Annotated in this window: 105 protein-coding genes, 1 tRNA gene and 5 pseudogenes (1 of these 111 only partly in view); 64 read left to right on the top strand and 47 right to left on the bottom strand. The window is 65.6% G+C overall.

Annotated elements, in window-relative coordinates:
* Nucleotides 1-21, bottom strand: partial view of a type 1 glutamine amidotransferase gene (locus ACGFK1_RS15430; protein WP_393430420.1) — the 5' portion only. It extends 705 nt beyond the left edge of the window; 21 of the gene's 726 nt are visible here — the first part of the coding sequence; the start codon lies at nucleotides 19-21; the stop codon falls past the left edge of the window.
* A gap of 7 nt (nucleotides 22-28) precedes the next feature.
* A complete protein-coding gene (locus tag ACGFK1_RS15425) occupies nucleotides 29-1,261 on the bottom strand; it encodes a serine hydrolase domain-containing protein (protein ID WP_393430418.1) in 1,233 nt (410 codons plus the stop codon).
* Nucleotides 1,262-1,298: 37 nt separating this feature from the next.
* Between ACGFK1_RS15425 and ACGFK1_RS15420 the strand changes: the two genes are divergently transcribed.
* The 3 genes and pseudogenes from ACGFK1_RS15420 to ACGFK1_RS15410 all read left to right on the top strand — a co-directional run.
* Nucleotides 1,299-2,846 (top strand): phospholipase D family protein, encoded by a 1,548-nt coding sequence (locus tag ACGFK1_RS15420; protein WP_393430415.1) that lies wholly within the window; start codon nucleotides 1,299-1,301, stop codon nucleotides 2,844-2,846.
* Nucleotides 2,843-4,372 (top strand): phospholipase D family protein, encoded by a 1,530-nt coding sequence (locus tag ACGFK1_RS15415; protein ID WP_393430412.1) that lies wholly within the window; start codon nucleotides 2,843-2,845, stop codon nucleotides 4,370-4,372. The genes ACGFK1_RS15420 and ACGFK1_RS15415 overlap by 4 nt, the downstream gene beginning before the upstream one ends.
* A 97-nt stretch (nucleotides 4,373-4,469) precedes the next feature.
* Nucleotides 4,470-4,685 (top strand): annotated as a pseudogene (locus ACGFK1_RS15410) (hypothetical protein); the annotation flags it as partial.
* A gap of 52 nt (nucleotides 4,686-4,737) precedes the next feature.
* On the opposite strand, the gene ACGFK1_RS15405 reads toward ACGFK1_RS15410, so the two are convergent.
* From ACGFK1_RS15405 to ACGFK1_RS15360, 10 genes and pseudogenes are all read right to left on the bottom strand, one after another.
* The gene (locus ACGFK1_RS15405) at nucleotides 4,738-5,745 is read right to left on the bottom strand and encodes a sugar kinase (protein WP_393430409.1); all 1,008 of its coding nucleotides are present in this window, start codon (nucleotides 5,743-5,745) and stop codon (nucleotides 4,738-4,740) included.
* A complete protein-coding gene (locus ACGFK1_RS15400; RefSeq protein ID WP_393430406.1) occupies nucleotides 5,696-6,367 on the bottom strand; it encodes a bifunctional 4-hydroxy-2-oxoglutarate aldolase/2-dehydro-3-deoxy-phosphogluconate aldolase in 672 nt (223 codons plus the stop codon). The genes ACGFK1_RS15405 and ACGFK1_RS15400 overlap by 50 nt, the downstream gene beginning before the upstream one ends.
* A 28-nt stretch (nucleotides 6,368-6,395) precedes the next feature.
* Entirely contained in the window at nucleotides 6,396-7,565 is a 1,170-nt protein-coding gene (locus ACGFK1_RS15395; protein WP_393430404.1) for an alanine racemase, read from the bottom strand.
* A gap of 80 nt (nucleotides 7,566-7,645) precedes the next feature.
* Nucleotides 7,646-8,113 carry a RidA family protein gene (locus ACGFK1_RS15390; RefSeq protein ID WP_393430401.1) on the bottom strand — a complete coding sequence of 156 codons (468 nt, stop codon included), beginning with the start codon at nucleotides 8,111-8,113 and terminating at the stop codon, nucleotides 7,646-7,648.
* A gap of 40 nt (nucleotides 8,114-8,153) precedes the next feature.
* Nucleotides 8,154-8,909 (bottom strand): amino acid ABC transporter ATP-binding protein, encoded by a 756-nt coding sequence (locus ACGFK1_RS15385; protein WP_393431226.1) that lies wholly within the window; start codon nucleotides 8,907-8,909, stop codon nucleotides 8,154-8,156.
* Nucleotides 8,910-8,914: 5 nt separating this feature from the next.
* The gene (locus tag ACGFK1_RS15380; protein ID WP_393430398.1) at nucleotides 8,915-9,559 is read right to left on the bottom strand and encodes an amino acid ABC transporter permease; all 645 of its coding nucleotides are present in this window, start codon (nucleotides 9,557-9,559) and stop codon (nucleotides 8,915-8,917) included.
* Nucleotides 9,560-9,561: 2 nt separating this feature from the next.
* A complete protein-coding gene (locus ACGFK1_RS15375) occupies nucleotides 9,562-10,287 on the bottom strand; it encodes an amino acid ABC transporter permease (RefSeq protein WP_393430395.1) in 726 nt (241 codons plus the stop codon).
* A 33-nt stretch (nucleotides 10,288-10,320) separates the two neighbouring features.
* Nucleotides 10,321-11,034, bottom strand: coding sequence for a transporter substrate-binding domain-containing protein (locus ACGFK1_RS15370; protein ID WP_393430392.1), 714 nt, complete (start codon nucleotides 11,032-11,034; stop codon nucleotides 10,321-10,323).
* A gap of 134 nt (nucleotides 11,035-11,168) precedes the next feature.
* Nucleotides 11,169-11,819, bottom strand: a complete 651-nt coding sequence (locus ACGFK1_RS15365) for an IclR family transcriptional regulator (RefSeq protein WP_393431223.1) — start codon at nucleotides 11,817-11,819, stop codon at nucleotides 11,169-11,171.
* 45 nt (nucleotides 11,820-11,864) lie between these two features.
* Nucleotides 11,865-12,008: pseudogene (locus ACGFK1_RS15360) on the bottom strand (hypothetical protein); the annotation flags it as partial.
* On the opposite strand from ACGFK1_RS15360, the pseudogene ACGFK1_RS15355 reads away from it, so the two are divergent.
* Nucleotides 11,988-12,692, top strand: a pseudogene (locus tag ACGFK1_RS15355) (hypothetical protein). The pseudogenes ACGFK1_RS15360 and ACGFK1_RS15355 sit on opposite strands and share 21 nt — an antisense overlap.
* Here ACGFK1_RS15355 and ACGFK1_RS15350 read toward each other — a convergent pair.
* Nucleotides 12,678-13,349 carry a response regulator gene (locus ACGFK1_RS15350; RefSeq protein ID WP_393430390.1) on the bottom strand — a complete coding sequence of 224 codons (672 nt, stop codon included), beginning with the start codon at nucleotides 13,347-13,349 and terminating at the stop codon, nucleotides 12,678-12,680. The pseudogene ACGFK1_RS15355 and the gene ACGFK1_RS15350 overlap by 15 nt on opposite strands.
* Nucleotides 13,342-14,967, bottom strand: a complete 1,626-nt coding sequence (locus ACGFK1_RS15345; protein WP_393430387.1) for an ATP-binding protein — start codon at nucleotides 14,965-14,967, stop codon at nucleotides 13,342-13,344. The genes ACGFK1_RS15350 and ACGFK1_RS15345 overlap by 8 nt, the downstream gene beginning before the upstream one ends.
* Nucleotides 14,968-15,099: 132 nt before the next feature.
* Between ACGFK1_RS15345 and ACGFK1_RS15340 the strand changes: the two genes are divergently transcribed.
* From ACGFK1_RS15340 to ACGFK1_RS15315, 6 genes are all read left to right on the top strand, one after another.
* Nucleotides 15,100-16,068, top strand: a complete 969-nt coding sequence (locus tag ACGFK1_RS15340; protein WP_393431220.1) for a Bug family tripartite tricarboxylate transporter substrate binding protein — start codon at nucleotides 15,100-15,102, stop codon at nucleotides 16,066-16,068.
* Nucleotides 16,065-16,568 carry a tripartite tricarboxylate transporter TctB family protein gene (locus ACGFK1_RS15335; RefSeq protein ID WP_393430384.1) on the top strand — a complete coding sequence of 168 codons (504 nt, stop codon included), beginning with the start codon at nucleotides 16,065-16,067 and terminating at the stop codon, nucleotides 16,566-16,568. Before ACGFK1_RS15340 ends, ACGFK1_RS15335 begins: the two co-directional genes overlap by 4 nt.
* Nucleotides 16,569-18,119 carry a tripartite tricarboxylate transporter permease gene (locus ACGFK1_RS15330; protein ID WP_393430381.1) on the top strand — a complete coding sequence of 517 codons (1,551 nt, stop codon included), beginning with the start codon at nucleotides 16,569-16,571 and terminating at the stop codon, nucleotides 18,117-18,119.
* On the top strand, nucleotides 18,116-18,508 hold the full coding sequence (locus tag ACGFK1_RS15325; protein ID WP_393430378.1) for a universal stress protein: 393 nt from the start codon (nucleotides 18,116-18,118) through the stop codon (nucleotides 18,506-18,508). The genes ACGFK1_RS15330 and ACGFK1_RS15325 overlap by 4 nt, the downstream gene beginning before the upstream one ends.
* A gap of 9 nt (nucleotides 18,509-18,517) precedes the next feature.
* A complete protein-coding gene (cax, locus tag ACGFK1_RS15320) occupies nucleotides 18,518-19,651 on the top strand; it encodes a calcium/proton exchanger (protein WP_393430375.1) in 1,134 nt (377 codons plus the stop codon).
* 110 nt (nucleotides 19,652-19,761) lie between these two features.
* Nucleotides 19,762-23,658, top strand: a complete 3,897-nt coding sequence (locus ACGFK1_RS15315) for a molybdopterin-dependent oxidoreductase (protein WP_393430372.1) — start codon at nucleotides 19,762-19,764, stop codon at nucleotides 23,656-23,658.
* A 4-nt stretch (nucleotides 23,659-23,662) separates the two neighbouring features.
* Here ACGFK1_RS15315 and ctaD read toward each other — a convergent pair whose 3' ends face one another.
* Nucleotides 23,663-25,408 carry a cytochrome c oxidase subunit I gene (ctaD, locus tag ACGFK1_RS15310; RefSeq protein ID WP_393430369.1) on the bottom strand — a complete coding sequence of 582 codons (1,746 nt, stop codon included), beginning with the start codon at nucleotides 25,406-25,408 and terminating at the stop codon, nucleotides 23,663-23,665.
* A 97-nt stretch (nucleotides 25,409-25,505) separates the two neighbouring features.
* On the opposite strand from ctaD, the gene ACGFK1_RS15305 reads away from it, so the two are divergent.
* Nucleotides 25,506-26,324, top strand: coding sequence for an SDR family NAD(P)-dependent oxidoreductase (locus ACGFK1_RS15305; protein ID WP_393430366.1), 819 nt, complete (start codon nucleotides 25,506-25,508; stop codon nucleotides 26,322-26,324).
* A 6-nt stretch (nucleotides 26,325-26,330) separates the two neighbouring features.
* Here the strand turns inward: ACGFK1_RS15305 and ACGFK1_RS15300 are convergent, their stop codons facing one another.
* The gene (locus ACGFK1_RS15300; RefSeq protein ID WP_393430363.1) at nucleotides 26,331-26,807 is read right to left on the bottom strand and encodes an RrF2 family transcriptional regulator; all 477 of its coding nucleotides are present in this window, start codon (nucleotides 26,805-26,807) and stop codon (nucleotides 26,331-26,333) included.
* A 77-nt stretch (nucleotides 26,808-26,884) separates the two neighbouring features.
* Between ACGFK1_RS15300 and ACGFK1_RS15295 the strand changes: the two genes are divergently transcribed.
* Nucleotides 26,885-27,646 carry an SDR family oxidoreductase gene (locus ACGFK1_RS15295; protein WP_393430360.1) on the top strand — a complete coding sequence of 254 codons (762 nt, stop codon included), beginning with the start codon at nucleotides 26,885-26,887 and terminating at the stop codon, nucleotides 27,644-27,646.
* Between the two features lie 54 nt (nucleotides 27,647-27,700).
* Here ACGFK1_RS15295 and ACGFK1_RS15290 read toward each other — a convergent pair.
* Nucleotides 27,701-27,786: transfer RNA gene (locus ACGFK1_RS15290), tRNA-Leu, on the bottom strand.
* A gap of 70 nt (nucleotides 27,787-27,856) precedes the next feature.
* Between ACGFK1_RS15290 and ACGFK1_RS15285 the strand changes: the two genes are divergently transcribed.
* Genes ACGFK1_RS15285 through ACGFK1_RS15275 form a run of 3 tightly spaced genes read left to right on the top strand, consistent with a single transcriptional unit; the run spans nucleotide 27,857 to nucleotide 30,199 of the window.
* On the top strand, nucleotides 27,857-29,200 hold the full coding sequence (locus ACGFK1_RS15285) for a M20/M25/M40 family metallo-hydrolase (protein ID WP_393430357.1): 1,344 nt from the start codon (nucleotides 27,857-27,859) through the stop codon (nucleotides 29,198-29,200).
* Between the two features lie 20 nt (nucleotides 29,201-29,220).
* Nucleotides 29,221-29,751, top strand: a complete 531-nt coding sequence (locus tag ACGFK1_RS15280) for a YbhB/YbcL family Raf kinase inhibitor-like protein (RefSeq protein WP_393430354.1) — start codon at nucleotides 29,221-29,223, stop codon at nucleotides 29,749-29,751.
* Nucleotides 29,738-30,199, top strand: coding sequence for a nitroreductase family deazaflavin-dependent oxidoreductase (locus ACGFK1_RS15275; RefSeq protein WP_393430351.1), 462 nt, complete (start codon nucleotides 29,738-29,740; stop codon nucleotides 30,197-30,199). Before ACGFK1_RS15280 ends, ACGFK1_RS15275 begins: the two co-directional genes overlap by 14 nt.
* Here the strand turns inward: ACGFK1_RS15275 and ACGFK1_RS15270 are convergent.
* The 3 genes from ACGFK1_RS15270 to ACGFK1_RS15260 are packed head-to-tail and all read right to left on the bottom strand — an operon-like array spanning nucleotide 30,185 to nucleotide 32,471.
* Nucleotides 30,185-31,246 (bottom strand): quinone-dependent dihydroorotate dehydrogenase, encoded by a 1,062-nt coding sequence (locus ACGFK1_RS15270; RefSeq protein ID WP_393431217.1) that lies wholly within the window; start codon nucleotides 31,244-31,246, stop codon nucleotides 30,185-30,187. The genes ACGFK1_RS15275 and ACGFK1_RS15270 overlap by 15 nt on opposite strands.
* A complete protein-coding gene (locus ACGFK1_RS15265) occupies nucleotides 31,246-31,494 on the bottom strand; it encodes a DUF5703 family protein (RefSeq protein WP_393430348.1) in 249 nt (82 codons plus the stop codon). The genes ACGFK1_RS15270 and ACGFK1_RS15265 overlap by 1 nt, the downstream gene beginning before the upstream one ends.
* The gene (locus tag ACGFK1_RS15260; protein ID WP_393430346.1) at nucleotides 31,491-32,471 is read right to left on the bottom strand and encodes a YncE family protein; all 981 of its coding nucleotides are present in this window, start codon (nucleotides 32,469-32,471) and stop codon (nucleotides 31,491-31,493) included. The genes ACGFK1_RS15265 and ACGFK1_RS15260 overlap by 4 nt, the downstream gene beginning before the upstream one ends.
* Before the next feature lie 171 nt (nucleotides 32,472-32,642).
* On the opposite strand from ACGFK1_RS15260, the gene ACGFK1_RS15255 reads away from it, so the two are divergent.
* The 9 genes from ACGFK1_RS15255 (at nucleotide 32,643) to ACGFK1_RS15215 (ending at nucleotide 40,520) form a co-directional block, all read left to right on the top strand.
* A complete protein-coding gene (locus ACGFK1_RS15255) occupies nucleotides 32,643-32,954 on the top strand; it encodes a hypothetical protein (protein WP_393430343.1) in 312 nt (103 codons plus the stop codon).
* Nucleotides 32,955-32,999: 45 nt separating this feature from the next.
* The gene (locus tag ACGFK1_RS15250) at nucleotides 33,000-33,830 is read left to right on the top strand and encodes an undecaprenyl-diphosphate phosphatase (RefSeq protein ID WP_393431214.1); all 831 of its coding nucleotides are present in this window, start codon (nucleotides 33,000-33,002) and stop codon (nucleotides 33,828-33,830) included.
* Nucleotides 33,827-34,543, top strand: a complete 717-nt coding sequence (locus ACGFK1_RS15245; protein WP_393430340.1) for a histidine phosphatase family protein — start codon at nucleotides 33,827-33,829, stop codon at nucleotides 34,541-34,543. Before ACGFK1_RS15250 ends, ACGFK1_RS15245 begins: the two co-directional genes overlap by 4 nt.
* A gap of 45 nt (nucleotides 34,544-34,588) precedes the next feature.
* Nucleotides 34,589-35,176 (top strand): DUF3090 domain-containing protein, encoded by a 588-nt coding sequence (locus tag ACGFK1_RS15240; RefSeq protein ID WP_101947653.1) that lies wholly within the window; start codon nucleotides 34,589-34,591, stop codon nucleotides 35,174-35,176.
* Nucleotides 35,160-35,972, top strand: coding sequence for an SCO1664 family protein (locus ACGFK1_RS15235; RefSeq protein WP_393430337.1), 813 nt, complete (start codon nucleotides 35,160-35,162; stop codon nucleotides 35,970-35,972). The genes ACGFK1_RS15240 and ACGFK1_RS15235 overlap by 17 nt, the downstream gene beginning before the upstream one ends.
* A gap of 63 nt (nucleotides 35,973-36,035) precedes the next feature.
* A complete protein-coding gene (locus ACGFK1_RS15230; protein ID WP_393430334.1) occupies nucleotides 36,036-36,806 on the top strand; it encodes a 3'(2'),5'-bisphosphate nucleotidase CysQ in 771 nt (256 codons plus the stop codon).
* Nucleotides 36,807-36,908: 102 nt separating this feature from the next.
* On the top strand, nucleotides 36,909-38,147 hold the full coding sequence (gene mshC / locus ACGFK1_RS15225; protein WP_393430331.1) for a cysteine--1-D-myo-inosityl 2-amino-2-deoxy-alpha-D-glucopyranoside ligase: 1,239 nt from the start codon (nucleotides 36,909-36,911) through the stop codon (nucleotides 38,145-38,147).
* Between the two features lie 64 nt (nucleotides 38,148-38,211).
* Complete coding sequence (locus ACGFK1_RS15220) at nucleotides 38,212-39,090, top strand: SDR family oxidoreductase (protein ID WP_393430328.1); 879 nt, start codon at nucleotides 38,212-38,214, stop codon at nucleotides 39,088-39,090.
* A complete protein-coding gene (locus ACGFK1_RS15215; protein ID WP_393430325.1) occupies nucleotides 39,087-40,520 on the top strand; it encodes a DUF1254 domain-containing protein in 1,434 nt (477 codons plus the stop codon). The genes ACGFK1_RS15220 and ACGFK1_RS15215 overlap by 4 nt, the downstream gene beginning before the upstream one ends.
* Here the strand turns inward: ACGFK1_RS15215 and ACGFK1_RS15210 are convergent.
* Complete coding sequence (locus tag ACGFK1_RS15210) at nucleotides 40,517-41,407, bottom strand: PAC2 family protein (RefSeq protein ID WP_393430322.1); 891 nt, start codon at nucleotides 41,405-41,407, stop codon at nucleotides 40,517-40,519. The two genes, ACGFK1_RS15215 and ACGFK1_RS15210, sit on opposite strands and share 4 nt — an antisense overlap.
* Nucleotides 41,408-41,837: 430 nt before the next feature.
* On the opposite strand from ACGFK1_RS15210, the gene metH reads away from it, so the two are divergent.
* From metH to ACGFK1_RS15170, 8 genes are all read left to right on the top strand, one after another.
* Entirely contained in the window at nucleotides 41,838-45,572 is a 3,735-nt protein-coding gene (gene metH / locus ACGFK1_RS15205) for a methionine synthase (RefSeq protein WP_393430319.1), read from the top strand.
* A 123-nt stretch (nucleotides 45,573-45,695) separates the two neighbouring features.
* Complete coding sequence (locus ACGFK1_RS15200; protein ID WP_393430316.1) at nucleotides 45,696-46,379, top strand: HAD family hydrolase; 684 nt, start codon at nucleotides 45,696-45,698, stop codon at nucleotides 46,377-46,379.
* 57 nt (nucleotides 46,380-46,436) lie between these two features.
* A complete protein-coding gene (locus ACGFK1_RS15195; protein WP_393430314.1) occupies nucleotides 46,437-47,900 on the top strand; it encodes a sugar porter family MFS transporter in 1,464 nt (487 codons plus the stop codon).
* 116 nt (nucleotides 47,901-48,016) lie between these two features.
* Complete coding sequence (locus ACGFK1_RS15190) at nucleotides 48,017-49,462, top strand: catalase (RefSeq protein ID WP_393430311.1); 1,446 nt, start codon at nucleotides 48,017-48,019, stop codon at nucleotides 49,460-49,462.
* Between the two features lie 16 nt (nucleotides 49,463-49,478).
* Complete coding sequence (locus tag ACGFK1_RS15185; RefSeq protein ID WP_393430308.1) at nucleotides 49,479-49,760, top strand: phosphoribosyl-ATP diphosphatase; 282 nt, start codon at nucleotides 49,479-49,481, stop codon at nucleotides 49,758-49,760.
* A 5-nt stretch (nucleotides 49,761-49,765) separates the two neighbouring features.
* Entirely contained in the window at nucleotides 49,766-50,617 is an 852-nt protein-coding gene (hisG, locus tag ACGFK1_RS15180) for an ATP phosphoribosyltransferase (RefSeq protein WP_393430305.1), read from the top strand.
* A 68-nt stretch (nucleotides 50,618-50,685) separates the two neighbouring features.
* Nucleotides 50,686-51,177 carry a DUF4126 family protein gene (locus ACGFK1_RS15175; RefSeq protein WP_393430302.1) on the top strand — a complete coding sequence of 164 codons (492 nt, stop codon included), beginning with the start codon at nucleotides 50,686-50,688 and terminating at the stop codon, nucleotides 51,175-51,177.
* A 6-nt stretch (nucleotides 51,178-51,183) separates the two neighbouring features.
* A complete protein-coding gene (locus ACGFK1_RS15170) occupies nucleotides 51,184-52,554 on the top strand; it encodes an FAD-containing oxidoreductase (protein ID WP_393430299.1) in 1,371 nt (456 codons plus the stop codon).
* Here the strand turns inward: ACGFK1_RS15170 and ACGFK1_RS15165 are convergent.
* From ACGFK1_RS15165 to ACGFK1_RS15145, 5 genes are all read right to left on the bottom strand, one after another.
* Nucleotides 52,505-53,152, bottom strand: a complete 648-nt coding sequence (locus tag ACGFK1_RS15165; RefSeq protein WP_393430296.1) for a flavodoxin family protein — start codon at nucleotides 53,150-53,152, stop codon at nucleotides 52,505-52,507. The genes ACGFK1_RS15170 and ACGFK1_RS15165 overlap by 50 nt on opposite strands.
* A 1-nt stretch (nucleotide 53,153) precedes the next feature.
* A complete protein-coding gene (locus ACGFK1_RS15160) occupies nucleotides 53,154-53,651 on the bottom strand; it encodes an SRPBCC family protein (RefSeq protein WP_393430293.1) in 498 nt (165 codons plus the stop codon).
* Nucleotides 53,648-53,965 (bottom strand): ArsR/SmtB family transcription factor, encoded by a 318-nt coding sequence (locus ACGFK1_RS15155; RefSeq protein ID WP_393430290.1) that lies wholly within the window; start codon nucleotides 53,963-53,965, stop codon nucleotides 53,648-53,650. Before ACGFK1_RS15155 ends, ACGFK1_RS15160 begins: the two co-directional genes overlap by 4 nt.
* A 79-nt stretch (nucleotides 53,966-54,044) precedes the next feature.
* Nucleotides 54,045-54,842 (bottom strand): thioesterase family protein, encoded by a 798-nt coding sequence (locus tag ACGFK1_RS15150; RefSeq protein WP_393430288.1) that lies wholly within the window; start codon nucleotides 54,840-54,842, stop codon nucleotides 54,045-54,047.
* Entirely contained in the window at nucleotides 54,839-55,717 is an 879-nt protein-coding gene (locus tag ACGFK1_RS15145; RefSeq protein WP_393430286.1) for a RecB family exonuclease, read from the bottom strand. Before ACGFK1_RS15145 ends, ACGFK1_RS15150 begins: the two co-directional genes overlap by 4 nt.
* Nucleotides 55,718-55,792: 75 nt before the next feature.
* Here ACGFK1_RS15145 and ACGFK1_RS15140 point away from each other — a divergent pair, with 75 nt between their 5' ends.
* Nucleotides 55,793-56,632 (top strand): tRNA (adenine-N1)-methyltransferase, encoded by an 840-nt coding sequence (locus tag ACGFK1_RS15140; RefSeq protein WP_393430284.1) that lies wholly within the window; start codon nucleotides 55,793-55,795, stop codon nucleotides 56,630-56,632.
* On the opposite strand, the gene ACGFK1_RS15135 is transcribed toward ACGFK1_RS15140, so the two are convergent.
* The 3 genes from ACGFK1_RS15135 to ACGFK1_RS15125 form a co-directional block, all read right to left on the bottom strand.
* On the bottom strand, nucleotides 56,629-56,925 hold the full coding sequence (locus tag ACGFK1_RS15135) for a DUF503 domain-containing protein (protein WP_393430282.1): 297 nt from the start codon (nucleotides 56,923-56,925) through the stop codon (nucleotides 56,629-56,631). The genes ACGFK1_RS15140 and ACGFK1_RS15135 overlap by 4 nt on opposite strands.
* Nucleotides 56,926-56,929: 4 nt before the next feature.
* Nucleotides 56,930-57,316 carry a hypothetical protein gene (locus tag ACGFK1_RS15130; RefSeq protein ID WP_393430280.1) on the bottom strand — a complete coding sequence of 129 codons (387 nt, stop codon included), beginning with the start codon at nucleotides 57,314-57,316 and terminating at the stop codon, nucleotides 56,930-56,932.
* 169 nt (nucleotides 57,317-57,485) lie between these two features.
* Nucleotides 57,486-57,977: a hypothetical protein gene (locus tag ACGFK1_RS15125; protein WP_393430278.1), complete on the bottom strand. Its 492-nt coding sequence runs from the start codon at nucleotides 57,975-57,977 to the stop codon at nucleotides 57,486-57,488.
* 146 nt (nucleotides 57,978-58,123) lie between these two features.
* On the opposite strand from ACGFK1_RS15125, the gene arc reads away from it, so the two are divergent.
* The 3 genes and pseudogenes from arc to ACGFK1_RS15110 form a co-directional block, all read left to right on the top strand.
* A complete protein-coding gene (gene arc / locus ACGFK1_RS15120; protein ID WP_393430275.1) occupies nucleotides 58,124-59,956 on the top strand; it encodes a proteasome ATPase in 1,833 nt (610 codons plus the stop codon).
* A 1,166-nt stretch (nucleotides 59,957-61,122) separates the two neighbouring features.
* Entirely contained in the window at nucleotides 61,123-62,847 is a 1,725-nt protein-coding gene (locus ACGFK1_RS15115; RefSeq protein ID WP_393430272.1) for a RecQ family ATP-dependent DNA helicase, read from the top strand.
* Nucleotides 62,848-62,898: 51 nt separating this feature from the next.
* Nucleotides 62,899-62,980: pseudogene (locus ACGFK1_RS15110) on the top strand (hypothetical protein); the annotation flags it as partial.
* A gap of 1 nt (nucleotide 62,981) precedes the next feature.
* On the opposite strand, the pseudogene ACGFK1_RS15105 reads toward ACGFK1_RS15110, so the two are convergent.
* The 3 genes and pseudogenes from ACGFK1_RS15105 to ACGFK1_RS15095 all read right to left on the bottom strand — a co-directional run.
* Nucleotides 62,982-63,530, bottom strand: a pseudogene (locus ACGFK1_RS15105) (hypothetical protein); the annotation flags it as partial.
* Between the two features lie 135 nt (nucleotides 63,531-63,665).
* Nucleotides 63,666-64,805 (bottom strand): hypothetical protein, encoded by a 1,140-nt coding sequence (locus ACGFK1_RS15100; protein WP_393430269.1) that lies wholly within the window; start codon nucleotides 64,803-64,805, stop codon nucleotides 63,666-63,668.
* On the bottom strand, nucleotides 64,798-66,036 hold the full coding sequence (locus ACGFK1_RS15095) for a threonine/serine exporter ThrE family protein (protein WP_393430266.1): 1,239 nt from the start codon (nucleotides 66,034-66,036) through the stop codon (nucleotides 64,798-64,800). Before ACGFK1_RS15095 ends, ACGFK1_RS15100 begins: the two co-directional genes overlap by 8 nt.
* A 39-nt stretch (nucleotides 66,037-66,075) precedes the next feature.
* Between ACGFK1_RS15095 and dop the strand changes: the two genes are divergently transcribed.
* The 5 genes from dop (at nucleotide 66,076) to ACGFK1_RS15070 (ending at nucleotide 70,210) form a co-directional block, all read left to right on the top strand.
* Nucleotides 66,076-67,572 (top strand): pup deamidase/depupylase, encoded by a 1,497-nt coding sequence (gene dop / locus ACGFK1_RS15090; RefSeq protein ID WP_393430263.1) that lies wholly within the window; start codon nucleotides 66,076-66,078, stop codon nucleotides 67,570-67,572.
* 90 nt (nucleotides 67,573-67,662) lie between these two features.
* Entirely contained in the window at nucleotides 67,663-67,857 is a 195-nt protein-coding gene (locus ACGFK1_RS15085) for a ubiquitin-like protein Pup (RefSeq protein WP_083739627.1), read from the top strand.
* Complete coding sequence (prcB, locus tag ACGFK1_RS15080; protein ID WP_393430259.1) at nucleotides 67,854-68,756, top strand: proteasome subunit beta; 903 nt, start codon at nucleotides 67,854-67,856, stop codon at nucleotides 68,754-68,756. The genes ACGFK1_RS15085 and prcB overlap by 4 nt, the downstream gene beginning before the upstream one ends.
* The gene (prcA, locus tag ACGFK1_RS15075; protein ID WP_393430256.1) at nucleotides 68,753-69,490 is read left to right on the top strand and encodes a proteasome subunit alpha; all 738 of its coding nucleotides are present in this window, start codon (nucleotides 68,753-68,755) and stop codon (nucleotides 69,488-69,490) included. The genes prcB and prcA overlap by 4 nt, the downstream gene beginning before the upstream one ends.
* 9 nt (nucleotides 69,491-69,499) lie before the next feature.
* On the top strand, nucleotides 69,500-70,210 hold the full coding sequence (locus ACGFK1_RS15070) for a YqjF family protein (protein WP_393430253.1): 711 nt from the start codon (nucleotides 69,500-69,502) through the stop codon (nucleotides 70,208-70,210).
* Here ACGFK1_RS15070 and ACGFK1_RS15065 read toward each other — a convergent pair.
* A complete protein-coding gene (locus ACGFK1_RS15065; protein ID WP_393430250.1) occupies nucleotides 70,207-70,872 on the bottom strand; it encodes a GntR family transcriptional regulator in 666 nt (221 codons plus the stop codon). The genes ACGFK1_RS15070 and ACGFK1_RS15065 overlap by 4 nt on opposite strands.
* Before the next feature lie 105 nt (nucleotides 70,873-70,977).
* Here ACGFK1_RS15065 and ACGFK1_RS15060 point away from each other — a divergent pair, with 105 nt between their 5' ends.
* Genes ACGFK1_RS15060 through ACGFK1_RS15035 form a run of 6 tightly spaced genes read left to right on the top strand, consistent with a single transcriptional unit; the run spans nucleotide 70,978 to nucleotide 79,066 of the window.
* Complete coding sequence (locus ACGFK1_RS15060) at nucleotides 70,978-72,210, top strand: sarcosine oxidase subunit beta family protein (RefSeq protein ID WP_393430247.1); 1,233 nt, start codon at nucleotides 70,978-70,980, stop codon at nucleotides 72,208-72,210.
* A gap of 23 nt (nucleotides 72,211-72,233) precedes the next feature.
* Nucleotides 72,234-72,512, top strand: coding sequence for a sarcosine oxidase subunit delta (locus ACGFK1_RS15055; protein ID WP_393430244.1), 279 nt, complete (start codon nucleotides 72,234-72,236; stop codon nucleotides 72,510-72,512).
* Nucleotides 72,509-75,349, top strand: a complete 2,841-nt coding sequence (locus tag ACGFK1_RS15050; protein ID WP_393430241.1) for a 2Fe-2S iron-sulfur cluster-binding protein — start codon at nucleotides 72,509-72,511, stop codon at nucleotides 75,347-75,349. The genes ACGFK1_RS15055 and ACGFK1_RS15050 overlap by 4 nt, the downstream gene beginning before the upstream one ends.
* Complete coding sequence (locus ACGFK1_RS15045; protein ID WP_393431212.1) at nucleotides 75,342-75,905, top strand: sarcosine oxidase subunit gamma; 564 nt, start codon at nucleotides 75,342-75,344, stop codon at nucleotides 75,903-75,905. The genes ACGFK1_RS15050 and ACGFK1_RS15045 overlap by 8 nt, the downstream gene beginning before the upstream one ends.
* Nucleotides 75,902-77,947 (top strand): NAD(P)-binding protein, encoded by a 2,046-nt coding sequence (locus ACGFK1_RS15040; protein ID WP_393430238.1) that lies wholly within the window; start codon nucleotides 75,902-75,904, stop codon nucleotides 77,945-77,947. The genes ACGFK1_RS15045 and ACGFK1_RS15040 overlap by 4 nt, the downstream gene beginning before the upstream one ends.
* A 33-nt stretch (nucleotides 77,948-77,980) precedes the next feature.
* Complete coding sequence (locus tag ACGFK1_RS15035) at nucleotides 77,981-79,066, top strand: S-(hydroxymethyl)mycothiol dehydrogenase (protein ID WP_393430235.1); 1,086 nt, start codon at nucleotides 77,981-77,983, stop codon at nucleotides 79,064-79,066.
* Between the two features lie 83 nt (nucleotides 79,067-79,149).
* On the opposite strand, the gene ACGFK1_RS15030 is transcribed toward ACGFK1_RS15035, so the two are convergent.
* Complete coding sequence (locus ACGFK1_RS15030; RefSeq protein WP_393430232.1) at nucleotides 79,150-81,612, bottom strand: FAD-dependent oxidoreductase; 2,463 nt, start codon at nucleotides 81,610-81,612, stop codon at nucleotides 79,150-79,152.
* Nucleotides 81,613-81,692: 80 nt separating this feature from the next.
* Nucleotides 81,693-83,381 (bottom strand): choline dehydrogenase, encoded by a 1,689-nt coding sequence (gene betA, locus ACGFK1_RS15025; RefSeq protein WP_393430229.1) that lies wholly within the window; start codon nucleotides 83,379-83,381, stop codon nucleotides 81,693-81,695.
* Between the two features lie 97 nt (nucleotides 83,382-83,478).
* Here betA and ACGFK1_RS15020 point away from each other — a divergent pair, with 97 nt between their 5' ends.
* The gene (locus tag ACGFK1_RS15020; RefSeq protein WP_393430226.1) at nucleotides 83,479-84,258 is read left to right on the top strand and encodes an IclR family transcriptional regulator; all 780 of its coding nucleotides are present in this window, start codon (nucleotides 83,479-83,481) and stop codon (nucleotides 84,256-84,258) included.
* An 8-nt stretch (nucleotides 84,259-84,266) separates the two neighbouring features.
* Here ACGFK1_RS15020 and ACGFK1_RS15015 read toward each other — a convergent pair whose 3' ends face one another.
* From ACGFK1_RS15015 to ACGFK1_RS14985, 7 genes are all read right to left on the bottom strand, one after another.
* Complete coding sequence (locus tag ACGFK1_RS15015) at nucleotides 84,267-85,388, bottom strand: aromatic ring-hydroxylating dioxygenase subunit alpha (RefSeq protein ID WP_393430223.1); 1,122 nt, start codon at nucleotides 85,386-85,388, stop codon at nucleotides 84,267-84,269.
* Nucleotides 85,389-85,414: 26 nt separating this feature from the next.
* Nucleotides 85,415-86,584, bottom strand: a complete 1,170-nt coding sequence (locus ACGFK1_RS15010; protein WP_393430220.1) for an NAD(P)/FAD-dependent oxidoreductase — start codon at nucleotides 86,582-86,584, stop codon at nucleotides 85,415-85,417.
* On the bottom strand, nucleotides 86,581-86,943 hold the full coding sequence (locus ACGFK1_RS15005; RefSeq protein WP_393430217.1) for a bifunctional 3-phenylpropionate/cinnamic acid dioxygenase ferredoxin subunit: 363 nt from the start codon (nucleotides 86,941-86,943) through the stop codon (nucleotides 86,581-86,583). Before ACGFK1_RS15005 ends, ACGFK1_RS15010 begins: the two co-directional genes overlap by 4 nt.
* Before the next feature lie 141 nt (nucleotides 86,944-87,084).
* On the bottom strand, nucleotides 87,085-88,062 hold the full coding sequence (locus ACGFK1_RS15000) for an ABC transporter substrate-binding protein (protein WP_393430215.1): 978 nt from the start codon (nucleotides 88,060-88,062) through the stop codon (nucleotides 87,085-87,087).
* Nucleotides 88,059-90,110 carry an ABC transporter permease gene (locus ACGFK1_RS14995; RefSeq protein WP_393430212.1) on the bottom strand — a complete coding sequence of 684 codons (2,052 nt, stop codon included), beginning with the start codon at nucleotides 90,108-90,110 and terminating at the stop codon, nucleotides 88,059-88,061. Before ACGFK1_RS14995 ends, ACGFK1_RS15000 begins: the two co-directional genes overlap by 4 nt.
* Nucleotides 90,110-91,204, bottom strand: a complete 1,095-nt coding sequence (locus tag ACGFK1_RS14990) for a glycine betaine/L-proline ABC transporter ATP-binding protein (RefSeq protein WP_393430210.1) — start codon at nucleotides 91,202-91,204, stop codon at nucleotides 90,110-90,112. The genes ACGFK1_RS14995 and ACGFK1_RS14990 overlap by 1 nt, the downstream gene beginning before the upstream one ends.
* Before the next feature lie 47 nt (nucleotides 91,205-91,251).
* Nucleotides 91,252-92,730, bottom strand: coding sequence for an aldehyde dehydrogenase family protein (locus ACGFK1_RS14985; RefSeq protein ID WP_393430207.1), 1,479 nt, complete (start codon nucleotides 92,728-92,730; stop codon nucleotides 91,252-91,254).
* Nucleotides 92,731-92,983: 253 nt separating this feature from the next.
* On the opposite strand from ACGFK1_RS14985, the gene glyA reads away from it, so the two are divergent.
* Together glyA and ACGFK1_RS14975 are read left to right on the top strand one after the other, a co-directional pair.
* The gene (gene glyA, locus ACGFK1_RS14980; protein WP_393430205.1) at nucleotides 92,984-94,252 is read left to right on the top strand and encodes a serine hydroxymethyltransferase; all 1,269 of its coding nucleotides are present in this window, start codon (nucleotides 92,984-92,986) and stop codon (nucleotides 94,250-94,252) included.
* Nucleotides 94,253-94,269: 17 nt separating this feature from the next.
* The gene (locus tag ACGFK1_RS14975; RefSeq protein ID WP_393430202.1) at nucleotides 94,270-95,673 is read left to right on the top strand and encodes an L-serine ammonia-lyase; all 1,404 of its coding nucleotides are present in this window, start codon (nucleotides 94,270-94,272) and stop codon (nucleotides 95,671-95,673) included.
* Here the strand turns inward: ACGFK1_RS14975 and ACGFK1_RS14970 are convergent.
* The 3 genes from ACGFK1_RS14970 to ACGFK1_RS14960 are packed head-to-tail and all read right to left on the bottom strand — an operon-like array spanning nucleotide 95,658 to nucleotide 98,430.
* Complete coding sequence (locus ACGFK1_RS14970; protein WP_393430200.1) at nucleotides 95,658-96,530, bottom strand: alpha/beta fold hydrolase; 873 nt, start codon at nucleotides 96,528-96,530, stop codon at nucleotides 95,658-95,660. The two genes, ACGFK1_RS14975 and ACGFK1_RS14970, sit on opposite strands and share 16 nt — an antisense overlap.
* 20 nt (nucleotides 96,531-96,550) lie before the next feature.
* A complete protein-coding gene (locus ACGFK1_RS14965) occupies nucleotides 96,551-98,158 on the bottom strand; it encodes an alpha/beta hydrolase (protein ID WP_393430197.1) in 1,608 nt (535 codons plus the stop codon).
* Nucleotides 98,155-98,430, bottom strand: coding sequence for a hypothetical protein (locus tag ACGFK1_RS14960; protein ID WP_393430194.1), 276 nt, complete (start codon nucleotides 98,428-98,430; stop codon nucleotides 98,155-98,157). The genes ACGFK1_RS14965 and ACGFK1_RS14960 overlap by 4 nt, the downstream gene beginning before the upstream one ends.
* 169 nt (nucleotides 98,431-98,599) lie before the next feature.
* Here ACGFK1_RS14960 and pafA point away from each other — a divergent pair, with 169 nt between their 5' ends.
* The 3 genes from pafA (at nucleotide 98,600) to ACGFK1_RS14945 (ending at nucleotide 102,296) form a co-directional block, all read left to right on the top strand.
* Nucleotides 98,600-99,958, top strand: coding sequence for a Pup--protein ligase (gene pafA / locus ACGFK1_RS14955; protein ID WP_101947112.1), 1,359 nt, complete (start codon nucleotides 98,600-98,602; stop codon nucleotides 99,956-99,958).
* Between the two features lie 343 nt (nucleotides 99,959-100,301).
* A complete protein-coding gene (locus ACGFK1_RS14950; protein WP_393430190.1) occupies nucleotides 100,302-101,123 on the top strand; it encodes a hypothetical protein in 822 nt (273 codons plus the stop codon).
* A 234-nt stretch (nucleotides 101,124-101,357) separates the two neighbouring features.
* Entirely contained in the window at nucleotides 101,358-102,296 is a 939-nt protein-coding gene (locus ACGFK1_RS14945) for a hypothetical protein (RefSeq protein ID WP_393430187.1), read from the top strand.
* A 1,080-nt stretch (nucleotides 102,297-103,376) separates the two neighbouring features.
* Here the strand turns inward: ACGFK1_RS14945 and ACGFK1_RS14940 are convergent.
* Entirely contained in the window at nucleotides 103,377-103,856 is a 480-nt protein-coding gene (locus ACGFK1_RS14940) for a hypothetical protein (protein ID WP_393430184.1), read from the bottom strand.
* Between ACGFK1_RS14940 and ACGFK1_RS14935 the strand changes: the two genes are divergently transcribed.
* Genes ACGFK1_RS14935 through ACGFK1_RS14905 form a run of 7 tightly spaced genes read left to right on the top strand, consistent with a single transcriptional unit; the run spans nucleotide 103,837 to nucleotide 111,426 of the window.
* Nucleotides 103,837-104,568, top strand: coding sequence for a secretion protein EccK (locus ACGFK1_RS14935; RefSeq protein WP_393430181.1), 732 nt, complete (start codon nucleotides 103,837-103,839; stop codon nucleotides 104,566-104,568). The two genes, ACGFK1_RS14940 and ACGFK1_RS14935, sit on opposite strands and share 20 nt — an antisense overlap.
* Nucleotides 104,569-104,624: 56 nt before the next feature.
* Nucleotides 104,625-105,593, top strand: coding sequence for a helix-turn-helix transcriptional regulator (locus ACGFK1_RS14930; RefSeq protein ID WP_393431211.1), 969 nt, complete (start codon nucleotides 104,625-104,627; stop codon nucleotides 105,591-105,593).
* Nucleotides 105,590-106,564 carry a helix-turn-helix transcriptional regulator gene (locus ACGFK1_RS14925; protein WP_393430178.1) on the top strand — a complete coding sequence of 325 codons (975 nt, stop codon included), beginning with the start codon at nucleotides 105,590-105,592 and terminating at the stop codon, nucleotides 106,562-106,564. Before ACGFK1_RS14930 ends, ACGFK1_RS14925 begins: the two co-directional genes overlap by 4 nt.
* Before the next feature lie 30 nt (nucleotides 106,565-106,594).
* A complete protein-coding gene (tatA, locus tag ACGFK1_RS14920) occupies nucleotides 106,595-106,852 on the top strand; it encodes a Sec-independent protein translocase subunit TatA (protein WP_393431210.1) in 258 nt (85 codons plus the stop codon).
* A gap of 46 nt (nucleotides 106,853-106,898) precedes the next feature.
* Nucleotides 106,899-107,849 (top strand): twin-arginine translocase subunit TatC, encoded by a 951-nt coding sequence (tatC, locus tag ACGFK1_RS14915; protein ID WP_393430175.1) that lies wholly within the window; start codon nucleotides 106,899-106,901, stop codon nucleotides 107,847-107,849.
* Nucleotides 107,833-110,580, top strand: a complete 2,748-nt coding sequence (locus ACGFK1_RS14910; protein WP_393430172.1) for a DEAD/DEAH box helicase — start codon at nucleotides 107,833-107,835, stop codon at nucleotides 110,578-110,580. Before tatC ends, ACGFK1_RS14910 begins: the two co-directional genes overlap by 17 nt.
* Before the next feature lie 39 nt (nucleotides 110,581-110,619).
* Entirely contained in the window at nucleotides 110,620-111,426 is an 807-nt protein-coding gene (locus ACGFK1_RS14905) for a DUF4333 domain-containing protein (RefSeq protein ID WP_393430169.1), read from the top strand.
* 9 nt (nucleotides 111,427-111,435) lie between these two features.
* On the opposite strand, the gene ACGFK1_RS14900 is transcribed toward ACGFK1_RS14905, so the two are convergent.
* Nucleotides 111,436-112,386 carry a 5'-3' exonuclease H3TH domain-containing protein gene (locus ACGFK1_RS14900; RefSeq protein WP_393430166.1) on the bottom strand — a complete coding sequence of 317 codons (951 nt, stop codon included), beginning with the start codon at nucleotides 112,384-112,386 and terminating at the stop codon, nucleotides 111,436-111,438.
* Here ACGFK1_RS14900 and ACGFK1_RS14895 point away from each other — a divergent pair.
* The 4 genes from ACGFK1_RS14895 to ACGFK1_RS14880 are packed head-to-tail and all read left to right on the top strand — an operon-like array spanning nucleotide 112,355 to nucleotide 114,883.
* On the top strand, nucleotides 112,355-112,909 hold the full coding sequence (locus tag ACGFK1_RS14895; RefSeq protein ID WP_393430163.1) for an SRPBCC family protein: 555 nt from the start codon (nucleotides 112,355-112,357) through the stop codon (nucleotides 112,907-112,909). The genes ACGFK1_RS14900 and ACGFK1_RS14895 overlap by 32 nt on opposite strands.
* A gap of 49 nt (nucleotides 112,910-112,958) precedes the next feature.
* Nucleotides 112,959-113,327 carry an STAS/SEC14 domain-containing protein gene (locus tag ACGFK1_RS14890; RefSeq protein ID WP_393430160.1) on the top strand — a complete coding sequence of 123 codons (369 nt, stop codon included), beginning with the start codon at nucleotides 112,959-112,961 and terminating at the stop codon, nucleotides 113,325-113,327.
* 13 nt (nucleotides 113,328-113,340) lie between these two features.
* Nucleotides 113,341-113,736 (top strand): VOC family protein, encoded by a 396-nt coding sequence (locus tag ACGFK1_RS14885; protein WP_393430157.1) that lies wholly within the window; start codon nucleotides 113,341-113,343, stop codon nucleotides 113,734-113,736.
* Nucleotides 113,737-113,746: 10 nt separating this feature from the next.
* Nucleotides 113,747-114,883, top strand: a complete 1,137-nt coding sequence (locus ACGFK1_RS14880; protein ID WP_393430154.1) for a M24 family metallopeptidase — start codon at nucleotides 113,747-113,749, stop codon at nucleotides 114,881-114,883.
* Nucleotides 114,884-115,017 lie beyond the last annotated feature (134 nt).

Raw genomic sequence — 115,017 nt, 5'->3', positions numbered from 1 at the left:
GAACAGAACCTTGGGTGCCACTCCGACATTATTTCGGCGGCGGCATGGGTGGCGCATCGGCGGGGGCGAGTTCGGCGGCGATTCTGCGGAACAGCGGATCGGCTTCGTTGCGGTAATTGCCCTGGTCGTCGAACGCCTCGGGACTGAAAGTGACCGCGGCGGCGATTGCGATCTTCTGTGACGGCAAGTACGCCGCGATCGCGGCATAGCCACTGAACAACGGATTCTGCAGCAGCCAGTCGCCCGATACCACGATGCCAAGGCCGTAGGTGTAGACATCGTCCATCGCGTCGCATGTGGTGCAGCCCTGCTGTTTGTGTGTCTTGCCGCGAAGCTCGGTCGACACCATCTTCCGGTACGAGTCCGCGGTGAGCAGCCGACCGGAACCGATGCCCGCCGCGGTCGCCTCGAGGTCGTAGATGTTCGTCGTCTGGATGGCTCCGTCGGTAATCGTCCAGGACGGGTCCCAGAACGTCGACTCCTCGTAAAACGGTGTGCCTGGCGGGATCTTGAGGAAGGCACGGCGCTCCGAGGTGAACGCGTGCAGCACCGGCGGCGGAATATCGGGCGTCACCGAGTTTGCCGTGCTCGTCAAGCCGAGAGGCCGAAGCACTTTGTCCGACAACAGTTTCGACATCTCCTGCCCAGTGGCCTTTTCCAGCGCCATGCCGAGCAGGACGTAGTTGGTGTGGGAGTAGTTCCAATTCGTGCCCGGCGGGTACAGCAGTGGCTTGTTGACGGCGTAGCCCAACATGTCGGGCACGGTCCAGCGGCGGAACGGGTTCGCGTAGAGCGCGTCGTTCATCGCGGTGTTGCCGATCACGTAATCCACATAGCCGGACGTCATCTGGGCGAGTTGACCAAGAGTGACCCGGTCGGCATGCGGTATGTGCGGCAGCCATCGCGACAGTTTGTCGTCGAGGCTGACCTTCTTCTCGTCGACGAGTTTGAGCAGCAGGGTGGACACATAGGAGATCGCCACGGCCCCATTGCGGAAATGCATCGCCGGTGTCGCGGGTACGCCTGTCATCGATTCGCCGACGGCCCGCGTGACGATCTCCTTACCGTCGATTGTCACCCGAACGATGACGGCCCGTAGATGAGCCTGCGCCATGACGTCGCGGACGATCCGCAGCACGGCGTCGGCCTTCGCGGAGTCGGTCGTCGAGGTGGGGGTCGAGGTGGTCAGCGCGCCGGGAGCGCAACCGGTGAGCACGACGACAGCGCACGTCATGGCGAGCAGGCGCCGCGCGGCGGGCATAGTGCGTAAATTAGCGCATAACCGGGCATCCCAGAGCGTGTCTGTCCTTGCCGAATGGTTCCTCACCTCCGCGCAACGCGGAAATCCGAGTTGGGATCTGCCGGCGTGGAGCGAGGGCAACGAAGCCGAGGCACTCATCCACGGCGCCACCTATTTCGACCGCCTTGTCAGTGCCGTGGAAGGCCTCGGCGCCGGTGATCACCTGTTCTTCAGCGACTGGCGTGGGGACGCCGACCAGAGGCTGCGGGACAACGGCCCCACCGTCGCGCAATTGCTCCGTTCGGCCGCAGAGCGCGGCGTGCTCGTCAAGGGGTTGATGTGGCGGTCCTATCCGAACAAGCTGCAGTTCAACGAGGAGCAGAACCGCCACCTCGCCGAAGCGATCGAGCGCGCGGGCGGTGAGGTGCTGCTTGATCAGCGGGTGCTGCTCGGGGGCTCGCACCATCAACGCCTTGTCGTGCTTCGCCACCCTGAGGAGCCGGACCGCGACACCGCGTTCATCGGCGGGATCGACCTGTGCCATTCGCGGCGCGACGACGCGTCACACCGCGGTGATCCGCAGGCGGTCAAGATGTCCAGCCGGTACGGCGAGCGGCCACCCTGGCATGACGTCCAGTTGCAGGTCCGAGGCCCGGTGGTGGCAGCGCTGGACACCACCTTCCGCGAGCGTTGGACCGCGCGGGCGCCGCTGAACGTCTTCAATCCGTTGGAGTGGGTGCGCGGCCGGTTCCTGGACGCGAACGCGGAGCGGCGTCCGTTGCCTGAGCAGCCGCCGGATCCGCCGCCGTGCGGTCGACATGCCGTGCAAGTCCTGCGGACCTACGGTGACGCGCTGATCAAGTACGAGTTCGCCAAGGAGGGCGAGCGCACCATCGCGCGCGGCTATACCAAGGCGGTGCAGCGTGCCCGGCGGCTGATCTACCTCGAGGACCAGTACCTGTGGTCGGAGGAAGTGGCGAACCTGCTCGTCGGCGCGCTGACAGCGAACCCCGAATTGCAGTTGGTGGCTGTCGTGCCACGGTATTTCGACCTCGAGGGTGCGTTGGGTCATCCGCCGACCGTGGTCGGCCGACAGCTCGCGGTGGACGCATGCCGGCGCGCGGCACCTGACCGGGTGCACGTGTTCGACGTCGAAAACCACGAGGGCACACCGGTATACGTACATTCGAAGGTCTGTGTCATCGACGACACCTGGGCTTGTGTGGGCAGCGACAATTTCAACCGGCGGTCGTGGACGCATGACAGCGAACTGTCATGTGCGGTGCTGGACGGCGACGACGAGTTCGCCCGCGATCTGCGCCTTCAGTTGTTGCGTGAGCACCTTGACCGGGCACCCGACGGCAGTGAGGACGGTGGGCTGGCCGATCCCGATACTGCGGTGGCCGAGATCCTCTCGGCTGCATCGACGTTGGAGGAATGGCATGAATCGGGTTGTCGGGGACAGCGGCCCCCTGGCCGACTGAGGCCACATGAGATCGACCGCGTCGATCCGCTGACCCGGCTGTGGGCCGAACCCGCCTACCGGCTGATCTACGACCCCGACGGACGGTCGTACCGAGATCGGTTGTTGAGGTGGCGGCCGTGAATCTCGCCGAATGGTTTCTCACGGGCGCCGAGCGCGGCAATCCGGCGTCCAGCGTGCCGGTCTGGTGTGAGGGCAACCGGGTCGAACCGCTGATCCACGGCGCGACGTACTTCGACCGACTGGCGACCGAGGTGGACGCGCTCGGCGCGGGCGATCACGTGTTCTTCACTGATTGGCGCGGTGATCCGGACCAGAAGATGCGCGATGACGGCCCCACCATTCGCGACCTTTTCTGCCGTGCGGCCGAAAGAGGGGTCGTCGTCAAAGGATTGGTGTGGCGCTCCCATCTTGACAAGTTTCAATACAGCGAGGAGGAGAACCAGCATCTCGGTGAGGCCATCGAAGAGGCGGGCGGCGAGGTGCTACTCGATCAGCGGGTGCGGTTCGGTGGCTCGCACCATCAGAAGCTGGTCGTGCTGCGCCATCCGGCGGAGCCGTCGCGCGATGTGGCGTTCGCGGGTGGCATCGATCTGTGCCACTCGCGTCGCGACGACGTGTCACATCGAGGTGACCCGCAAGCGGTACAGATGTCGAAACGCTACGGCGACCATCCGCCGTGGCACGACGTTCAGCTGGAGCTGAGGGGGCCGGTGGTCGGCGCGCTCGACCACACGTTCCGGGAGCGGTGGAACGATCCGGCACCGCTGGACACCTTGTCGCCGATCGCGTGGCTGCAGGACAAGTTTCGAGGTGCGGACCTGAAACCGGACAGGCTGCCGGAGCAGCCGCCTGATCCGCCGCGGTGCGGACCGCATGCCGTGCAGGTGCTGCGCACGTATCCGGACGCCCATTTCGAATACGACTTCGCGCCACACGGCGAGCGCAGCATTGCGCGCGGGTACAGCAAGGCGCTGCGGCGGGCCAGGCGGCTCATCTATCTCGAGGACCAGTACCTGTGGTCGAAGCGGGTTGCGCACCTGTTCGCCGAGGCGCTTAGAACCAACCCGGACCTGCATCTCGTCGCGGTGGTCCCCAGGTATCCCGACGTGGACGGCGCACTGGCATTGCCGCCCAACATGATTGGCCGACGTCAGGCAATCGACGCCTGTAAGGAGGCCAGCCCGGAGCGGGTGCACATCTTCGACGTGGAGAACCACCAGGGCACACCGGTGTACGTGCACGCGAAGGTGTGTGTGGTCGACGACATCTGGGCCAGCGTGGGCAGCGACAACTTCAACCGTCGGTCATGGACACATGACAGCGAACTGTCGTGCGCGGTGTTGGACGAGAACGGTGAGTTCGCGCGCGATCTTCGGTTGCGGTTGATGCGGGAACATCTGGATCGCGCCGACGACGATGCATTGACCGATCCTGTGGTGGCTGTCCAGGAGATGGTGGCCGCTGCGGAGGCACTGGATGCCTGGTACGCCTCCGGTCGCACGGGACCGCGGCCGCCGGGCCGCTTGCGAACGCATCAGGCGGAACGGCTGGGGCTGTTGACCCGGCTGTGGGCGGATCCGGCCTACCGGATGTTCTACGACCCGGACGGCCGCTCCTATCGGGACCGGCTCAAGCGCCGGTTGTGAACTCAACCGGGCAGGCTCACCGGACCGGTGATCCCCGGTGATCGGCTTCCGCGGGGGCGCCGCCCGGTGAGGCGGATATCTGGCAAAACCCCGGGCCATGACGATAAGTGCTCCTGCCAGTTCGATTCCGGCCAGGTGTCCCCCAGGGCGGCAGTGCGCTCACCCCGCCAAAGCTGAGCGTCGCGGGTGCTCCGCTGCGGGTGACGTCGAAGTCGACGTACGCTCCACAGAATCGGTCGACGCGTTCGCCGAGGACTTGGTAGCGGGGTGGCGTCGCATCGACATCGGAGTCGCGCACGCGGACATCATGCGTGGAGCGGCGTTCGCAGACATCACCGACGCGGCATGGCACGGCGCATGCCAGCTCAGCGCCGCACTACATCGCCTGGGCTCGACAACGTTTCGAGTTCATGCAGAAAAGGAAGTCCCTGCCAGTCTCCAAAGGTGGAGACGGACCACGCCCCCATCAGCGCTGCCCAGCGCAGAGCTGTATGGCTCTCGTGACCGGAAATCAATGCCGAGAGGAAACCAGCGGCGAACGCGTCTCCGGCGCCGACCGAGTCGATCACTTCAACGGGAACAGCGTCGATGATGTGTTCTACACCCTGAATAACCGCAACGGCGCCGAGGGCGCCCCTCTTTACCACGGCGATGTCACTTCCGTACGAGGTGAGCTCACGAGCCATCGATACGTGATCGGCTGCCTTGCAAAGAATTCTAGCCTCTTCCTCCGTGGCAAAGATGATGTCGGCTTTCGATGCGAGGTGTCGGAATTCCTCGCACGCTTCGCTTTCACTCCACAGGGCACGACGAAAGTTCAAGTCGACTGAGACGAGTGTGCCGGACGCGCGGCAAATCTCGATGCTCTCCCGGACGGCCACGGTCGCGGTCTCACTGAGCGCCGGCGTTATCGCACTGGTGTGAAAGACCTTCGCATTGCTCAGAAGTCCCGGGTCGACGTCCTCGGGTCCAAGGGTCGATCCTGCGCTATTGGAGCGATAGTAGGTAACGTGCACCGAGCGACTGGTCCGCGCCGCCTTGAGCATGATCGCGGTCGGGCGCGTCGGATGCTCTGACGCGAAGGTTCGTACGCCTTCGGCGCGCAACTCGCGACTCACGAGGCGCCCGAGTTCATCGTCACCGACACGACCTATCCAGGCACTGGCGACTCCTAAACGCGAGGCACCAATGGCGACATTGGACTCTGACCCGCCCACGCTCAACTCCAGGGTGCGGGTGTGTCGCAACGGGGTTGGACGTTCCTGAGTGAGCAGGGCCATCGTCTCACCCATGGTGACGAGTTGCGGATAGCCTCCCGACTGGTCAGACATCTGTCCCCTGCTGCCAAGGCTTAACCGCGGCGAGAAGTTCATGCACTCTCCCACGGAGGCCGTCATCCGGACCACGTACCAAAGCGTCTTGAATCAGCGGAGACCCGACGCCGAGCGCAACTGCTCCTGCCTGCAGATAGTCAGCGGCGTGAGCATGCTGTACCCCACCTGTAGGAATCAGCTTCAGTGCGGGCATCGGGTCCCGGAGCGCTCGAACAAAACCAGGGCCCCCAAGCTGGGCGGCAGGGAAGATCTTGACTGCCGGGACGCCCGCTTCCCACGCAGCGAACACTTCAGTCGGTGTGGCGGCGCCCGGAATATGAGGAGTGCTCAATTCCTGCGCGCGCTCCACAACTCTCAGATTCAAACAAGGTGACAAGGTATAAGAAGCGCCCATGTGGATCGCGGCCTCGAGCTCCCCGACCGTCAGGACGCTGCCGGCACCTATGTCCGCGGAGTCGCCGAGCGCATCGCGGATTCCCGCGATCGACTCGAGTGCGCCTGGCGTGGTGAGCGTGACCTCGATGCACCGAATGCCCGCGTCCCGCAAGGCTATCGCTACTGAGACCAGGTGCGTGCTCGCGGTGGAACGCAATATGGCAACCACGCGGGTGGCAACGATGGGATACGGCAACTCTTGTCGTACCGGGCGCAAAGCGGCCATAGGCATGCAACTCCTGGGGTCTAGGAATTCAGAAGTAGGTCGTGACCGACCCAGTGACGACATAGTTGTCGTCGACAAGGGGAATGTGTCGCCACTTGTCAAAGGTGGTGCACGGGTGTGAGATACCACATCCAATCCAGTCGCCTGGCTTCACTGGGTCATCTGCGGGAAGCGTGATGAATGCGTGCTGGTCGTTCAGGGCCGTGATAACGAATCCATCCCCTGGACGACGAGCCTCACCCTTGAACCCCGCGACCGTGAGGACCACCGGCATATCCTGATCGAACGCCACATCGCGACGACCGAAATCAGCGAACGCCAGTCCGGTCTCTGGGCGAGAAAGGATCCGTCCCCAAATCTCAAGGGCGGGTTGCAGACTGCGAGAAGAACCGGGTTGGGCGAAAGCGGCAATCCGCTCGTACAGGCCGTGGTCGTGAGTGATATAACAGCCCGGTCGGATCAGGGGCAGAGGCTTTGAGTATGGCAGTGCGGCTTCTTTGAGGACATCGACAACGATGTCGAAGAAGGCTCCGCCGCCCACGCTGAGAATGACGTCAGGCCCGTCGAAAAGCTGTTCTTCGTCAAGGGCCGCCGCAGCGTCAGTGACGAAGCGACAGTAGGAGGCGACCGCTTCGATGGACTCCTCCTCTCGGTTCGACACGAGCGCACCCTCGTAACCCGCCACTCCGCGCAGCCTCAGGTGCGGCGACTCTGCGGCAGCGCGTGCCACTTGCTTCGCCTCGGCGAGCGTTCGAACCCCGGTTCGGGTCCCTTGTCTGGCGAGTTCGACAAGGACTTCCAACCGCACGGCGATATCGAGGGCACCGAGAATCTCTTCAAGAATGTGGATGCCATGAAGTGAATCGACGTAGCAGAAGAATTCGTGCTGCTCGTGGCTGGCCAGATGTTGGGCGATCCACGCAATGCCGGCGGGGTCGACCAGCTCGTTGGCCAGAAGAATCCTGCGAACACCGAACTCCCAGAACGCCCGGACCTGAGCCGGCGTGGCAGCACTGATCGCCCATGCGCCTGCAGAAAGCTGTGCGTTGATGAGCTCTGGAGACATCGTCGTCTTGCCGTGCGGGGCCACCAGCACGCGATTGTCGTCGCAGTACGAGTGCAGCGCGGCGATATTGTGTGCGAGCGCGGAGGCCTTCAAAACCATCACCGGAGAGAACACCGTCCCGTCGGCGAGCACATCCGTCCCGACCGGAATCGGTCGATGACCCTCCTCCGGCGCTGACTTATAGAACGGATCGTGGCGCGCTGCAGTGGTCATCATGGCCCTGGCTTTGTGCTGACGATCAATTCGACCTCTACAGGCGCGCCATACGGTAGCTCGGCCACACCAAGCGCCGAGCGTGCGTGCCGCCCTCGTTCGCCGAATACCTGCTCGAGAAGGAGGGAGGCTCCGTTGATGACCGCAGGCTGATCCTCGAACCCTTCTGCGCTGGCGACGAACCCAGTCAACTTGACGATGCTGTCGATGGCATCGAGTGAGCCCAATTCCGCCGACAATGCCGCCAGGCAGTTCAGGATCGAAAGGCGCGCGGCCTCCTGACCTTGCTCCACCGTGAAATCGCGGCCCAACTTGCCCTTCATGAGGAGCTCACCCGCGCGGGTCGGAGTCTGTCCCGAAGAGAACACAAGATTGCCGTGGACTCGCGCGGGAACATAGTTCGCTACAGGCACGGGAACAGGTGGCAGCTCCAGGCCAAGTGCTGCAAGGGTATCGGCGGTCGACATTTGGGTTTCCTCTTTCTGACGTTGTGGTGCGACAGGTCGATCAAGCTTCGAGCACTCGGGCGAGGAACTGCTGTGTACGAGGATGTTCGGGTTGTTTCAGAACTTTGGCGGGATCTCCTTGCTCAGCAATGACACCGCCATCCATGAACACGACACGATCAGCGGTGCGCTGTGCGAAACCCATCTCGTGGGTGACGACCACCATGGTCATCCCGTCTGCAGCCAGCTTGCGCATGACGGATGTGACCTCTCCGACCAATTCCGGGTCCAACGCGGAGGTCGCCTCGTCGAAGAACATGATGCGTGGGTTCACAGCGAGGGCCCGCGCAATGGCGACCCGCTGCTGCTGGCCGCCAGAGAGTTGCGACGGGTAGTTGGCATAGCGGTCGTGCATGTCGACCCTCTCGAGGCTCTGCATGCCAACATCCCGCGCTTCGGCCTTACTCATCTTGAGTGCCTTTCGCAGGGCGAGGGTGACATTCCCGAGCGCATCCAGGTGCGGAAACAGGTTGAATTGCTGAAAGACAAGTCCGACATGGCCGCGGATCTCCGGCGCGCGCTTGGGGTCGTGAAGTGGGACGCCTCCGACAATGACGCGTCCGGAATCCGACGTCTCGAGCCCGCACATGATGCGAAGCAACGTGCTCTTGCCCGACCCGGACGCGCCGATGAGGACGACGACTTCACCACTGGCTACGTCGAGGTCGATATTCTTGAGCACCTGCACATCGCCGAATGCTTTTGTCACGGAACGAAGTTCGAGGCTACTGCCGATGGGCTGTTCTCGAAGTGGCATTGCTGTCATGCCGGAACCAGCTTTCTCTCGTGTCTGCGCACCCACAGCGAAAGTGGATAGCACGTGACGAAATACAAGGCCGCGACTGTGAGATAAATGGGAATCGGATCGGCAGTCCGGTCCACGATGGATTGACCGGCTTTCATAAGCTCAACCAGACCGATGACGAAGGCAATGGAGGTGTCTTTGATCAACGAGATGTACTGCCCGACCAGTGGTGGGAGAACGATCCGCCGTGTCTGGGGGAGTACGACGAATCTGAAGATCTGCATCTGGGACAAGCCGAGGGTACGAGCCGCCTCGCGGTGGCCGACGGGGACAGCCTCGATTCCTGACCTAAGAAGTTCGGCCACATAGGCGCCGTGGTAAATGCTCAATCCAACGGCTGCCGCGCCAAACAGGTTCGCGCTGAAGCCGAGGTACAGGGCTGCGCCGAAGTACACGAACAGCAGGGTGATCGGAAGTGGGGACCCGCGGAAGATCTCTACATACGCGCGGGCAAGTTGCGAGGCGATCGGGACCTTCGAGGTACGCACCCCACCCACTACCAAACCGATGACCGTACATCCGATGACGGAGACACCCGTGAGCTCAAGCGTCACCCAGAATGCCCGCAGCAATTGGGGCAAACTGGTCCAGATCAGCTCCACGTTCACACCGCTGCCTCGGTGACGGCAGTCCGGCCGCGCCTGATCGGCCACAGGCCTGGACGCATCTGCTCCAGCGGGGGCTTGAACAGCGCCCTGCCGATAAAACCAGCCACGATCGACAGGACGTTGCTCAGCACCAGGTAGAGAACTAAGGCAATGGCGAAGACTTGCACAAAGAGCAGAGTCCGCGCATTAACGACCGTGGCAACGCCAGTGAGCTCAGGCACGGCGATAGCCGTCAACAGGGACGTGCCGAGGAGAACCTGAATCAAATTGTTGATTGTCGCCGGATAGACGTTGCGCAATGCCTGCGGCGCAATCACCGAGATGAAAGTACGTCGTGGCGACAGGCCGAGAACTTGGGCTGCTTCGCGCTGAGCGCGCGGTACTGATGAGATCCCAGCACGAAACACTTCACTCAGGTAGGCGCCAACGTTGACTCCGATGGCCACCACGCCCGCGGTAACCGCATCCAGTCGCACACCCAAGGATGGGAATGCGAAGAACACCACAAAGATCTGTAGCAGCACCGGAGTGTTCCGTACGACTTCAACATAGGCACCGGCAATTAAGCGCAGAGCCGCTACCGTCGAGTTTCGAGCCAGTGCCGAGGCAAGCGCGCACACGAGCGCCAGAGCGAAAGCAAGCACGGTGATCCACAGTGTCAGGCCCATGCCCCGTAGGAATTCGGGCAAATACTCGAGGACCGTACGCCACTGGTAAAGCACTTGAACCTCCTCTCGTTCCAGCGATCGCCGTGCCTAGTACTGAGGATTGAGCGGATAGGTCGGGTCGACTCCGAACCACTTGTTGTAGAGCTGCTTGTTCGTCCCCGAGGTGTTCAGCCGGAACAGAAACTGGTTCAAGTAGTTGAGCCAGACCTGGTCGCCCTGCTTCACACCAAATGCGTTGTACTCCAACGGCACAAGTGTGCCCTTCGTCACCTCGAGGCCGGGGTTCAGCTTTGCCTGGTAGGCAAGGAAATTCGAGTCTTCGATCATGGTGTCGGCCTGTCTCTGCTTGACCGCCAGGATGGCCGCTTGCGAGGTGTCATATTCGTCAGTCCTGACGTCGATACCCATGTCGTGCAAGACGTCAGCATTCGTTGATCCCTTGACCGTGGCGACAGTCCTGCCCCGAAGGTCCTGCGCCGAGGAGATTCCACTGCCCTTGTTGACGAGAAGCGCCTCACCGGCAACGACATACGGATCGGTGAATTCGATCTCTCGAGCGCGTTCTCCGTTCCGAGTGAAGTTGCAGATGACCACATCGACCTTGTCGGTCTGCAGGTTGGGAATTCGGTTGGCCGACGTCGTGTCGATCACTTCGAGCTTGACACCTAGATCCTCGGCGAGACGTTTCGCGATGTCCACGTCGTATCCGTCTGGATCGCCCTTTTCGTTCTTGAAACCGAACGGCGCGAAGGAGAGGCAGTCACCGACCCTGACGGTGCCGCGCTTGAGAACCGACTTCAATGCGGACGAGTCGGCTGCAGCTTGGACGGAGTTGCCGCCGCCTCCGTCACTTGTGGTGCCAGGGGTACACCCTGCCACGGCGATCGCTGCCAATAGAACAGCGGCGACTGAAGCGATAGCGGTTCCATGCACTCTCATAATGCATCCTTCGTTCCAGCGGATTGGGCTTCCGAACAGTCCCTCGACCGGTCGGTCTGAGCCCCGAGGTGCCCAGAAATCTCATTGGCCCCAGCCACAATCAAGTTCGCAAGATCGTCCAGGTTCGCCTTGATGCGATCCGCGGGTCCGGCGAGACTGATTGCGGCAACGACCTTTTCGTTGTGATCAAACACTGGGGCGGCAACACATCGGATTCCGTGTTCGTTCTCGACATCATCGACACTGAAGCCCCGGGCGCGCACGCGGTTGAGATCGGCGGCGAGGTCGTCCGATGTGATCAGTGTGGACGGCGTATGTGCCGGCAGGCCCGCCGCCACCACACGCCGAAATTCCCCATCCGGCAAGTGCGCCAGAATTGCCTTACCCGCGCCCGTCGAGTGAACGTCCGCGCGATCACCCACTCGCGAAGCCATCTGAATGGGTGACGGACCAGCCTGCTTGTCCACGTAGACCACCTGCCCCTCGCTGTAGACCACGAGGTGGGCCGTCTCGTTGGCGGCGTAGGCGAGGCGAGCGAGAACCGGCTGCGCAACCGACCTCAAATCAAGGTCCTTCAAGTAGGCGCTTCCCAGCGTCACCGCGCCGACTCCGATCGCGTAGCTTCCGTCGCTGCGCTGTTCGACCAATCGAGCTTCCAACAGGGGCGATAGCAGTCGGAGCACCGTGCTCTTCGACGCCTCAACGGCGGTTGCCAATTCGGTCAGTGAGTAACCGCTTCGCAATGCGTCTGATCTTCCGTCGGGCCGGCTCAAGACACCGAGGAGCGCGAGCGCCCGTCTGAGCGACGAAGAGTTATTTCGAGGGTTTGTAGTCATAGTCTATTGTGCAATGCAAAACATCGTTCTGTTTTGCAAACAAGGCTATTCCGTGGGGACTTGGTCGTCAAGAGGAAATCCAGTTGCCGGCCTGCGTCGTCTGCAATGTCGGCCTCGGTAGGGCGAGGCAGGGGCGGGGGTTGGCATCCGGGGTTGGCGAACGTGTTGGTGTACGAGATGCCGCACACGCTGGCTGCGTTGGCGTGCGGTGTGCTGTCGGAGTGGCGGGCGACGTTGATTGCGCGGGAATCGGAGTGGACACCGCGAAGCTCGAGGGTTTGCATAATGCGCGCATGGTGGCCGCGGCCAGGGAGATCGCGGCGCGGTCGGATGCGCAGGCCCTGGCCGATCGGGCGGCAAAAGCTAAGGCGATCGGGCGGTGACCATTCGGCCGGCCCCGCATTGCATGACGTATGTGACAGCGTTGTTGCCGGTGGCTGCGGGGGGTGGACCGGTGCGCTCAACGGGTTGAGGGAGTGTGAGCGGTGCAACCATGTCAAGGAAGCACCGGGTTGGCGGGTGTCGACAGCTCAGGAGAATGGCTCGCACACAGCCGAGTTCCTCACTCCGACGAGTGCTCGCTACCGCTCGACCGCACCACCGCCGCCGGGAGCGCCGACGATCTCAATCAGCGAAGTCGAAATCAGCATCGGCATCGCACTAACCGACCTACACGCCGCCTAAACGATAGCGTCGTTCCGGCCGGCCGACGCCGTATTGCAGCCGCAACTCCAGCGCGCCGGTGCCGAGATAGTGCTCGAGGTACCGGCGCGCGCTGACCCGCGAAATGCCCACCAGCTCAGCGCATTCCGCGGCCGATACCTCGCCGGCATCGCGCACTGCGTCCAGCACCAGTCGCCCCGTCTCTGCGCCCAGCCCCTTGGGCAGCACCTCCTGTGGCGAGGCGGCAGGCGGGCCACCGAACAGCGAGTCGATCAACGACTGGTCGACGCCGCCCGCGGACTCCAACGCATCCGCTCGGGCGGCGAACGCCTCCAATTTGGCCTTCAATTGCGGAAACTCGAATGGCTTGATCAGGAAGTCCGCCGCACCACCGTCGAGCGCACCCTTGACGGTGTCGAGTTCGCGGGCCGCAGTGATCATGATGACGCCGACCCGGTCACCTGCAGATCGCAACCGCTGCAACACATCGAGACCGGTCATGTCGGGCAGATACACGTCCAGCAGGATCAACTGCGGGCGCAAATCGCGCGCCGCGGACAGCGCTTCCGCGCCGGTGCGGGCCACGCCCACCGCCCGGAAACCGTCGACCTGTTCGACGAAGCGGCGGTGGATTTCGGCGACCATGAAATCGTCGTCGACCACCAGAACGTCACGCATGCGCCGTCCTCTCCACCGATGACACCGCCGCCGTCCCGACCGGCAACCGCACCACGAACACCGCCCCGCCCGCTGGGCCGTTACTGACCTCCACCGTGCCGCCGTGCTGGGCGCTCACCAGGCGCACCAATGCCAGCCCGATACCGCGGCCGCCTGGCACGTCGGGCTTCGACGTGACGCCCCTGGCGAAGATCTCCTCGCGAAGATGTTCGGGCACACCGGGTCCGGAGTCCGCCACCGAGATCGTCAGCCCATCGCGGTCCTGGATGCCGACCCTGACCGTGGCCGGATTCGCCCCGACCGAAACGTCGACCGCATTGTCGATGAGGTTGCCCAACAGCGTGATGACATCGGTGGCCAGTGCCGGGTCCAGGGCCGCCAGATGCGAATCCGCTGCAATCTCCAGCGACACCCCGCTCTCCGCGGCCAGCGACGTCTTCGCGATCACCAACGCCGCAACGGCCGGATCGGAGATGCGCTGCGTCACCGCGTCGCTGATCTCCGCGCGCCGCCGGGTCAACGTCCCGACCAGGTCACGCACCGAGTCGTACTCACCCAACTGCACCAATCCCGAAATCGTGTGCAGTTGGTTGGCGAACTCATGCGTCTGTGCCCGCAGGGTGTCGGTGACGCTCTTGTGGGACGACAGCTGGCCCTGCAGGGCGGCCAGTTCGGTGCTGTCACGCATCGTCGTAACGGTGCCGAATTGCTGACCTTGGCTGGTCGCTGCCCGCCGGTTCAACGCCAAAACTCTTGTCCGGGTGGCGATCACGACATCACGTCCGTCTTCACCTGACAACAGGAACTCGACCACGGCGGGTTCGAGGCCGACGCTGTCGACGCGGCGGCCGACTGCCGACGGGGACACCCCGAGCAGGTCCTGCGCACTGTCGTTGAGCAACGTGACAACGCCTTCGTTGTTCACCGCGACCACACCCTCACGGATGCTGTGCAGCAATGCTTCCCGATGTTCGGCGAGGCCGGCGATCTCGGCGATTTCCAAGCCCCGGGTGTGCCGCTTGATGCGTCGCGACAACAGATACGACGCGACCAAACCGAGCGCTGCCCCGAGACTCAGATAAATCAACAACCGCTCACCGGCGCCGCTCAGCAGTTGCCAAATCGACGGATACGGTTCGCTCACCGACACGACCGCCAGCACGTCGCCGTTGATCGACAAGATCGGCACCTGGCCGACCAGGCTGTGCACCCCTTCGATGGTGTCGTCGCCGAACCACGCCCGGCCTTCATCGGCGCGACTGGGGCCGAGGTTCATCCGCTGACCCAGCCTTGACGGATCCGATGACACGCGCACGGTGCCGTCCGGATCGAGGATCTCCGCCAAGCCGGCGCCCGACAGCGCCACGGCGCGGTCCACCTCGGGCGCGAGCACCTTGCTGGCGAACGGGTCGGCATAGCGGTCACGCACGACCGGCGTCGACGCCATGTTCTCGGCGACCGCGATCATCCGCTGACCGCGCACATCGCGGAACTCCCGGGCGGACTGAGCCACTGACACCGCCGCGACCGCGACCAGCACGATGGCGACCACCAGCAACTGGAACACCAGGAACTGGCCCGCCAGGCTGCGGAAGCTGCGGATCAGCGGAGGCCTCATCGTTCGCGATTGTTCACAACGACCAATACTTCCTTTGCGTACTCATCAGTGACGCGGGTCACTGCAGGGGTCCAGTATTGCTGAGCATCACAAACCAGTGATTGGGGACAACCAATGTTGCGACGGCAACAGATGCTCGCCGGCCTGATCGTCGCGCTGATCGCCGCGCTTCTGCTATCGGCCTGCGGCGTCACGAAAGGCGACCACACACAGGGTCTGCACCGGCTTCGAATGATGGTGCCGAACAGCCCTGGCGGGGGCTACGACCTCACCGCGCGTACCGCCGTCAAGATCATGGAGGACGACGACATCACCGGTCGCGTCGAGGTCTTCAATGTCATCGGCGCAGGCGGCACCGTCGCGATGGCGCGGTTGATGAACGAAAAGGGCAACGACGACCTCATGATGACCATGGGGCTCGGCGTCGTCGGCGCCACCTACACCAACGGATCCAAGGCCCGGGCATCCGACGCGACCGCGCTGGCCAAGCTGATCGAAGACCCCGGCGCGATCTTCGTACCCGCCGATTCGCCGTTCAAGACGGTGCAGGATTTCGTCGCAGCGTGGAAAGCCGACCCGGCGAAGGTCACCATCGGTGGAGGCTCCTCACCCGGCGGACCCGATCACCTGTTCCCGATGGAGCTCGCCAAAGCCGTTGGCGTGGAACCGAAGTCGGTAAACTTCATCACCTACGACGGTGGCGGCGACCTCCTGACTGCGCTGCTGGGCAAGAAGGTGACGGTCGGCACGTCGAGCCCCGGCGAGCTGATCGACCAGATGGAGGCCGGCCAACTGCGGGTGCTGGCAGTGTCCAGCGACAAGAGGGTGCAAGGCGTCGATGCGCCCACCCTCAAGGAGTCGGGCATCGATCTCACCTTCGCCAACTGGCGCGGAGTCCTTGCGCCACCCGGCATCTCGGACGGTGCCAAACAGGCGATGGTCAAAGTACTCGAAGACATGCACGGCACACAGCAGTGGAAGGAGGCGCTGGTGAAAAACGGTTGGACCGATGCATTCATGACCGGCGCACAATTCGAACAGTTCCTGAAGGACCAGGACAACCGGGTCTCGTCGACGCTCACCGAGTTGGGGCTGATATGACCAGCCCGGCCTCGAAAACAATAGACAAGGCGCAATACATCGTTTGCGTGGTGATGGTCGCCGTCGGCGCGTTCTTGATCTACGACGCCCTCAGCCTCGAGGCCGGCTTCGCCAAGGTGGACCCCGTTGGCCCACGACTGTTCCCGATCGGCATCGGCGCCATCTTGATCCTGCTGGCAATCGCGCTGGCCGTTGTCATTCCGCGCGGCTCGGTGGGCGAGGCGGACGCAGGCGAGGACGTCGACCCCAACACCCCAGGTGACTGGCGCACCGTCGGACTGCTCGTCGGGCTGTTCGTGGCCGTCATCGTCCTCGTCAATCCACTGGGTTGGGCGATCGCGGGCACCCTGTTGTTCGCGGGCGCGGCCACCATCTTGGGCAACCATCACTACCTGCGGAACATCGTCATCGGCGCGGTGCTGTCCGTCGCCAGCTTCTACGCGTTCTACTCCGGGCTCGGAATCCCGTTGCCCGCAGGCATTCTGGACGGGATTCTGTAGATGGACAATTTGAACTGGCTCCTGCAAGGCTTCGAGCAGGCCGCAACGCCGACCAATCTGCTCTATGCCGTCATCGGCGTGCTCCTCGGCACCGCGGTCGGCGTGCTTCCCGGCATCGGCCCAGCCATGACGGTCGCGCTGCTGCTGCCCGTCACGTACAACGTCAGCCCCAGCGCGGCGTTCATCATGTTCGCAGGCATCTTCTACGGCGGCATGTACGGTGGCTCGACCACCTCGATCCTGTTGAACACGCCCGGTGAATCGTCGTCGGTGATCACCGCGATCGAGGGCAACAAGATGGCCAAGGCAGGCCGGGCCGCGCAAGCGCTTGCCACCGCCGCCATCGGCTCCTTCGTCGCGGGTGCCATCGGCACCGCCCTCCTGGCCGCATTCGCACCACCGATCTCGAGATTCGCCGTCACCCTGGGTGCCCCGTCGTACCTCGCGATCATGTTGTTCGCCCTCGTCGCGGTGACCGCGGTACTCGGTGCGTCGAAGCTGCGCGGTGCCATTTCGCTGTTCCTCGGTTTGGCCATCGGCGTCGTCGGCATCGACTTCCTGACCGGTCAGCCGCGCGCGACGTTCGGGATTCCGCAGCTGTCCGACGGCATCGACATCGTCGTGATCGCGGTCGCCATCTTCGCCGTCGGCGAGGCGCTCTGGGTGGCCGCACATCTGCGCCGCCGACCAGCCGAGGTGATTCCCGTCGGTCGACCCTGGATGGGCCGCGACGACTGGCGGCGGTCGTGGAAGCCGTGGCTGCGCGGCACCGCATTCGGATTCCCGTTCGGCGCGCTGCCCGCCGGTGGGGCCGAGCTGCCGACGTTCCTGTCGTACATCACCGAGAAGCGGTTCGCGAAGCGCAGCGGGCATGATGCCGAGTTCGGCAGGGGAGCGATCGAGGGTGTCGCGGGACCGGAAGCGGCCAACAACGCTTCCGCCGCAGGCACATTGGTGCCGATGCTGTCGCTCGGCCTGCCCACCAACGCCACCGCCGCGGTCATGCTAACCGCGTTCGTGTCCTACGGAATTCAGCCCGGCCCAACACTTTTCGAGAAGGAGCCGCTGCTGATCTGGACGTTGATCGCCAGCCTCTTCATCGGCAACCTGATGTTGCTGGTGCTGAACCTCCCGCTGGCGCCGCTGTGGGCCAAGCTGCTGCGCACCCCGCGGCCGTACCTGTACGCGGGCATCCTGTTCTTCGCGACGCTCGGCGCGCTCGCGGTGAACGTGCAACCGCTCGACCTCGCGTTGCTGTTGGTGTTCGGCCTGCTTGGCCTGATGATGCGTCGCTTCGGCCTTCCGGTGCTGCCGTTGATCATCGGCGTCATTCTCGGCCCACGCATCGAGCGTCAGTTGCGCCAAGCCCTGCAACTGGGCGGCGGTGACTGGAGCAGCCTGTTCACCGAGCCCGTCGCGATTGCGGTCTACGTTTTGATGGTGATTCTGCTGCTGACTCCACTGGTGCTGCGTTTGATGCATCGCAGCGAGGAAACCCTGCTGGTCGTGCAGGACGACGCGGACCAGAAAGAGAAGGCGGCTCAAGCATGATCGTCATCGGATACAGCGCGGATATGTTCGGCCGCGCGGCACTCGAGCACGGCATCGCCGAAGCCAAAGTGCGCGGGACATCGCTGCATGTGATCAACTCCACCCCTGGCAATGCGTATGTCGACGCCCGCTTCGCGCAGTCCGGTGAAATCCACAACATCGAAGACCAGCTCACCGACTGCGGCGTCGAGTACGAGCTGTCCCAGCCCGTCGGGGTCGACCCCGCCGAAGAATTGCTCAAGGCGATGGACCGTCCCGAGGCCGAACTGCTGGTGATCGGTATCCGGCACCGCAGCCCGGTCGGCAAGCTGCTGCTGGGCAGCGTGTCGCAGCAGCTACTCCTGGAGTGTCCCAAGCCGGTGCTGGCGGTCAAGCCCGCCGAGATGTAGGCCGAGTGCATGGGGGGCGACGCGACGGCGGGCAGCCGCGGTAAGCCGTACCTGCTGACAGGTGAAGGCTGGCCCTATCTTCTGGTGCCGCTGATCCCCGTCGCGATCGCGCTGGAGTCCATGCACGCCGGCGCTGTGCTGGTGTTCTTCGCTTCCGCGTTGGGCGTGATCCCGACCGCGGCGCTGATGGGCCGGGCGACCGAGGAACTGGCAGCGAGGTCGGGCCCGGGAATCGGGGGCCTGCTCAACGTCACGTTCGGCAACGCCCCCGAACTGATCATCGCGCTGTTCGCGCTTGGCGCCGGGCTGCAGGAGGTGGTCAAGGCCTCACTCGTCGGCTCGATCCTCGGCAACATCCTGCTGGTGCTGGGCATGTCGATGCTGGCGGGTGGCCTCAAGCAGGAGCGGCAATGCTTCGAGTTGCGTGCGGCCACCGCACAGTCGCTGATGCTGCTGCTTGCGACGGTCGCGCTGGTGATGCCCGCGATATTCGAGCTTGTCGCCGGCGGTGGACTGCCCAGCCCGACGGCGAAGGCGGTGGCGTTTCCCGGCGATCTGCAGGCGCTGTCAGTCGGCGTCGCCATCGTGCTGCTGTTGTCATACGCCGCCGGGCTGGTGTTTTCTCTGAAGACCCACGCGCACCTGTTCAACCCGCATGGCGACGACGACCACGACGGAGAACCGTGGTCGGTGCGCAAGAGCGTGCTGATGCTGGCAATCGCCGGTGGCGCAGTCGGCTGGATGTCAGAAATCCTGGTGCATTCCATCACCGAGGCGTCGGACGCGATCGGGCTTTCGCCGTTTTTCGTCGGCGTCATCGTGGTGGCGATCGTCGGCAACGCCGCCGAACACTGGGTCGCGGTCTACTTCGCCAGCCGCGACAAGATGGACATCTCGATCAACATCGCGGTCGGATCGGCGGCGCAGATCGCCCTGTTCGTCGCGCCCGTGCTCGTGCTCGCGTCGTTCTTCATCGGACCATTCCCAATGGCATTGGTGTTCAACGGCTTTGAAATCGGAGCGATCTTCCTGGCCGTCATCATCGCCAACGAGGTAACCCAGCGCGGCGAGTCGACGTGGTATGAGGGCCTGCAACTCTTGGCTATCTACGCTGTGGTCGCGCTCACCTTCTACTTCGTCTGACCTGCGGCGACGCAGCTCACCGCGCGGATTGTCGCCGGGTGAGGATCAGTTTTCACCGCGATAACGTCGCCGCAAACGAGCGCGAAACATAGCTCACCCACGATGGCCTCATGGCGGTGATCAAGACGGCGTGCTCGTATTGCGGCGTCGGCTGCGGCATCGAAGTGCAGACCGCCGAACGCGACGGTAAGCGCGTCATCGCGCGCGTCACCGGTGACAAACTGCACCCGGCCAATTTCGGCCGACTGTGCACCAAAGGCGCCACCCACGCCGAGATGATGACGGCCGACGGCGACCGACTGACGTCCGCGCTGCTGCGTCCCACCCGCGACGACGAACATGTCCCGACCCCTGTCGACGATGCCGTCGCCGAGGCCGGCCGGCGGTTACGCGAGATCATCGACCAGCACGGTCCCGACGCCGTCGCGCTCTACGTTTCCGGTCAGATGTCCCTCGAAGCGCAATACGTGGCCACCAAGCTCGCCAAGGGGTTCATCCGCACCGTGCATCTCGAGTCGAACTCGCGGCTCTGCATGGCCAGCGCCGGAACCGGATTCAAGCAATCGCTCGGTGCCGACGGGCCGCCCGGCTCGTACGACGACTTCGATTGCACAGACTTGTTTTTCGTCATCGGCTCCAACATGGCCGATTGCCATCCGATCCTGTATCTGCGGATGGCCGACCGGCTCAAGGCCGGTGCGAAGCTGATCGTCGTCGACCCCCGCCGCACCACCACAGCCGAGAGGGCTGATCTTTTCCTGCAGATCAAGCCTGGCACCGACCTGGCGCTGCTGAACGGGATCCTGCACCTTCTCGTCCAGAACGGTGGAATCGACGCAGAATTCATCGCCAAGCACACCACCGGGTGGGACGATATGCCCGCGTTTCTCGCCGACTATCCGCCGCGCCGGGTCGCCGAGATCACAGGTCTCGCCGAGTCCGATATTCGCGCCGCCGCACGGATGATCGCCGATGCGGGGGAGTTGATGAGCTGCTGGACAATGGGGCTCAACCAAAGCACTCACGGCACCTGGAACACCAACGCGATCTGCAACCTGCACCTGGCCACCGGCGCTATCTGTAGGCCGGGTAGCGGCCCGATGTCGCTGACCGGCCAGCCCAATGCGATGGGCGGGCGCGAAATGGGTTACATGGGGCCCGGTCTGCCAGGGCAGCGGTCGGTTCTTTCCACCGACGACAGATCCTTCGTCGAGCACCAGTGGGGACTGGCGCCCGGAACCATTCGCTCGGACGTCGGACCCGGCACCATCGACATGTTCGAGCAACTCGCCGAAGGGACCGTCAAGGCGTGCTGGATCATCTGCACCAATCCCGTTGCCAGCGTGGCCAATCGGAATACCGTGATCGCGGGGCTGACGGCCGCACAGCTCGTCATCACCCAAGACGCCTACCGCACCACCGCCACCAACCACTACGCGGACATCGTGCTGCCCGCCGCGTTGTGGGCCGAATCCGAAGCCGTGATGGTCAATTCGGAACGCAACGTCACGCTGCTGCAGCAGTCGATTCCGCCGCCCGGGCAGGCCCGACCGGACTGGCGACTGATCTGTCAGGTCGCCGCGCAGATGGGGTTCGGCGAGCACTTCGGCTACCAGTCCAGCGAGGAGATCTTCGACGACATCCGGCGGTTCGCGAACGCGACGACCGGCTACGACCTCCGCGGCGTGAGCTACCAGCGGTTGCGTCAGACGTCAATGCAGTGGCCGTGCCCACCGGGCGGCGATGCCCGCAATCCGGTCAGGTATGTCGCAGGCGGGGTGCTGACGTTTCCGACGCCGTCCGGGCGCGCGGTGTTTCACGCCCGACCGCATCTGGACCCGCGGGAACTGCCCGACCCAGCTTTTCCTGACTTCCCTTTCGTGCTCAACACCGGCCGGCTGCAACACCAATGGCACACCATGACCAAAACCGGCAAGGTGGACAAGCTCAACAAGCTGGACAGCGGACCGTACGTCGAGATGCACCCTGTCGACGCCGCAGGTCTCGACATTGTCGCGGGCCGGCCCGTCGAACTCACATCGCGTCGCGGCCGGGCGGTGCTTCCCGCGGTCATCAGCGACCGGGTGCTGCCGGGAAACTGCTTTGTGCCGTTCCACTGGAACGACGAACACGGCGAGTACCTGACCATCAACGCACTGACCAACGACGCCGTCGATCCCGACTCCCTGCAACCGGAGTTCAAGGTGTGCGCGGTGAGCCTGCGGCCGGTGAAGTCGGTGCACCCATTGGGTATCGACGTGGTCAAGCCGACCCTGACCGACGACGAAAAGGTCTATCTAGCAGCATTTTTCACCGGACTCGCCGAAGGCGTCCCCGGTGTACCGGTGCTGCCGCCCTGCGCTCCTGTCTCGGGCGATGTCCGATTGTGGATCGACGGGCTGCTGGCCGGCCGGTATTCGCGTATCGCCGTCGCGGCCGATGCATCGCCCGAGAAGGCAGGCCCGTTGGTGTTGTGGGCGTCGCAAACCGGCAATGCCGAGGACTTCGCCGCCCGGCTCGCCGACCGGCTCGGCGCCACCCAGCTGGTCAACATGGACGAACTGCAGTTGAGCGAGTTGGCCGCCGCCAAGAACGTGCTGGTGATCACGAGTACTTTCGGCGACGGCGGGCCGCCCGACAACGGCGCCGAATTCTGGCACCGCCTGCACTCCGCTGACGCGCCCGCCTTGGCCGGAGTTCGGTACGCCGTGCTCGGCATCGGCGACCGGTCGTATGCCGACTTCTGCGGCCACGCCAAGGCAATCGACGGCAGGCTCGCGGCGCTGGGCGCCACGCGGATGCTCGAGCGCAGCGAATGTGAAGCTCATGACGATGAGCCGCTGGATCGGTGGGCCAACAAGGTGACAGCCCTACTCGCCGAGACTGTCACCGTCCCGTCGACCGCCGGGCGTCCCAAGCCGATCGAACCGTTCACCCGAGCCAAACCCCTGCTCGCACCGCTGTCCCGCAATACGGTGCTGACGGCGCCGACCTCACGGAAAGAGGTGCGCCAGTTCGGGTTCGACATCTCTGGGTACGACGTCAGCTATGCGGTCGGCGATTCGTTGGGGGTTTATGCGACCAACAATCCGTCGACGGTCGACGCCTGGTTGTCGGCCACCGGGTTGAGCGGAGACGTCTCGGTGCAAGTCGACGGCAACGAGCAGAGCCTGCGGGATGCGCTGCTGACGTGCTACGACATCTGCCGGGTTACCCCCAACCTGCTGGACTTCGTGCGAGCGCCAAAACTCAACCGTGACAAACTCGCAAAGTGGTTGGTGAATCGCAACGGCCTCGACGTTGTGCAGGAGTTCGCCGTGCGCGCGGAACCCGAAGAGTGGCAAGAGGTCCTGGTCCGGCTGACACCGCGAAGCTATTCGATATCGTCGAGTCCGTTGATCAGCCCGCACGAGGTGCAGGTGACGGTGTCGGTGGTGCGGTATCGGGGTGGGGACGGCGGCCTGCGCGGCGGCGTGTGTTCGACGTTCCTTGCCGACCGGGCGGCGGCGGCGCCGGTGTTCCTGCAGCGCTCACCGCACTTCCGTCCACCCGAAGACGGCGGGACCCCGATGATCATGGTTGGTCCCGGCACCGGCGTGGCGCCGTTCCGCGGCTTCCTGCAGGAGCGCCGCGCGCTCGGGCACAGCGGCCGCAATTGGCTGTTCTTCGGTGACCGGCATCGCAGCGAGAATTACTACTACCGCGATGATTTGGAGGACATGGTCCGCGACGGCTTTCTCAACCGACTGGACCTGGCGTTCTCCCGCGATCAAGCCGATCGGGTCTACGTACAGCACAAGATGCTCGACTACGGCGCCGACGTCTGGCGCTGGCTCGACGACGGCGCGCACTTCTACGTGTGCGGAGACGCCAGCCGGATGGCCAAGGACGTCGATGCGGCGCTGACGTCGATCATCCGCCGGCACGGCTCAATGTCCGACGAGGACGCACACGACTACAAGCGCGAACTCGTCGCGTCGAAACGCTATGTGCGCGACGTGTATTGACCCGCTACGTGCGCACGTTGTGGTCGTCTTGTCGGGTGACGTCGCCGTGGCCGGGGCCGTGTGCGCGGCCGATGTGGGCTTCGGCGCGCATCCGATCCACCATGTGCGGATAGTGCAGTTCGAACGCCGGCCGCTCGGAACGGATGCGGGGTAGTTCGGTGAAGTTGTGCCGCGGCGGCGGGCAGCTGGTGGCCCATTCCAGTGAGTTGCCGTACCCCCACGGGTCGTCGACCAGAACCGGTTCGCCGTAGCGCCAGCTCTTGAACACGTTCCACACGAACGGGATGGTCGAGAGCCCGAGGATGAACGCCCCGATGGTGGACACCACGTTGAGCGTGGTGAATCCGTCGGTGGGCAGGTAGTCGGCGTAGCGGCGCGGCATGCCCTCATCGCCGAGCCAGTGCTGCACCAGGAAGGTGGTGTGGAAGCCGATGAAGGTCAACCAGAAGTGCAGCTTGCCCAGCCGTTCGTCGAGCAGTCGGCCGGTCATCTTGGGGAACCAGAAGTAGATGCCCGCATAGGTGGCGAACACGATGGTGCCGAACAGCACGTAATGGAAGTGCGCCACCACGAAGTAGGAGTCGGTGACGTGGAAGTCCAGCGGCGGGCTGGCCAGCAGCACACCGGACAGACCACCGAGCAAGAAGGTGACCAAAAAGCCGATCGAGAACAGCATCGGCGTCTCGAAGGTCAACTGGCCCTTCCACATCGTGCCGATCCAGTTGAAGAACTTGATACCGGTGGGCACCGCGATCAGGAACGTCATGAACGAGAAGAACGGCAACAGCACCGCACCGGTGGCAAACATGTGGTGAGCCCACACCGCCATGGACAGCGCGGCGATGCTGAATGTGGCATAGACGAGCGTGGTGTAGCCGAAGATCGGCTTGCGGCTGAACACCGGCACCACCTCGGTGATGATGCCGAAGAACGGCAACGCGATGATGTACACCTCGGGGTGGCCGAAGAACCAGAACAGGTGCTGCCACAGCAGCACACCGCCGTTGGCCGGGTCGTAGATGTGCGCGCCGAGGTGGCGGTCGGCGGCCAGGCCGAACAGCGCGGCGGTCAGCAGCGGGAACACCAGCAGCACCAGGATCGACGTCACCAGGATGTTCCAGGTGAAGATCGGCATCCGGAACATTGTCATGCCCGGCGCGCGCATGCACACCACCGTGGTGATCATGTTGACGCCACCGAGAATGGTGCCAAGACCACCGACACCCAGCCCGAGGATCCACAAATCACCGCCGGGTCCAGGGGAGTGGATGGCGTCGGTCAGCGGTGAGTACGCGGTCCAGCCGAAGTCCGCCGCGCCGTTCGGGGTGATGAAGCCGCTCAACGCGATCATGGCACCGAATACGAACAACCAGAAACTCAGCGCGTTCAGTCGCGGGAACGCGACGTCGGGGGCGCCGATCTGCAGCGGCAGCACCAGGTTGGCGAACCCGAACACGATCGGGGTCGCGTAGAACAGCAGCATCGCCGTGCCGTGCATGGTGAACAGCTGGTTGAACTGCTCGTTGGACAAAAACTGCAGCCCGGGCAGGGCCAACTCGGTGCGCATGAACAGCGCCATCAAGCCGCCGATGAAGAAGAAGATGAAGCAGGCGACGCAGTACATGATGCCGATCAACTTGTGATCGGTCGTGGTGATGAGCTTGTAGACCAGGTTGCCCTTCGGACCGAGCCGGGCCGGAAATGGACGGCGTGCCTCGAGTCGTTGTACGGGTGGCGCTTCAGTCGTCATAGGCATCCCCCGATCCGCCAGGACCTTCAATCCATTATCCGCCTCGATAGCTGTCGCTAGGGACTTTTGTCATCGAGTCGGCTCATAAGCTGTCCCGATGCGATTGGCGGGACAGGTGGCGGTCGTCACCGGTGGGGCGCTGGGCGTCGGCGGCGGCATCAGCAGGCGGCTCGCGGCGGCGGGCGCGCACGTCGTGCTCAACGACATCGACGCGGACGCGGCCTCGGCCACCCGCGGCGAGATCATCGCGACTGGCGGGCGCTGCACCTCCGTCGTCGGCGACATTCGCGACCGCGACGTGGTGGCCGTAGTGACCGAAACAGCACTGGCCGTTGCCGATTCGCGGATCGACATCCTGGTCAACAATGTCGGCGACTTCCGCCCTGCGGCAAGGGATTTCCTGCACAGCACCGAGGAGCAGTGGCAAACCCTCTACGAACTGAACCTGCTGCACGTGCTGCGGATGTGCCACGCGGTGTTGCCCGAGTTGGTCAAACGCGGATCCGGGGCGATCGTCAACAACGCGACCGTCGAGGCGTTTCGCGGCATCCCTTACGCCGCGCCGTACGCCGCGTTCAACGCGGGCGTGGTGGCGTTCACCCGCAGCTTGGCGGTCGATGTGGCGCGGCATGGGATCCGCGTCAACGCGATCGCACCCGACCTCGCCGACACCGCCCAGACGCCCGCCGAGGCGATGCTGCGCGGCCGCGATCCCGAATTGATCAGGACCTGGATTCCGGTCGGCCGGTTCGGCAGCCCCGACGACTACGCCGCCGTGGTGGAATTCCTGGCCTCCGAGGACGCCCGGTTCGTCACCGGGCACACCATCCCGGTAGACGGCGGCACGCTGGCGGCTTCCGGATGGTATGCCCGCGCGGACCGCAAGGGCTGGACGAACATGCCGAACGAGGCGTGAACTGACTCAAGCACTTTCGCGGGCCAACAGGCGGCGGGTGCGCTCAGGAATCTCGGGTGGCAACGTGTCGACGATGTCGGCGAGGGTGCACGAGGCGAGGCTGGTCAGCCACGCCTCGTGCGCGCGCCCCATGATCGTGGCCAGGATGCATCGTTCTTGGCACTCCTCGGCGGGTAGGGCGCCGCGTCCCTGCTGCCGGATCTCCCGACAGAGGTAGGGATCGGCGCGGCCGTCCACAGCTTCGACGATGTCGAGCACGGTGATTTCAGAAGCCGGGCGCGCCAGGCGGAAACCTCCGCGCGGACCGGTCGTCCCGGTCAGCACACCCGCGCGGACAAGCGACGCCAGGTGCTTGGCGAGGTACGCCTGTGGCAGACCGAAATGGGCAGCGAGCGCAGCCGCGCTGGCCGAATCGCCATCGGGGAGTTGCGCCAGCGAGGCGGCGCAATGCAGCACCCACTCCGTGCCTTCGGGAAGCTTCACGATTCCAGACTAGGGGACATCACCTCTATTGTGGATATGAGATGTCCATAATTGTTACTCGAACAGGGAGAGTTCACATGCGCGTTGCAGTAGTCGGTGCCACCGGCCGTATCGGAACGTTGACCATTGCCGCACTCGAGCGCGACGGGCACGACACGGTTGCCATCAGTCGCAGTCGCGGCGTGGACGTGCTCACGGCCGCAGGCCTGGACGAGGCTCTGGCTGGGGTAACCGCAGTGATCGACGTCAGCAGCAGCGAGGCAACCCAGGAGTCGGAGACGGTCGGATTCTTCACCACCGCGGCCGAGAATCTGCTCGCCGCCGAGCAGCGCGCCGGCGTCACCCATCACGTCGTGCTGTCAATCGTGGCCGTCCACAAGGTGCCGGGGAACGCGCACTATGCCGGCAAGCGGGCGCAGGAGGCCGCGGTGGCGGCCGGACCCGTGCCGTGGACGATCGTGCCTGCCACGCAGTTCCACGATTTCGCGGCGATGGTCGCCGGGTGGACCGAGCAAGACGGCGTTGCTCCGATCGCGCCGCTGCTTGTCCAGCCGATTGCGCCTGCAGATGTCGCAGACATCCTCGCGCGCGTCGCTGTCGGAGCTCCGCAGAGGCGCCACCGCGATGTCGCCGGACCCGACACCCAGGATTTGGTGGACATGGCTCGGCGCACCATCGAGGCCCGCGGGCAGCAGATCCGGTTGGTACCCACCTGGCGGAACGGCCTGTTCGACGTGTCGATGGCCGGCGAGGTGCTCTTGCCCTCGACGGACGCCGAGTTGGCGCCCACCACATTCGAGGACTGGCTGGCCGCCGAGGCGCTACGCACCAATGCCTAGGCAGCGGCGCGATTTTGGCGGAGCCACAGAGTGTGATCGCGGCTTCGCCGGATGTGTCCGAGGGGGGACTTGAACCCCCACGCCCGTTAATAGGGCACTAGCACCTCAAGCTAGCGCGTCTGCCATTCCGCCACTCGGACCAGTTGGGCAGCTAAGGCTATCGGATGGGACAGCCCGCGCCCAAACCGAACGGCCCTCTCAATGGTACGAATGGTGACTGTGACGCCTCCCCTTAACACCGAAGCCGAGGTCGTCGACCTCGTCAGCGCGCTCATCCGCTTCGACACGTCGAACACCGGCGAGCCCGACACCACCAAAGGGGAGGCCGAATGCGCCCGCTGGGTGGCCGAACAGCTGGAGGAAGTCGGCTATACGACCGAATACGTCGAGGCCGGCGCGCCGGGCCGGGGAAACGTGTTCGCCAGGCTCAAGGGTGCCAACCCCGAGCGAGGCGCCCTGCTGCTGCACGGTCACCTCGACGTGGTGCCCGCGGAGGCATCGGACTGGAGCGTGCACCCGTTCTCCGGCGCGATCGAGGACGGCTACGTGTGGGGTCGCGGCGCGGTCGACATGAAGGACATGTGCGGCATGCTCATCGCGATCGCCAGACACTTCAAGCGCGCCGGCATCGTGCCGCCGCGGGATCTGGTGTTCGCGTTCGTCTCCGACGAAGAGGCAGGCGGAAAGTACGGGGCGCATTGGCTGGTGGACAACCGGCCCGACCTGTTCGACGGTGTCACGGAGGCGGTCGGCGAGGTCGGCGGGTTCTCGCTGACTGTGCCGCGCAGGGACGGCGGTGAACGACGGCTCTACCTGGTCGAGACCGCCGAGAAGTCGATGATGTGGATGAAGCTGACCGCGCGCAGCTTCGCCGGTCACGGCTCGATGATCCACGACCACAACGCGGTCACCGCGGTCTCCGAGGCCACCGCCAAACTCGGCCGCCACGAATTCCCGCTGGTGATGACCGACGCCGTCAGCCAGTTCCTGCAGGCCATCACCGAGGAGACGGGCTACGAGTTCGACGTCGACTCGCCCGACCTGGCAGGCACCATCGCCAAGCTCGGGCCGATCGCCCGCGTTGTCGGTGCCACCCTGCGCGACACCGCCAACCCGACCATGCTCAAGGCCGGCTACAAGGCCAACGTCATACCCGCCACCGCGGAGGCGGTGATCGACTGCCGCATCCTGCCTGGTCGCCGCGCCGCCTTCGAGCGTGAGGTAGACGAGATCATCGGGCCCGACGTGACGCGTGAGTGGATAACCGAGCTGCCGTCATACGAGACCACGTTCGACGGCGACCTGGTGGACGCGATGAACGGGGCGATCCTGTCCGTCGACCCTGACGCGCGCATCGTGCCTTACATGCTGTCCGGCGGCACCGACGCAAAGGCGTTCACGCGCTTGGGAATCCGCTGCTTCGGCTTCGCGCCGTTGCAGCTTCCGCCGGATCTGGACTTCACCGCGCTGTTCCACGGCGTCGACGAGCGGGTACCCGTCGATGCGTTGAAGTTCGGCACCCAGGTTCTCGAGCACTTCTTGATGCACTCCTGACCCAAGAAAGGACGACCACCATGGCGTTTGACTACAACCCGTACGACTTCCTGCCCAAGCTGCCGTCGTTCACGCTGACGTCGGAGTCGGTCACCGACGGCCAACCGCTGAGCACCGAGCAAGTCAGCGGCATCATGGGCGCCGGCGGTGACGACGTGTCACCGCAACTGTCGTGGTCGGGATTCCCCGAGGAAACCCGCAGTTTCGCCGTGACGATGTACGACCCCGATGCGCCGACGGCATCTGGCTTCTGGCATTGGGCCGTCGCCAACCTGCCCGCCACGGTCACCGACCTGCCCGCAGGCGCAGGCGACGGCAGCGGTTTGCCCGGTGATGCAATCACTTTGGCCAACGACGCCGGCCTGAAGCGCTTCATCGGCGCAGCGCCGCCGCAGGGACACGGCGTGCACAGGTACTTCATCGCGGTGCACGCCGTCAAGGTCGAGAAGCTCGAACTGGACGGCGACGCAAGCCCGGCCTATCTGGGCTTCAACCTATTCATGAACGCGATCGCGCGGACCGTCATCCACGGCACCTATGAGGAGAAGTAGCGCCCTTCTCGGGCCGCTACTACGCAGTCGGTGGCTGGTTCGGGCTCCGATATGGGTCTACCGGGTGCATTTCGGCTTTCTGTTCGGTCGTCGCATGCTGATGCTCGAGCACATCGGCCGCAAGAGCGGGGCTCGGCGATACGCCGTGCTCGAAGTGGTCGATCGACCAGGCCCCGACCAGTACGTCATCGTGTCGGGATTCGGCGAGAAGTCACAGTGGTACCGCAACGTCGTTGCGAACCCGCATGTGCGCGTCAGTGTCGGTTTGCGCCGCGATGTGCCCGCGACGGCGACCCCGCTGACGCCCGACGCGGTGGAGCAGACCTTGGACCGCTATTCCCACGACCATCCGCGAACGTGGCGCACGCTGCAGGCGGCGATGTCAGCCGCGCTCGGCTCCCCAGATCTGACGTTGCCGATGATGCGGCTCGAACTAGCGCACGCCTGAGCCGACCGCGTCGGCCAGCGACGTGAAGCCACCCTCGTGCAGGCGACGCGCGATGCCGTCGTGAATGTGCTTGGCCCACAACCCGCCGTCATAGATGAAGCCGGTGTAGCCCTGCAACAGTGACGCGCCCGACGTGATGCGGTCCCACGCATCGTCGGCGGTCTGGATGCCGCCCACGCTGACCAACACCAACCGGTCGCCGACCCGGCGGTACAACCGGCGCAACACTTCGGCCGACCGCTGCGCGACGGGCGCACCGGAGACCCCGCCTGCGCCCAACGCATCGACGCCCGGCGTCACAAGCCCGTCCCGCGACACCGTGGTGTTCGTCGCGACGATGCCAGCGAGACCCAATTCGATTGCCAGATCCGCGATCTCGTCGACATCCTGGTCGGACAGATCCGGGGCGATCTTCACCAGCACCGGCTTCGACGTCTCGGCCGTCACTGCCGCGAGAATCGGCCGCAGTGATTCGACGGCCTGCAGATCACGCAGTCCGGGGGTGTTGGGGGAGCTGACGTTGACCACCAGGAAGTCAGCCAACGGCCCTACCAGACGCGCACTTTCGGCGTAATCCCGAACTGCGTCCTCCGGCGGTGTGACTTTCGTCTTGCCGATGTTGACCCCGATCGGCACGTCGGATGTGTCGCGGGCCAGCCGCCGCGCCAGTTCGGCTGCGCCGTGATTGTTGAACCCCATCCGGTTCAGCAGCGCGCGATCGTCGGGCAGCCGGAACATCCGGGGCTCGGGATTGCCGGGTTGTGCCCGTGCGGTGACAGTGCCGATCTCCGCATAGCCGAAGCCCAGTGCGCCCCACGTGTGCAGGCCCCCGCCGTCCTTGTCGAATCCGGCTGCCAGGCCGAGCGGTCCGGGGAATCGCACGCCGAACACCGTGCTGGCGAGCGCAGGATCGCGCGGCGCCAGCCACCGCGCCAGCGCGCGACGCATCGGGAGTATCGCCGTCACTGCCCGCAAGACCGCGAACACGAATGTGTGAATGCGTTCGGGCGCAACGAGAAAGAACGCCCTGCGCAGCGCGCGATAGATCACAGGCCGGGTTGATCCAGTCGCTGTGCGGCGGTCTTCTTGCGGCGCAGCAGTACCCGCCTGCTGCCGTCGGTGTACAACCGCACCCTGGTCAGTTCCCATCCGCGGTACTCGGCCTCGATCGACAGTCGGGTGGACGCGCTGATCCTGGTGAGCTCGGGCGGCAGTCGCAGCGGTATCCACTCGTATTCGTCTGACAGGTCGTTGTCCCAGCCCTCTGGCATCCGTCCGTGGTGCATTGCGGTCATCTGATCCCCGCGTTCGCAATCACCTGCACACCCGCTCCCGAGCCAGACACCACATACAGGGTGCCAGACGCGTCGTCGAACGCCAGGGAGTTGGGCTGCTGCACGGTTCGATAACGCACCTTTTCCACGGGGATACCGGTAGCTAGATCGTAGCCAACCACCGTGTTGGTTGCCGTCTGCGACACCCAGGCCAGCTTCGGCGACCCGACCAGGCCGTATGGGGCATCGGGCACCGGGTAGGCCTGACGCAGGATCAACGGGTTGATGCCGTACACCAGCAGTTCGCCGCCGCGGGTGTCGGCGACGAGCACCCTGCCCGCGGTGTCGGCCGCGATCGTGGTGGCGCCCTCACCGGCCCGCAGTGCATGCTCGGCGCCCTTGCCGTCGGCCGAGACAGTGGTCACCGAGGTCTGTCCACGGTCCAGCACCACCACCGTATTGCCTTGTGCGACAAGGGCGTCGACCTTCGCGAAAATCTTCAGCGACGCGCCGACGGCGGTGTCCGAACTCAACGTGTACACCGCGCCATCGGCACTGCCGAGCGCCAGTTTGCCGTCCGCGCGTCTGGCGATCGCGGTGAAGTCGGTACCGGACTGGCCGTCCACCTCGACCCTGGTGGCCGTGGCCGCGCGAAGGTCGACGCGGAAATAGCCGCCACGCGTGGACGCATACACCGTCCCGTCGTTGTCGCCGGTCATCGCCGTCGCGGCGGCGGGCAGCCTCACCGGTCGGGGTTGTCCCGCCGACAACATCACCGTGACCTGGGACTGGCTCTCGAGAAGCGGGCTGAGCACCACCAACGAAGCGGTTGCCGCATCGAACAGCGCCGTTTGCGCGCGTCCGGGCAGCGGACGCACCTCGCCGGCGGGCGTGTCGGTCACCGGTGGCGACTGCGCAGCCTTGGCGGGCACGATGGTCGGCGGTGGGGTGTCCGTGTGGTTAGCCGAGCAGCTGACCAATCCGGTTGTTGCCAGCACTACAGCGCTGGCTCGAATTAGCTGAGCGGCGATGTTTAGATCACGCAACAAAGGGTAGCTCTCGGACGTGCGAATTGGATCTCGATCGAAATGCAAGTGTAGGCACGCCGGTCATCCACATTTGGGCACGTCCGCTGCGCCCGGCGACTCGTTCGGCGGTAGGGTGCGATCATGACCCTCGCCGCAGACAGGGATCTGGGAAACCAGGAGTTTGCTATCGAGGACATCACTACAGGTCTGCACGCCAGTGGTTTTGGCCAAGTTGGTGACGGGCGCAGCTTTGCCTTCCATGTCGAGAAGCAGGTGCTCATCGTCGAGGTCTACCGGCCACGCATCACGGGCCCGGTCCCGCAGGCCGAGGATGTCGTGGCAGTCGCCAGTCGCAAGCTGACCGACATCGACGTCACTGACGAGCGAAGCGTCTCGGCGGCGGTGCGTGACGCGGTGGCCGCGGCACGACCGGTGACACGCACAGCGCGTTAGCAGCGACCCCACGGTACGGTCGTCGGCGTGATTGAGGCGCCTGCGATGTCGTGGCTGCAAGTTGTCGTCCTCTCGGTGATACAGGGATTGACCGAATTCCTGCCCGTGTCGTCGTCGGGACACCTGGCGATCGCCTCGCGCATCTTCTTCGACGACGATGCGGGCGCGTCGTTCACGGCGGTCACCCAACTCGGCACCGAACTTGCGGTGCTGCTGTACTTCGCGCGCGACATCGGGCGCATCCTGAAGGCCTGGTTCAACGGACTGTTCGTGGCCGCGCACCGCAACCTCGACTACTGGATGGGCTGGTACGTCATCATCGGCACCATCCCGATCGGGGTGTTGGGCCTGTTGTTCAAGGACGAAATCCGTACTGGCGCAAGGAATTTGTGGCTCATCGCCAGCGCGCTGATCGTCTTCTCCGTCGTCATCGCGATCGCCGAGTACATGGGCAGGCAGACCCGGCACGTCGAACAGCTGACATGGAAGGACAGCATCATCGTCGGTGTGGCGCAGTGTCTGGCGCTGGTGCCCGGCGTTTCGCGGTCGGGTGCGACCATCAGCGCGGGCCTGTTCCTCGGACTCGACCGCGAACTGTCGGCCCGCTTCGGCTTCCTGCTGGCCATCCCAGCCGTGTTCGCTTCGGGCCTGTTCTCGTTGCCCGATGCCTTCCACCCCGTCGGCGAGGGGATGAGCGCCAGCGGCCCGCAATTGCTCGTCGCCACGGTGATCGCGTTCGTCATCGGCTTCCTCGCGGTGGCGTGGTTCTTGCGCTTCCTCGTGCGCCACAGCATGTACTGGTTCGTCGGCTACCGCGTGCTGCTGGGCGCCGTGGTGATCGCGCTGCTCGCCGCCGGGGTAGTGTCCGCGACATGACGGTCATCCTGCTGCGGCACGGCAGGTCGACCTCGAATACGGCGCACACGCTCGCCGGTCGCAGCGACGGAGTCGACCTCGACGACAAGGGCGCAGAACAGGCGCAGGCAATCGTCGAGAGGCTGGTCGGTCTCCCCATCCGCGCTATCGTGCGCTCACCGCTGCTGCGGTGCAGACGCACAGTCGAACCGCTCGCCGAAGCGCTGGGCCTTGATCCCATCGTCGACGAGCGCATCTCCGAGGTCGACTACGGCAGCTGGACCGGGCGCAAGATCGGCGATCTGGTCAAGGAGCCGCTGTGGGCGGTGGTGCAGCAACAGCCCAGCGCCGCGGTGTTCCCCGGCGGCGAGGGGCTGGCTCACGTGCAAGCCCGCGCTGTCGCGGCAGTGCGTGAGCACGACCGAAGGCTGGCCGAACTGCACGAGGGCGACTGCCTGTGGGTCGCATGTTCGCACGGCGACGTGATCAAGGCCGTGGTGGCCGACGCGCTGGGCACGCACCTCGACAGTTTTCAGCGGATCACCGCCGACCCCGCGTCGATGAGTGTGATCCGTTACACCGCGTTGCGTCCGTTCGTCATCCACGTCAACCACACTGGTGCTGCGCTGACCGCCGGGCTGGTGGCCAAGTCGTCGACCGGCGACGGGGAAGCCGAGAAGAAGGACGGCGAGCTGCCGCCGGAGGATGCGGTGGTCGGCGGCTCGACAGATTGACGGAATTACGGCCGATGAGGGTATGCCGGTATTTTGGAGGGTGCCATGGCCCGCGCAATTCACGTCTTCCGCACACCCGACCGTTTCGTCGCCGGGACCGTCGGGCAGCCCGGCAACCGCACCTTCTATTTGCAGGCGGTACATGACAAACGCGTGATCTCGGTGGTGCTGGAAAAGCAGCAGGTCGCTGTGCTGGCCGAGCGGATCGCCGCGTTACTGCTCGAGATCAACCGGCGCTTCGGCACGCCGATCCCGCCCGAGACGGGCGACGTCGAAGATCTGAGCCCCTTGATCACACCCGTCGACGCCGAGTTCCGCGTCGGCACCATGGGGCTGGGCTGGGATTCGGAGGCGCAGACGGTCGTCGTCGAACTGCTGGCCGTGTCCGAGACCGAATTCGACGCGTCGGTCGTCCTCGACGACGCCGAGGAGGGACCCGACGCGGTGCGGGTGTTCCTGACACCCGAATCGGCGCGCCAGTTCGCGACACGCTCCAACCGCGTCATATCGGCAGGCCGCCCGCCATGTCCGTTGTGCGATGAGCCGCTCGACCCGGAGGGCCACATTTGCGTGCGCACCAACGGGTATCGGCGCGGCGCGCTTGCCGGGTCCGACGATGACGCCGATTCGTAACGATGAGGTGCTGCGGCGCGGCGAATTGACGGTCATCGGCCGGATCCGGTCAGCGAGCAACGCCACTTTCCTCTGCGAGGCTCATCTCGGCGAACTGCAGGCACATTGCGTGTACAAGCCGATCAAGGGCGAAGCCCCGCTGTGGGACTTTCCCGACGGCACGTTGGCAGGGCGCGAACTGGGCGCCTATCTGATCTCCGATGCACTCGGCTGGAACATCGTGCCCAACACCATCATTCGCGACGGGCCTGCCGGTCCCGGCATGCTCCAACTGTGGGTCGACCAACCGGGCGACGACGTGGGCGACGAACCAGAAGCGGGCCCCGATTTGGTTGACCTGCTACCGGCCGGCCACATCCCGCCCGGCTTTCTGCCCGTCCTGCAGGCCTACGACTACGCAGGCGACGAAGTCACACTGGTGCACGCCGACGACAGCAGGCTGCGGCGGATGGCCGTCTTCGACGTTTTGATCAACAACGCGGACCGCAAGGGCGGACACATCCTGTGCGGCGTCGACGGCCATGTCTACGGTGTCGATCACGGGGTGAGCCTGCACGTCGAGGACAAACTGCGCACGGTGCTCTGGGGCTGGGCGGGGAAGCCCGTCGACGACGACACGCTGGAATCGGTAGCGGGACTGCGCGATCAGCTGCGCGGTGAACTCGGCGGTCGACTCAGGGCACACATCACCCGCCGCGAGGTGGCCGCGCTGCATGCCAGAACTGTTGCGCTGCTGGACAATCCGGTGATGCCGACCCCGGACCGGCGCAGGCCCATCCCATGGCCCGCGTTCTGATCAACGGATTGGGCGGCGTGGCGGCTTTAAACGTCCTTGCGGCGTGCATGATCTACTGACTCGGTGAGCCTGACCGACGCGGCGCTGGCCGCCGACGTGGCGGTCGACGCCGGAAAGCTGCTACTGGCGATTCGCGAGGAAGTCGGCTTCGACGACCCCTACGACCTCGGGGATGCAGGCGATATGCGGGCCAACGTGCTCATCCTCGACCGGCTGCGGCGAGACCGGCCCAACGACGCGGTGCTGTCCGAGGAGGCCGTCGACGACGTGTCTCGCGTGCACTCCGACCGGGTGTGGATCGTCGACCCGGTGGACGGCACCCGGGAATTCTCGTGGCCGGGTCGCACTGACTGGGCGGTGCACATTGCGCTGTGGCAACGAAACGGCGGGCCGAAGGGAGGCATCACCGACGCCGCCGTGGCGCTGCCTGCGCGCGGCGAGGTCTACCGCACCGACACCGTGACGCCGCCGCCGCCGCGCCGCGACGGCCCCATCCGCATCACGGCCAGCGCCAGCAGGCCGCCCGCGGTGATGTGGCGGCTGCGCGACATGATGGACATCCAGATGGTGCGAATCGGATCGGCGGGTGCCAAGGCGATGGCAGTCGTCCGCGGCGACGTCGACGCCTATGTGCACGCAGGCGGTCAGTGGGAGTGGGATTCTGCGGCCCCTGCGGGGGTTGTGCAAGCCGCGGGCCTGCACGCGTCACGCATCGACGGTTCGCCGCTGATCTACAACCGGCGCGACCCCTACCTGCCCGACTTGCTGATGTGCCGCGCGGAACTTGCCGACGTCCTGCTCGAGGGCATCTGGTCGGCGTATCGGAACCGGTGAGCGCGGGTGGCGGGAATGGATTGAGCGTCGGCGTTGTAAGTCACAGTCGAAGCAACGCACCATCCGGAGGCCGTCCTGACCGAACACCTTAAAGTCGATGCTATGCATTCGTGGCCGGCTCCCGACGTTCCGGCTCTGCCGGGTAGCGGCCCGCAGCTGCGGCTGTATGACAGCGCCGACCGGCAGATCCGTCCCGTCGCCGCCGGCGAGACGGCTTCCATGTACGTCTGCGGCATTACCCCCTACGACGCCACCCACCTCGGCCACGCCGCCACCTATCTGGCATTCGACCTGGTGCACCGGGTGTGGCTGGACGGCGGGCACACCGTGCACTACGTGCAGAACGTGACCGATGTCGACGATCCGCTGTTCGAGCGGGCGCAGCGCGACGGCATCGACTGGCGCGAACTCGCCGACCGCGAGACCGAGCTGTTCCGCGAGGACATGGCCGCACTGCGGGTGCTGCCTCCGCACGACTACGTGGCGGCCACCGAGGCGATCGGCGAAGTGGTCGAGCTGGTGGAGAAGATGTTGGCCTCTGGTGCGGCCTACGTCGTCGACGACCCGGAGTACCCGGATGTGTACTTTCGCGCCGACGCCACGCAGCAGTTCGGCTACGAGTCCGGCTACGACCGCGAAACCATGCTGCGGCTGTTCAGCGAACGCGGCGGTGACCCGGCCCGCGCAGGCAAGGGTGACGAACTCGACGCGTTGATGTGGCGCGCCGAACGGCCCGGCGAACCGAGCTGGCCGTCGCCGTTCGGCCCCGGCAGGCCCGGCTGGCACGTCGAGTGTTCGGCGATCGCGCTGAGCCGCATCGGCACCGGCCTCGACGTTCAGGGCGGCGGCAGCGACCTGATCTTTCCGCACCACGAGTTCTCCGCCGCGCATGCTGAATCCGTGACGGGGGAGCGGCGATTCGCACGGCACTACGTGCATGCGGGAATGATCGGCTGGGACGGGCACAAGATGAGCAAGAGCCGCGGCAACCTGGTGCTGGTATCGCGGCTGCGGGCCGACGGCGTCGAGCCCGCTGCGATCAGGCTCGGACTGCTGGCAGGACACTACCGCGCCGACCGTTACTGGAGTGATCAGGTGCTCGACGAGGCCGTCGCCCGGCTACAGCGTTGGCGGGCCGCGACGACGCTGCAGGCAGGCCCCGACGCCATCGACGTGGTCTCGCGAGTCCGTCAGTATCTGGCCGACGATCTGGACACTCCCAAGGCGCTGGCCGCGGTGGACGGCTGGGCAACAGACGCACTGGAGTACGGCGGACACGACACCGAGGCTCCCCGGGTGGTGGCGACCGCTGTCGACGCTTTGCTCGGTGTTCAGTTGTAGCGATTGACATCCGCCGTTTGCGTCGGCTGCGAATGGGGGCGTGTGACCTAGTACGTTGGCGGCCATGAATTCTGTGACCGGGAAGGTCGTGCTGATCACCGGTGGCGCGAACGGCGTCGGCGCCGAGGTGGCACAACGTCTGCACGCCAGGGGTGCCAAGCTGGTGCTGACGGATCTGGACGGCGGCAAGCTCGACGAAGTGGCGGCTCGGCTCGGAAACGAGGGCGTGCTGACCGTCGCCGCCGACGTGCGTGACCTGTCGGCGATGCAGGCCGCGGTCGCCAAGGGGGTCGACCGCTTCGGCGGTATCGATGTCGTGGTGGCGAACGCCGGGATCGCGACTTACGGCTCGGTGCTGCACGTGGACCCGCACGCGTTTCGGACACTGATCGACGTGAACATCGTCGGCGTCTTCAACACGGTGCGCGCCGCCCTGCAGTCGGTGATCGACCGCAGGGGTTACATCCTGATCGTGTCGTCGCTCGCGGCCTTCGCCGCCGCGCCGGGGATGGCGCCCTACGACGCGGCCAAGGCGGCGGTCGAGCACTTCGCCACCTCACTGCGACTGGAACTCGCGCACCTCGGCGTCGATGTCGGCTCGGCGCACATGTCGTGGATCGACACCCCGCTGGTGCGTGACACCAAGGCTGATGTGCCGGCATTCCGGAAGATGTTGGACTCGCTGCCGGGTCCGCTTGGCAAGACGACGTCGGTGGAGAAGTGCGGTGAAGCGTTCGTGGCGGGCATCGAGGGCCGCAGACGGCACATCTACGTTCCTGGCTGGGTTGTTCTGCTCCGCTGGCTCAAACCCTTGTTGTCGACCCGGATCGGCGAGGCGCCGACGCTCAAGGTGGCGCCGGCGTTGTTACCGCAGATGGACGCCGAAGTCGCCGCATTGGGTCGGTCGATGAGCGCCCGCACTGAGTCGCTGGACAAAAATTGATCCGCCGCATCGGTGTCCTCACTGCAATCCTGGCACTCATCTCCGCATGCAGCGCCGACAAATCAGAGCAAGCAACCACGTCAGCACCGCCACCCAGCCCGGCCGCCCTGACACCTGGCCAAGCTCACGCGATCGCCAAGGACGCCTACGTGTACGGTTTCCCGATCGTCGACAACTACCGGGTGATGTACTCGTACTTCGTCAACAAAGAGGACCCCGAGTACAAGGGCGGCTGGAACGAGATCCACAGCACTGCAAGGGTGTTCACGCCCGACGACAAGACGGTCCAGACGCCCAACTCGGACACGCCGTACTCCGTTCTGGGTGCGGACCTGCGCGCTGAACCGCTGGTGCTCACCGTCCCGCCGATCGAGCAGGACCGCTATTACTCGCTGCAGTTCGTCGACCTCTACACCTACAACATGGCGTACGTCGGCAGCCGCACCACAGGTAACGGAGGCGGGAAATATCTTCTGGTCGGCCCGAATTGGAAGGGCAACAAACCGGACGGCATCAATGAGGTCATCCAGTCCGACACCGAACTCGCTCTCGTGCTGTACCGCACGCAGCTGCTCGGCCCGTCAGACATCGACCAGGTCAGAAAGATTCAGGCCGGCTATCAGGTGCAGCCGCTGTCGGTGTACCTCAACCAACCCGCGCCGCCGCCCGCGCAGCCGATCGACTTTGCACCGGCACTGAACCGCGACCAGGAGAAGACGTCGCCGCAGTTCTTCGAGATCCTGGATTTCGCATTGAAATTCGCGCCTACGCTGCCCGCCGAGAAAGATCTGCGCGCGCGGTTCGCCACTATCGGCATAGGGCCCGACGGGAACTTCGACGCTGACAAGCTGAGTCCTGAAATGCGACAGGCGATCGAAGGCGGAATGACTGACGCGTGGGCCGAACTCGACAATCTCAAGAAGACCAAGATGGACACGGGTGAGGTCGGTTCGGCGCAGCTCTTCGGAACCGCAGATGATTTGAAGGGCAACTACCTGTACCGAATGGCTGGTGCGGTGTTCGGCATCTACGGCAACACCGCTGCAGAAGCGCTCTATCCGGGGATTCTGAACGACTCGACGGGTGTGCCGCTGACCGGCGCCAACAAGTACACCGTGAAGTTCCCACCCGGACAGCTACCTCCGGTGAACGCGTTTTGGTCGCTGACGATGTACGAACTACCGCAGAGCCTGTTGGTCACCAACCCGATGAACCGGTATCTGATCAACTCCGAGATGCTGCCGAGCCTGATACCCGACGCTGACGGCGGTTACACGTTCTACATCCAGAACGAGTCTCCCGGCATCGACAAGGAGGCCAACTGGTTGCCCGCGCCGAGCGGTCTCTTCCAGATGGTGTTGCGGTTGTACTGGCCCAAGCCTGATGCGCTCAACGGGACGTGGAAGGCGCCGCAAGCGATCAAGGTCTAGCCGCGGAAGCCGGGGCCGCGGCGGCGCAGGTAGCGCTCGAACTCGGCGGCCAGCGCGTCGCCGTCGATCTTGCCGAGCGCCTCGTTCATGTCGACCTCGGCGTCGCCGCGCTCTTCGAGCGACTGCACGTACTCGGCGATCTCGTCGTCCTCGGCCGTCATCTCGCTGACCGCCAGCTCCCACTCCTCGGCCTGACTCGGCAGATCGGCGAGCGGCACCTCTATATCGAGCACATCCTCGACACGACGCAGCAGCGCCACCGTCGCCTTGGGGTTCGGCGGCTGCGACACGTAGTGCGGGACCGCTGCCCAGAACGTGACCGCCGGGATGCCCGCCTGCACGCACGCGTCCTGGAACACCCCGGCGATGCCGGTCGGTCCTTCGTAGCGGGTCTCCTCGAGGCCGAATGTCTTCGCAGAATCGGGGGAGTACGCGGCCCCCGAGACGGGCACCGGCCGTGTGTGCGGGGTGTCGGCGAGCAGCGCACCGAGGATCACCACGGTCTGCACGTTCAGCTTGTCGGCAATGGCCAGCAGTTCGGCGCAGAACGTCCGCCAGCGCATGTTCGGCTCAACGCCGTGCATCAACACGATGTCCCGGTCAGACCCCGGCGGGCGGCAGTGCGAGATACGCATCGACGGCCACACCAGTTCGCGGGTGACGCCGTCGACCTGCCTGATGACCGGACGGTTCACCTGATAGTCGTAGTAGGCCTCGTCGTCGATCTCGACGATGGGCTCGGCCTCCCATATCGCGTCGAGGTGCTCCAACGCATCGCTGGCGGCATCGCCGGCATCGTTCCAGCCTTCGAAGGCGGCGACGATCACCGTGTCGTTGAGTTTGGGCAGGTCGGGCGGTTTATAGCCGCTCGCATCCGACGGGGTCACTACGCCAGCGTAAGCCCTGTGCGGTAGGCGTGAGGGGCATCGGCACACCAGGCGATTCTGCGGCTGTGAGCGCTCGCGCACAGAAGCGATTGGCTAGACCGACTAGGCTGTATCTGTGACTGTTGTAAACAATCGCGGTTGCAACACGAGTTCGCTCGACACGCTGTTGAAGCGCGTCGCGGCGGGTGGCGAAGCCTACGCCGCCGAGGCGAAATACGTTCGGCGGCAATATCGTTGATGAGCGTGGCGACGGCATTGCGAGCAGTCAATCGATGACGCGGCAGTGGGCGTCCAGACGTCGATCGGGTGACGACGTAGACTTTTCTGGTCGAGAGGCGTTGCAACGGGTACTTGTGGGGCCTGGGTCCCCGCTGGATATCCGCCACGCTCGGCGAAGTCAAGGACGCCTTCCGTTACGGAAGGAACGCGCATGACAGATTTCGAGCCGAAGGTCCGCCCCGACAGCACCGACGAGCTGACGGCGGCACTGCGCGACCGGATCATGGTGATCGACGGCGCGATGGGCACGGCGATCCAGCGGGACCGGCCGGACGAGGCCGGCTATCGAGGTGACCGGTTCAAGGACTGGTCGAGTCCCCTTCAGGGCAACAACGACCTGCTCACTCTGACGCAGCCGCAGATCATCGAGGGCATCCACCGCGAGTACCTCGAGGCGGGCGCCGACATCCTGGAAACCAACACGTTCAACGCGAACGCGATCTCGCTTTCCGACTACGGCATGGCCGAGCTGGCGTACGAACTCAACTACGCGGGCGCCGCCTTGGCCCGCAAGGCCTGCGACGAGTTCAGCACCGCCGAGAAGCCCCGCTACGTCGCAGGCGCGCTGGGCCCGACGACGCGGACCGCGTCGATCTCACCGGACGTCAACGACCCCGGCGCCCGCAACGTCTCCTATGACGAACTGGTGGCCGCCTACCACGACGCGGCCAGGGGTCTGGTCGACGGCGGTGCCGACCTGCTGATCGTCGAGACGATCTTCGACACGCTGAACGCCAAGGCGGCGATTTTCGCCATCGAGACGCTGTTCGAGGAGCGGGGCCGACGCTGGCCGGTGATCATCTCGGGCACGATCACGGACGCTTCCGGGCGGACGTTGTCCGGTCAGGTCACCGAAGCGTTCTGGAACTCGATCAGGCACGCCAGGCCGCTCGCGGTCGGTCTCAACTGCGCGCTCGGAGCGCCGGAGATGAGGCCCTACATCGCCGAGGTGTCGCGCATCGCCGACACCTTCGTCTCCTGCTATCCGAACGCGGGCCTGCCCAACGCCTTCGGCGAGTACGACGAGTTCCCCACGCAGCAGGCCGGTTATGTCAACGAGTTCGCCGAGTCAGGGCTGGTCAACCTGGTCGGCGGGTGCTGCGGCACGACGCCTGCGCACATCGCCGAGATCGCCAAGGTCGTCGATGGCAAGCCGCCGCGGAAGGTGCCGGAGATCCCGGTGGCCACCCGGCTTTCGGGTCTCGAGCCGCTCAACATCACCGAAGACTCGCTGTTCGTGAACATCGGTGAGCGCACCAACATCACCGGCTCCGCCCGCTTCCGCAACCTGATCAAGGCCGAGGACTACGACACCGCGCTGTCGGTGGCGCTGCAACAGGTCGAGGTCGGTGCGCAGGTCATCGACATCAACATGGACGAGGGCATGATCGACGGCGTCGCCGCGATGGACCGGTTCACCAAGCTGATCGCCGCCGAGCCCGACATCAGCCGGGTCCCGGTGATGATCGACTCCTCCAAGTGGGAGGTCATCGAGGCCGGCCTGAAGAACGTGCAGGGCAAGCCGATCATCAACTCGATCTCGATGAAGGAGGGCGAGGGGAAGTTCGTTCGCGAGGCGCGGCTGGCCCGAAAGTACGGTGCCGCCGTCGTGGTGATGGCCTTCGACGAGAAGGGGCAGGCCGACAATCTGGAGCGCCGCAAGGACATCTGCGGCCGCGCCTACCGGATTCTCACCGAAGAGGTCGGCTTCCCGCCCGAGGACATCATCTTCGACCCGAACTGCTTCGCGCTCGCGACCGGGATCGAGGAGCACGCGTCCTACGGCATCGACTTCATCGATTCTTGCGCCTGGATCAAGGAGAACCTTCCCGGAGTGCACATCTCCGGTGGCATCTCCAACGTCTCTTTCTCGTTCCGTGGCAACAACCCCGTCCGCGAGGCGATTCACGCGGTGTTCCTGTTCCACGCCATCAAGGCCGGATTGGACATGGGCATCGTCAACGCCGGTGCGCTTGTGCCGTACGACTCGATCGACCCCGAGTTGCGCGACCGCATCGAAGACGTCGTGCTGAACCGTCGCCCGGATGCGGCCGAACGACTGCTGGAGATCGCCGAGCGCTTCAACAAGACCGAAAGAGGCGAGGATCCCGCCGCAGCCGAGTGGCGCAGCCTGCCGGTTCGCGAGCGGATCACGCACGCCCTGGTAAAGGGTATCGACGCCCACGTCGATGAGGACACCGAGGAGTTGCGCGCGGAGATCGCGGCCGCCGATGGTCGCCCGATCGAGGTGATCGAGGGACCGCTGATGGACGGCATGAACGTCGTCGGCGACCTGTTCGGCTCGGGCAAGATGTTCCTGCCGCAGGTGGTGAAGTCGGCGCGGGTGATGAAGAAGGCCGTCGCCTACCTGCTGCCGTTCATCGAGGCGGAGAAAGAGCAGAACGGCACGACAGCCGCCAAGGACACCAACGGCACCATCGTGATGGCGACGGTGAAGGGCGACGTCCACGACATCGGCAAGAACATCGTCGGAGTTGTGTTGCAGTGCAACAACTTCGAGGTCATCGACCTCGGAGTGATGGTGCCCGCGCAGAAAATCCTCGAGGCCGCGAAGGAACACGACGCCGACATCATCGGGCTGTCCGGCCTGATCACGCCGTCGCTGGACGAGATGAGCAATTTCGCCGTCGAGATGGAACGCGAGGGCTTGGAGATCCCGCTGCTGATCGGCGGCGCGACCACGTCGCGCGCGCATACGGCCGTGAAGATCGCGCCGCGGCGCAGTGGTCCGGTGGTCTGGGTCAAGGATGCGTCGCGCTCGGTGCCCGTCGCTGCAGCGCTGCTGGACGACAAGCAGCGGCCGGCCCTGCTGGAGGCCACCGAGAAGGACTACGCATCCTTGCGGGAACGGCACGCTCAGAAGAACGACCGGCCGATGCTGACGCTCCAGATGGCCCGCGCCAACCGAACACCGATCGAGTGGGACGGCTACACGCCGCCGGTGCCCGCCCAGGGTCTCGGCGTGCGCGAATTTTCCGCCTACGACCTCTCGGAGTTGCGCGAGTTCATCGACTGGCAGCCGTTCTTCAACGCCTGGGAGATGAAGGGCCGCTTCCCCGACATCCTCAACAACCCGGCTTCTGGCGAGGCCGCCCGCAAGCTGTACGACGACGCCCAGGAGATGCTCGACACCCTGATCAAGGAGAAGTGGCTGACCGCCAATGGGGCGATCGGGTTCTTCCCGGCGAACGCGGTGGGTGACGACATCGAGGTGTACACCGACGAAACCCGCAGCGAGGTACTTACCACCCTGCACAACCTGCGGCAGCAGGGCGAGCACCGCGACGGCATTCCGAACCGGTCGCTTGGCGACTTCATCGCCCCCAAGGAAACGAGCCTGGCGGACTACGTCGGCGCGTTCGCGGTCACCGCCGGGCTGGGCAGCGGTGACAAAATCGCGGAGTTCAAGGCGGCCAACGACGACTACAGCGCGATTCTGCTTGAGTCGCTGGCCGACCGGCTGGCGGAGGCGTTCGCCGAGCGGATGCACCAGCGGGTTCGCAAGGAGTTCTGGGGATACCAGCCCGACGAGCAGCTGGACAACGAGGCACTCATCGGCGAGAAGTATCAGGGCATCCGCCCTGCTCCCGGCTACCCGGCGTGCCCGGAGCACACCGAGAAGGTGACGCTGTTCGACTTGCTGGACGCCACCAAACGGACCGGTATCGAGCTCACCGAGTCGATGGCGATGTGGCCTGGCGCGGCCGTCAGCGGCTGGTACTTCTCGCATCCGCAGTCGCAGTACTTCGTGGTCGGCAGGCTGGCCCAGGATCAGGTCGCCGACTACGCCAAGCGCAAGGGCTGGACCCTGGCCGAAGCCGAGCGCTGGCTGGCCCCCAACCTGGGCTACAACCCCGAAGACTGAGTACGCGAATGCCAACGGCTCCAGGGCTTTTGGTGCAAGCTGTCGGCACCATCAGCCCTGTGACGCCGGTCACGCCGTCGTCACGATTTCACCGTGCGGACGACCTCTGACAGAATTGGTTGCATGCAAGCGGTGCTGTTCGACATGGATGGCACGCTCGTCGACTCCGAAAAACTCTGGGACATCTCGTTGGCGGCGCTCTACGGACACCTCGGTGGCGTGCTGACGCCGCAGGTGCGCGAATCGATGGTCGGTGGCTCCGCCGAGGACACCATGCGCACCGTGTACGCCGACCTGGGTCTGGAGATGGAACCGACTGCGATGGCCGATTCCATTCGCTGGCTGCACGACTACACAGCGGAGTTGTTCGACGCCGGACTGCCGTGGTGCGACGGCGCGCAGGAGTTGTTAGAAGCCATTGCTGCCGAACGCATTCCGATGGCACTGGTGACCAACACCCAACGCGAGCTCACTGACCGGGCACTGAACAGCATTGGTCGCCAGTATTTTTCGGTTACCGTGTGCGCCGACGAAGTGCCGCAGGGCAAGCCCGCACCGGATCTGTACCTGCGCGCGGCGGCGTTGCTGGATCTGCCGGCGTCGGCGTGTTTGGCCATCGAGGATTCGGCCACAGGAACTGCGGCAGCCGAAGATGCTGGTTGTCCGGTCTTGGTGATTCCCAATGACGTAGCGGTGCCCCGCGGGCCCCGCCGACGGCACATCTCGTCGCTTGCCGACGTCGACGTGGACGACTTGTATCGAATCTTCTCCGAAGTCACGTCTCAGTTCGGTGAACGCACCGCCTGAACCCACCAAGGGTGATTAGTGTGATGCTCGTCACGCAATCCTGTGGAAGGGCGCCTCATGACTCATGGACCCGTCGGTGATATCCCCGCAGGATTGGACTACGAGGAGTCCGAGCACAGCGGCCGTGTGGTCCTGATCGCCTCGGTGGCGGCGCTCGGCGGTTTTCTTTTCGGCTATGACAGCGCGGTGATCAACGGCGCTGTCTCGTCGATTCAGGAAGACTTCGGCATCGGCAACACCACCCTCGGCTTCGCGGTCGCCTCAGCTCTGTTGGGCGCCGCACTCGGCGCGGTCACGGCCGGCCGGCTCGCCGACCGGATCGGCAGGCTCTCGGTCATGAAGATCGCCGCCGTGCTGTTCCTGATCAGTGCGATCGGCACCGGTCTTGCACCCAATGTGTGGGTGGTGGTGATTTTCCGCATCGTCGGCGGTATCGGGGTAGGAGTGGCGTCGGTCATCGCGCCGGCCTATATCGCCGAGACCTCCCCGCCGCGCATTCGTGGTCGGCTCGGCTCGCTACAGCAATTGGCGATCGTGACCGGAATCTTCCTATCGCTGGCGGTCGACTATCTGCTGGCCCACCTCGCCGGAGGATCGCGTGAGGAGCTGTGGTTGGGACTGGAGGCCTGGCGGTGGATGTTCCTGGTGATGGCGGTGCCGGCCATTCTCTACGGGGGACTGGCCTTCACGATTCCCGAGTCACCGCGGTATCTCGTCGCGAAGTTCCGGATCCCAGAAGCCCGCCGCGTACTCACGATGTTGCTGGGCGAGAAGAACCTGCAACTGACGATCACTCGTATCCAGGAGTCCTTGAAGTCCGAGAAGCCGCCGTCGTGGCGTGATCTGTGCAAGCCGACGGGCGGCCTGTACGGAATCGTGTGGGTAGGGGTCGGACTGTCGGTCTTCCAGCAGTTCGTCGGCATCAACGTGATCTTCTACTACTCGAACGTGCTGTGGGAGGCGGTCGGTTTCAAGGAAAGTTCCTCGTTCACGATCACCGTGATCACGTCGATCACGAACATCCTCACCACGCTGATCGCGATAGCCCTGATCGACAAGGTCGGTCGCAAACCGCTGCTCCTAGTCGGCTCAACCGGTATGGCGGTCACGTTGGCGACGATGGCGGTCGTTTTTCAGACTGCCGAAATTATCGACGGGAAGCCTCATCTCGGGCCCGTTGCCGGACCGATCGCTCTGGTCGCTGCCAACCTGTTCGTCGTGGCGTTCGGCATGTCGTGGGGGCCGGTGGTGTGGGTGCTGCTGGGCGAGATGTTCCCGAATCGCATCCGGGGGGCCGCATTGGGATTGGCGGCCGCCGGCCAGTGGGCGGCCAACTGGCTGATCACCGTGTCGTTCCCGGCACTGCGCGACGTGCTCGGATTGGCATACGGGTTCTATGCGCTGTGCGCGGTGCTGTCTTTCATCTTCGTCTGGAAATGGGTTGAGGAGACCAAGGGCAAGCATCTGGAGGACATGCACAGCGAAGCGATGCACCACACCGCGAACCCCGCGCCGCACTAGTCCTCCTGTCGCTTTTTGTGGGAAACGTGGCGCATATGCCACGGTCAGTCGTTCTGTGTTCGAGTCCACACTGACTGCACCGGCCGACTTCTGGCCCGCCACAAGGAGACTCGACAATGACAGAACCGACCACGAACGATGCAGGCATCCCGGTGGCCAGCGATGCGCATTCGCTGACGATCGGTCCGGACGGCCCGATTCTGCTGCACGACAGCTACCTGATCGAGCAGATGGCGAACTTCAACAGAGAGCGCATACCTGAACGTCAACCGCACGCCAAGGGTTCCGGCGCGTTCGGCTATTTCGAAGTCACGCATGACGTCAGCGCATACACCCGCGCCGCCGTGTTCCAGCCGGGCGTGAAAACCGAGACGCTGATTCGGTTTTCGACGGTGGCGGGGGAGCGCGGCAGCCCAGACACCTGGCGCGACCCCCGGGGCTTCGCGTTGCGGTTCTACACCACCGAGGGCAACCTCGACATCGTCGGCAACAACACACCGGTGTTCTTCATCCGGGACCCGTTGAAGTTCCAGCACTTCATCCGCTCGCAGAAGCGCCGAGCCGACAACAACCTGCGTGACCACGATATGCAGTGGGATTTCTGGACGTTGACACCGGAAACGGCGCATCAGGTGGCCTGGTTGTTCGGCGACCGCGGCATCCCGAGCACGTGGCGGCACATGAACGGCTACGGCAGCCACACCTACAGCTGGGTGAACGCCGACGGGAAGATCTCGTGGGTCAAATACCACTTCATCTCCGACCAGGGCGTCGAGAACCTGACGCAGGACGAGGCCGACCGCCTGGTCAGCGTCGACGGTGACCACCACGCCCGAGACCTGCACGAGGCGATCAAGACCGGTGACTATCCCAGCTGGACGCTGAAGATGCAGATCATGTCGTTCGAGGACGCCAAGACGTATCGGATCAACCCGTTCGATCTGACGAAGACCTGGCCGCACGCCGAATACCCGCTGATCGAGGTCGGCAAGTTGGTGTTGAACCGCAACTTCACCGACCACCACACCGAGATCGAGCAGGCTGCCTTCGCGCCGAGCAACCAGGTGCCTGGCACTGGGCTGTCTCCGGACAAGATGCTGCTCGGCCGCACCTTCGCCTACGGCGACGCGCATCGGGCGCGGCTGGGAGTCAACTACAAACAGATCCCGGTCAACGCGCCGAAGGCGCCGGTGCATTCGTACTCCAAGGACGGCGCCATGCGGATCCACAATGCCACCGACCCGGTGTACGCGCCCAACTCCTACGGCGGACCGGTGGCCGACCCGGCCAGGGCCGCAGAGGTGGTGTGGGCGGCCGACGGGGAGATGGTGCGCGCCGCCAACACCCTGCACGTCGAAGACGACGACTGGGGTCAGGCCGGCGTGCTGATTCGCGATGTGATGGACGACGCCGAACGCGGGCGGCTGGTGAGCAATGTCGCCAGGCATCTGCGCAACGGCGTGTCTGAGGCGGTCCTGCTGCGTGCCTTCGAGTACTGGCGCAACATCGACAAGGTCATCGGCGACCGCATCGAGGAGGCCGTCCGAGGCAAACCCGCGTGACCGCGGCCGCGCGGGCGTGAAACAATCGCGTCCCGTGAAAACGTTCGATGCCCTGTTCGCCGAGTTGACGGAGCGCGCGCGCACCCGACCGGCGGGCAGTGGCACCGTCGCGGCCCTGGACGGCGGCGTGCACGGGATTGGCAAGAAGATCCTCGAGGAGGCCGGCGAGGTGTGGCTGGCCGCCGAACACGAGGGCGATGACGCCCTCGCCGACGAGATCAGCCAGCTGTTGTACTGGACGCAGGTGCTGATGATCTCGCGCGGCATCTCCCTCGACGACGTGTACGCCAAGCTGTGAACGGGATGCTGCGGGTCGCCGTACCCAACAAGGGAACGCTGTCAGAGCGGGCCGCTGAAATCCTGTCGGAGGCGGGTTACCGGCGGCGCACCGATGCCAAGGACCTGACCGTCCTCGATCCGGTCAACAACGTCGAGTTCTTCTTCCTGCGACCCAAAGACATTGCGATCTACGTCGGATCGGGCCAACTCGACTTGGGCATCACCGGCCGCGATCTCGCGCACGAATCCGATGCACCCGTTCGGGAACGGCTTGCGCTCGGCTTCGGCGCTTCGACCTTCCGCTATGCGGCGCCGGCGGGGCGGCAGTGGGACGTCGAGGACCTCGCGGGCAAGCGGATCGCCACCGCGTTCCCGAACTTGGTACGAAAAGACTTGGCCCGTCGCGGGATTGACGCCAAGGTCATCCGACTCGACGGTGCCGTCGAGATCTCGGTGCAACTCGGCGTCGCTGACGCGATCGCCGATGTGGTCGGTTCAGGTCGCACGCTGTCGTTGCATGACCTCGTCGCGTTCGGTGAATCGCTGTGCGATTCGGAGGCGGTTCTCATCGAACGCGAAGACGCCGGCGAGCAGAACGCCGCCGCCCGGGACCAATTAGCGGGCAGGGTGCAGGGTGTGGTGTTCGGACAGCAGTACCTGATGCTCGACTATGACTGCCCGCGCAGCGTCCTCGACGACGCAACCGCGGTCACACCCGGTCTGGAATCTCCGACGATCGCCCCGCTCGCCGATCCGGCGTGGGTAGCTGTGCGGGCCCTGGTGCCACGCCGCGACGTCAACGCGATCATGGACGAACTGGCCGCCATCGGAGCCAAAGCGATTCTGGCTTCCGACATCAGGTTTTGCCGCTTCTGATTCAGCGGGCTCAGTTGGGCGCTGCGTGTTAGCGTCCGGTTGTCTTTTTCGCGGCTCCGGAGGTTGCCATGACGCAGGTCGTCGTAATCGTGCTCGCGCTGCTGATCGGTGTGATCGCAGGCCTGCGGGCGCTGACCGCGCCTGCGGTGGTGGCATGGGGTGCGTTCCTCGGCTGGATCGACGTCGACGGCAAGTGGTCGGAGTGGGTGGCGCATCCCATCACCGTCACAGTGTTGACCATCTTCCTGCTCGTCGAGTTGGTCACCGACCAGCTGCCCAAGACCCCGAGCCGCAGGGCGCCGTCCCAGTTCATCTCCAGGCTCGTCACGGGGGCGTTCGCGGGCGCGGTCATCGGCAGCGTGTCGCATCACACCTTCATCGGGATGGGCGCCGGAATGATCGGCGCGGTGCTCGGCACGCTCGGCGGTGCGGAGGCCCGCACCCGGCTGGTGGCGGCCAACGGCGGCAACGACAGGCCGGTGGCCATCGGTGAGGACGTCGTGGCCGTCGGCGGCGGATTCCTGATCGCGTTCCTCGTCAGCTTCGCCCCGCTGGTTTAGCCGTCTATGCCGGAGAAATTCGACGCGATCATCGTCGGCGCGGGTCAGGCGGGACCGCCGCTGGCCGGCAGGCTGACCGAGGCCGGTCAGACGGTCGCGGTAATCGAACGCAAGCTCGTCGGCGGCACCTGCGTCAACTCCGGTTGCATCCCGACCAAGACGATGGTGGCCAGCGCACATGCGGCGCAACTGGCCCGCCGCGGCGCCGAATACGGCGTCGGCACAGGCGAAATCACCGTTGACATGACAAGGGTCAAGGCGCGCAAGGACAAGATCATCCTCGACGACCGCAGCGGCGTCGAGTCGTGGCTGGCGGGAATGGCGGGCTGCACCCTGATTCGCGGACACGCCCGCTTCGAGGGGCCGCACACGATCAGCGTCGACGGCCGGGAGTTGGAAGCCGACAAAATCTTCCTCAACGTCGGGGGCCGAGCGGTGGCGCCCGACATGCCTGGCCTCGATGGCATCGACTACATGACCAATGTCGGCATCCTCGAACTCGACGCCCTACCAGAGCATCTGGTGATCATCGGCGGAAGTTACATCGCGCTCGAGTTCGCACAGATGTACCGGCGCTTCGGTGCGCGGGTCACCGTGGTGCAGCGGGGACCGCGGCTGACGTCACGAGAAGACGAGGACGTCTCGGCCACCATCAAGGAAATATTGGAGGCCGAAGGCATCGACATCGTGCTGAACGCTGACGCGATTCGGTTTGTCAAGCAGGACCGCGGGTTTCATGTGATACCCGCCGACGGTGCCCAACCGATCGTCGGTACTCACCTGTTGATGGCTGTTGGACGGCAACCGAACACCGACGACCTCGGGCTGGAGAAGGCCGGTGTCGAGACCGACGGTCGCGGCTACATCGTCGTCGACGATCAATTGCGGACCAACGTCGAACACATCTGGGCGATGGGCGACTGCAACGGCAGGGGTGCCTTCACGCACACCTCGTACAACGACTACGAGATCGTGGCGGCCAATCTGCTCGACGACGATCCGCGGCGGGTCAGCGACCGCATCACCACCTACGCGCTCTACATCGACCCTCCGCTCGGTCGAGCAGGCATGACGGTCGACGAGGTTCGCAAGTCTGGCCGAAAAGCGTTGGTGGGCAAGCGACCAATGACCCGGGTTGGGCGCGCGGTGGAAAAGGGGGAGACCGAAGGCTTCATGAAGGTGGTCGTCGACGCCGAAACCGAGCAGATCCTCGGCGCCGCGATCTTCGGGGTCGGAGGGGACGAGGTCGTTCACTCCGTCCTCGACATCATGACTGCCAGGCTTCCCTACACGGCAATCTCACGCACTATGCACATCCACCCGACGGTCAGTGAGTTGGTGCCGACGATACTGCAGGAGATGAAACCGCTGGAGTGACGGAACGGCCGACCGCGAGTTGGCGCGTGACCACGGCGACCCGCCAGCCCAGATGGCGGCACGTCTGCACGTCCGACGGGTGCACCTGGTCGGAATCGGCGTCCACGTCGGTCTGCGCGCCGGCGCCCAGCCAGAAGCCAAGCCGGTTGAGATCGTTCTCGCTGCCGGACGCGCTGTTCCAGCCGGCGCCCAAACCCAGGCTGACCCAATGCATGTGGTGCTGCGCCGCGAAGATCGCCAGCGACACAAGGGTGTTCACCTTGTCGCCACTCTTGGCGCCGGAATTGGTGAACCCGGCAGCGACCTTGTCGCGCCAGCTGCCCTCGAGGCACCGCCGCCCGGTCTGTTCGGCGAAGGCCTGGAACCCGGCCGACACGTTGCCCATGTACGTGGCGGTGCCGAACACGATGCCGTCCGCGGTGTCAAGGATGTCCCACTGCTGCTCGGCCATGCGGTCGACAGCGATCACGTGGACGAGCGCACCCGCTTCCGTGGCGCCGGCGGCGACGGCATCGGCGAGCACCGCGGTATGGCCGAAGCCCGAGTGATAAGCGATGGCGAGGGTGGGCGCGGAGATATCAGAACCGTTGTGCGACATGTTAGTTCGCTCCCATTCGTTGGTTTACTTCCAGGCGGCGGGTTATCCAGTCGGGCAGCTTGCCGCCGGACAGAAAGGCCTCGAGCCGATCCAGGTAGGCATGCGTACCGCCGTAGAAACCGGACGCGTTGCGCACACCGAGGCCGCGGTGGGTGAACCGCAGCAGCGTGCCGTCGCCGTCGGCGGTGAGTTCGTAGCGCACCACGCCGTCCTCGACGATCGGCTGGTTCCACTCGTGCTCGAGCACATGCGGTGGATCCCACACCAGAATGCGACCGGTCATCCGCTTGCGCTCGGGTGGCAGCGGTGGTCCTGTCGCGACCATGTCGATGGTGCCGCCTTCGCGGGGCTCGATCGTGGTTTCGCCGAACCACTGCGCGCGTTCGTCGGGGTTGGTGATGGCCGACCACACCACGTCGATCGGAAAGGGAAGTCGGCGTTCGAAATTCAAGACCGCACGGTCGCCGTCGACCGTGAGTCGGCCGTCGCGCTCGTTCATCGTGACTCCCTGTGCTTGCGTTCGAGATGCCGTTCGAGGGCATCGAGATGGCCGGTCCAGTAGCGGCGGTATCGATTGATCCAGTCGTCGATCGCGACCAGTCCGTCGGCGCGCAGCGCGTAGATCCGCCGCTGGGCGTCGGGACGGACTTCCACGAGGCCCACTTCACGCAACACCTTCAGGTGCCGCGAGACGGTGGGCTGCGTCAGGCCGGGCAGCGTCGCGACGAGTTCACCCGCGGTGCGCTCACCGTCGATGAGTGCATCCAGCAGCGCGCGCCTACTCGGCTCGGCGACCGCTTCGAAGACGTCCATGCTTCGAGTATTGCACCGCATCTATATAGATGCAACCGCATATATGTGGACGCTCGAAGCTGCGGTCAGAACGCGGTGATTATGGGCGGCGTTGAACCAGCAGGGTCTGCGCCACGGTGCCGATAAATCCTTGGCGATCAAAGACATCCGCGGTCGTCACCCCGATGCCGTCGGGGCCGATGGAGCCGCGGGCACGCAGCCCGAAATCCTGGCCGGAGGGCAATCGGTGCAGATGCACGACGGTGTCGGTGTTCATAAACACGAACTTCTCAGGGTCAAGCGCGGCGCCGACGCCGTTGACCGAATCGGCCACCATCGCCAGCCGCTGCAGATCGGTTACCGGTTCGGAATCGACGACGGGAACCAGAGGGCTCAGCCACGCTTCGGATGTCTGCCCGTCGGCCAGCCGTTGTGTGCGCCACCTGACGGTCTCGAGATATCCCGTGGCACCGTGCCAGCTGTGCGGTACCGGAATCGAATCGCCTTCGACGAGTGGGGGATAGCGGTCGGTGGTGGCATCGGCGGTGTCGGTTGTCGCGAGTAGCCACGCAGTCACCCGTGCGACCGGCCGTTCAGTGGCGTCTGGCTTGGACGCCAGCATCTCGGCGGCCATCATCGAGATACGCGAGCCCGGACGCTCGACCCACGCCCGCGCGCGCACCGTGCTCACCGGGATGGCGCCGAGGATATCCAACGTCAACCGTCCGACGCGAAGCCCGGAATCGGCCGCCAGCTCCTCGATCAGCTTCGTCAGCAGCGCCAGCGGCGGTGAGCCATGCTGGATTTCGGGGTCCCAGTTGCTGCGGGTGCCGTCGGTGGACTCGAACGTCTGCAACTCGCCGTCGCTGCCGAGCCGACGGTAGAGGCAGTCGATCACGCCGCGGGCTCCGAGGTGCGCAACACGGTGTCATCATCACCCTCGGCGGGGACCTCCGGCCAACCGGGGTACGGCGGGGGAGTGCCGCCGAACACCGGGCAATGCGCATGGTGGGCGCACCAATCGCACAGCCGCGACGGTTGCGGCCGGAAGTCGCCTGTGACCCCTGCTGATTGGATGGCTCGCCAGATCGCCATCAGCGTCTTCTCGAAGCGCAGCAACTCGTCGAGGTCGGGGGTGTAGTCGAGGATCTGGCCGTCGGACAGATACAGCAGTCGAAGCCGAGTGGGTAGCACGCCGCGCGACCGAAACAGTGCCACGGCGTAGAACTTCATCTGGAACATCGCCTTGAATTCGGCCAGTGCGCGCGCCTCCGGCGGAGCCTTGCCGGTCTTGTAGTCGACCACTCGCAGTTCGCCGGTGGGCGCCACATCGATGCGGTCGACGAAGCCGCGCAGCAGTGTGCCGTCCGCCAATTCGACTTCGACGCGTTGCTCGCAGCTCTGCGGGTCGAACCGGGTGGGGTCCTCGAGCCGGTAGTAGCCCGACAGCAGCGCGCGCGCCTCGTCGAGCAGGTCCGCCTGCAGCGCAGGCGCGATCTCGGCCGCGACCTCCGGCTGGGCGGCGGCCACGCTGTCCCATGCGGGGGCCACGAGCGTCATCGCGGTATCACGGCCCCGCTGCGCCGCGGGCAACGCGTACAGCAGCTCCAGCGCCGCGTGCACGACCGAACCCCGGACCTGCGCGGCGGAGGCGGGCTCGGGCAGCCGGTCGATCGCGCGGAACCGGTACAGCAGCGGGCACTGCTTGAAGTCGCTGGCCCTGGACGGCGACAACGCAGGGCGACGGACCTCACGGGCCGGTTCGTCGCTCATGACTGCCAGCGTATGGCGACTGTCCGACAACCCCGCACACCCGACTCGGCGCGTCAACTGGCAGGCTGATCAGCTGTGCGAAGGACCGGTCCGTTCGAAGTCGGCGATCGGGTTCAGCTGACTGACGCGAAGGGCAGGCATTACACGATGGTGCTGACCCCTGGCGGGGAGTTCCACACCCACCGCGGGATCATCGCACTCGACAATGTCATCGGGCTGCCGGAAGGCAGTGTGGTGAAGTCGACGAGCGGCGATCAGTTCCTGGTGCTGAGGCCGCTGCTGGTCGACTACGTGATGTCGATGCCGCGCGGCGCTCAGGTCGTCTACCCCAAAGACGCCGCCCAGATCGTGCACGAGGGCGACATCTTCCCCGGAGCGCGGGTGTTGGAGGCCGGGGCGGGTTCTGGGGCGCTGACGTGTTCGCTGCTGCGAGCGGTCGGACCGGACGGCCGGGTGACGTCGTACGAGGTACGCGAGGACCACGCCGAGCATGCCGTGCGCAACGTCGAGACGTTCTTCGGTGAGCGGCCCGCCAACTGGGAACTGGTCACGGCCGACCTCTCCGACTACGCGGGCCCAGAAGTGGACAGGGTGGTGCTCGACATGCTGGCACCGTGGGAGGTCCTCGAAGCCGTCGCCAACGCGCTCGTGGCTGGCGGGGTGCTGATGATCTACGTCGCAACCGTGACGCAGTTGTCGCGCACGGTCGAGGCGCTTCGCGAACAGCAGTGCTGGACCGAGCCGAGGGCCTGGGAGAGCATGCAACGCGGATGGCATGTGGTCGGCCTGGCGGTGCGTCCTCAACACACCATGCGCGGCCATACGGCGTTTCTGATCAACGTGCGCAAATTGGCTCCTGGCGCCGTGGCGCCGATGCCGTTGCGGCGCAAGCGTCAGCTTGGCGGAAGTATCTAGTCGTCGGTGCTGCGGCGCAGTCCTCGGCGTGCGGAGAGCAGTTCGGTCTCCGGTCGCGCCGCCACCAGACGCTCGGCGGCGTCGAGAACCTCGACGATGTGCCCGCGGTCGGCCGACACCACCGCGATGCCGATGTTGGCCCGCCGGTGCAGATCCCGGTCGCCTGTCTCGGCCGCGGACACCGCGAATCTGCGCTGCAATTCGGCGATGACGGGACGGATGACAGAGCGCTTCTGCTTCAGTGAGTGCACATCACCGAGCAGCAGATCGAACTCCAGCCAACCGATCCACACGCGGTCAGGGGGGCGGCGTCGGCGTCGGGGCGGTGGGCTGCTGCCCCATCTGCAGCAGCAGGTCCGCGGTCTGTCGGGTCAGCTGCCAGGTGGTCTGCTGCGGGCTGAACTCCATCGGGAACTTCAAGTCCTTGCCCTCGGCCGCCGGGCCGTTCGGCTTCATCGTGATGTTGGCGATGACGTTGCCCGGCTGGTCCTGCGCCCAGATCATGTCGGAGGCATCGAAGGTCAGCGGCGCATAGCCGCTGTCGCGCAGCGCCTTGGCAAACCTGTCCAGCGCGGCCGCGTCGGCGGAGGTGCCGAACTGGATGAGGCCGACCTTGTCGGCGCCCGCCACGTCGGGGTCGGCGAGCCGGCCCATCAAATCGGTCAGCGTGGCCGCAGGGGGCAAGGGCGCACCGGTTTCGGTCGGCGGTGGCGGAACCGTCGGCGGTTTACTGAGTGCAAACGGCGTCGGGCTGGGTACAGAACCCGTATCGCTGCCGCACCCGCTAAGCCCGAGCGCCGCCACTAACGTGACGGCGCCCAGGGTTGCGATACAGGTGCGATGCACTAACTGCCTAGCCGACAGCCGACATCAATGCCATGAGGGACTGCTTGGACATCTGCCAGCCCGTGGGGCTCGGACCAGGCACGAACTGGATGTTCTGCGTCGCGACGCCACCGCTGGCCGCTGTGGCGGTCACGTCGGCGGTCACGAAGTCACCGTTCTGGTCGATGTTCGCGAGCGTGAACGACAGCGGGAACTTGCCGTCAGCCTGTGCCTCGCGCAACTTCGTATCCGCGACCCGGCCTTCGATCCTGCCGATACCGCCCTGGATGAACGGCGCCTTGCTGGCAGACAAGCCGGGCGCGCCGAGCGCCTGCAGCGTCTGCAGCAGCGGGGCCTGCAAGTCAGGGGCAGGCGTCTGCGGCATCGGAATGTCCCACACGACCGGTTGCACGGCTGGCGCCGGCGACGCGACGGGAGATGCAATGGAAGTCACACCTGCTGCCGCACCGCCCACCAGAGCAGCCGCTGCTACGCCGGTAACGAGGGTTTTCAGGGTCACGATTGTCCTTTCGATCGGCCCAACTCACGAGAGAGGTTAACAAGTGTTGCTGGTGTGTCGAATTCCTACACCGCACACAATGGCTGAATCGCCGGTAGCTTTGAAGTTGTTACTGCACCAACTTCCGGTGCGGGAAGGGGCGCAACATGAATGAGTCAGAGCGTTCTGAAGCGTACGGGACACCCGGTGCGTCCGGGATGTCCAGCGATGACGCCGCCGAATTGGAAGAGCTGCGACGCGAAGCCGCGCTTCTGCGTGAGCAGCTCGAGAACGCGGTAGGGCCGCAAAGCGGACTCCGCAGCGCCCGCGATGTACACCAACTCGAGGCGAGGATCGACTCGCTCGCGGCCCGCAACGCAAAACTGATGGAAACCCTCAAAGAGGCCCGTCAGCAGTTGCTGGCGCTGCGCGAAGAGGTGGACCGGCTTGGCCAGCCGCCGAGCGGCTACGGCGTGCTTCTTTCCGTGCAGGACGACGACACCGTCGACGTGTTCACTTCCGGCCGCAAGATGCGGTTGACGTGCTCGCCGAACATCGACACCAAATCGCTCAAGCAGGGCCAGACCGTGCGCCTCAACGAGGCACTCACAGTGGTCGAAGCCGGCAACTTCGAAGCGGTCGGTGAGATCAGCACGCTGCGCGAGATCCTGTCCGACGGGCACCGCGCGCTCGTGGTCGGCCACGCCGACGAGGAGCGCATCGTGTGGCTGGCCGAGCCGTTGGTGGCCGCCGAGTTCCTGCCCGAACTCGAGGTGATCGACGACGACGACGACCACCGGCCTCGCAAGTTGCGTCCCGGCGACTCGCTGCTCGTCGACACCAAGGCCGGGTATGCGTTCGAGCGCATTCCCAAGGCCGAGGTCGAGGATCTGGTGCTCGAAGAGGTGCCCGACGTCAGCTACAACGACATCGGCGGCCTCGGCAGGCAGATCGAGCAGATCCGCGACGCCGTCGAGTTGCCGTTCCTGCACAAGGAGCTGTATCGCGAGTACTCGCTGCGGCCACCGAAGGGCGTGCTGCTGTATGGCCCGCCCGGCTGCGGCAAGACGCTGATCGCCAAGGCGGTGGCCAACTCGCTGGCCAAGAAGATGGCCGAGGTCCGTGGCGACGACGCCCGCGAGGCGAAGTCCTACTTCCTCAACATCAAGGGCCCGGAACTGCTGAACAAGTTCGTCGGCGAGACCGAGCGCCACATCCGGCTGATCTTCCAGCGCGCCCGCGAGAAGGCGTCCGAGGGCACCCCGGTGATCGTGTTCTTCGACGAGATGGACTCGATCTTCCGCACCCGCGGGACCGGTGTTTCGTCGGACGTCGAGACCACGGTTGTCCCGCAGCTGTTGAGTGAGATCGACGGCGTCGAGGGGCTGGAGAACGTCATCGTCATCGGCGCCTCCAACCGCGAGGACATGATCGACCCGGCGATCCTGCGGCCCGGCCGTCTGGACGTCAAGATCAAGATCGAGCGCCCGGACGCCGAAGCGGCACAGGACATCTTCAGCAAGTACCTGACCGAGGAACTGCCGGTGCACGCCGACGATCTCGCCGAGTTCGGCGGCGACCGGGTCGCATGCCTGAAGGCGATGATCGAGAAGGTCGTGGACCGGATGTACGCCGAGATCGACGACAACCGGTTCCTGGAGGTCACCTATGCCAACGGTGACAAGGAAGTCATGTACTTCAAGGACTTCAACTCCGGCGCGATGATCCAGAACGTGGTCGACAGGGCGAAGAAGAACGCGATCAAGTCGGTGCTCGAGACGGGCCAGCCGGGTCTGCGCATACAGCATCTGCTGGACTCGATCGTCGACGAGTTCGCCGAGAACGAGGACCTGCCCAATACCACCAATCCCGATGACTGGGCCCGGATCTCGGGCAAGAAGGGCGAGCGGATCGTGTACATCCGCACGTTGGTCACCGGCAAGAGTTCGTCGGCAAGCCGCGCCATCGACACCGAGTCGAACCTGGGTCAGTACCTGTAGGTCTCAACTGCCGCGAGGGTGCGTGTCTGTACACGGACACGCACCCTCGCGGCGTGCAGTCTGCGCACACTCGCTAGGTCAGCAGCGTGTACGAACGAGCCGTTGAAAAGCAGTGCCCGAGCGAACATGTCGGAGCCGCGTCCTGGACGTCGTCAAACTATTGTGCCCGCCGCACGGTGTTTCCACGGAACTTGAAACCCGGCATCGATCGACCGGTGTATCGCTGAGCCATACGCTCAACCGTGGGTTATTCATTGCGCCCGAGCGCCCTTGAGCATTATCACCCGGGTGAATCGTGCTCAGGGGTGAAGACAGATGGGCCAGGGCCCGGCGATGCTTACTACTGACAAACTGTGCAACGTCGACCACGCAAGTCGCGCCATGACGTCTCAAGCTCGGTTCAGCAGTGGCCGCGGAGCGTAACGGAGAAGAGGAGGGATGAACTGCGCGACTTCCAGGAGCCCTACGCCGAAAAGCACGCGCAGTTGGTCGTTTTGGGTCGGCGCACGCGTCGACCGGGGCGCGGCCATAACGATGGAGCGCCGACCATCGTGCCGAGTCTTGAAATTTGCACGGCGCCTTTCACGGGAGGTCGTCGAGGCGATGGTCGCCTCGACCGTGCGGCCGGGGATCGTTGACGGCCACCAGCAGTCCCTGTGTTCCGGTGGTGTAATACGGCACTACTACCGAAGCGGTCAGCCGATATCGCGTTGTATTTCGGTGGGATCGGCCCTGGAGCCATCATCGCCGGGAGCGCGGCGGGCCACGAAGAACGGGCTGAGTGCTGGCGCGAAAGTCGCCGCAGCAAGACAGATTCGACGGGACCGTGCGCTGCGTTACTACTCGGGATGGAGAATCCGCGCGAGATCTCCACGGCTATAGCCCCAGCCGTCTACCACGCCGCAGTCCCGGACGCCGTGGCCACGAAGGGACACCACGTGGATAGCGGAATACCAAGCAGGAGAGAGAAATTGAGCGAGGCCCCACTTCACCGTCAACCGCAGAAGGCGAAACCGACCACCTCGGTTGTGATCATCGGCAGCGGGTTCGCCGCTTACGAGTGCGCGCGCCGACTAGCCCGACGGTTAGACAGGACGCGCGCCTCGGATGTGCCTGTTGGCACTCGATGAAGCATGCGGTGGCTGGTTTCGTCGTGTTGTTTGAGCGTGGCCAAAGGCCACACCTTCGCTCAGGCCAGCAACGCTGTGCTGGTGGGCTTTTGGTGGCGGCCACGATTGTCCGGCCCGCTGATCGGACTGGTGCTCAGCGCAATGGATGAGCTCGATCGGATCGCCGCCGACGTCCTCGGCATCACGCTGCGGCCCGCGCAGCGCCGAGCCCTCGCCGCGCTGACCACCACCGGCGATACCCTGGCGGTGTTGCCGACCGGCAGCGGCAAGAGCGCGATCTATCAGGTCGGCGGGTGCGCGCTCGGCGGGCTGACAGTGGTGGTGTCGCCCCTGATTGCCCTGCAACGCGACCAGTTGCGGTCGATGACCGCCCGCGGGTCTGTGCGAGCGGTCATGCTCAACTCCGCGCAGCACCACGCCGACCGGGTCTCATCGCTGGAGGCCGTGGCCAAGGGCGAGGTCGACTTCGTCATGCTCGGGCCCGAGCAGCTAGCCAACGCCGAGACGTTGGCCGCTATCCGGGGCAACCCCCGGCGCATCACGCTGGTCGCAGTCGACGAGGCCCACCTCATTAGCGAGTGGGGCCACGACTTCCGGCCCGACTATCTCCGACTGGCCGACGTGGTGGAGGCTGCCGGGCGCCCGCCGGTGCTCGCGCTGACCGCGACCGCCGCTCCGCCGGTGCAGGCCGACATCACCCGCCAGCTGCGGATGCGCCACCCGAAGATTATCGTGGCCGACTTCGACCGGCCCGACATCTCGCTCGCCGTGCGTCGGGCCCGGCACGACCTTCCGGAGGCTCAGGCTGTCGACGATCGCACGGTCGAGGTCGTCCTCGCCCACGACGGTCCGGCTCTGGTTTACGCGCTGAGTCACGCACGCTGCGAGAGCCTCGCCGAACGGCTGCGGCGCCAGGCATACCGGGCCGAGCCCTATCACGCCGGGCTGCCGGCGGCCCGCCGCAGCGAGGTGCAGGACGCATTCTTCGCTGGGAAGCTCGACGTGGTGGTGGCCACCAGTGCGTTCGGCATGGGCATCGACAAGCCGGACGTGCGCACGGTCGTGCACGCCGGGGTGCCGGGCAGCCTCGACGAGTACTACCAGCAGATCGGCCGGGCCGGACGCGACGGCCGGTCCGCTACGGCGGTACTGGTCTACGACCCAAGAGCCGTACGCATTCCGCGCCTGCTCGCGGCCCGCTCGAAGATGGGCGACGCGCCGGTCCACTCGGTCATCGACGCGATCGAGGCGGCCAGCGGGCCCGTCACCGTCAAGGCGCTGGCCGAAGCGAGCCAGGTGAGCCGGGTTGCGGTGTCCCGGGTCGTCGACGAACTGCTCGAGCTCGGCCTGGTCAAGCCGGATGGCAACGACGCGATCATGGCCGCGCCGATGGGTGACGCGCTCCGCCAAGTGACCGCGGCCGGCAACCGCCGTCAGGCGATCCTCCGCTCGCGCATCGAGGCAGCCCGCGGCTACGCCGAGACCACCCACTGCCGGCGGGCGGAACTGCTGGGTTACTTCGGCGAGCAGTACGAGCCTCCGTGCGGCTCGTGCGACAACGACGAGCACCCGCCGGCTCCTCCAACGTCCGCCACTCAGCCACCGGTCGCCGGACTCCGGGTGCGGCACAAGCTGTGGGGCCAGGGCACGCTGCTCAGCCGCGACAGCCATGAGTTGGTGATCGCCTTCGACTCCGTCGGCTACCGGCATCTGACAGCGACGTCGCTCACGAACGGGCTGCTCACGCAGGACGACTCGTGAGGAACTGCCGATCGACGTCGATGATCGTGAAGGTCGTCGATCGGGCGAAGAAGGGCGAAGAAGAACGCGATCACGTCGGTGCTCGAGACCGGTCAGCCCAGGCTTGCGTATCCAGCATCTGCTGCACACGATCGCTACGCCAGCAGCGTGTACGAATCGGCAAGGTCGTCCTGCGTCACGCAGGCGTCAATGGTCGTCGTGTCGACACGCAGTGGCGTCGACGGGGTCCGCGCCTGGAAACGCCACCCGTCGGGAACCGAGAGCCGACCCGCAAGCGCAGGCAGATCCGCGAGTGCCAGTCCGCGATCGACGGTCTGGCTGTAGGTCTGCATGACCCAGCGTCTGCCGTCGGGATCGACGAGTTCGTAGATCTCGCGGCCCGAGTCGAAGACGAACACCGCCCTACGGTCGACCCGGTTGACGTGGTAAGGCGCCGGATTCATCGACGCGAGCTTCACGGTCGCCTGGCGGACCATCTCGAGGCCGCCGAATGTCTTGTGCTGCTGCGCTTCTCGGCTCCTCTTGCCGATGCTGCTCATCAGCCAGTATCGGGGCCCGTTGAGCAATGCGGCGGCGGCGCCGTTGTCGGCCGCGATCGCCCGCGCGTCGAGTCTGTTCCACACGTCTGCGGGGCAGTCGTTGAGCGGGAAGGTGTTGTAAACGGTTGCCTCGGGGCCGTCATCGGTGGTCGATCATCGTGACGTCGTCGGCCATGGGCGGAACGTAACTCTCGCGGGCCGCGAGCGTGCGTGAAATGCCCACAAAACGCGGCGTGTCGGCGGGCAGACACGCACGCTCGCGGAGGGTGGGTTTACGGGTTACGGCGCGGCAACAGCGGCGCGGTAGCGGTGCCGCGCAGTCAACGTCAGTCGGAGGTCGTCGACAAGCGGATCGAAGAACCGCGTCCGGTATTCGTCGTCACTTATCGCCCGTGCACTGAGGTACATAAACGTCAGCGCGGCAAGGAAAAACGTGATCTGGATCAGGGAATCCGGCACGGGGATCGTCATGCCGAGCACGGTGCCGTCGCTGCGGCCGTTGCGCGTCCACTGCACCAGCAGCTCAGGCGACAACAGAATCAGCCCGAGGATCAGGAAGAGTGCGGCCGCCATCGCGGCGACGGCAAGGATCTGGGTGATCAGTGAGCCGGCGACCACGAACATGATGTTCACCCGCTCGACGCGGCTGAGAGGATGGGCCGTCGCGGGATCAGGCATGGACTCAAAAGGCGTGCCCGCCAATCGCACTGAGCGATCGTCCTGGTCGTCGGCCAGCAACATCGGCTTCACTCTGTCGCGCGTCACCGATACGACGAACACCGCCGCGATCGCGATCAGGAACGCCAGCGCCAACCACAGTCGCGTGCGCGAGACGGTGGCCGCCATCAACCAGACGGGGGAATTGAAGAACACGAGGAAGGTCAGCAACAGCAGCGGAAGCGCGCGGGTCACCATCGACCCCGCCGCCGCCAAATTGGTAGTCGTCATCTGCACGGCCCAGGCCATGATCGAACCCGCACCGCACCCGGTGAGCGCCAGGATGGCCCCGATCACGATTGCTTCGAGGATGAGGTCAACGAACACCCGCGGGCTGGGTCCGCCGAGAATGCCGCCGACGACCGCGACCGCGACCGCGACCGTCGCCGCCACGGTGCGACCCCGCACAGTGGAGATACGCGACACCAACCACCCGACCACCACGGCCACTGGCAGCACGAGGACAAGCAGGGCAAGGACGAACCATTCCGTGCGCGTCGGGTGACCGTCGATATCGATCGTGTGCTGACCGGTGGTGGCGACGACGACGGCGGAGTTGACCATGAAGACCGCGAACGCGGCCAGCGCGGGCGCCGAACGCGGCCACAGTCGTCGCACCAACGCTCCGGGCCGCAACACCGCGGGCAGCCCGCGGTCGAGGAACCACGCGTCGGCGGCCCGCCGCTGTGACACGTCAATCATGGAGAGCCCGCCGATCGGGTGTGGACGTCAGTTGAATCGCCGCCCGCCACAGCAGCAGCCCGGTCTGCACACCGACGGCGATCGACATCATCGCGATCAGGGTCGCGGTGAACACCGCGGTGCTGTGCGTGCCGAGCAGTTGGGTGACCCCCATGAAGCCCAGGGAGCCGGGGACCAACAACCAGAAGCCCGGCACCACCAGCGACATGGTCGGTGGCGTGCCGGGGCGGTGAGAGATCGCCAGCGCGAACAGGATCAGCGTCAGGCCGCCGCCGAATCCGCTGGCGTAGCTGCCCAGGACCGCGTTGCCGATCCACTGGCCGCCGTAGGCCACGTACAACATCAGCACCATCCACGGCAGGAACGTCGTCGGCGGCGCGTAGTTCAGCCAGATCCCGATGGCGTACACCAGCACCCCGAGAAATGGCGCCCATGGCCCGAGCCGGTTGTACTGGGTCGTGACGAGCGCGGCGTCGGCGACGCCTGCGATCTGCGCCGCGATCAGGATGCCGAAGGCCAACTGGGCGATCTGCATGAAGCCCGCCACCAACCTGCTGGCTCCGGACACCACATGCTGGGTGGTCAATTCGATGACCGCAAGCGTGATCGCCGCGCCAGGCAGGAACGTGGCGAGCGGCGCCGCGAGCGCCCGCAGGCTGTCGGTTCCGACGTGGTAGCGGTTCTCGAAGGTGAACACGATCAGTGCGACCAGAAACGCGCAGATGGTCGGCAACATGTGGCCGACCGCCTCGACGCGGCGGCCGACCACGGCAAGGCCTCCGACAAGCAGACCGAGGATTGCGGCGCCGTAGAGGCTCCACGGCGTCGGCTGCAGGATCAGTGCCAGCCCGACGCTTTGTACGGCATAGCCGACGATGGTGACCGACAGCGGAAACCGGTTGTCCAGGTTGCGAATTCGCTCGAGTTCGGCCATGCCCTCGTCGGGGCTGACCGTTCCTGACGGTGCCCGTGCCACCAACGTGGCCAGGGGGAAGGACTGGTCATAGCGCACCGTGAAATTCGGGTTGGCGATGTAGACGCCCGCACCCGACGGGCTGCCCACCTGAACGTAGTTGGGCAGCGCAAGGAACTCGTGGTCCAGTCCGTATGCGCGGGCGGTCTGTTCCATCACGCCGCGCACCATCGTGACGGGATAGTTCGCCGCAGCCATGGCTGCACCGAGTGCGGCTACGAACTGGGGCGCGGCCACATCGCGTTGCTCTGATGGCACGGTCGCAGGCTACTGCCCGGCGTCCCCTAGGCTGGGCACATGCAAAGGATTATCGGCACCGAGGTCGAGTACGGCATATCCTCGCCGTCCGATCCGACCGCGAATCCGATTCTGACGTCCACCCAGGCGGTGCTGGCGTACGCGGCCGCCGCGGGAATTCAGCGCGCCAAGCGCACCCGCTGGGACTACGAGGTGGAGTCGCCGCTGCGCGACGCCCGCGGGTTCGACCTCAGTCGCTCCGCGGGCCCGCCGCCCGTGGTGGACGCCGACGAGGTCGGTGCGGCGAACATGATCCTCACCAACGGCGCCCGGCTGTACGTCGACCACGCGCACCCGGAGTACTCCGCACCGGAGTGCACCGATCCACTGGACGCGGTCATCTGGGACAAGGCAGGTGAGCGGGTGATGGAGGCCGCCGCGCGGCACGTCGCCAGCGTGCCGGGGGCCGCCAAGCTGCAGCTTTACAAGAACAATGTGGACGGCAAGGGCGCCTCGTACGGCTCGCACGAGAACTACCTGATGTCGCGCCAGACGCCGTTCTCCGCGGTGATCGCCGGCCTGACCCCGTTCCTGGTGTCGCGGCAAGTGGTCACGGGTTCGGGTCGGGTCGGCATCGGGCCGTCGGGTGACGAGCCAGGCTTTCAGCTGTCACAGCGCTCCGACTACATCGAGGTCGAGGTCGGACTGGAGACCACCCTCAAGCGCGGCATCATCAACACCCGCGACGAACCGCATGCCGACGCCGACAAGTACCGGCGGCTGCACGTGATCATCGGCGACGCGAACCTGGCCGAAACGTCGACCTACCTCAAACTCGGCACGACCTCGCTGGTGCTCGACCTCATCGAAGAGGGGATGGACCTCACCGATCTGGCGCTGGCGAGGCCCGTGCATGCGGTGCACGTCATCAGTCGCGACCCGTCGCTGCGCGCCACGGTCGCGCTGTCCGACGGCAGGGAGCTGACAGCCCTTGCGCTGCAACGGATATACCTCGACCGGGTGGCCAAGCTGGTGGACAGCCGCGATCCCGATCCACGCGCGGCCGACATCGTCGAGACATGGGCGAACGTGCTCGACCTGCTGGAGCGCGATCCGATGGAGTGCGCCGAGATCCTGGACTGGCCCGCGAAGCTGCGGCTGCTGGAGGGCTTCCGGCAGCGGGAGAACCTGAACTGGTCGGCACCGCGGCTGCACCTGGTGGATCTGCAGTATTCCGACGTACGGCTGGACAAGGGGCTGTACAACCGGCTGGTGGCGCGTGGGTCGATGAAGCGCCTGGTCACCGAGCAGCAGGTGATCGACGCGGTCGACAACCCACCGACCGACACCCGCGCCTACTTCCGTGGCGAATGCCTGCGCCGGTTCGGCGCCGACATCGCCGCCGCGAGCTGGGACTCGGTGATCTTCGATCTCGGCGGCGATTCGCTCGTGCGGATTCCAACACTGGAGCCGCTGCGGGGCAGCAAGGCGCACGTCGGGGCGCTGCTCGACTCCGTCGACACCGCCGTCGAACTGGTGGAACAGCTCACCCAGTAGACGTGCTATCCAAGGCAAACCCGACGTCGAACGGTAGGGTGGAGTGACGGCGGGCGCAGTGAGCCCGCCGATGACTATCAGGAGGCAGCGATGGCTCAGGAGCAGACCAAGCGTGGTGGCGGCGGCGGCGACGACGACGACCTCACCGGCAGCACTGCCGCCGGCCAAGAGCGTCGCGAGAAGCTGGCCGAGGAAACCGACGACCTGCTCGACGAGATCGACGACGTTCTCGAGGAAAACGCCGAGGACTTCGTCCGCGCATATGTCCAGAAGGGTGGACAGTGACCTGGCCAAACCGCGAACAGCTGGCCGTCTCGTCACCCCTTCTAGGAGCACCCTCCGTTCCCGTGGATTTGTCGTCCTTCTCTGATTTGCTGCGCCGTCAGGCGCCCGAACTCCTGCCCGTGAACAGGTACGCCGTTCCGGCCGACGCCCCGTCCGATCACTTGCCGCACGGCACCACGATCGTCGCGCTGAAGTTTCCCGGCGGCGTGGTCATGGCGGGCGACCGCCGCTCCACCCAGGGCAACATGATCGCGGGCCGCGACGTGCAGAAGGTGTACATCACCGACGACTACACGGCCACTGGCATCGCGGGCACCGCGGCTATCGCCGTCGAGTTCGCCCGCCTCTACGCCGTCGAACTCGAGCACTATGAGAAGACCGAAGGCGTGCCGCTGACGTTTCGCGGCAAGGTGAACCGGCTCGCGACCATGGTGCGCGGCAATCTCGGCGCGGCGCTGCAGGGCTTCGTCGCGCTGCCCCTGCTGGCTGCCTACGACCTCGACGATCCGGATCCGCAGGCGGCAGGTCGCATCGTGTCGTTCGACGCGGCGGGCGGCTGGAATCTCGAGGAGGAGGGCTACCAGTCGGTGGGCTCGGGCTCGATCTTCGCGAAGTCGTCGATGAAGAAGCTGTATTCACAGGTGAGCGACGGCAATTCAGCACTTCGCGTCGCCGTGGAAGCGTTGTACGACGCGGCCGACGACGACTCCGCGACCGGCGGACCCGACCTGGTCCGCGGCATCTACCCGACCGCGGTGATCCTTCAAGCCGAGGGCGCCGAGGAGGTGCCCGAGACGCGGATCGCCGAGTTGGCCCGCGAGGTCATCGAAAACCGGTCCCGCTCAGACACATTCGGCCCCGACGCGCACCGTAGCGCCGACGCGCGAGGAGACTCGTGAGCTTTCCATACTTCATTTCGCCCGAGCAGGCGATGCGCGAGCGTTCGGAGCTCGCGCGCAAAGGCATCGCCCGTGGCCGCAGCGTGGTGGCGCTGGCCTATGCCGGCGGCGTGCTGTTCGTCGCGGAGAATCCGTCGCGCTCACTGCAGAAGGTCAGCGAGCTCTACGACAGGGTCGGCTTCGCCGCCGTCGGGCGGTTCAACGAGTTCGACAACCTGCGTCGCGGCGGCATCCAGTTCGCCGATACCCGCGGCTACGCCTACGACCGTCGCGACGTGACGGGCAGGCAGCTGGCCAACGTATATGCGCAGACGCTTGGCACGATCTTCACCGAGCAGGCCAAGCCGTACGAGGTCGAGCTCTGCGTGGCAGAGGTGGCGCACTTCGGCGAGACCAAACCGCCTGAGCTCTACCGGATCACCTACGACGGGTCGATCGCCGATGAACCGCACTTCGTGGTGATGGGCGGCACCACCGAGCCGATCGCCACGGCGCTCAACGAGTCCTACTCGGAGAACCTCGAATTGTCCGATGCGGTCAAGGTCGCTGTCGAAGCGCTGAAAGCGGGCGGCAACGGCAGTGCAGAACCGCGCACGCTCGGGCCGTCGACGTTGGAGGTCGCGATCCTGGATGCCAACCGCCCTCGCCGGGCGTTCCGTCGGATCACCGGTTCCGCGTTGGAAGCTGTTCTGCCAGCGCAGGATTCAGACGCGAAGCAGTCGGACGGCGACTAGCTGTTCGCCATGGCCGAGTTGGTGACGCCGGAAGCGCCGATCCTGCCTTGGCCGCGGATCCTGCGGCAGCAATGGCTCAACCTGTCGTTCCTGCATTGGACGGTCGAGCCCGCGGATATCGCTCACCTTTATCCGGCGGGAACCGAACCGGACACCTTCGAGGGCCGTAGCTTCGTCGGCGTCGTGCCGTTTCAGATGTCGCTGTTCGGCACGTTCCTCGAGACCAACGTCCGGTTGTATTCGGTGGACGGCACGGGCCGACGCGGGGTGGTGTTCCTGTCCTTGGACACCAACAGGCCCGATATCGTCGCAGGCGGCCGCCTGGTCGGCGCGCCATACCGATGGGCCCGGATGAGCTACCGGCGCAGCGGCGACCTCCGCGTCTACACCTCGACGCTGCGATGGCCGAACGTCTCCGCATCGAGTTCCATCGAAGTACGAGTGGGTGATTCGCTGACCTGCGGGCCGCTCGAGCACTATCTGAACGCGCGGTGGGGTGCCCATGTGGTGCGCGCCGGCCGAACCTGGTATGTGCCCAACGAGCATCCGGTGTGGAGGATGCGCAGTGCCGAGTTGGTCGACTTCCGCGACGACGGCCTTCTGCAGTCGGTGGCGCTCGGCGCTCTCGGCGGGCGGTCGCCCGACCATGTGGCGTTCAGCGACGGTGTCGCGGCCCGATTCGGGCGGCCGGTACTGGCGTCGACCCCGCGGGCCGTCTAGAGGACCGCGCGTACCGCCTGCTCGAAACCAGCGACGTGCTCGGAGGCCAGTTTGGCCGCCAGGTCGGCGTCGCCGTCGATGATGGCCCGTAGCAGCGCCACGTGTTCGGTGACGTGCTCGGCGACATTCGACAACCGGTCGAGGAACAGGCACCAGATGCGGGTGGCGTGGGCGTCCTGGCAGACCAGCACATCTTCGAGATACGGGTTGCCCGACGCCTTGTAGATCGCGGTGTGCACCCGGACGTCGAACCGCAGCAGCGTGCGCGGGTCATCGGTCGGATCCAGCTTGGCGATGTCGTCGGCGAGGTCCGACAGCTTGGTCCTGGTCTCCTGGGAGGCGGCGGTGGCGGCGCGCGCGGCGACGACGGGTTCCAGTTGCTTGCGGATCTCCTGTATGTGGGCGAGGTCGGTGATGTCGACCGTGGTGGCGAACGTGCCGCGGCGGGGATATGCGATCACCAGACGGTCGCGCTCCAGGCGCTTGAGGGCCTCACGCACCGGGGTACGGCCGAACCCGAGTTGTCGGGCCAGGCCCTCGTCGTTGATCGGTTCGCTGGGGCGGATGTCGAGCATGACGAGCCGTTCGCGAATGATCTGATACGCCAGGTCGGCGTTGGACTGAGTAGCGCCCTCGCTGGTCTCGACCAGGTCCACACTCATCGGCTGTCTCCTGTCCGATTGACCCTTGACGTGCACATCAACGTACCATACTGTGCTCCACAACTGATATATCAGTTACATGACGACTGTTCGATGGAGAGCCGCGTGAGTCAACTGGCGCCGGGTGCGCATCTGCCCGATCATCCCGACTTCCTCTGGCGCAATCCCGAGCCGAAGCGGTCCTATGACGTCGTCGTCATCGGCGGTGGCGGACACGGGCTGGCGACCGCGCACTACTTGGTGAAAAACCACGGCATCAACAACGTGGCCGTGCTGGAGAAGGGTTGGCTCGCGGGCGGCAACATGGCCCGCAACACCACCTTGATCCGGTCGAACTATCTGTGGGATGAAAGCGCTGCGATTTATGAGCATTCGCTCAAGCTGTGGGAAGGCCTCGAGGACGACCTCGGCTATCCGATCCTGTTCAGCCAGCGCGGCGTGCTCAACCTGGCCCACAGCCTGCAGGACGTTCGCGACAGCGTCCGGCGCGTCGAGGCCAACGTGCTCAACGGCATTGACGCCGAATGGCTGGAACCGGACGAGGTCAAGAAGATCTGCCCGATCGTCAACATCTCCACCGATCTGCGTTACCCGGTGCTCGGGGCGACGTACCAGCCGAGGGCGGGAATCGCCAAACACGACTATGTCGCTTGGGGTTTCGCGCGTCGGGCCGATGCGGCCGGCGTCGATCTGCTGCAGGGCTGCGAGGTCACCGACTTCGTCACCGACGGGGACCGCGTCACCGGGGTGCGCACCACACTCGGTGACATTGCGGCAGGCCAAGTGGCGATGTGCGCGGCCGGTCACACCTCGGTGCTCACCGACATGCTCGGGTTCCGGGTGCCGTTGCAGAGCCACCCGCTGCAGGCTCTGGTCTCCGAGTTGCTCGAGCCGGTCCATCCGACCATCGTGATGTCCAACGCCGTGCACGTCTATGTGTCGCAGGCGCACAAGGGCGAGCTGGTGATGGGTGCGGGCATCGACTCCTACAACGGCTACGGGCAGCGCGGCGCCTTCCACATCATCGAGCGGCAGATGGCTGCGGCCGTCGAACTGTTTCCGATTTTCGCAAGGGCGCACCTGTTGCGGACCTGGGGCGGCATCGTCGACACCACGCCAGACGCCTCACCGATCGTCGGCCGCACCCCATACCGCAACGTGTATCTCAACTGTGGTTGGGGTACAGGCGGATTCAAAGCCACTCCCGGGATCGGCTGGTGCATGGCCGACACCATCGCCAACGACGAGCCGCACCCGTACGTGGCTCCGTTCCATCTGGACCGCTTCGTCACAGGAGCGCTGGTCGACGAACACGGCGCCGCCGCCGTCGCGCACTGAGACTTCGAAAGGCTGGAGCAGCAATGCAACTCATCGAATGCCCCTACTGCGGGCCAAGGGAAGAGACCGAATTCCATTACGGCGGCCAGGCGCACGTCGCTTACCCCGACGATCCGTACGCGCTGACCGACGAACAATGGGCACACTATGTGTTCTTCCGCGCCAACCCCAAGGGCAAGTTCGCCGAGCGGTGGGTGCACAGCGCCGGGTGCCGTCGCTGGTTCAACGCCGTGCGCGACACCGCCACCTATCGCTTCGAAAGCGTCTACCGCATCGATGACCCGAAGCCGGTGATCTCGTGACCGCGCCGTTCCGCACCGCGAAAGGCGGCCGCATCGACCGCGGCACGCGATACGAATTCACCTTCGGCGGACGCACCTACACCGGCCATCGCGGTGACACGCTGGCGTCGGCGCTGCTGGCCAACGGCGTGCACAAGATCGCGACAAGCGTCAAACTGGGCCGCCCGCGCGGCATCTGCGCGGCGTGGGCCGAAGACACCGGGGGACTGGTGCAGATCGAGGCCCCGTTCCCCGAGCCCATGCTGCTTGCCTCGACGGTGGAACTGTACGACGGACTTGTCGCCCGCGGGCTGCCGGGACAAGGCAAGCTGGCCGACATCGTCGACTCCGCGCGCTATGACGCCATGCATGCGCACGCCGACCTGCTCGTGGTCGGCGCCGGGCCTGCCGGTCTGACTGCGGCGCTGACTGCGGCGAGGTCGGGAGCCAGGGTGGTGCTGGTCGACGAGCAGTCCGAAGCCGGTGGTTCGATGCTCGGCAGCGCCGACCAGATCGACGGCGTCGACGCGCTGGATTGGGTGCGGGCCGCGGTCGACGAGTTGGCGACGTACCCCGAGGCGCGGCATCTGCAGCGCACCACCGCGTTCGGTCACTACGACGACGGCTTCGTGCTCGCGCTTGAACGGCGCACCGACCACCTGGGCGCCGCCGCTCCTGCCGCCCTTTCACGCCAGCGGGTGTGGCGCATCCGGGCCAAGCACGTGCTGATCGCGACCGGCGCGCACGAGCGGCCGATCGTGTTCGCCGACAACGATCTGCCGGGAATCATGCTGGCGCACAGCGCCAGAACCTTCCTGCATCGCTACGGTGTGTTGGTCGGGCACACCACGGTGGTGTTCACCACCAACGACAGCGCCTATGCCGCGGCCTTCGACCTCGTCGATGCAGGTGTGCAGATCCAGACGATGGTCGACGCCCGCGGCGAGGTGCCCGATGTGCTGCGCAGCGAATGCGACCGCAGGGGCATTCCGGTGCGGGCGGGTGCGGTCGTGACCGGCACACGGGGTGACGAGCGCATCACCGACGCCCTGGTCGCCGACTTCGACGGGTCGAATGTCGTTGTGGGCGAGGATATTCCATGCGACACGCTGTTGGTGAGCGGCGGCTGGAATCCGGCGGTGCACCTGTTCAGCCAGGCGCGCGGGACGCTGCGCTACGACGCGACGCTCGGTGGCTTCGTCCCCGGTGAACACCTCGACGGGGTCAGCGTGGCGGGCGCAGCCAACGGCGTGATGGACTTGGCCGGGTGTCTCCGTGAAGGTCGCGACTCGGCGGTAGCAGCGCTCGGCCTGCCATCGCAGGAGGAGTTGCCGGAGGTGTCCGACACAGCCTGCGGCCCCGGTCTGGTGTTGTGGCGGGTGCCGGGACGCGAACAGGACCAGTACGTCGACATCCAACGTGACGCAACCGTCGCGGACGTGGCGCGCGCGGTCGGGGCAGGCATGCGTTCGGTGGAACACATCAAGCGCTACACCACCATCGGCACGGCACACGATCAGGGCAAGACGTCCGGGGTGATCGCCTCCGGCATCACCGCCGAACTGCTCGGTGTGCCGATCGAGAAGCTGGGCACCACCACGTTCCGGCCGCCCTACACGCCGGTACCGTTCGCCGCGCTGGCCGGCCGCGACCGCGGTGCGTTGTTCGACCCGGAGCGCACCACGGCGCTGCACGACTGGCATGTCGCCAACGGCGCGGTGTTCGAGGACGTCGGGCAGTGGAAGCGTCCGCGGTATTACCCGCAACCCGGCGAGGAAATGGACGACGCGGTGCTGCGCGAATGTGCCGCCGTGCGAACCAGTGTCGGGATACTCGACGGCTCCACACTCGGCAAGATCGACGTGTCCGGCCGCGACGCCGCCGAACTGCTCGACCGCATCTACACCAACCTGATGAGCAGCCTCAAAGTCGGCGCTGTCCGCTACGGCGTGATGTGCGGCGTCGACGGCATGGTGATCGACGACGGCACGGTGATGCGGCTGGCCGAGGACCGGTTCTTGGTGTACACCACCACCGGCGGCGCGGCGAAAATCCTTGACTGGATGGAGGAATGGCTGCAGACGGAATGGCCGCAGCTGCGGGTGTCGCTCGCCTCGGTGACCGATCACATGGCGACGTTCCCGGTGGTCGGGCCGCGGTCGCGCGATGTGATCGGCGCAGTGTTCGGCGACGTCGACGTCACCAACGACGCCTTTCCGTTCATGACGTGGCGCGAGACCACTCTGGACGGGGTGCCCGTGCGGTTGGGCCGGGTCAGCTTCTCCGGTGAGCTGGCCTACGAGGTCAATGTGGATTGGTGGCATGCGGCGGCGGTGTGGGACCGGTTGATGGCGGCAGGCGCCCCCTACGGCATCACGCCGTACGGCACCGAGACCATGCACGTGTTGCGCGCCGAGAAGGGATATCCGATCATCGGTCAGGACACCGACGGCACGGTCACCCCTCACGACCTCGGGATGGCCTGGGCGGTCTCCAAGAAGAAGCCGGACTTCATCGGTAAACGCTCGTTCAGCAGGGTCGAGAACCAGAATCCGCTGCGCAAGCAACTCGTCGGACTGCTGCCGGTCGACACGGTCAGCCGGCTGCCGGAGGGATCGCAGATCGTCGAGTTCTGCGACGGCGATGTGCTTCCACCGCCGCCGGTTCCGATGCTGGGCCACGTCACGTCGAGTTATCGCAGCGCCGAACTCGGTCGCACCTTCGCACTGGCCCTGGTCAAGGCCGGCCAGTCGCGTATCGGCGAGACGTTGCATGTACCCGTCGACGGGGCGCTGATCCCCGTCGAAGTCACTGGTTCGGTGCTGGTCGACCCGGAAGGAGCGCGACGTGATGGTTGACACCATGGAACGCGTCAGCCCGCTGCAGTTCGCGCAACTGCCGGCGGGGATCGTGGAAGAGCCGTTCGTCACGATGGTCGAACTGCGTGTCGACCCGTCTGGGCCCGGTGCGGCGGCCGCCGCCGGCGTGCTCGGTGTTGACCTGCCGACCGCTGCATCGACGTACACCAAAAGTGCTGACACCACAGTGATTTGGCTGGGCCCGGAGGAGTGGCTGGCGACCGGTACCGCACTGGCAGGCCCCGAGTTGGAGAGCCGGCTGCGCGAGGCGCTCGCACCGCACGGCGGCACCGCGGTCGACGTATCCGCGCAACGCACCACGCTGCGGATGCGCGGGCCGCACAGCCGCGACGTGCTGAGCAAAGGCTGCGCCGTCGACGTTCATCCCACGGTATTCGGCCATGGGGCGGCGGCGCAGACGACGTTGGGACGCACCGGCGTCATTCTGTTGGCCGTCGACGACAGCGGTGCCGACTACCGCATCCTGGTCCGCTCGTCGTTCGCCCGCTACGCGGCCGATTGGTTACTCGACGCTTCGCAGGAGTACTCACTATGACCCGTCAGCTCATCGACCCGTTGATGCAGCCGTTCGAACTGAAGAACCTGACGCTGCGGAACCGGGTCGTCAGCACCTCGCACGAACCGGCCTACACCGAAGACGGCATGCCCAAGACGCGCTACCGCCTCTACCACGAAGAGAAGGCGAAGGGCGGCATCGGGCTGACCATGATCGGCGGATCCGCGGTCGTCGCGCCCGACAGCCCGGCCGCATTCGGCAATCTGCACGTCTATAAGGACGAAATCGTGCCCTGGCTCAGGGAACTCGCCGACGGCGTACACGAGCACGGCACGGCAGTGATGTGCCAGATCACCCACCTGGGCCGCCGAACCAGCAACTACGACGGCGACTGGCTGCCGGTGGTGTACCCCTCGCCGCTGCGGGAGCCGGCGCACCGGGCGTTCCCGAAGGTGGCCGAGGAATGGGATATGGACCGCATCGTGCGGGCCTACGCCGATGCCACCATCCGCTGCCGCGAAGCCGGCCTTGACGGCGTGGAGATCGAGGCCTACACCCACTTGCTCGACGCGTTCTGGTCACCGCTGACCAACCACCGTGACGACGAGTTCGGCGGCAGCCTCGAAGCCAGGATGCGCTTCCCTCTGCGGGTGATTCGCGCGGTGCGTGAGGCGGCGGGGCCCGAGTTCGCCGTCGGAATCCGGATGTCCTTCGACGAGGAGATGCCCGGCGGCCTCGGCCGTGAGGAGGGGCTCGCGATCGCGCATCAGGTGGTCGCTGCGGGTGTCGATTTCATCAGCATCATCCGCGGGTACATGGCCAGCGACGAGGCGCTGTCCCGGGTCATTCCGCCGATGGGCACGCCCGTTGCACCGCATCTGGAGTTCGCGGGCGAGATCAAGCGCCAGGTGGGCGTCCCGGTCATGCATGCCTCCCGCATCAACGATGTGGCCACTGCCAGGCACGCCATCAGGGACGGCCTTCTCGACCTGGTCGGGATGACCCGTGCGCACATCGCCGATCCGCACATCGTTGCGAAAATCCAAGCGGGAGAGGAAGACCGGATCAGACCGTGCGTCGGCGCAAGCCTCTGCCTCGACGAGATCTATCAGGCCCGCGACGCCAAATGCATCCACAACCCTGCGACCGGGCGGGAGGACCGGTTGCCGCACCACGTGCCGCAGGCGACGGGTGAACCGCGCAGGGCCGTCGTCGTCGGCGCCGGCCCCGCGGGCCTGGAAGCCGCGCGGGTGCTCGGTCTGCGGGGACACCGGGTGGTGGTGCTGGAAGCCAGCGACGCTGCGGGCGGCCAGATTCGGCTGGCGTCGTCGTCGCCGCGACGGCGCGATCTCATCGGCATCATTGATTGGCGACTGGCCGAGTGCAAGCACCTCGATGTCGACATCCGGTTCAACACCTATGCCGAGGCCGACGACGTCCTCGCCGAAGAACCCGACCTTGTGGTGGTCGCGACCGGCGGCGTGCCGAACACTGAATTCCTCACCGAGGGCGCGCAACTGGTCTCCGACGGCTGGGACGTGTTGAGCGGCGCGTTCCGGGTCAAAGGTGATGTGCTGCTGTTCGACGACAACGGGCAGCACCCCGGCCTGGATGCCGCAGAGGTGCTGGCACGGGCGGGTGCGAACATCGAATTCGTCACGCCGGAGCGGGTGCTTGCCCCCGACGTCGGCGGCGTGAACTACCCCGGCTACTTCAAGGTGTTCGCCGAACACGACGTGCGCGTCACGCTGAACGAGCGGTTGACCGCGGTGCGCCGCAAGGACGGCCGGCTGGAAGCCGATCTGTACAACGAATACGCACACGTCACCCGGCAACGCATCGTCGACCAGGTGGTCGTCGAGCACGGCACCCTGCCGTCGGACGAGCTGTACTTCTCGTTGGTGTCGGGCTCGTCGAACCTCGGTGAGGTGGACCAGCAGGCGCTTCTCGAGCTCAACCCTCAGCGCGTGCAACGCAATCCAGCGGGTCGTTATCAGCTGTTCCGCATCGGCGACGCGGTGGCAAGCCGCAACATCCACGCGGCGGTATACGACGCGTACCGGTTGTGCCTGGCGCTGTAAGCATCGTTCACTACACTTCAGAAAGGTCTCTCCATGCCACAACAGGTTCAGGGTGTCATCGCCCGCAGCAAGGGCGCCCCGATCGAACTGGTCGACATCGTCGTCCCCGATCCCGGGCCGAACGATGTGGTCGTGCGCGTTCAGGCGTGCGGGGTGTGCCACACCGATCTGACGTACCGCGACGGCGGCATCAATGACGAGTTCCCGTTCCTACTGGGCCACGAAGCGGCGGGCGTCGTCGAATCGGTCGGCAGTGCGGTCACCCACGTGGAGGTCGGCGACTTCGTCGTATTGAACTGGCGGGCGGTGTGCGGCGACTGCCGGGCATGCAAGCGGGGCAGGCCGTGGTATTGCTTCGACACCTTCAACGCCAGTAAGCCGATGACACTGACGGACGGCACCGAGTTGACGCCTGCGCTCGGGATCGGCGCGTTCGCGGACAAAACCCTTGTGCACGAAGGGCAGTGCACGAAGGTCGACCCGAACGCCGACCCCGCGGTGGTCGGTCTTCTCGGCTGCGGCGTGATGGCCGGTCTCGGTGCGGCGGTCAACACCGGCAACGTGTCGCGCGGCGACTCTGTCGCGGTGATCGGATGCGGTGGCGTGGGCGACGCCGCGATCGCCGGGGCCAGGCTGGCGGGCGCGTCACCGATCATCGCGATCGACCGCGACGCCAAGAAACTGCAGATCGCAAGGGAATTGGGCGCCACCCACACCATCGATGCGTCGAAGGTGGACGCGGTCGAGGCGGTCCAGGAATTGACCGGCGGCTTCGGCGCCGACGTCGTGATCGACGCGGTCGGCCGCCCCGAGACCTGGAAGCAGGCCTTCTATGCGCGCGATCTGGCGGGCACCGTGGTGCTGGTGGGCGTGCCGACTCCGGACATGACGCTGGAGATGCCGCTGATCGACTTCTTCTCCCGCGGCGGCGCGCTGAAGTCGTCGTGGTACGGCGACTGCCTACCCGAGCGCGACTTCCCAACCCTGGTGGACCTGTACCAGCAGGGCCGGCTGCCGCTGGACAAGTTCGTCAGCGAGCGCATCAAGCTCGACCAGGTCGAGGACGCGTTCACGACCATGCACCGCGGCGAGGTGCTGCGGTCGGTGGTCGTGCTCTGAGCCCGCGCCGATTCCCCGAAGCTACGCTTTCTGACGGGATTTCACGTGATTCCCGTCAGAAACCGTAGTCTCGGCGTTCTCGACTAGCTTCTGATCCGCGTCATCTCCGGATCGACGAGCGGTTCGGCCGCCACGGTGGCGGCGACGCGCCGGTCGAAATACTGGATCTCGATGTGGGTGCCTTCCGTCGCGGAGGCGGGCAGCCAGGCGTAAGCGACCGGCGCGCCGACGGTGTGGCCGAACGCCGCACTGGTGACGTATCCGGCCGGCCTGCCGTCGACGAACACGGGCTCACCGCCCATCACGACCGATACGCGGTCATCGATGACCACGGTCATCAGGCGTCGCTGGATCGTGGAATCCGAAACACCTTGCAACGCGGTCCATCCGATGAAGTCGGTCTTCTCGGCGGACACGGCGAAACCCAGACCCGCCTCGTACGGGTTGTGCTCGGTCGTCATGTCGGTGCCCCATGACCGGTAACCCTTCTCGATCCGAAGGCTGTTGAAGGCGGCGCGTCCGGCGGCGATGACGCCATGCTTCTGGCCTTCCGCCCACAGCACGTCCCAGAGCCGCAGCCCGTACTCGGCGCTGGTGTACAGCTCCCAGCCCAGTTCACCGACATAGGACAGCCGCATGGCGGTGACCGGAACACCGCCGATGCGAACGGGTTTGGTGCGGAAGTACTTGAAGCTCTCGTTGGAGAAGTCGTCGTGGCTGAGGGCCGAGGCGATATCGCGTGCCCGCGGACCCCACAGGCCGATGCAGCAGGTGGCCCCGGTGATGTCGCGCACCTGTACGCCGGCGTCGGCGGCGGCATGTCGACGGAAGTAGTCCAGGTCGATGTTGCCGTTGGCCCCGACCTGGAAACGGTCCTGGGCCAGTCGGGCAACGGTGAGGTCGCTGCGGACGCCGCCTGCGTCGTCGAGGAGAAGTGTGTAGGTCACCGAGCCGACCGACTTGTCCATCTTGCCGGTGGTCAGTCGCTGCAATAGCGGCAGCGCTCCCGGCCCGGCGATCTCCAGTCGCTTGAGCGGCGTCATGTCGTACATGGCGACCGAGGTGCGGGTGCGCCAGGCTTCCGCCGCCGCGATCGGCGAGTGGAATTGGCTCGACCAGTCGTCGCGGGGCGGCGGCGTCCACGCGGACGGAAGGTGTTGCAGCAGAGGAGCATTGGCCTCATACCAGTGCGGACGCTCCCAGCCCGCGCTCTCCAGGAACACCGCGCCGAGCTCTTTCTGCCTGACATGAAACGGACTCACCCGCAGATCGCGCGGCGACAGCCGGGGCTGCAGCGGATGCAGGATGTCGTAGACCTCGATGAAGTTCTGTTGCGACGTCTCGGCGACGTAGTCGGGCGCGAGCTGGATTTCTTCGAATCGGTGCACATCGCAGGTGTGCACATCGGTGTCACTGCGCCCGTCGACCAGCAGTTGTGCGACCGCGCGCGCGACACCGGCCGAGTGCGTCACCCATACGGCCTCGGCGATCCAGAACCCGGAGATGTCAGAGGATTCGCCGATCAGCGGGCCACCGTCAGGGGTGAACGAGAAGATCCCGTTGAAGCCGCTGTCGACCTTGGCGCGCTCGAGGCAGGGCAGCAACAGCTTGCACTGTTCCCATGGGCCGACGAAGTCCTCATCGGTGAACGGCAGCATCGAGGGCATGCTCGACGCGGAAACGTCCGCGGCGTCGGTGAGGTCGCGCAGGTCCACCGGCATCGGCCGGTGGGCGTAGGACCCGATACCGAGACAATCGACGACCTCTCGGAAATAGAGATCCTGGTCCTGGTGGCGCAGGATCGGCAGGCCTGCTTCGCTGGCTTCGGTGTTGCGCCCGACCAATTGCGGAATCTGGTCGGTCTTGACGTACTGGTGCGCCAGAGGCAACAGCGGAACGTCCATGCCCACCATCGCCCCGACGTCGGGCCCCCAGAACCCCGCGCATGACACCACGATGTCGGCGGGGACGGTGCCCTCCTGGGTGGTGACCCCGGTGACGTGTCCGCCGCTGTGCTCGATGCCGGTGACCTTGGTCGAGTCGCGGAATACTGCGCCGCGCGCCTGGGCGCGCCGGACAAGCGCAACTACGACGCGCGGCGCTTTGGCCAGCCCATCGGTCGGCACGTACAGTCCGCCAAGGATTTTCGACTCGTCGAGCAGCGGATGCATGCGCAGGCAGTCGTCGGGCTCCAGCACCGTTGCCTCGACGCCCCAGGATGTCGCCCAGCCCTGGCGCCGATGCAGTTCGGCGAGGCGTTGCGGTGTCGTCGCCACCTCCAGGCCGCCGACGTGGTTGAAGCACCATTGGCCGTCGAGGTCCATGGCGGCGAACTTCTCGACGGTGTATCTGGCGAAGTCGGTCATCGCCTTGGTGGCGTTGGTCTGGAAAACGAGACCAGGCGCGTGCGACGACGACCCGCCGGTCAGCGGCAGCGGACCCTGATCCAGCACGGTCACCCGGTCCCAGCCGCGCGCGGTGAGTTCGTCGGCCAGATTCGCGCCGACGATGCCCGCGCCGATGATGACGACACGCGGAGTAGTCATGAATTCCTTCTAGAGGATGCCGAGAGTCGGAAATATGACGACTCTCGCCCGATTTCCGTCACAGTTCCGACGTTCGGCGGTCAACTGACGTCGCTTGGCTGTTGTTTGGGCTGATGCCGGTAGAACGGCACGGTCGCCGGCGCCAACGGCGTGTTGCCGAGGATCAGGTCGGCAGCCTTCTCGGCGACCATCATCACGGGCGCGTAGATGTTGCCGTTGGTGACGTACGGCATGACCGACGCGTCAACGACTTTCAGGCCTTCGATGCCGTGCACGCCCATCGTCTCGGGGTGGGTCACCGACATGTCGTCGGTGCCCATCTTGGCCGTGCACGACGGGTGCAGCGCGGTTTCGGCATCCCGCGCGACCCAGTCGAGGATTTCCTCGTCGGTCTCCACGCTCGGCCCCGGCGAGATCTCGCCGCCGTTGAACGGCGCCATCGCCGGTTGGTTCAAGATGTTGCGGGCCACCCGAATGGACTCGATCCACTCGCGGCGGTCCTGCTCGGTGGACAAATAGTTGAACTGTAGGGCGGGATGCACTTTCGGGTCGCGGCTGACGATCTTGCACGTGCCGCGGGCGTCGGAGTACATCGGGCCGACGTGCACCTGGTAACCGTCGCCGCCCTCTGGCTGGGAGCCGTCATAGCGGACGGCGATCGGCAGGAAGTGGAACATCAGGTTCGGATACGCGACATCGTCGTTGCTGCGTACGAAGCCCCCGCCCTCGAAATGATTTGTCGCACCTGGCCCTCGGCGCAGGAACAACCAGTTGGCGCCGATCCACGGTCGGTAGCGCCACTTCAGATACTTCTGCATGGTCACCGGTTGCTTGCAGGCGTACTGGATGTACACCTCCAGGTGGTCCTGCAGGTTCTCGCCGACGCCCGGCAGGTCGTGCACCACGTCGACGCCCAGCGCCGCGAGTTCGGCCGCGTTGCCGACACCGGACAGCTGCAGCAGTTGCGGGCTGTTGATGGCACCGCCGCACAGGACGACCTGGCCGGCGTTGACCCGCTTGGCGGCACCGCGGCCGCGCGTGTACTCGACGCCGACCGCACGCTTGCCTTCGAAAACGATTCGTTCGACGAATGCCCGAGTCAGAACGTCGAGATTCGGTCGGTTCATCACCGGATGCAGATAGGCCCTGGCCGCCGACAGTCGCCTGCCGTTGCGGATGTTGCGGTCGAACTTGGCGAAACCCTCTTGGCGGTAGCCGTTTACGTCGTCGGTGCGGGGATACCCAGCCTGTTCGCCCGCGGTGAAGAAGGCTTCGAACAACGGGTTGACGGCGGGGCCGCGCTCGAGCGCGAGCGGACCGCTGTGGCCACGATATGGATCGTCGGGCGTGGCGGCCAAACAGTTCTCCATCCGGTTGAAGTACGGCAGGCAGTGGGCGAAGTCCCAATTGCCCATGCCGGGGTCGGCGCCCCAGCGTTCGTAATCCATCGGATTGCCGCGTTGGAAGATCATCCCGTTGATGCTGCTCGACCCTCCTAGCACTTTGCCGCGGGCGTGGTAGATGCGCCTGCCGTGCATGTGCGGTTCGGGTTCGGACTCGTATTTCCAGTCGTAGAACCGGCTTCCGATCGGGAACGGCAACGCCGCGGGCATGTGAATGAACACATCCCACAACGAATCGTTGCGTCCCGCCTCGAGGACAAGGACCTTGTTGGCCGGGTCGGCCGAGAGGCGGTTGGCGAGCGCGCAACCCGCCGATCCGCCGCCGACGATTACGAAGTCATACCGTGTGGATGCATTTCCGGCCATCGCTGTCCTCCTGGAATCCTGGATAAAGGCTAGTGGCTAAGAAGCGTGATACGCATCAAGTTCCTCTATGTGCAACGACGTCTCGTATAGTTGCGCTGTGGGCAACGAGCGGGGTGAGAGCGGTGGGGGCGTGCAATCCGTCGACCGCGCCATCAGCGCGCTGGAGATCCTGGCGCAACGGGGGGAGGCCGGCGTCAGCGAAGTCGCCGCGGACATCGGCGTGCACAAGTCGACGGCGTTCCGGCTGCTCGCGGCGCTCGAGGAGCGAGAACTCGTCGAGCAGACCCAGGAACGCGGTAAGTACCGTCTGGGCTTCGGCATCCTGCGGCTCGCCAGCGCGGTGCCCGGTCAACTCGACGTCACCCATCAGGCACGCGCCATCTGCGAGCAGTTGGCCGCCCAACTCGGGGAGACCGTCAACATCGCGGTGCGACGCTCGCATTTCGTCGTCAACATCGACCAGGCGCGGGGCCCGAGTGCGGTCGCTACTCACAACTGGGTGGGCGAGCTGACACCGCTGCATGCGACGTCGAGCGGCAAGGTCCTGCTCGCTCATATGGCGCCGGACGAACGTCGAAAGGTGTTGTCCGCCTCGGGGCTCGCTCGGCTCACCCCGCACACGATCACGTCGCAGCGGCAGCTCGAGGAGCAGGTGGAAGCGGCCGCGCGAGACGGTTACGCATGCTCTCTGCAGGAACTGGAAGAAGGACTCAACGCGGTCGCCGCGCCGGTGCGCGACCACACGGGCGAGGTGATCGCGGCGCTGTCCGTGTCGGGCCCGGTGTACCGGTTCACCGAGGAGCGGATGCGTGAGGTGACCCCTGACGTCGTCGCTGCCGCCGCGGCGATCAGCAACCGGATGGGCCACCTCGACTGACACCACGGTCATTTCGTGAGCTTTGCCTGCACCCAGTTGTGGAACTCGCCGATGTGGTGCTCGCTGGGCACCAGCACCCCACCGTCGCGGTAGGTGCGTGAGCTCATCGCAGGCTGACACCGCTCGCACGCCGCGAAGTCCTGCTCGTTGACCCGGTGGAACAACTCGACCGAGCGACTGACGTCCTTGCCCGACTCGACCACGTCCGGCAGATACAGCCAGTCACATTCGACGACGGTGCGGTCCGCGGCGAGCGGAAACATCCTGTGCAGGATGACGTGGTCGGGCACCAGGTTGACGAACACCTGCGGTTTGATCGTGATCGCATAGTAGCGGCGGTCCTGCTCCTGCGCGACGGTTGGGATCTGGTCAAAGCCCGCCGATCCGTCAATCGTGAATCCTTCGATGTTCTCTCCGAATTCGGCACCGTGCCCGACGTGGTACTGCGCTGCCAGCCCGTCGGCGAACTCGGGTAGCACCTCGGTGAGTTCGGGGTGGATGGTCGCGCAGTGATAGCACTCCATGAAGTTCTCGATGATGAGCTTCCAGTTGGCCTTGACGTCGTAGACGATGCGACGGCCAAGGCTCAGGTTGGCAATGTCGTAGTGGTCGATCAAATCGCCGGCGCCGAGGCGTTCGGTGACGTCCTTGCGCACCGTGTCGTCGAACGACGGCGGGTTGTCGGCGAGGCACACCCACACATAACCAAGCCACTCCTGCACCGCGATGCGGCGCAGCCCGTACTCGACGCGGTCGATGTCGGGCATCTTGGTCAGGTTCGGCGCGGCCACCAGCTTGCCGTCCAAGTCGTAAGTCCAAGCGTGATAGGGGCATTGGAACGCGCGCTTGACCTCGCCGCTGTCTTCTGTGCACAGTTGCGCGCCTCGATGCCTGCAGACGTTGAAGAATGCCCGCACCTCACTGGTGCGCGACCGGGTGATCAGCACGCTCTCGGTGCCGACCTGGACGGTCTTGAACGCGCCCGGCTTGTCGAGGTCGGCCGAGCGCACCGCGCAGAACCACATCGACTCGAAGATCTGCGCCTGTTCCATCGCGAAGATCGTGGGGTCGGTGTAGTAGCTGCCGGGCAGCGTCGAGATCAGGCTCTGCGGCAGTCCGACGGTGGTCATCGAAATCCTCTCTGGGGGAAGCGAAGTCAGGCTGGAACCGGAACGAAAGTCAGTTGGCGACGCCATCGGGTGAACAGTTTCGGCTGGTCGACGCCGAGCACGGCGACCGGTTCGCCGCCTCGTCGGTACACGGCAAGAAAGCTGGTGTCGCGGGCCGAGCCGACCTCGAAGGTGACGTCGTCGCCGGCGTGGGCGATGCCGGCGAACTGGATGCGGTGGCCGTACTGGTCGGACCAGAAGTACGGCGGCTTGACCGGGCCGCCGGTGTGGTGCCCGCCTGCGAGCAGCGTGGCGACCGCGATAGCTGGCCGCTCCAGCGCGCCCGTCCAGTGTTCGACGCGGTGCGGGAATCCGACGGCGGGTTCGTGCCACGCCGCGCAGTCACCGACAGCGACGACATGAGGAACGGAAGTCGCCCCGCCGAGGTCGCAGACGACGCCGTTGCCCAACGCGATCGGGCTGGCGTGCAGCCACTCGACGTTGGGGATGGCGCCGATGCCGACGACGACGACGTCGGCGGCCAGTTGGCGCCCGTCGGCCAATTCGATGCCTGTCACTCGATCGGTGCCGATCAGACCGGCCACTGGCGCGCCGCACAACAGACGAGTGCCGTGTTCGGTGTGCAGCCTTGCGACCGCGGCGCCGAGTTGCACGCCCAGTGGGCCGGCGAGCGGTGCCAGCGCCGCCTCGACCACCGTGACGTCGAGGCCCAGTTTGATTGCGGTGGAGGCGACTTCGGCTCCAATGAAGCCGGCACCGATCACCACGAGCCGTGCACCAGGGCGCAGGTCGGCACGCAGCGCGACGGCGTCCTCGATGGTCCGCAGCACGTGCACTCCGGCGAGCTGTTCAGCACCCGGCCAGGTCCGCGCCCTGGCGCCTGTCGCGATGACGACGCCGTCGGCGTGGATCGTCGCCCCGTTGTCGAGGTGGACCGCGCCTGCGGTCGGGTCGAGTCGCGTCGCATGCGCCCCCAGCGTCCATTGGGCGTCGAGGTTGTCGTCCTCGGCTTCAAGGGCCAAGGCATCCTCGCCGATGTCGCCGGCAAGGAACTCCTTCGACAGTGGGGGTCGGTCGTAGGGCCGTCGCTCCTCGCCGCCGACGATCGTCAACCCGCCATCGAAGCCCTGGGCGCGCAACGCCCTGGCCGCCGACAGTCCAGCCAGCGAGCCGCCAATCACCGCAACAGTTTTCACTGCGTCGCCTCGCCAGCCGCGCGAGTCGTGACACCGGGTGGAAGGTTGGGCGGCGCGTCGTCGAGGACGACGTTGATCACGCCGTCGACGATGACCACTTCGTGTGTGCGCACTCCAAGCTTGGCCGGGGGCGCGTCGACTTGACCGGTGCGCAGGTTGAAACGCGAAGCGTGCAGCGGGCATTCGATCTCGCAGCCTTCCAGCCAGCCATCGGCCAGCGACGCGTCCTGATGCGTGCAGGTGTCGTCGATCGCGAACACCTCGCCGTCGTCGGTGTGGAAGACGGCGATCGGTGGATCGGCTTCGACCCTGCGCGCCTCACCTCGAGGCAGGGCCGCGAGTGGGCAGATTTCAAGCACGACCGTGGCCTCCCTTGATTGCGCTTTGTATCGGATTGTGAAACCTAATTCGTAATATGCAACAGCCTGCTGGAAATCGCCTGCCCTTGTCAAGAGTCGCGGCGCGCGAGTTTCCGTGTCGATACCTGTGTTCAGCAGGCGTTATGCGGCGTTTGCCGCGCCTGTGCCTGCCAGCCACTTGGCAACCAGTTGTGGATGCGCGTCGATGAACTTCTTGGCTGCCTCGTCGTCGCTCATGCCGTCTGCGATCGAGCGAGCCACGGAGTTCTGGTCCTCTGCCGTCCACTGGAAGTTCTTCACCAGCGTGTAGGCCGGACTGCCGGATTCCGCGAACTTGGTCGAGACGATCTTGTCGAGGTCGTAGGCGGGATAGTCGCATGCGATCTTGGCCGGATCGTCGTCGCAGCCCTTCGTGTACGGCGGCAACTTGATCTTGACCATCGGCACCTCGCTCAACAGCCATTGCGGCGAGTAGAAGTACGCGAGCAGCGGTTTACGTTGCTGTTGAGCCTGGCGAATGCTCGAGATCAACGCTGTCTCGCTGCCGCCCTGGACGACCTTGTAGTTCAAGCCGAGGTTGGCCACCAGCGCATCGTCGTTGGTCACGTACGCCGGATCACCATCGAGCAGTTGGCCTTTGTCGCCCGATTCCGAGGTCTTGAACAGGTGGGCATATTTGTTCAGGTTGCGCCAGTCGGTGATGTCGGGATATTGCTCGATCATCCACGGCGGGACATACCAGCCGATCTCTCCCTCGATGCCGGTGGAGCCCGCGCTCTGCGCGACGCCCATGTTGTCGATGTACTGCTGCCTGAGGTCGTCGTGGCCCCAGTTCTCCAGGATCGCGTCGACCTGACCGGTTGACATTCCCTGCCATGACACCTGTTCCGCGATGTGCCGCTGTTTGACGAAGCAGCCCAACACATTCTCCGCGAGGTAGGTGATGACGGCCGCATTGGCCTCGTAGCCGACCCACGAGTTGATGGCCAGGTTGAAGGTGCCGCACGGCCTGCTGCCGGGCTTGAGTTCGCCGCGGCTCTGCAGGTCTGAAACCTTTGTGGCGTTGCACCCCGATACGAGGAGCGCAAGCGCCACTGCCGCGATGGCGATTCGCTTCATTCGCCTACCCGTCCTATCCGTTTCGATGCTGCCGCGGTGGTGCGGTCGAGGATCGTGCCCAGCAGCACGATCGCCAGGCCTGCGGCAAGTCCCTTGCCGAACAAGCTGGTCTGCGCGAAACCGGCGACCACCAGATAACCCAGCGCGCCGCCACCGACCAGGCCTGCGACCACCACCATCGAAAGCACGTAAATAAGGCCCTGATTGGTGGCCAACGTCAGTGAGCGCACCGCCATCGGCAGCTGCACCTTGCTGATCACCTGCCAGGTGTTCGACCCCACCGAGCGCGCCGCTTCGACCGTCTCGGCAGAGACGCCCCGAATCCCGTCGGCCATGATCTTGATCGACACCGGCGCGGCGTAGACGATCGCGGCGACGATGCCGGTGAACCGCGACGCGGAGAACAAGGCCAGGAACGGCACGAGATACACAAAGGACGGCATGGTTTGCGCGGCGTCCAAGAAAGGCCGGACGAACTTGTCCGCGGTCGGACTTCGACCCATCCACACCCCGACCACGACGCCGAGTGCGACGACGATGACCGTGGCCACCAATACGGCGGCCAGCGTGTCCATCGTCGCTTGCCACAACTCGAGCGGCCACAGGATCAGCACCAGACACACCGCGGTGATGAGTGCCGCAACTCGGCCTCCGACGATCGCCGCGATCACCGTGATCGCGACGAACGTCAGCCACCACGGCGAGTTGTCCAGCAGCTTCTGCAACGGGTCGAGCGCCACCGCGGTGACCACGTCCTTAATGCCGTTGGTCACCCCGGAGAAGCTGGTCTGCGCCCAGTTGGTCACGGCGTTCGCGGCGTTGATGATCGGCGTGCCGACGTCAAGGCCGAGGTGAACCGAACCGAGTTGCAAAGACGACGGGAAGATCGCGACCAGTTGATATGTGTAGGACAGCCAGATCGCGATCGCCGTGACAACCGCACCGACCACGATGCCCGGACCGCGATACTTGGTGGGCTCAGCGGACTTTCGCCGCTGCGTTTCGACACGTTCGCTGGCCGCGGTGGTGGTGCGGTCCAGGATGATCGCCATGATCACGATGGCCAGGCCTGCGTTGAACGCGGTGCCGACATCTTGGGTCGACAGCGCCTGGACCACGACCTGGCCCAGACCGGGAGCGGCGATCAGCGCGGCGATCGTCACCATCGCCAGTGCCGCCATGATCGTTTGATTGATGCCAAGCACGATGGTGCGCTTGGCCATCGGCAACAGCGCCCCGAACAATTCCTGCGATCGGGTGGCGCCCAGTGACTCGACCGCCTCACGCGACTCAGACGGCACCGATCGAATCCCATGTGCGGTAAGGCGAATGACCGGAGGGGCCGCGTAGATCACGGTCGCGATGATTGCCGCCGCCGGGCCGATCAAGAACGCCAGGGTCAACGGCGCAAGGTAGACAAACGACGGCAGGATCTGCATGAAGTCCAGGACGGGGGTGATCAAGCGATTGAATCCGTCTGACACACCCGCCCAGATGCCAAGCGGGATTCCGATGAGCAAGGAGATCGCCACCGCCGCAATGGTCAGCGCCAACGTCTCCATGCTGTCCTGCCACAAGCCCTGCAGCCCCATGAACAAGAAGCCACACAGGGTGAGCAGGCCGACCTTCCAGTTACCCAACATCCAGGCCAAGAACGTCAACAGCACCACCACGCCCAGCCAACCGATGTAGGGCACCGGTCGCCCGTCCACCGGGTGGGCGATCAGGTCGGCGATCGCGGTGCCGAAGGCGTCGATCACCGATCGGATCGGGTTGAAGAAATAGGTGAAGAGCGGGTTGCTGTTTCGGCCTTCACCGACGCGGGTCTGCAGTTCCGACAGCCACACGTGCAGCGGTTTGGTGTCGGCGGGCGCCTGCGCCAGCGTGTTTCGGCCGGCCAGGAACTGATACAGAATCACCCAGAGTCCGAGCACCGCACCCATGACCGCGATGAACTGGGCAGGTCCCCTTTCGGAGAACCACGAGATCCCCGACCGAGCCTCCGGCGACGGTGGTGCCGGAGGTGCATCGACCGCGAGGGTGGCCATCACGCACCGCCCTCGTCGACCTTGCCGATCACCGCGAGGATCTCGCTGCGGCCGACCACACCGAGTAGTTCGCCGCCCGACACCACCTTGATCGGCTTGTCCGCGGCCAGCACGGGATCGACAGCGTCGCGAATCACGGTGTCAGGCGCCATCTCCGGGCCGTCGAGCGAGTCTTCGGCACGCTTTTCGCGCATGATCCACTTCAAGGTCAGCACTCGTGAGCGTGGCACGTCGCTGACGAATTCGCGCACGTAGTCGTCGGCGGGAGCGCCGACCAGTTCGTCGCCCGTGCCGATCTGAACCACCTCGCCGTTACGCATGATCAGGATCCGGTCGCCGAGCTTGAGCGCCTCGGACAGGTCGTGGGTGATGAAGACCATCGTCTTGCCCATCTCGTGGTGCAGCCGGATGACCTCGTTTTGCATATCGCGGCGGATCAGCGGATCGAGCGCTGAGAACGGCTCGTCGAACAGCAGCATGTCGGGATCGCTCGCTAGCGCACGGGCCAGTCCGACGCGTTGCTTCATGCCGCCCGACAGCTGGTCCGGGTAGGAGTATTCGAACCCGGCGAGCCCGACCAGTTCGGTGACCTCCGCAGCACGCTGCATCCGCTCCTTCTTCGGGGTGCCCTTGACTTCGAGGCCGTAGGCCACGTTCTCGAGCACCCGCCGGTGCGGTAGCAGACCGAAGTGCTGGAAGACCATGGACACCTTGCGCCGCCGCAGATCGCGCAACTGGTTCTCGTCGGCGGACATGATGTCGGTGCCCTGAAACACCACCTGACCCTTGGTCGGCTCGATGAGCCGCGTCAGGCATCGCACCAGTGTCGACTTCCCAGAGCCGGACAGCCCCATGACGACGAACACCTCGCCGCACCCCACGTCGAAGCTGACGTCGCGGACGGCGACCGCGCAGCCGGTCTTCTTCTTGATGTCCTGGACGGTGAGTCGCTCTATCTTCTCGTCGCTAGCGACTTCGGATGCCTTGTTGCCGAACACCTTCCACAGGCCTTCGACACTCAGTTCGGCGTCGCCGCGGCGGGGAGTGGGCGGCGCGGACACCGCTGTGGGCGCGCTGTCGGTGTGAATCGCCACGGAAATCTCCTAACTATGTGGGCTGTTGAACAAGCGAGCTTGCGGGGTCACCCCCGAAACCACCGCTCGGGCCGCGGATTGGTGTTCTGCCAGATGTGTTTGATTTCGCGATACTCGTCGAGACCGACGCGACCGAGTTCGCGGCCGTTGCCGGAGCGCTTCATGCCGCCCCATTCCGCCTGCGGTACGTAGGGGTGGTAGTCGTTGATCCAGATGGTGCCGTGCCGCAACCGGCTTGCCACGCGTTGAGCTTTGCCGGCATCCTGCGTCCATACCGCGCCAGCCAAGCCGTAGACGGTGTCGTTGGCCAACCGCACGGCGTCGTCTTCGTCGACGAAGGTCTCGACGGTCAACACCGGACCAAACGACTCCTCCTGCGTCACCGTCATTTTCGAAAGGCAGCCGTCGAGAACGGTTGGGGGATAGAAGAAGCCGTCACGCAAGTGTTCGTCGTCCGGTCGTCGTCCGCCGCAGCGCAACACGGCGCCCTCTTCGATGCCCGCCGCGACGTAGGCCTCCACCTTGTCGCGGTGTGCCGCCGAGATCAGGGGCCCGGTCTCGGCATCGGGGTCGAACGGCCCTCCGAGCCTGATCCGCTGGGCGCGCGCGACGACTTCGTCGACGAAGCGATCGTGCAGGGATTCCTCGACGATCAGCCGCGCACCCGCCGAACACACCTGCCCCGAATGCAGGAATACTGCGGTCAGCGCGAAGTCGACCGCGGTGTCGAAATCGGCGTCGGCGAACACCACGTTCGGGTTCTTGCCGCCGAGTTCGAGCGCGACCCGTTTGACCGTCGCGGCGGCGGCAGCCATCACGCGGGTACCCGACGGCACACCGCCGGTGAACGACACCATGTCCACGTCCGGATGCTCGGACAATGGAGCGCCGGCCGTGGGTCCGGCGCCGAGAACCAGATTGGCGACGCCTGCGGGTAGGCAGGCTTCTTCCAGCGCCCGCATCAACAGCACAGCGGTCGACGGCGTCAACTCACTTGGCTTCAGCACGAAGGTGTTGCCCGCCAACAGCGCGGGGGCGACCTTCCAACTCGCTTGCAGCAGAGGGTAATTCCACGGAGTGATCAGTCCACAGACGCCGACCGGCTCGTAAACGAGGCGGCTGATCGCATCGGCCTTGCCGGTGTCCACCACACGGCCGGCCTCGGTGCCGCCGACACCCGCGTAATAGCGCAGGCAGGCGACGACGTCGTCCATGTCGTATTCGGCCTCGACTATCCGCTTGCCGGTGTCGAGTGCCTCGGCGCGGACGAAGTCCTTGCGGTCGCGATCGATCAGATCGGCGGTGCGCCGCAACACCTCGGCCCGTTCCCGTTCCGGCGTGTGCGGCCACGGGCCGGTGTCGAACGCTTCCCGCGCCGCCGCGATGGCGGCGTGCGAATCTTCAGTGGACGCCTCCGCCGCCTGCGCGACGAGCTGCCCGTCGGCCGGACATCGAATTTCACGGCGAGCATCGCCGCGCGCGGGGCGCCATTCGCCCGCGATGTACAGATTCAGGTGTTCCGCCACCTAGTCGGCCTCTCGCCCAGCTACGTCAACGTTGCGTATCGCGCAATGAAACCCTCTACATGCAACAGAGTGGACCGTGGCGTACATCACTGTCAAGGCCAGCGGAAAACGAAACTCGCTGGTAACAAGCGAGAGGCAGGCGCCCTTGACCGCCGAAGCCGCACGCAGCTATGATGCCGGTCACACTCTGATATATCAGTTATCCAATGTCTGGTATTCAGGAAATTTCCCGCACATGAACGGAGCATTTTGCATGAGCGTGCTGGACGCACACCTGGCGGATTTCGACCCCGAGGTGGCCGAGTTCATCGACAGGGAACTCGATCGCCAGCGGACCGGCCTGGAGATGATCGCATCGGAGAACCACGCGCCGCTGGCGGTGATGCAGGCCCAGGGCTCCGTGCTGACCAACAAGTACGCCGAGGGCTACCCCGGCAGGCGCTACTACGGCGGTTGCGAACACGTCGACGTCATCGAGCAGTTGGCGATCGATCGAGTCAAGTCGCTGTTCGGCGCGGAGTTCGCCAACGTCCAACCGCATTCGGGGGCTCAGGCCAACGCCGCGGTCATGCATGCGCTGCTGACGCCCGGAGACACTATTCTCGGGCTCTCGCTCGACTGCGGCGGACACCTGACCCACGGGATGCGGCTCAACTTCTCGGGCAAGTTGTACACCGTGGCCGCATATGGGGTTTCGCGCGATGACTACCTGATCGACATGGATCAGGTAGCGGTGGCCGCCCGCGAGCACCGGCCGCAGATGATCATTGCGGGCTGGTCGGCGTATCCGCGCTTCCAGGACTTCGCCCGGTTCCGTGAGATCGCCGACGAGGTCGGCGCTTATCTGATGGTTGACATGGCGCATTTCGCGGGCCTCGTTGCGGCCGGCCTGCATCCGTCGCCAGTGCCGCACGCGCATGTCGTCACGTCCACCACACACAAGACCCTCGGTGGGCCGCGCGGCGGCATCATCCTGACGAAGGACGCCGACATCGCCAAGAAGATCAATTCGGCGGTGTTCCCCGGCCAGCAGGGGGGACCGCTGGAGCATGTCATCGCAGCCAAGGCGGTGGCCTTCAAGATGGCCGCCCAGCCCGATTTCGTCGAGCGCCAGCAGCGGGTCATCGAGGGTGCGCGCATCCTCGCGGAACGGTTGTCGCAGCCCGACGTCCGTGACGCGGGCATCGCGGTGCTCACCGGCGGCACGGACGTGCACCTGGTGCTGGTCGACCTGCGCAATGCGGAGCTCGACGGACGTCAGGCCGAAGACCGGCTGGCCACGATCGGAATCACGGTGAACCGTAACGCGGTTCCGTTCGATCCACGGCCGCCGATGGTGACGTCCGGCCTACGCATCGGCACCCCAGCCCTCGCGGCTCGCGGTTTCGAAGCGGAGGACTTCGCCGCCGTGGCCGACCTGATCGCGCAGTGCCTGACCGCCGCGCCGGACGCCGACACCGCGAAGCTCGCCCTCGGCGTGACCGAACTCGCCGAGCGTCACCCGTTGTACCCGCAGCTCTGAATGAGAAGGAATTTGCAGTGACAATCAGCGTCTTCGACCTGTTCAAGGTGGGCATCGGTCCGTCCAGTTCGCACACCGTCGGCCCCATGCGGGCAGCCGCGAACTTCGTCGCCGACCTCGAGGCTGCTGGGCTCCTGGAGCGGGTGGCCGACGTCCGCGTCGAGTTGTACGGATCGCTTGCGGCCACCGGTCGTGGCCACGGCACACTGCCTGCGGTGCTGCTCGGCCTCGAAGGGAATCGGCCGGAAACCATCGAGACCGCCGAGATGGAAGCCGGACGGGAACGGCTGCGCAGTACCGGCAAGATCATGCTGGGCGGCCGGGCACCGATTGCGCTGTCCGAGGACGACATCGCCCTCTACACCAGGACCGTGCTGGACTTCCATCCGAACGGCATGACGTTGACGGCGTACGGCGCAGACGACAGCACGCTTTATCGGCGAACGTACTTCTCCATTGGGGGCGGTTTCGTCGTCGCCGAAGGCGACGAATTGGCAGATGTTGCCGAAGGCGACGAATTGGCAGGTGTTGCCGCCGATTCCGACGCCAGGTCGTTCTCGTCGGCCGCAGAATTGCTCGCCCTGGCGTCGGGACGGTCGATCAGCGAAGTGATGCTGGCCCACGAGTGCCGCACGCGCAGCGTTCAGGAGGTCCGCACGAGGCTGCTTCATCTGCGCGACGTGATGGTGGAATGTGAGCAGCGTGGAATCGCCCGCACCGGACTGCTGCCGGGCGTGCTGCAGGTGCGGCGACGAGCGGGTCAGTGGTACGAGCGTCTCAGTCAGGAAGATCCGCATCGGGATCCACGATTCGCCGAAGACTGGGTGAACCTGGTGGCGCTCGCCGTCAACGAGGAAAACGCATCAGGCGGACGCATCGTGACGGCACCGACCAACGGTGCGGCGGGCATCATCCCTGCGGTGCTGCACTACGCGGTGCATTACACCGAGGCGGGGGCGTCCGACCCGGACGACGTCGCAGTGCGCTTCCTGCTTGCCGCAGGGGCCATCGGCTCGCTGTACAAGGAGCGGGCGTCCATCTCGGGCGCGGAGGTCGGCTGCCAGGGCGAGGTGGGGTCGGCATCGTCGATGGCGGCTGCCGGACTGGCTGAAATACTCGGCGGCACACCGGGACAAGTAGAAAACGCCGCCGAGATCGCGATGGAGCACAGCCTGGGGTTGACGTGTGACCCGATCGCAGGACTGGTGCAGATTCCGTGCATCGAGCGCAACGCGATCTCGGCAGGAAAGGCGATCAATGCGGCCCGGATGGCGTTGCGCGGGGACGGCGACCATCGGGTGAGCCTCGACGAGGTGATCGAAACCATGCGTGCCACCGGCCGCGACATGAGCTCGAAGTACAAAGAGACGTCGACCGGTGGGCTGGCCGTGAACGTGTCGGTGAACTACGTCGGCTGCTGAGCCAGGATCAATCCGGCGAACTGCTCAGGACTTTCGAGCGGGGTGAAATGCCCGGCATCATCCGCGAAATGAAGGCGGACGTTGGTGAAGTAGTGCTCGAGTTGATCCGCCCACTCTCGAGGGAACAGCGGATCATGCTGGGGCCACAGCACATCGGTTCGGACGTGGATCTTGATGGCCGCGTCGGGCCGTAGTTCCACGAGCGACTGTGCGACGGTGCCCGCGCCTGCGCGGTACCAGGCGATCGATGCCGTGAACGCACCTGGCAGAGCGTAGTCGGCCACCAGGCGGTCCAAATCATCTTCGGACAGCGCGAAATTCGGACCGGACCAGTGAGTCCAGAAGTGCCGCAGATACTCTCGGACCGCATCCGGATTGCCGTCGATGAGGTCGGCGGCAAGCGGAAGTTGGTGAAACGCCTGATACCAGAACTCGCCCTGCGCGTGGGCGGTGAGCACCCGCTCACCCGCGCCGGGCAGCGGGGGAGACAGCACAAGAGCTGACACCAGGTCTGGATGCATTCTGGCGATGCTTTGAGCGACGCGGCTGCCGACGTCGTAGCCCGCGATGACGACGTTCGACAGATCGAGTTCCTTGATCAACCCGATGACGCTGCTGGCTTGGGCGGTGGCGCTGTAGAAATGCCGGACCGCGACTTCGTGTTTGTCCGAGCCTCCGAAGCCGCGCAAATCAGGAACGATGACGTCGGCGTCGCCGCCGAGGATCGGGACGACCTTGCGGAAGTCATGCCGATTGCCGGGCCATCCGTGCAGCAGCACGACGGCAGGCGCGCCCCTTGTGCCGAAGCGGTCGAAGGCCAACCGGAACCCGTCGACGGGTGAGGAGCGCGACCACATTGGCCCATTCTGGCGGTATGTCAGCCGGTTTGGTGCAAGGTTTCCGAATCGCCAGTGATGACCGCGAGAATGTTTCGCCACGCGTCCGACGGCCAGTTGAGGACGTCGCTGTGCGCGCGTGGGCCGGCCATCAACCTGCCGTCGTCGTAATGCCCTGTGCTCAAACGAATTACGCCCGGCATTTCGTCGGGGTCAGCTCCGTGCGGCCCGCACGGGATGCCCTGCACGGTTTCGATGATGTCGCCTGGCGCCGTCATCGAGAATCGCAGCACGTCCGGGTTGCGGTTGTGCCAATCGCCGGGTTCGTCGACGCCGACCCCCGCGCCCGCTGCGGCCACGTACAGCGTCCGGTCAGCCGTCAGGCCCAACGCTTCGGCGGTGCCCACGATGGAGCCGCCGTAGGAGTGGCCGATGTAGGTGACCGGGATGGACCGACCCGTTGCGTCGACGGTGCGGTCGACATCTTCGCTGAATGCGACGAGTCGCGGCGCCATGCTGAGCGCATATCGCGGGTCGGCGGCCGCGACGGGCCCGGCCACCAGATTGCCGTGAGGGAAGGGCCCGCCCAAATACGTGATGGCGGCGATGTCGCCGCGGGTTGCGGAGACGAAGCGTCGCGCGGTGCGGGTGTTGGCCGCTGACGATTCGATCGTCGTGTTCAGTCCGGGAACCATCACGGCGACGCTCTTGGCGGTCGACAGGTCCCCGTTGAGTTCGACGAGCGATGCCCGTCCGGGATCGAACGCCAGGATTTGTCGGTCGATGCGATGACCGGCGCCGGCGGGGTCATCGATTTCCCCGACCAGGCTGCGGTACAGCGCGGTGCGCGATTGCGATGAGGGACCGTCGAAGCCGTCGACGATGGCTTGGGCGATGTTGGTGCGATTGGCGGCGACGCGCATCTGCCAGGGCACGCCGTCTGTATTGCCGACCTGATGCGGGAACTCGGTGATCAACTGCTGGCGCTGCGCGGCCGTCATGGCGGCGATCTGCTCGCCGATCCGGTCCTGGCTCATCGCGGGCCAGCCCGCCACCACGTCCGACGCCTGAACCGGCCAGGCGCCGGACGGCACGGTGGCCGCGGGGCGCGAAACCGGCGCGGCTGCGAAGGCGTCATCGATGTCGGCGACGGCATCAGCGTCAGCCGCGCCAAGTCGATCCAGCGCATCGGTGATCTGCGTCGTCAGTGCGTCGGCGCGCATCGTCAGCAGGTCGTGCGCAACGGTTCGGGCACCCCCGGAAAGGGCGACCAGCAGCGGCGGCGGGCCGGCGCGGATCGACACCGTCCCGTCATCGGCGACATCGAATCCACTGGCGTGTGCATCGGCGAGCGCTGACCGCACCGAGGTCTGCGCCGATTCAATCTGGTCGGCACCGTCACGGGCGGCGACCGCAGCAAGCACGAGGCAGCGCGCGGCGGCGTCCGCGGCCGTGGCGATGGCGCTCGCCTGGTCGCGCGAGGCCTCGGCGGCGGCACCGGTCCAGACGTCGTAGCTGCCGCGGATGTCGGTGACGACCGTGTCGAGGTGGGCCGTCAACCACCGGGCGGCCTCGTCCCAGTCGTCGGCGAGCCGACGCAGTGAGTCAGGCTGCCAGGCATCGGCTTGCGAGATGGTCGGCCGCGTCACTGCTCCAGGCTTTTGCCGTTGCGATGATCGGCTCGCTCGAAGGCGTCGGCCGACATGTGCGCCGCCGCCGCCCAGCCGCGCATGTTGTCGACGACTTCGGTAAGACGCCCAGCCACAAGAACGGGTGCGGCGACATTACCCACAGCTGATCCTGGTAGATCACCGGGATCCAATTTCGGCCAACGCATTTGAGCGATCCTCTCGGCGGATTCCATGACCCGGTTGGCCACGGTCCGCAGCCGAGTCAGATCGACTTCGACGATTTCCCCCATGCCTCATGCTGGCAGATTTTGGCGCAAGCGCGCCGACGTCATCCACAGGGTTGACGTGCGATCGCGGGCGCCCGCCGCAGGGTTTGACGGAGACCCCGATGAGTGTCAACCCGAAGCTTCGGCGCGGCTTGCCCGCCGAGGTCGGCCAGCAGCAAGTAGTCTCGATGAGGTGCAGAGACGAATCATGGGCATCGAGACAGAGTTCGGTGTCACCTGCACGTTCCACGGCCATCGTCGGCTGAGTCCCGACGAGGTTGCCCGCTACCTATTCCGGCGGGTGGTGTCGTGGGGCCGCAGTTCGAACGTGTTCTTGCGCAACGGCGCGCGGTTGTATCTCGACGTGGGCAGCCACCCCGAGTACGCCACCGCTGAGTGCGACAACCTGACCCAGTTGGTGACCCACGACCGCGCAGGCGAGCGGGTGCTCGAAGACCTGCTGATCGACGCCGAGCAGCGGTTGGCCGATGAGGGCATCGGCGGCGACATTTACCTGTTCAAGAACAACACGGACTCGGCGGGCAACTCGTACGGCTGCCATGAGAACTACCTGATCGTGCGGGCGGGCGAGTTCTCGCGGATCTCCGACGTGCTGCTGCCGTTCCTGGTGACACGGCAGCTGATCTGCGGTGCGGGCAAGGTGCTGCAGACGCCGAAGGCTGCGACGTTCTGTCTGTCGCAGCGTGCCGAGCACATCTGGGAAGGCGTTTCGTCCGCGACCACCCGCTCGCGACCAATCATCAACACCCGCGATGAGCCGCATGCCGACGCCGAGAAGTACCGGCGGCTGCACGTCATCGTGGGCGACTCCAACATGTGCGAGTCGACGACGATGTTGAAGGTCGGCACCGCGTCGCTGGTGCTGGAGATGATCGAGGCCGGAGTGCCGTTCCGCGACTTCTCGCTGGACAACCCGATCCGGGCGATCCGCGAGGTCAGCCACGATCTGACCGGCAGGCGGCCGGTGCGGTTGGCGGGCGGCCGGCAGGCCAGCGCACTGGACATCCAGCGGGAGTACTACCAGCGTGCGGTCGAGTATCTGCAGACCCGGGAGCCGAATTCGCAGATCGAGCAGGTGGTCGACCTGTGGGGACGCCAGCTGGACGCGGTGGAGAGCCAGGACTTCGCCAAGGTCGACACCGAGATCGACTGGGTGATCAAGCGCAAGCTCTTCCAGCGCTACCAGGACCGCTACAACATGGAGCTGTCCGACCCGAAGATCTCACAGCTGGATTTGGCCTACCACGACATCAAGCGCGGTCGCGGCGTGTTCGACCTGCTGCAGCGCAAGGGCCTGGCGTCGCGGGTGACCACCGACGAGGAGATCGAGGCCGCGGTGAATACGCCGCCGCAGACCACACGGGCCAAGCTGCGCGGTGAGTTCATCAGTGCCGCGCAGGAGGCCGGCCGTGACTTCACCGTCGACTGGGTGCACTTGAAGCTCAACGATCAGGCGCAGCGCACGGTGCTGTGCAAGGACCCGTTCCGGTCGGTCGACGAACGCGTCAAGCGGTTGATCGCCTCGATGTAGACGCACCTTCCAGGCAGAAATTGGCGCGGTGGGTGACACCGCGGCTCCGGTAGCATTTTTGCTGCACGACTGCTGGAGGGGATGCCGAATGTGCGCGCCGGAATCGCACCTGCTGCGAATTGTGCTGTTCGGGTGTTTCTGAAGGTGGTTGAGTGACTTTCACAAGGCTGCGCGACGCGAATGCCGAGTGCCTGACAATTGCTGCGCCCTGGTTGCTGAGCGGTGACGTAGCGACTCGTTGCCGCACGTCGGGTCTGAGTGTTAGCGGAGGCGATCACGTCCTCAGGTGTGTGGCCGCAGATGGATCAGCTATTGAGCGCGACTTGGCAGGGGGACCGGCCTGATGCCCGGAGAGTTGAGGGTCGACACGACACCGCTCGCCACTGGCGGTCAGGGATTCTTGAGCGCCGCGGGGGACATTCCAGAGCCACCGCTGCCGTTCACGGCGACGGGCGCAGACGCGTTGTCGACAATTCTCTATGCGCGCACGCAGGCGATCGAGGCGCCGTTGATCGCGGGCTTGCCGGTGACGAAAGCGGACGCATTGCGGACAGCGCAGAACATCATTCAGGCAGCCGCGAAGTACGAGGGCGTCGATCAACACCTGGCGGACCAGGTTCTCAAGGCGTTGGCCGAACTCGAGGGCGCCGAGACCGCAGGCGCAGGGGGAGCGGGCGGAACTGGCGGTGGCGCGGCGGGCGCCACAGGTGTGGCTGGCGAGGCTCCTGCGTCGGGTGCGGCGGGTGCGGCGGGTGCCGCGCAGCAGGCGGGCCAGCTTGGCCAGATGATGGGCATGCCGATGCAGATGGCGCAGCAGGCGGCCCAGATACCGATGCAATTGGCGAGCATGGCGGCGTCGATACCGCAGGGGATCATGCAGGGCGTCCAGAGTGCGATGCAGCAAGCCGGCCAATTGGCCGACGGCGCGGGGGAAAAGACGGATCCGGATCAGCAGGGAGAAAGCTCGCCGGACGAAGCCAAGCGCACTGAGTCGGAGGAGAGGGCGCCGGAGCAGAAAGCCCCTTCCGAAGGCGCGGCGGGCCCGGGTGCGGCCGAACGCGCGCCTGCGGAGCCGAAGCCGGTACCGCCCACGGAGGCACAGCCGCAGCCGCATAAGCCGGCGCCGACGCGCCCGGCGACCTCAGGTCCGGAAAGTGCTCTGTGACATGACTATTTGTGACGCCAAGGTGTGCCGATGAGTGTGCCGCCGCCACCAAACCAGTGGGGTTCGCAACCGCCGACAGGCGGTCCGCAATGGGGACCGCCTCCGGGCCAGCCGAGTGGGGCTCCGCAGTGGGGCGTGCAGCAGCCGTGGGGTCCTCCGCCAGGACCGCCGCCAAGACGAGGTGGCAAGGGCAAGTGGATCTTTGGCGGCATCGCGTTACTTGCAATCATCGCGGTGACGGTCGTCGTCACGGCGTTGGTTGTCGGCAAGAACTCCGGAGGTGGCGGGTCGCCGACGCCCACGAATGGCAGCGACTCCGAGTTCGCCAGCGCGAATGACAAAGGGCCCGTTGGCATCATCACGGAAGATCCAACGTGTGCGGCGTGGAGCAAGGTCGGCGCCGGGCTAACCGATGCTGAACAAAGGGTCCGTTGGCTCGATCGGGACGCGTCAGTGCCGGCCGCATCTTGGACGCTTGATCAGCGCACAACTTTCGAATCGGTTGGTCAGGCGATGGTTGGCGCTGCCGATCAAGCCGCTGCGCTCACGAAGACTACACCGCACCGTGTGATGCGTGAGCTATACGAGCAATTCATCGCGTATGCCCGCGCCTTCGCTGAGCGGATACCGAGCTACACGCCGCGTGATAACGACCTCGCGAGGGTAGCCGATGGCGTGGGGGGAGTGTTGGCAAATGTATGTGGCGCAATCACTTACGGTTCCGCGCAGGCGGAAGCTCCCTTAATCCCGCCGGTGGATCCCCCGTCCTCTGTGTCACCTCCGAGCAATCCAGCGGACGCACGACGCCTACTTACGGACGACGATCCGATTTGTTCGGAATGGGTGCCGCTGTTGAAGAGATTCTTCGACGACACGGCCGCATGGCAAGCGATAAGTGAGACGATTCCAGCCACGCAATGGACGTCTGAGCAGAAAGCTGCTTACGAAGCCGTAGTGCCTGTCATGTCGAAGTTCGCAGACGATCTAGAAGCGTTAGGGCGCCGAAGTGGAAATGCCACGATGGAAGACTTCGCGGTGCTTTCTGCTCAATATCGTCGCGCATTCGTAAAGGCCATACCGACATACACAGCAGCAGACAACTACTTGGCCAGCACTGCTACGTATGTCGCACTGACTGTCGATCAGGCATGTAAGGCGGTGGCCAGTGGGTAAGAGCAGGCCAGCCGGCCCGCACGCCGCTGAGATGACGGGACCCGGCGCCTGGCCAGAAGCTGACGAAGACTTGTTTAGCGGACGGGCGAACGAGCTAGGCGGAGTTCTGAGCCAAGTCAATGCGGCGCTCTCCAACTGGCAGAGGCATCAAGCGACAATCTTCAACGGAGTTCACGTCTGGTCGGGTGACGCTTCCAAAGCTGCGAGCTCAGCGGTCGAGGGCGCCACGAAGGCGCTGCAAGATCACGCCAAGCAACTCACCGATGCGATCGCGTGGTGCAAGAACGCCGCAACTACCATCGTCGATGCGAAAGACACCATCACGTCAAATGTGAGCGCTGCCCAGCAGGAAATTAAGTCGATCGAAAAAGCAGCAGCAAAAAGCAACCAAAACCCCGATGGCGCAATCAAAACCCTTGTGCAGCGCGAGTATAAAGAGAACGCCGACGTCGTTAACACGTTTGCATTAGCGTGGGGCGCCAAACCGGGAGATTTACCGCGGTCGCCGACTGACGAGCCCGCGAAGCCACATCCTGATCAGCCGCAAGACATGCAAACACTCACCGCACGGCACCCCGGGAGGCCGGGCTATGACTCTCTAAATGGCAGTCCGCCACCGCTAGAAGGCCAGCTGGCTGAAGCGCAAGGCCGGCCAGACTACGAGTCCCTTGCTGGTAACCCAGCCCCGCCAGTTCCCGCGGTGCCGGTCTCTACTAGCGGCCCATCAGGAAGGCCTGCGTACAGCGCTTTAAACCAAAATGCCCAGCCTCCACCGGCGCCATCAGTGGTGGAGCGGCCGGTCCTAGCCACACCCGCCGCGCCCGGAGTCTCCGCAGGTCCTGCCCCTGCCGCGCCTGGCGCCCCCGCAGCACCCAGCCTCGGCGGTGGCTCTTCACCTGGGCCGTCGGCGTCTCCCGGCATCAGCAGCCCAAGCTCGCCATTGTCGACGACCTCGGGTTCACCCGGAGGCCCGGCAACGACTCCGCCCGTCAGCCCGGGCTCAGCGGGCGACGGCGGACTGCAGGGCACACCAGGCGCAGATGCCGCGAAAGCCGCAGCGTCCGGTCAGCCCACTGGCCTTCAACAGACCGCGCCCCTGACCAATCCGGTAAGCAGCCCGCCGCTCGCCGCCCAACCTTCCATCCCCACTCCACCGCCCGGTCCGGCGCCCATTCCCGATGCCCCCGCGCCGACACCCAGCGCGCCTGCGCCCTCCGGCGCGCCAGCCGCGCACGCCGCGCCGCCGCCACCCGCTCCGTCCGTCGGCGCGGCGCCTGGAAGCCCAGCGGCCCCCTCGATGCCGCTCGGCCCGCCGCCCACACCGCCACCCGCCGCGCCGCTCGGCGCTCCAGGCACCGCGGCGCCTGCCGCCACATCGGTCGGCCCGGGCGTAGCACCGGCCTCCGCCGCCGGAGCCAGCAGCGCCGTGGGCGCGCCTGCGCCCGTTCCGGTTTCGGCCGCCCGCGCCGAGCGCGACGCCATCGCCGCGGCAGCGACCGCCGACGCACTGCGCCGCCAGAGCACCAGCGGCAGCGACCCATTGCAGATCGCTCGTCGCATCGGCGCCGCGCTCAATGCCGAGCCCAACCTCGATTTCGGCTTCTTCTGGATAACCGCACTTACCCAGGACGGCCAGATCGTCGTCGCCAACAGCTACGGCATCGCCTACATCCCCGACGGCGTCAACCTGCCCGAGCAAGTCCGCATGGCCAGCGCCGATGAAGCCATCCCGCTCGGCGAACGGGCGAAGTGGGCCACCTATCCGATCCTCGCCGTCCAAGGGTGGGCGCAACACCACAACCTCAGGCTGCGCGCCGTCGTCGCGACCGTCGACCAGTTCAAGGGCTTCGACCCCGGCACAGCGAAGGTCATTTTGCAATCCGACGACATCCCCGACAGCGGAAAGATGCAGGGCCGCAACCGGTTAGCGATCATCGCTCCCGACGCGGCCGCACGCCTGGCCGGTGTCAGCGCCGGCGGTTTGTCAGAGCTGCTGCCGCCGCCGCCGTCGGACACCAACCCTCCGGCCGACGAGAGCAGCAAGCTGTGGTTCGAGGTGATGAAGCCGATGATGAGCACCAATCCCGACCGCGGGATCGCGCATCTCGAGGCATTCGTCAACTACGCCAACCACGCCCAAGAACAGGCTCTGTATCGAGCGCACACCGCCGCTGACGCTGCCGCTCAACGAGGGGCGATCGCCGATTGGATCTACTGGCAGCACCTGAGCGTTCTCATCTCCGACGCGCTAGCAGGTGCCGCAGCGAAGTGACCGCGACCGGAAGCCCTAAGCTGTCACGAGTGGGTATTTCCAAAGTCGAGCGGCTGATGAACCTCGTCATCGCGCTGCTCTCCACCCGCACGTACATCACCGCCGAGCGGATCCGCGAAACCGTTTCCGGCTACGCCGACAGTGCCAGCGATGAAGCCTTCTCCCGCATGTTCGAGCGCGACAAGAACGAACTGCGCGATCTCGGCATCCCGCTGGAGACCGGCCGGGTTTCGCAATTCGACCCCACAGAGGGTTACCGCATCAACCGCGACGCCTACGCGCTGCCTGCCGTCGAATTGACCGCCGACGAGGCCGCCGCCGTCGCCGTCGCCACCCAACTGTGGGAATCGCCCGAACTGATCACCGCCACCCAAGGCGCGTTGCTCAAGCTGCGCGCTGCAGGCGTCGACGTCGACGCCACCGACTCCGCCATCGCAATCTCCTCGACCGGCGTGCTACCCGGTCTGCGCGGCTCCGAAGATGTCCTGGGAATCCTGTTGTCAGCCATCGACTCCGGCCAAGCGGTCCAATTTCCGCACCGGCCATCCCGCAGCGACCCGTACACCGTCCGGACCGTCGAGCCGTGGGGCGTCGTCACCGACAAGGGGCGCTGGTACCTGGTCGGGCACGACCGCGACCGCGACGCCACCCGAACCTTCCGGCTCTCACGCATCGGTGCCGACGTCACCCCGATCGGCCCGACCGGCGCGGTGAAACTGCCCGAGGGTGTCAATCTGCGCGAGATCGTCGACCGGGCGGTAGGAGAGTGGCCCGCCGCCGGCCAGGCCCGGGTTTGGGTCGCCGAGGGCCGTGCCACCGCACTGCGCAGGCACGCCACGGTCATCGGACCGCGAACCCTCGGTGGCCGTGAAGGCGAGGAGATCACCGTCGAGATCGGCATGATGGACCGCCTCGCCCGCGAAATCGCCGGATACGGTCCCGACGCCGTCGTCCTCGACCCGCAATCACTGCGCGACGACGTGCTGGCGCGCCTTCGCGCCCAAGCCGGCGAGGTGCCCGCATGACCGCCGTTTCCACCCGTCTGGTCCGGCTGCTCAACATGGTGCCGTACTTCCAGGCCAACCCGAAGATCACCTACGCCGAGGCCGCGACCGACCTCGGGGTCAGCGTCAAGCAATTGCGCGACGACCTCAACCAGCTGTGGATGTGCGGGCTGCCCGGCTACGGTCCCGGTGACCTCATCGACTTCGAATTCTCCGGCGACACAATCGAAGTCACGTTCACTGCGGGCATAGACCACCCGCTACGGCTGACCTCGCCCGAAGCCACCGGCATCCTGGTGGCGTTGCGCGCGCTGCTTGACGTGCCCGGCATGGTCGACCCCGAGGCGGCGCGCAGCGCGATCGCCAAGATCGAATCCGCTGCGGGCACAGTGGGTCAGGGTGCTGAAGCCGCAGTCGACGCGCCCGCGCCCGTCGAAAGCGAGGCCGCCGCCGCCGTGCGCGCCGCCGTACGCAACGGCCGTGCCCTGTCGATCGAGTACTACTCGGCCTCCCACGACGTGCTGACCAGCCGCATCGTCGACCCCATCAGGGTGGTGCTGGTGGCCGACCACAGCTATCTGGAGGCTTGGTGCCGCTCGGCCGAAGGCGTGCGACTGTTCCGCTTCGACCGCATCGTCGACGCGCACGTGCTCGACGAGCCGTCGACTCCGCCGCCGCCCGCTGTGCAGGCGGAACCGGACACCTCGCTGTTCGACGCCGACCCGTCACTGCCGGCGGCGACACTGCGTATCGACCGGTCCGCGTCGTGGATGTTCGACTACTACCCCCTGCGGGAGATCCGCGAGCTACCCGACGGCGCCTGTGAGGCTGCGATGACGTACGCATCCGAGGAATGGATGGCCCGGTTCGTGCTGGGCTTCGGATCCGCGGTACGCGTCCTGGAGCCCGAATCGCTGGCTCAGCGGATCCGCAATTCGGCCACCGCGGCGCTACGTGCCTACGAGGTCGGAGCGGACAGCGTCGGCAGGTAGACTCGGTCCAGACGTCTGGAGGTGACCAAATTGGGTGGTCTACAACCCTGGCACTGGTTGATTGTTATCGCCGTGTTCGTGCTGCTCTTCGGTGCCAAGAAGCTCCCCGACGCGGCGCGTTCGCTCGGTAAGTCGATGCGGATCTTCAAGTCGGAGATCAAGGAGATGCAATCCGACTCGAAGCCGGAGGCCACCGCGCCGCCGGCCACACCGATCTCCTCGGAGCGCGTCGACACGCCGCCGCCTGCTCCGCAGGCCGAGCAGCCGTCGGACCAACGCCCGGCCTGACCGACGCCAACCCAGAGGCCGCCTCATGACGCGGCGTAATTAACCCGTGCAAACCCCCGGAATCTTCAAGAAACTCGATCCGCGCCGACGTCGGTCGTGCGTCAATCCTGACGGCACCATGTCACTGGTCGAGCATCTGACCGAACTACGGAGTCGGCTGCTGATCTCGGTGGCCGCGGTGGTGCTGACGACGACCGTCGGCTTCTTCTGGTACAGCCACAGCTTCTTCGGATTCCACAGCCTCGGCGAGTGGCTGCGGGGGCCGTACTGTTCGCTTCCGCCGTCCGCGCGGGCCGCCATCGCCCCCGACGGCGAATGCCGCCTGCTGGCCACTGCGCCGTTCGACCAGTTCATGCTGCGGCTCAAGGTGGCGCTGACCGCGGGCATCATCCTGGCCTGCCCGGTATGGCTGTACCAGATGTGGGCGTTCATCACGCCCGGGCTCTACAAGAAGGAACGCCGGTTCGCCAGCGCGTTCGTCGCTGTCGGAGCGGTGCTGTTCGTCACCGGCGCCGTGCTCGCCTACATCGTGTTGGCCAAGGCGCTGCACTTCCTGTTGACCGTCGGCAGCGACGTCCAGGTGACCGCGCTATCCGGTGACCAGTACTTCGGCTTTCTGATCAACCTGCTGCTGGTGTTCGGCATCAGCTTCGAGTTCCCGTTGCTGATCATCATGCTGAACCTCGTCGGCATCCTCACTTACGCGCGGCTGAAGGCGTGGCGGCGCGGGCTGATCTTCGGGCTCTTCGTGTTCGCGGCGTTCGCCACTCCTGGGTCGGACCCCTTCTCGATGCTGGCGCTGGCGCTGGCGTTGTCACTGCTACTCGAGGTTTCGATTCAACTCGCCCGCATCCACGACAAGCGCAAGGCCCGGCGGGAAGCGGCCGAGGACATTCCCGACGAGCTTGCCGCGCCGATCGGCAACGTCGAACCGATCGAGGCGCCGAGCACCGTAGCTTCGCCAGCCCGGGTCGTAATTGATGACGACGCCACCTAACGGCCAACTCGCCAACTTCGCAGCGCAGTTACCCTTTGCGCTGGACGACTTTCAGCAGCGCGCCTGCCAAGCACTGGAGAACGGGCACGGGGTGCTGGTGTGCGCGCCGACTGGGGCCGGGAAGACTGTCGTCGGCGAGTTCGCCGTGCACCTGGCGCTGGCGGCGGGCCGAAAATGCTTCTACACCACGCCGATCAAGGCGTTGAGCAACCAGAAGCACAACGATCTTGTCGCCAGGTACGGTCCCGAGCGTATCGGCCTGCTCACCGGCGACCAGTCCATCAACGGCGACGCTGACGTCGTGGTGATGACCACCGAAGTGCTTCGCAACATGCTGTATGCGAATTCGCCGACATTGCAGGGGCTTTCGCATGTCGTGATGGACGAGGTGCACTTCCTGGCCGACCGGATGCGGGGGGCGGTGTGGGAGGAGGTGATCCTGCACCTGCCCGACGAGGTGCGGTTGGTCAGCCTGTCGGCGACGGTCAGCAATGCCGAGGAGTTCGGTGGCTGGATCCAGACGGTGCGCGGCGACACCACCGTCGTCGTCGACGAACACCGTCCCGTCCCGTTGTGGCAGCACGTGCTGGTCGGCAAGCGGTTGTTCGACCTGTTCGACTACCGCAACTCGAAGACATCGAAACCGGGCCGAGACATGCTCGTCGACCCTGAACTGCTGCGCCACATCGCGAATCGACGCGAGGCCGACCGGCTGGCCGACTGGCAGCCGCGTGGGCGTGGTCGATCCCGCCCGAGCATCTACCGGCCACCCGGCAGACCCGAGGTGATCAGCTCACTCGACCGCGAAGGCCTGTTGCCCGCAATCACTTTCGTGTTTTCCCGAGCCGGCTGCGACGCTGCGGTCAAGCAGTGCCTGCGCTCGTCGCTGCGGCTGACGTCTGACGACGAACGGGTCCGCATCGCCGAGATCATCGACCGGCGCACCGTTGAACTCAACGACGCCGACCTCGTCGTCCTGGACTACCACGAATGGCGTGAGGGGCTGCTGCGTGGGCTGGCCGCCCACCACGCGGGAATGCTGCCGATCTTTCGCCATACCGTCGAGGAGCTGTTCACCGCCGGCTTCGTGAAGGCCGTGTTCGCCACGGAGACATTGGCTTTGGGCATCAATATGCCGGCCCGGACTGTGGTGCTGGAACGGCTGGTCAAGTTCAACGGCGAGCAGCACATGCCGTTGACGCCGGGGGAGTACACCCAGCTGACGGGTCGGGCGGGTAGACGCGGTATCGACGTCGAGGGCCACGCGGTGGTGTTGTGGCATCCCGACATTGACCCGGCGGAAGTCGCTGGCCTGGCGTCCACGCGAACGTTCCCGCTGCGAAGTTCCTTCGCGCCGACGTACAACATGACGATCAATCTGGTGACCCAGATGGGGCCTGTACAGGCGCACAAACTACTGGAGAGCTCGTTCGCGCAGTATCAGGCCGACCGCTCGGTGGTCGGTTTGGTGCGTGCCGTCGAGCGCGGCGAACGGTTACTCGACGAAATCGCAGGAGAACTCGACGGCGGACGCGACGCGCCGATCCTCGAGTACGTGCGACTTCGACAGCAAATCTCGGAACGTGAACGCGCGCAGTCGCGGGCATCGCGCGTGCAACGGCGCCGGGCCGCCAACGATGCGCTGGCCGCGCTGCGCCGTGGCGACATCATCACCATCACCCACGGGCGCCGCGGCGGATTGGCCGTCGTGCTGGAGGCGGACCGTGACAGCGACGATCCGCGGCCGCTGGTGCTCACCGAACACCGTTGGGCCGGGCGGATTTCGTCGGCCGACTACTCGGGAGCCTCGGAACCTCTCGGTTCGATGCCGCTGCCCAAGCGGGTCGAACACCGCAACCCGCGGATGCGGCGCGACCTGGCGTCAGCGCTTCGCTCGGCGTCGACCGGGCTCGACGTGCCCTCGGCCAACCGCCACCGCAGCGGTCCGCCGAAGGAGCGCGACGTCGATCCCGAACTCGCGGGGTTGCGGGAACAGATGCGGCGTCACCCCGCACACCAGCTACCCGAACGAGAGGCCAAGGCCCGGTTGGCCGAACGCTACCTGCGCACCGAACGCGACAACGAACAACTCCGGCAGAAGATCGCCGCCGCGACCAACTCGCTGGCCCGCACCTTCGATCGCATCGTGGTGCTGCTGACCGAGCGCGGATTCATCGACGGCAACGGCGCCGACCCCAAGGTCACCGACGACGGCCGACTGCTGGCCCGGATCTACAGCGAGAGCGACCTGCTGGTGGCCGAATGCCTGCGCAGCGGCACCTGGGAAGGCCTGGAATCCGCTGAACTGGCAGCCGTCGTGTCGTCGGTGCTCTACGAATCCCGCGGCGACGCGCCCGGCGCTCCCGACGGAATCCAGGTGCCGACCGGCAAGGTACGCCGCGCGCTGAACCAGACCCGCCGGCTGTGGACCGAATTACGCGCCGATGAGCAGCGCCACCGAATCACGCAAAGCCGCGAGCCGGAAGAAGGTTTCGCAACCGCCATCTACCGCTGGGCCACCACCGGTGACCTGACCACCGCGCTGGCCGCATCCGACGCGTCCGGCACCGGGACACCGTTGTCGGCGGGGGATTTCGTGCGGTGGTGTCGACAAGTGCTCGACCTGCTCGACCAGGTTCGCAATGCCGCGCCAACGCCGGCGCTGCGGGCGACCGCGAAACGCGCTATCAACGACATTCGACGCGGCGTCGTGGCTGTTGATGCCGGGTAGTCTGTTCGCCAGCAGTGCGACCCGTGAGCAAGGAGAGAAATGAGCGGACCGCAAGGATCTGATCCGACGCAGCCGTGGCCCGGCCAACAGCCGGAGTCCGGGCAGGATCAGCCGTCAAGCGAACCGTCGGCGAATCAGCCGTGGCAGCCGCCGGCTCCTGGGGGCGAGCAACCGACGACCGCAGCGCCCGCCTGGCAGCCTCAGCCTGCTTACGACCCGCAACAGCAGCAGTATCCGCAGTATCAACAGCCAGGCCAGGGCGTCCAGCCGCCGGCCTATCAGCCGCCGCAGCAGTACCCGGGCGAGCAGTACGGCCAGCAGCCTGGCGCGTATACGCCGCAGGCGTACCCGGGTCAGTATGGTCAGCCTGGTCAGTACCCCCAACCCGGCCAGCCGTACGGCCAGCAGCCCGGTCAGTACGGCCAGCAACCGGATCAATATGGCCAACAACCAGGTCAGTACGGGCAGTTTCCGCAGTACACCGCGCCCGGCTCCGAGGAAGGCTCGAAGCGCTCACTTGGCGTCATCCTCGGCGTGGTCGGTGCTCTTCTGGTGCTGGTCATCGCGGCGGTGGTGGTGCTCGGCTTCGTCACACCGGGCTGGTTCGTCACCACCAAGCTGGACATCAACGCCGCCCAGACGGGCGTGCAGCAGATCCTCACCGACGAGGCCAACGGGTATGGCGCCAAGAACGTCAAGGACGTCAAGTGCAACGACGGCAACAGTCCCACGGTGAAGAAGGGTGAAACCTTCAATTGCGAGGTCAGCATCGACGGGACCAAGCGCCAGGTGACCGTGACGTTCCAGGACGACAAGGGCACCTATGAGGTGGGACGCCCCAAGTAACCGTTACCTCTAGCCGGGCAGCCCGTCGAGCGCCTTCTGGAGCCGCCCGATCGACGATGTCACTCCGTATTGCTCGGCGAGCTTCGCGACCTTGCGTGGATGTTCGGCGGCCAGCGGCAGCTTGTCGGACTCCGTGGAGAAGTTGACGTCGGCATCCGACGCCACGCGCACGACAGCCCCCGCCGCCTCGATGTAGTCGGTGGCGGCCAGCAATTTGGTCCGATACGCCTTCGACATCTTCGACTTCGGATTGTGTGCCGCGGCCAGAATGGCGTCCAACGAGCCGTGCTGTGCCAACAGCGTCGCGGCGGTCTTTTCGCCGACCCCCGGCACACCGGGGAGCCCGTCCGACGGATCGCCCCGCAGCAACGCCAACTCGGCGTAGGCGGGTCCGGCGCGCTCGACCGGCACACCATAGGTCTCGGCAACCTCCGCCGGTCCGAACTTGGTGGCCTTCGCCAGCCCACGGCCCAGGTAGAGGACGCGCACCTGAACCGGGTCGTCGCACACCAGTTGCAGTAGGTCCCGGTCACCGCTGACCACGACGACGGGGTCGCGGCGCTCCTGGTTAGCCAGCGTCCCGAGGACATCGTCGGCTTCACATTGCGGTGCGCCTGCGGTGGGAATGCCGAAGGCGTCCAGAATCTCCATGATCATGTCCACCTGCGGGGTCAGCTCGTCGGGTACCTCCTCCACATCGGGCTGGCCATCCGGGTTCTCCTCGAGCACGCGGTGAGCCTTGTACGACGGGATCAGATCGACGCGCCACTGCGGGCGCCAGTCGTCGTCGCGGCATACCACCAGCCGTGTCGGTTGCTCCCGGGTGATCAGTGTCGCAACGGCGTCCAGGAATCCGCGTACCGCGTTGACGGGCCGCCCGTCGGGCGCCTTGATCGATGAGGGCACACCGAAATACGAACGAAACCACATGCTGGCGCCGTCGAGCAGCAACAAGGACATGCCGGTCATCCTGCCAGGGGTGGCGCGGCGCTTTCTCGGGTATCCGGTCGGCATGCCGCAGGTTCAGGTCTTCGCCGACGTCTATCGCAGCGCCGATTCGATGTGGCGTGACCTCGGTTCGTTTCAGGGCATCCGAAGCTGGCATCCCATGGTGACCACCGCGTCCGGCGATGGTGAAGAGCCCGGCGCGACGCGGACTTTGGAGACCGAAGACGGCCTGCGGTGGGAGGAGCGATTGGTCGAACGCGATCCGGCGCAACGCGTCTACCGATACGAGGCCACGGTCTCCGAACTTCCGATCGCCGATTTTCACGGCGAGTTCCGGATCCGCGCTGGCGGACAACACCGATGCACCGCGATCTGGAGTGCGCACTTCACCGTCACCGATGGCGACGAGAAAACTGTCAGTGATGCCGTGCGCCGGTTCTTCCGGTCCGGCGCACGTGCCATCGAAAGGCAGTACGCGCCCCGGCCGGTGGCAGCGTTGCGCCGCCGGGTGCGAACGCTGCAACGCCGCCTTTGAGTCGACCCGCGAACATTGACGGGGCCAGACTGGACGTGGAGGTGGCCCGATGATCGAAATGTTGCCCGATATGCCCGCGGGGGTGACCGGCTTGCGTGTATCAGGTCGTGTGCGAGGCGACGACCTCCGCGATTTCAAGCCGACGATGGATGCCCTGGCCAAAACCGGACAGATCAGGATCGTCGAGGTGATCGCGCCCGACTACGAGGGCTTCGGGCCGGGCGGCCTGGCGGAGGACCTGCGGCTGGGGCTCGGTGCATTGATTCACCATCATTCGGCGTTCAAGCGAATTGCGGTTGTTTCCGACAAGGAATGGGTGGCCCACGCGCTACACGCGTTCGCCTGGATGGTCCCCGGCGAACTCGCGCTGTTCGGTCTCGACGAGATCGAGCGGGCCGCACAGTGGGCCGCCGGCTGACAGAGGAGAGCAGATGCCCTTCGGTGTTGATCGCATCGACCACGTGGTGCTGAATTGTCGCGACGTCGAGGCCACCGTCGACTGGTATGTCCGGGTGCTCGGTATGCGGCGAGAAGTATTCGGCGACAACCGAATTGCGCTGGTGTTCGGTAACCAGAAGATCAACGTCCGGCCTACCGGCGCGCCGAACTGGGAGACCGGTGCCGTCGACGCGCCAGGGTCGCTCGACCTGTGTTTCATCGCCGACGTCAGCGCCGACGAGATCGGGGCGCACCTGCGGGACTGCGGTGTGACGATCACCGCGGGCCCGGTGCCGAAGACCGGCGCGATGGGCCCGATGACGTCGCACTACTGCCGTGACCCCGACGGCAACCTGATCGAAGTCGCCAGCTATTCGGCCCACGATTAGCCTTCATGGCATGACCGCCAGTCGATTCAGCACCGATGTCTACGCACAGCGTCTCGATGCCGCCGCTACGGCCGCCGCCGAGGCGGGCCTGGCCGGGCTGGTTATCACGCCCGGCTACGACCTGCGCTACCTGGTCGGCTCGCGGGCGCAGACCTTCGAGCGGCTGACCGCGCTGGTGCTGCCTGCCAGCGGTGAGCCGACCGTCATCGTGCCGCGGCTGGAACTGGCGTCGCTGAAAGAGTCCGCGGTCACCGAACTCGGTGTGGCGGTGCGCGACTGGGTGGACGGCGACGACCCCCACCGCTTGGTTGCCGACGCTTTGGGCGGCGCGCCTGTTGCGACGGCTGTCACCGATGCCATGCCCGCGCTGCACCTCCTGCCGCTCGCCGAGGTGCTCGGTGTGGTCCCGGTGCTCGCCACCGGGGTGCTGCGACGGCTACGAATGATCAAGGATGCGGCCGAGATCGACGCGCTCCGCAAGGCCGGCGCCGCAATCGACCGGGTACACGCCCGCGTCCCGGAATTCCTGGTACCCGGCCGAACCGAAGCCGACGTCGCCGCAGACATCGCCGAAGCGATTGTGGCAGAAGGCCATTCGGAGGTGGCATTCATCATCGTCGGCTCCGGCCCGCACGGTGCCGACCCGCACCACGAGTGTTCTGACCGCGAGTTGCGCGCCGGCGACATGGTCGTCGTCGACATCGGCGGGCCGTACGAGCCGGGGTACAACTCCGACTCGACGCGCACATACAGCATCGGGGCACCGGACCCCGAGGTGGCCAGGCGCTACGCCGTGCTGCAACGCGCCCAGCAGGCCGCGGTCGAGGCGGTGCGGCCAGGGGTGACCGCCGAACAGGTGGACGCCACCGCGCGCGACGTGCTGGCGGCCGAAGGCCTCGCCGATGCCTTCGTGCACCGCACCGGCCACGGCATCGGCCTTTCGGTGCACGAGGAGCCCTACATCGTCGCCGGCAACAACCTGCCGCTCGAGCCGGGGATGGCGTTCTCCGTCGAACCGGGCATCTACTTTCCCGGCCAGTGGGGCGCCCGCATCGAGGACATCGTGGTGGTCACCGCCGACGGCGCCGTGTCGGTGAACAACCGGCCGCACGATCTGGTCGTGGTGCCCGCGGAGCCGTCCGCCTAGTACCTCCGGTGAGCAGACGTAAACCTGCCCTTTTTCGCCGGCGGTTTCTAGCGCTCTATGCAACAGCGGTCGGTGTGGACGGGTTGGAGAGTAGTTCGTCGAGGGCTTCGGCGGGTGTTTTCCAGTCCAGTGTT

This window comes from Mycobacterium sp. NPDC048908, from assembly GCF_043197955.1.
Classification (GTDB): Bacteria; Actinomycetota; Actinomycetes; order Mycobacteriales; family Mycobacteriaceae; genus Mycobacterium.
Note: the sequence above shows the minus strand (reverse complement) of the source record. Positions and strands in the feature narration are given on the sequence as shown.

Coding starts and splice junctions, on each gene's coding strand:
- ACGFK1_RS15425 (WP_393430418.1), bottom strand. CDS start 1,261: ATGCCCGCCGCGCGGCGCCTGCTCGCCATGACGTGCGCTGTCGTCGTG.
- ACGFK1_RS15405 (WP_393430409.1), bottom strand. CDS start 5,745: ATGAACTTCTCGCCGCGGTTAAGCCTTGGCAGCAGGGGACAGATGTCT.
- ACGFK1_RS15400 (WP_393430406.1), bottom strand. CDS start 6,367: ATGGCCGCTTTGCGCCCGGTACGACAAGAGTTGCCGTATCCCATCGTT.
- ACGFK1_RS15390 (WP_393430401.1), bottom strand. CDS start 8,113: ATGTCGACCGCCGATACCCTTGCAGCACTTGGCCTGGAGCTGCCACCT.
- ACGFK1_RS15385 (WP_393431226.1), bottom strand. CDS start 8,909: ATGCCACTTCGAGAACAGCCCATCGGCAGTAGCCTCGAACTTCGTTCC.
- ACGFK1_RS15350 (WP_393430390.1), bottom strand. CDS start 13,349: ATGCGTGACGTTCTGGTGGTCGACGACGATTTCATGGTCGCCGAAATC.
- ACGFK1_RS15345 (WP_393430387.1), bottom strand. CDS start 14,967: ATGAGGCCTCCGCTGATCCGCAGCTTCCGCAGCCTGGCGGGCCAGTTC.
- ACGFK1_RS15340 (WP_393431220.1), top strand. CDS start 15,100: ATGCTCGCCGGCCTGATCGTCGCGCTGATCGCCGCGCTTCTGCTATCG.
- ACGFK1_RS15335 (WP_393430384.1), top strand. CDS start 16,065: ATGACCAGCCCGGCCTCGAAAACAATAGACAAGGCGCAATACATCGTT.
- ACGFK1_RS15330 (WP_393430381.1), top strand. CDS start 16,569: ATGGACAATTTGAACTGGCTCCTGCAAGGCTTCGAGCAGGCCGCAACG.
- ACGFK1_RS15325 (WP_393430378.1), top strand. CDS start 18,116: ATGATCGTCATCGGATACAGCGCGGATATGTTCGGCCGCGCGGCACTC.
- cax (WP_393430375.1), top strand. CDS start 18,518: ATGGGGGGCGACGCGACGGCGGGCAGCCGCGGTAAGCCGTACCTGCTG.
- ACGFK1_RS15315 (WP_393430372.1), top strand. CDS start 19,762: ATGGCGGTGATCAAGACGGCGTGCTCGTATTGCGGCGTCGGCTGCGGC.
- ctaD (WP_393430369.1), bottom strand. CDS start 25,408: ATGACGACTGAAGCGCCACCCGTACAACGACTCGAGGCACGCCGTCCA.
- ACGFK1_RS15305 (WP_393430366.1), top strand. CDS start 25,506: ATGCGATTGGCGGGACAGGTGGCGGTCGTCACCGGTGGGGCGCTGGGC.
- ACGFK1_RS15295 (WP_393430360.1), top strand. CDS start 26,885: ATGCGCGTTGCAGTAGTCGGTGCCACCGGCCGTATCGGAACGTTGACC.
- ACGFK1_RS15285 (WP_393430357.1), top strand. CDS start 27,857: ATGGTGACTGTGACGCCTCCCCTTAACACCGAAGCCGAGGTCGTCGAC.
- ACGFK1_RS15280 (WP_393430354.1), top strand. CDS start 29,221: ATGGCGTTTGACTACAACCCGTACGACTTCCTGCCCAAGCTGCCGTCG.
- ACGFK1_RS15275 (WP_393430351.1), top strand. CDS start 29,738: ATGAGGAGAAGTAGCGCCCTTCTCGGGCCGCTACTACGCAGTCGGTGG.
- ACGFK1_RS15265 (WP_393430348.1), bottom strand. CDS start 31,494: ATGACCGCAATGCACCACGGACGGATGCCAGAGGGCTGGGACAACGAC.
- ACGFK1_RS15255 (WP_393430343.1), top strand. CDS start 32,643: ATGACCCTCGCCGCAGACAGGGATCTGGGAAACCAGGAGTTTGCTATC.
- ACGFK1_RS15250 (WP_393431214.1), top strand. CDS start 33,000: ATGTCGTGGCTGCAAGTTGTCGTCCTCTCGGTGATACAGGGATTGACC.
- ACGFK1_RS15245 (WP_393430340.1), top strand. CDS start 33,827: ATGACGGTCATCCTGCTGCGGCACGGCAGGTCGACCTCGAATACGGCG.
- ACGFK1_RS15240 (WP_101947653.1), top strand. CDS start 34,589: ATGGCCCGCGCAATTCACGTCTTCCGCACACCCGACCGTTTCGTCGCC.
- ACGFK1_RS15235 (WP_393430337.1), top strand. CDS start 35,160: ATGACGCCGATTCGTAACGATGAGGTGCTGCGGCGCGGCGAATTGACG.
- mshC (WP_393430331.1), top strand. CDS start 36,909: ATGCATTCGTGGCCGGCTCCCGACGTTCCGGCTCTGCCGGGTAGCGGC.
- ACGFK1_RS15220 (WP_393430328.1), top strand. CDS start 38,212: ATGAATTCTGTGACCGGGAAGGTCGTGCTGATCACCGGTGGCGCGAAC.
- metH (WP_393430319.1), top strand. CDS start 41,838: ATGACAGATTTCGAGCCGAAGGTCCGCCCCGACAGCACCGACGAGCTG.
- ACGFK1_RS15200 (WP_393430316.1), top strand. CDS start 45,696: ATGCAAGCGGTGCTGTTCGACATGGATGGCACGCTCGTCGACTCCGAA.
- ACGFK1_RS15195 (WP_393430314.1), top strand. CDS start 46,437: ATGACTCATGGACCCGTCGGTGATATCCCCGCAGGATTGGACTACGAG.
- ACGFK1_RS15190 (WP_393430311.1), top strand. CDS start 48,017: ATGACAGAACCGACCACGAACGATGCAGGCATCCCGGTGGCCAGCGAT.
- hisG (WP_393430305.1), top strand. CDS start 49,766: ATGCTGCGGGTCGCCGTACCCAACAAGGGAACGCTGTCAGAGCGGGCC.
- ACGFK1_RS15175 (WP_393430302.1), top strand. CDS start 50,686: ATGACGCAGGTCGTCGTAATCGTGCTCGCGCTGCTGATCGGTGTGATC.
- ACGFK1_RS15170 (WP_393430299.1), top strand. CDS start 51,184: ATGCCGGAGAAATTCGACGCGATCATCGTCGGCGCGGGTCAGGCGGGA.
- ACGFK1_RS15165 (WP_393430296.1), bottom strand. CDS start 53,152: ATGTCGCACAACGGTTCTGATATCTCCGCGCCCACCCTCGCCATCGCT.
- ACGFK1_RS15160 (WP_393430293.1), bottom strand. CDS start 53,651: ATGAACGAGCGCGACGGCCGACTCACGGTCGACGGCGACCGTGCGGTC.
- ACGFK1_RS15155 (WP_393430290.1), bottom strand. CDS start 53,965: ATGGACGTCTTCGAAGCGGTCGCCGAGCCGAGTAGGCGCGCGCTGCTG.
- ACGFK1_RS15145 (WP_393430286.1), bottom strand. CDS start 55,717: ATGAGCGACGAACCGGCCCGTGAGGTCCGTCGCCCTGCGTTGTCGCCG.
- arc (WP_393430275.1), top strand. CDS start 58,124: ATGAATGAGTCAGAGCGTTCTGAAGCGTACGGGACACCCGGTGCGTCC.
- ACGFK1_RS15100 (WP_393430269.1), bottom strand. CDS start 64,805: ATGATTGACGTGTCACAGCGGCGGGCCGCCGACGCGTGGTTCCTCGAC.
- dop (WP_393430263.1), top strand. CDS start 66,076: ATGCAAAGGATTATCGGCACCGAGGTCGAGTACGGCATATCCTCGCCG.
- ACGFK1_RS15085 (WP_083739627.1), top strand. CDS start 67,663: ATGGCTCAGGAGCAGACCAAGCGTGGTGGCGGCGGCGGCGACGACGAC.
- ACGFK1_RS15070 (WP_393430253.1), top strand. CDS start 69,500: ATGGCCGAGTTGGTGACGCCGGAAGCGCCGATCCTGCCTTGGCCGCGG.
- ACGFK1_RS15065 (WP_393430250.1), bottom strand. CDS start 70,872: ATGAGTGTGGACCTGGTCGAGACCAGCGAGGGCGCTACTCAGTCCAAC.
- ACGFK1_RS15055 (WP_393430244.1), top strand. CDS start 72,234: ATGCAACTCATCGAATGCCCCTACTGCGGGCCAAGGGAAGAGACCGAA.
- ACGFK1_RS15045 (WP_393431212.1), top strand. CDS start 75,342: ATGGTTGACACCATGGAACGCGTCAGCCCGCTGCAGTTCGCGCAACTG.
- ACGFK1_RS15040 (WP_393430238.1), top strand. CDS start 75,902: ATGACCCGTCAGCTCATCGACCCGTTGATGCAGCCGTTCGAACTGAAG.
- ACGFK1_RS15035 (WP_393430235.1), top strand. CDS start 77,981: ATGCCACAACAGGTTCAGGGTGTCATCGCCCGCAGCAAGGGCGCCCCG.
- ACGFK1_RS15030 (WP_393430232.1), bottom strand. CDS start 81,612: ATGACTACTCCGCGTGTCGTCATCATCGGCGCGGGCATCGTCGGCGCG.
- betA (WP_393430229.1), bottom strand. CDS start 83,381: ATGGCCGGAAATGCATCCACACGGTATGACTTCGTAATCGTCGGCGGC.
- ACGFK1_RS15015 (WP_393430223.1), bottom strand. CDS start 85,388: ATGACCACCGTCGGACTGCCGCAGAGCCTGATCTCGACGCTGCCCGGC.
- ACGFK1_RS15000 (WP_393430215.1), bottom strand. CDS start 88,062: ATGAAGCGAATCGCCATCGCGGCAGTGGCGCTTGCGCTCCTCGTATCG.
- ACGFK1_RS14995 (WP_393430212.1), bottom strand. CDS start 90,110: ATGGCCACCCTCGCGGTCGATGCACCTCCGGCACCACCGTCGCCGGAG.
- glyA (WP_393430205.1), top strand. CDS start 92,984: ATGAGCGTGCTGGACGCACACCTGGCGGATTTCGACCCCGAGGTGGCC.
- ACGFK1_RS14970 (WP_393430200.1), bottom strand. CDS start 96,530: ATGTGGTCGCGCTCCTCACCCGTCGACGGGTTCCGGTTGGCCTTCGAC.
- ACGFK1_RS14960 (WP_393430194.1), bottom strand. CDS start 98,430: ATGGGGGAAATCGTCGAAGTCGATCTGACTCGGCTGCGGACCGTGGCC.
- ACGFK1_RS14950 (WP_393430190.1), top strand. CDS start 100,302: ATGCCCGGAGAGTTGAGGGTCGACACGACACCGCTCGCCACTGGCGGT.
- ACGFK1_RS14940 (WP_393430184.1), bottom strand. CDS start 103,856: ATGCGACGAGCGATCTGCAATGGGTCGCTGCCGCTGGTGCTCTGGCGG.
- ACGFK1_RS14930 (WP_393431211.1), top strand. CDS start 104,625: ATGAACCTCGTCATCGCGCTGCTCTCCACCCGCACGTACATCACCGCC.
- ACGFK1_RS14925 (WP_393430178.1), top strand. CDS start 105,590: ATGACCGCCGTTTCCACCCGTCTGGTCCGGCTGCTCAACATGGTGCCG.
- ACGFK1_RS14910 (WP_393430172.1), top strand. CDS start 107,833: ATGACGACGCCACCTAACGGCCAACTCGCCAACTTCGCAGCGCAGTTA.
- ACGFK1_RS14905 (WP_393430169.1), top strand. CDS start 110,620: ATGAGCGGACCGCAAGGATCTGATCCGACGCAGCCGTGGCCCGGCCAA.
- ACGFK1_RS14895 (WP_393430163.1), top strand. CDS start 112,355: ATGCTGGCGCCGTCGAGCAGCAACAAGGACATGCCGGTCATCCTGCCA.
- ACGFK1_RS14900 (WP_393430166.1), bottom strand. CDS start 112,386: ATGTCCTTGTTGCTGCTCGACGGCGCCAGCATGTGGTTTCGTTCGTAT.
- ACGFK1_RS14890 (WP_393430160.1), top strand. CDS start 112,959: ATGATCGAAATGTTGCCCGATATGCCCGCGGGGGTGACCGGCTTGCGT.
- ACGFK1_RS14885 (WP_393430157.1), top strand. CDS start 113,341: ATGCCCTTCGGTGTTGATCGCATCGACCACGTGGTGCTGAATTGTCGC.
- ACGFK1_RS14880 (WP_393430154.1), top strand. CDS start 113,747: ATGACCGCCAGTCGATTCAGCACCGATGTCTACGCACAGCGTCTCGAT.